This window comes from Acidobacteriota bacterium (assembly GCA_009838525.1).
In the GTDB taxonomy this organism is placed as follows: Bacteria; Acidobacteriota; Vicinamibacteria; order Vicinamibacterales; family UBA8438; genus VXRJ01.
On sequence record VXRJ01000031.1, the window covers coordinates 1 to 115,343 of the forward strand.

Annotated in this window: 97 protein-coding genes, 3 tRNA genes and 1 other RNA gene (1 of these 101 running past the window's edge); 46 read left to right on the forward strand and 55 right to left on the reverse strand. The window is 67.8% G+C overall.

The annotated features are described in order from the left end of the window. The 5 genes from dnaX to F4Y45_12855 all read right to left on the reverse strand — a co-directional run. Positions 1–1,247: DNA polymerase III subunit gamma/tau (gene dnaX / locus F4Y45_12835; protein MXY25388.1), on the reverse strand; the 1,247-nt coding region annotated here is incomplete at its 3' end. Between the two features lie 50 nt (positions 1,248–1,297). Next, positions 1,298–1,396: signal recognition particle sRNA small type (ffs, locus tag F4Y45_12840), an RNA gene on the reverse strand. A gap of 92 nt (positions 1,397–1,488) precedes the next feature. Next, complete coding sequence (locus tag F4Y45_12845; GenBank protein ID MXY25389.1) at positions 1,489–2,241, reverse strand: lipid-binding SYLF domain-containing protein; 753 nt, start codon at positions 2,239–2,241, stop codon at positions 1,489–1,491. A 45-nt stretch (positions 2,242–2,286) separates the two neighbouring features. Beyond that, positions 2,287–2,377: transfer RNA gene (locus tag F4Y45_12850), tRNA-Ser, on the reverse strand. A 2-nt stretch (positions 2,378–2,379) separates the two neighbouring features. Next, positions 2,380–2,673, reverse strand: coding sequence for a hypothetical protein (locus F4Y45_12855; protein MXY25390.1), 294 nt, complete (start codon positions 2,671–2,673; stop codon positions 2,380–2,382). A 61-nt stretch (positions 2,674–2,734) separates the two neighbouring features. On the opposite strand from F4Y45_12855, the gene F4Y45_12860 reads away from it, so the two are divergent. Both F4Y45_12860 and F4Y45_12865 read left to right on the forward strand, forming a co-directional pair. Beyond that, positions 2,735–3,481 carry a LexA family transcriptional regulator gene (locus tag F4Y45_12860; protein MXY25391.1) on the forward strand — a complete coding sequence of 249 codons (747 nt, stop codon included), beginning with the start codon at positions 2,735–2,737 and terminating at the stop codon, positions 3,479–3,481. A gap of 110 nt (positions 3,482–3,591) precedes the next feature. Further along, a tRNA-Ser gene (locus tag F4Y45_12865) sits at positions 3,592–3,684 on the forward strand. 546 nt (positions 3,685–4,230) lie between these two features. Here F4Y45_12865 and F4Y45_12870 read toward each other — a convergent pair. After that, positions 4,231–5,160 (reverse strand): hypothetical protein, encoded by a 930-nt coding sequence (locus F4Y45_12870; GenBank protein ID MXY25392.1) that lies wholly within the window; start codon positions 5,158–5,160, stop codon positions 4,231–4,233. Positions 5,161–5,201: 41 nt separating this feature from the next. Then, a complete protein-coding gene (tadA, locus tag F4Y45_12875; GenBank protein ID MXY25393.1) occupies positions 5,202–5,708 on the reverse strand; it encodes a tRNA adenosine(34) deaminase TadA in 507 nt (168 codons plus the stop codon). A 98-nt stretch (positions 5,709–5,806) separates the two neighbouring features. Here tadA and F4Y45_12880 point away from each other — a divergent pair, with 98 nt between their 5' ends. Genes F4Y45_12880 through rfbB form a run of 3 tightly spaced genes read left to right on the forward strand, consistent with a single transcriptional unit; the run spans position 5,807 to position 8,439 of the window. Next, on the forward strand, positions 5,807–6,871 hold the full coding sequence (locus F4Y45_12880) for a glucose-1-phosphate thymidylyltransferase (protein MXY25394.1): 1,065 nt from the start codon (positions 5,807–5,809) through the stop codon (positions 6,869–6,871). Between the two features lie 42 nt (positions 6,872–6,913). After that, the gene (locus F4Y45_12885; GenBank protein ID MXY25395.1) at positions 6,914–7,405 is read left to right on the forward strand and encodes a dTDP-4-dehydrorhamnose 3,5-epimerase; all 492 of its coding nucleotides are present in this window, start codon (positions 6,914–6,916) and stop codon (positions 7,403–7,405) included. A 20-nt stretch (positions 7,406–7,425) separates the two neighbouring features. Continuing rightward, on the forward strand, positions 7,426–8,439 hold the full coding sequence (gene rfbB / locus F4Y45_12890) for a dTDP-glucose 4,6-dehydratase (protein MXY25396.1): 1,014 nt from the start codon (positions 7,426–7,428) through the stop codon (positions 8,437–8,439). On the opposite strand, the gene F4Y45_12895 is transcribed toward rfbB, so the two are convergent. After that, positions 8,378–11,053, reverse strand: coding sequence for a glycosyltransferase (locus tag F4Y45_12895; protein ID MXY25397.1), 2,676 nt, complete (start codon positions 11,051–11,053; stop codon positions 8,378–8,380). The genes rfbB and F4Y45_12895 overlap by 62 nt on opposite strands. Before the next feature lie 40 nt (positions 11,054–11,093). On the opposite strand from F4Y45_12895, the gene F4Y45_12900 reads away from it, so the two are divergent. Together F4Y45_12900 and F4Y45_12905 are read left to right on the forward strand one after the other, a co-directional pair. Further along, on the forward strand, positions 11,094–12,197 hold the full coding sequence (locus F4Y45_12900; protein MXY25398.1) for a hypothetical protein: 1,104 nt from the start codon (positions 11,094–11,096) through the stop codon (positions 12,195–12,197). A gap of 104 nt (positions 12,198–12,301) precedes the next feature. Beyond that, positions 12,302–13,072, forward strand: a complete 771-nt coding sequence (locus F4Y45_12905; GenBank protein ID MXY25399.1) for an FRG domain-containing protein — start codon at positions 12,302–12,304, stop codon at positions 13,070–13,072. A gap of 305 nt (positions 13,073–13,377) precedes the next feature. Here F4Y45_12905 and F4Y45_12910 read toward each other — a convergent pair whose 3' ends face one another. The 3 genes from F4Y45_12910 to F4Y45_12920 form a co-directional block, all read right to left on the reverse strand. After that, complete coding sequence (locus F4Y45_12910; GenBank protein MXY25400.1) at positions 13,378–15,477, reverse strand: hypothetical protein; 2,100 nt, start codon at positions 15,475–15,477, stop codon at positions 13,378–13,380. Between the two features lie 396 nt (positions 15,478–15,873). Further along, positions 15,874–17,085 (reverse strand): molybdopterin molybdotransferase MoeA, encoded by a 1,212-nt coding sequence (locus tag F4Y45_12915; protein MXY25401.1) that lies wholly within the window; start codon positions 17,083–17,085, stop codon positions 15,874–15,876. 23 nt (positions 17,086–17,108) lie between these two features. After that, the gene (locus tag F4Y45_12920) at positions 17,109–17,612 is read right to left on the reverse strand and encodes a MogA/MoaB family molybdenum cofactor biosynthesis protein (protein MXY25402.1); all 504 of its coding nucleotides are present in this window, start codon (positions 17,610–17,612) and stop codon (positions 17,109–17,111) included. Between F4Y45_12920 and F4Y45_12925 the strand changes: the two genes are divergently transcribed. After that, positions 17,611–19,497 carry a glycoside hydrolase family 3 protein gene (locus tag F4Y45_12925; protein ID MXY25403.1) on the forward strand — a complete coding sequence of 629 codons (1,887 nt, stop codon included), beginning with the start codon at positions 17,611–17,613 and terminating at the stop codon, positions 19,495–19,497. The two genes, F4Y45_12920 and F4Y45_12925, sit on opposite strands and share 2 nt — an antisense overlap. Positions 19,498–19,542: 45 nt before the next feature. Next, positions 19,543–20,529, forward strand: a complete 987-nt coding sequence (locus tag F4Y45_12930; GenBank protein ID MXY25404.1) for a DNA-processing protein DprA — start codon at positions 19,543–19,545, stop codon at positions 20,527–20,529. A 67-nt stretch (positions 20,530–20,596) separates the two neighbouring features. Here the strand turns inward: F4Y45_12930 and F4Y45_12935 are convergent, their stop codons facing one another. The 6 genes from F4Y45_12935 to F4Y45_12960 form a co-directional block, all read right to left on the reverse strand. Continuing rightward, the gene (locus F4Y45_12935; protein MXY25405.1) at positions 20,597–23,137 is read right to left on the reverse strand and encodes a restriction endonuclease subunit R; all 2,541 of its coding nucleotides are present in this window, start codon (positions 23,135–23,137) and stop codon (positions 20,597–20,599) included. Beyond that, positions 23,134–24,789 (reverse strand): site-specific DNA-methyltransferase, encoded by a 1,656-nt coding sequence (locus tag F4Y45_12940; protein MXY25406.1) that lies wholly within the window; start codon positions 24,787–24,789, stop codon positions 23,134–23,136. The genes F4Y45_12935 and F4Y45_12940 overlap by 4 nt, the downstream gene beginning before the upstream one ends. Positions 24,790–24,981: 192 nt before the next feature. Next, positions 24,982–27,690 carry a hypothetical protein gene (locus tag F4Y45_12945; protein MXY25407.1) on the reverse strand — a complete coding sequence of 903 codons (2,709 nt, stop codon included), beginning with the start codon at positions 27,688–27,690 and terminating at the stop codon, positions 24,982–24,984. Positions 27,691–27,728: 38 nt separating this feature from the next. Further along, on the reverse strand, positions 27,729–28,487 hold the full coding sequence (locus tag F4Y45_12950; GenBank protein MXY25408.1) for a DUF1499 domain-containing protein: 759 nt from the start codon (positions 28,485–28,487) through the stop codon (positions 27,729–27,731). A 72-nt stretch (positions 28,488–28,559) separates the two neighbouring features. Then, a complete protein-coding gene (locus F4Y45_12955; GenBank protein ID MXY25409.1) occupies positions 28,560–29,441 on the reverse strand; it encodes a hypothetical protein in 882 nt (293 codons plus the stop codon). Positions 29,442–29,468: 27 nt separating this feature from the next. Next, a complete protein-coding gene (locus F4Y45_12960) occupies positions 29,469–30,776 on the reverse strand; it encodes a cytochrome c (protein MXY25410.1) in 1,308 nt (435 codons plus the stop codon). Between the two features lie 163 nt (positions 30,777–30,939). Here F4Y45_12960 and F4Y45_12965 point away from each other — a divergent pair. Continuing rightward, positions 30,940–31,016, forward strand: a tRNA-Arg gene (locus F4Y45_12965). Positions 31,017–31,040: 24 nt separating this feature from the next. On the opposite strand, the gene F4Y45_12970 is transcribed toward F4Y45_12965, so the two are convergent. The 5 genes from F4Y45_12970 to F4Y45_12990 all read right to left on the reverse strand — a co-directional run bounded on the left by F4Y45_12970 (position 31,041) and on the right by F4Y45_12990 (position 34,842). Then, positions 31,041–31,505, reverse strand: coding sequence for a hypothetical protein (locus tag F4Y45_12970; protein ID MXY25411.1), 465 nt, complete (start codon positions 31,503–31,505; stop codon positions 31,041–31,043). Continuing rightward, on the reverse strand, positions 31,502–32,302 hold the full coding sequence (locus F4Y45_12975; GenBank protein MXY25412.1) for a hypothetical protein: 801 nt from the start codon (positions 32,300–32,302) through the stop codon (positions 31,502–31,504). The genes F4Y45_12970 and F4Y45_12975 overlap by 4 nt, the downstream gene beginning before the upstream one ends. Positions 32,303–32,360: 58 nt before the next feature. Further along, positions 32,361–32,960 carry a superoxide dismutase gene (locus F4Y45_12980; protein ID MXY25413.1) on the reverse strand — a complete coding sequence of 200 codons (600 nt, stop codon included), beginning with the start codon at positions 32,958–32,960 and terminating at the stop codon, positions 32,361–32,363. Positions 32,961–33,041: 81 nt separating this feature from the next. Next, entirely contained in the window at positions 33,042–34,172 is a 1,131-nt protein-coding gene (gene nadA / locus F4Y45_12985; protein ID MXY25414.1) for a quinolinate synthase NadA, read from the reverse strand. 595 nt (positions 34,173–34,767) lie between these two features. Then, complete coding sequence (locus F4Y45_12990) at positions 34,768–34,842, reverse strand: hypothetical protein (GenBank protein MXY25415.1); 75 nt, start codon at positions 34,840–34,842, stop codon at positions 34,768–34,770. 537 nt (positions 34,843–35,379) lie between these two features. Here F4Y45_12990 and F4Y45_12995 point away from each other — a divergent pair. Then, entirely contained in the window at positions 35,380–36,183 is an 804-nt protein-coding gene (locus F4Y45_12995; protein MXY25416.1) for an IS1 family transposase, read from the forward strand. Positions 36,184–36,198: 15 nt separating this feature from the next. On the opposite strand, the gene mqnE is transcribed toward F4Y45_12995, so the two are convergent. From mqnE to F4Y45_13045, 10 genes are all read right to left on the reverse strand, one after another. Further along, a complete protein-coding gene (gene mqnE, locus F4Y45_13000) occupies positions 36,199–37,320 on the reverse strand; it encodes an aminofutalosine synthase MqnE (GenBank protein MXY25417.1) in 1,122 nt (373 codons plus the stop codon). A gap of 81 nt (positions 37,321–37,401) precedes the next feature. Continuing rightward, entirely contained in the window at positions 37,402–37,887 is a 486-nt protein-coding gene (locus F4Y45_13005) for a hypothetical protein (protein MXY25418.1), read from the reverse strand. Between the two features lie 97 nt (positions 37,888–37,984). Beyond that, positions 37,985–39,580: a trehalose-6-phosphate synthase gene (locus tag F4Y45_13010; protein MXY25419.1), complete on the reverse strand. Its 1,596-nt coding sequence runs from the start codon at positions 39,578–39,580 to the stop codon at positions 37,985–37,987. 74 nt (positions 39,581–39,654) lie between these two features. Continuing rightward, entirely contained in the window at positions 39,655–40,017 is a 363-nt protein-coding gene (locus tag F4Y45_13015) for an iron-sulfur cluster assembly accessory protein (GenBank protein ID MXY25420.1), read from the reverse strand. Continuing rightward, the gene (locus F4Y45_13020; protein MXY25421.1) at positions 40,017–41,198 is read right to left on the reverse strand and encodes an aminotransferase class V-fold PLP-dependent enzyme; all 1,182 of its coding nucleotides are present in this window, start codon (positions 41,196–41,198) and stop codon (positions 40,017–40,019) included. The genes F4Y45_13015 and F4Y45_13020 overlap by 1 nt, the downstream gene beginning before the upstream one ends. An 87-nt stretch (positions 41,199–41,285) precedes the next feature. Then, the gene (locus tag F4Y45_13025; protein MXY25422.1) at positions 41,286–41,774 is read right to left on the reverse strand and encodes an Rrf2 family transcriptional regulator; all 489 of its coding nucleotides are present in this window, start codon (positions 41,772–41,774) and stop codon (positions 41,286–41,288) included. Between the two features lie 137 nt (positions 41,775–41,911). After that, the gene (gene moeB / locus F4Y45_13030; protein ID MXY25423.1) at positions 41,912–43,069 is read right to left on the reverse strand and encodes a molybdopterin-synthase adenylyltransferase MoeB; all 1,158 of its coding nucleotides are present in this window, start codon (positions 43,067–43,069) and stop codon (positions 41,912–41,914) included. Then, positions 43,066–43,347, reverse strand: coding sequence for a MoaD/ThiS family protein (locus tag F4Y45_13035; GenBank protein ID MXY25424.1), 282 nt, complete (start codon positions 43,345–43,347; stop codon positions 43,066–43,068). The genes moeB and F4Y45_13035 overlap by 4 nt, the downstream gene beginning before the upstream one ends. Before the next feature lie 30 nt (positions 43,348–43,377). Next, a complete protein-coding gene (locus F4Y45_13040) occupies positions 43,378–43,785 on the reverse strand; it encodes a M67 family metallopeptidase (GenBank protein MXY25425.1) in 408 nt (135 codons plus the stop codon). 51 nt (positions 43,786–43,836) lie between these two features. Next, entirely contained in the window at positions 43,837–45,207 is a 1,371-nt protein-coding gene (locus F4Y45_13045) for a pyridoxal-phosphate dependent enzyme (protein ID MXY25426.1), read from the reverse strand. A 192-nt stretch (positions 45,208–45,399) separates the two neighbouring features. Between F4Y45_13045 and F4Y45_13050 the strand changes: the two genes are divergently transcribed. Genes F4Y45_13050 through F4Y45_13065 form a run of 4 tightly spaced genes read left to right on the forward strand, consistent with a single transcriptional unit; the run spans position 45,400 to position 48,076 of the window. Beyond that, on the forward strand, positions 45,400–45,867 hold the full coding sequence (locus tag F4Y45_13050; GenBank protein ID MXY25427.1) for a hypothetical protein: 468 nt from the start codon (positions 45,400–45,402) through the stop codon (positions 45,865–45,867). Positions 45,868–45,878: 11 nt separating this feature from the next. Beyond that, positions 45,879–46,655, forward strand: coding sequence for an enoyl-ACP reductase (locus F4Y45_13055; GenBank protein ID MXY25428.1), 777 nt, complete (start codon positions 45,879–45,881; stop codon positions 46,653–46,655). 36 nt (positions 46,656–46,691) lie between these two features. Further along, on the forward strand, positions 46,692–46,919 hold the full coding sequence (locus F4Y45_13060; GenBank protein ID MXY25429.1) for a hypothetical protein: 228 nt from the start codon (positions 46,692–46,694) through the stop codon (positions 46,917–46,919). Positions 46,920–46,963: 44 nt separating this feature from the next. Next, complete coding sequence (locus F4Y45_13065; GenBank protein MXY25430.1) at positions 46,964–48,076, forward strand: deoxyhypusine synthase; 1,113 nt, start codon at positions 46,964–46,966, stop codon at positions 48,074–48,076. Here F4Y45_13065 and F4Y45_13070 read toward each other — a convergent pair. Further along, positions 48,062–48,769, reverse strand: coding sequence for a 7-cyano-7-deazaguanine synthase (locus F4Y45_13070; GenBank protein MXY25431.1), 708 nt, complete (start codon positions 48,767–48,769; stop codon positions 48,062–48,064). The two genes, F4Y45_13065 and F4Y45_13070, sit on opposite strands and share 15 nt — an antisense overlap. A 16-nt stretch (positions 48,770–48,785) precedes the next feature. Between F4Y45_13070 and F4Y45_13075 the strand changes: the two genes are divergently transcribed. The 4 genes from F4Y45_13075 to F4Y45_13090 all read left to right on the forward strand — a co-directional run bounded on the left by F4Y45_13075 (position 48,786) and on the right by F4Y45_13090 (position 51,465). Further along, positions 48,786–49,193, forward strand: coding sequence for a 6-carboxytetrahydropterin synthase (locus F4Y45_13075; GenBank protein MXY25432.1), 408 nt, complete (start codon positions 48,786–48,788; stop codon positions 49,191–49,193). A 31-nt stretch (positions 49,194–49,224) separates the two neighbouring features. After that, positions 49,225–49,896, forward strand: a complete 672-nt coding sequence (locus tag F4Y45_13080) for a metal-dependent transcriptional regulator (GenBank protein MXY25433.1) — start codon at positions 49,225–49,227, stop codon at positions 49,894–49,896. Positions 49,897–49,912: 16 nt separating this feature from the next. Continuing rightward, positions 49,913–50,350, forward strand: a complete 438-nt coding sequence (locus F4Y45_13085) for a hypothetical protein (GenBank protein ID MXY25434.1) — start codon at positions 49,913–49,915, stop codon at positions 50,348–50,350. 629 nt (positions 50,351–50,979) lie between these two features. After that, positions 50,980–51,465, forward strand: coding sequence for a hypothetical protein (locus F4Y45_13090; GenBank protein MXY25435.1), 486 nt, complete (start codon positions 50,980–50,982; stop codon positions 51,463–51,465). 36 nt (positions 51,466–51,501) lie between these two features. Here F4Y45_13090 and F4Y45_13095 read toward each other — a convergent pair whose 3' ends face one another. The 8 genes from F4Y45_13095 to argC all read right to left on the reverse strand — a co-directional run bounded on the left by F4Y45_13095 (position 51,502) and on the right by argC (position 59,152). Continuing rightward, entirely contained in the window at positions 51,502–52,728 is a 1,227-nt protein-coding gene (locus tag F4Y45_13095) for a CoA transferase (protein MXY25436.1), read from the reverse strand. A 116-nt stretch (positions 52,729–52,844) separates the two neighbouring features. Beyond that, the gene (locus tag F4Y45_13100) at positions 52,845–53,246 is read right to left on the reverse strand and encodes a hypothetical protein (protein MXY25437.1); all 402 of its coding nucleotides are present in this window, start codon (positions 53,244–53,246) and stop codon (positions 52,845–52,847) included. 8 nt (positions 53,247–53,254) lie between these two features. Beyond that, positions 53,255–54,208 carry an ornithine carbamoyltransferase gene (argF, locus tag F4Y45_13105; GenBank protein MXY25438.1) on the reverse strand — a complete coding sequence of 318 codons (954 nt, stop codon included), beginning with the start codon at positions 54,206–54,208 and terminating at the stop codon, positions 53,255–53,257. A gap of 60 nt (positions 54,209–54,268) precedes the next feature. Beyond that, the gene (gene argJ, locus F4Y45_13110; protein ID MXY25439.1) at positions 54,269–55,501 is read right to left on the reverse strand and encodes a bifunctional glutamate N-acetyltransferase/amino-acid acetyltransferase ArgJ; all 1,233 of its coding nucleotides are present in this window, start codon (positions 55,499–55,501) and stop codon (positions 54,269–54,271) included. After that, the gene (locus tag F4Y45_13115) at positions 55,498–56,106 is read right to left on the reverse strand and encodes a GNAT family N-acetyltransferase (protein ID MXY25440.1); all 609 of its coding nucleotides are present in this window, start codon (positions 56,104–56,106) and stop codon (positions 55,498–55,500) included. Before F4Y45_13115 ends, argJ begins: the two co-directional genes overlap by 4 nt. Then, entirely contained in the window at positions 56,036–57,262 is a 1,227-nt protein-coding gene (locus tag F4Y45_13120) for an acetylornithine/succinylornithine family transaminase (GenBank protein ID MXY25441.1), read from the reverse strand. The genes F4Y45_13115 and F4Y45_13120 overlap by 71 nt, the downstream gene beginning before the upstream one ends. Then, on the reverse strand, positions 57,237–58,169 hold the full coding sequence (argB, locus tag F4Y45_13125; GenBank protein MXY25442.1) for an acetylglutamate kinase: 933 nt from the start codon (positions 58,167–58,169) through the stop codon (positions 57,237–57,239). The genes F4Y45_13120 and argB overlap by 26 nt, the downstream gene beginning before the upstream one ends. Further along, the gene (gene argC, locus F4Y45_13130) at positions 58,169–59,152 is read right to left on the reverse strand and encodes an N-acetyl-gamma-glutamyl-phosphate reductase (protein ID MXY25443.1); all 984 of its coding nucleotides are present in this window, start codon (positions 59,150–59,152) and stop codon (positions 58,169–58,171) included. The genes argB and argC overlap by 1 nt, the downstream gene beginning before the upstream one ends. 40 nt (positions 59,153–59,192) lie before the next feature. On the opposite strand from argC, the gene F4Y45_13135 reads away from it, so the two are divergent. Genes F4Y45_13135 through argH form a run of 3 tightly spaced genes read left to right on the forward strand, consistent with a single transcriptional unit; the run spans position 59,193 to position 62,329 of the window. Further along, entirely contained in the window at positions 59,193–59,642 is a 450-nt protein-coding gene (locus F4Y45_13135) for an arginine repressor (protein MXY25444.1), read from the forward strand. A 19-nt stretch (positions 59,643–59,661) separates the two neighbouring features. Next, positions 59,662–60,930, forward strand: a complete 1,269-nt coding sequence (locus F4Y45_13140) for an argininosuccinate synthase (GenBank protein MXY25445.1) — start codon at positions 59,662–59,664, stop codon at positions 60,928–60,930. A gap of 10 nt (positions 60,931–60,940) precedes the next feature. Next, positions 60,941–62,329, forward strand: a complete 1,389-nt coding sequence (argH, locus tag F4Y45_13145) for an argininosuccinate lyase (GenBank protein ID MXY25446.1) — start codon at positions 60,941–60,943, stop codon at positions 62,327–62,329. Positions 62,330–62,362: 33 nt separating this feature from the next. On the opposite strand, the gene F4Y45_13150 is transcribed toward argH, so the two are convergent. The 4 genes from F4Y45_13150 to F4Y45_13165 all read right to left on the reverse strand — a co-directional run bounded on the left by F4Y45_13150 (position 62,363) and on the right by F4Y45_13165 (position 66,375). Then, positions 62,363–63,793 carry a DUF3526 domain-containing protein gene (locus tag F4Y45_13150; protein MXY25447.1) on the reverse strand — a complete coding sequence of 477 codons (1,431 nt, stop codon included), beginning with the start codon at positions 63,791–63,793 and terminating at the stop codon, positions 62,363–62,365. A gap of 2 nt (positions 63,794–63,795) precedes the next feature. Continuing rightward, positions 63,796–65,208, reverse strand: coding sequence for an ABC transporter permease subunit (locus tag F4Y45_13155; GenBank protein MXY25448.1), 1,413 nt, complete (start codon positions 65,206–65,208; stop codon positions 63,796–63,798). Positions 65,209–65,218: 10 nt separating this feature from the next. Continuing rightward, positions 65,219–65,983, reverse strand: coding sequence for an ABC transporter ATP-binding protein (locus F4Y45_13160; protein MXY25449.1), 765 nt, complete (start codon positions 65,981–65,983; stop codon positions 65,219–65,221). 122 nt (positions 65,984–66,105) lie between these two features. Continuing rightward, entirely contained in the window at positions 66,106–66,375 is a 270-nt protein-coding gene (locus tag F4Y45_13165; GenBank protein MXY25450.1) for a hypothetical protein, read from the reverse strand. An 84-nt stretch (positions 66,376–66,459) separates the two neighbouring features. On the opposite strand from F4Y45_13165, the gene F4Y45_13170 reads away from it, so the two are divergent. The 7 genes from F4Y45_13170 to F4Y45_13200 all read left to right on the forward strand — a co-directional run bounded on the left by F4Y45_13170 (position 66,460) and on the right by F4Y45_13200 (position 81,262). After that, complete coding sequence (locus F4Y45_13170; GenBank protein MXY25451.1) at positions 66,460–66,744, forward strand: hypothetical protein; 285 nt, start codon at positions 66,460–66,462, stop codon at positions 66,742–66,744. A gap of 190 nt (positions 66,745–66,934) precedes the next feature. Then, a complete protein-coding gene (locus tag F4Y45_13175) occupies positions 66,935–67,768 on the forward strand; it encodes a class I SAM-dependent methyltransferase (protein ID MXY25452.1) in 834 nt (277 codons plus the stop codon). A gap of 4 nt (positions 67,769–67,772) precedes the next feature. Further along, positions 67,773–70,163 (forward strand): TonB-dependent receptor, encoded by a 2,391-nt coding sequence (locus tag F4Y45_13180; GenBank protein ID MXY25453.1) that lies wholly within the window; start codon positions 67,773–67,775, stop codon positions 70,161–70,163. 66 nt (positions 70,164–70,229) lie between these two features. Beyond that, entirely contained in the window at positions 70,230–71,129 is a 900-nt protein-coding gene (locus F4Y45_13185) for an ABC transporter ATP-binding protein (protein ID MXY25454.1), read from the forward strand. Then, positions 71,126–74,530, forward strand: coding sequence for an ABC transporter permease (locus F4Y45_13190; GenBank protein ID MXY25455.1), 3,405 nt, complete (start codon positions 71,126–71,128; stop codon positions 74,528–74,530). Before F4Y45_13185 ends, F4Y45_13190 begins: the two co-directional genes overlap by 4 nt. Before the next feature lie 34 nt (positions 74,531–74,564). After that, entirely contained in the window at positions 74,565–77,996 is a 3,432-nt protein-coding gene (locus tag F4Y45_13195) for an ABC transporter permease (protein ID MXY25456.1), read from the forward strand. Then, on the forward strand, positions 77,996–81,262 hold the full coding sequence (locus F4Y45_13200) for an efflux RND transporter permease subunit (protein MXY25457.1): 3,267 nt from the start codon (positions 77,996–77,998) through the stop codon (positions 81,260–81,262). Before F4Y45_13195 ends, F4Y45_13200 begins: the two co-directional genes overlap by 1 nt. Positions 81,263–81,275: 13 nt before the next feature. Here the strand turns inward: F4Y45_13200 and F4Y45_13205 are convergent, their stop codons facing one another. The 4 genes from F4Y45_13205 to F4Y45_13220 form a co-directional block, all read right to left on the reverse strand. Next, positions 81,276–82,124, reverse strand: coding sequence for a class I SAM-dependent methyltransferase (locus F4Y45_13205; protein ID MXY25458.1), 849 nt, complete (start codon positions 82,122–82,124; stop codon positions 81,276–81,278). Next, positions 82,121–82,723 carry a hypothetical protein gene (locus tag F4Y45_13210; GenBank protein ID MXY25459.1) on the reverse strand — a complete coding sequence of 201 codons (603 nt, stop codon included), beginning with the start codon at positions 82,721–82,723 and terminating at the stop codon, positions 82,121–82,123. The genes F4Y45_13205 and F4Y45_13210 overlap by 4 nt, the downstream gene beginning before the upstream one ends. Before the next feature lie 572 nt (positions 82,724–83,295). Next, on the reverse strand, positions 83,296–83,523 hold the full coding sequence (locus tag F4Y45_13215) for a hypothetical protein (protein MXY25460.1): 228 nt from the start codon (positions 83,521–83,523) through the stop codon (positions 83,296–83,298). Positions 83,524–83,686: 163 nt separating this feature from the next. Next, positions 83,687–84,586: a hypothetical protein gene (locus tag F4Y45_13220; GenBank protein ID MXY25461.1), complete on the reverse strand. Its 900-nt coding sequence runs from the start codon at positions 84,584–84,586 to the stop codon at positions 83,687–83,689. 123 nt (positions 84,587–84,709) lie between these two features. Between F4Y45_13220 and F4Y45_13225 the strand changes: the two genes are divergently transcribed. The 9 genes from F4Y45_13225 (at position 84,710) to F4Y45_13265 (ending at position 98,182) form a co-directional block, all read left to right on the forward strand. Further along, complete coding sequence (locus F4Y45_13225) at positions 84,710–84,964, forward strand: hypothetical protein (protein ID MXY25462.1); 255 nt, start codon at positions 84,710–84,712, stop codon at positions 84,962–84,964. Between the two features lie 4 nt (positions 84,965–84,968). After that, on the forward strand, positions 84,969–85,247 hold the full coding sequence (locus F4Y45_13230) for a hypothetical protein (protein MXY25463.1): 279 nt from the start codon (positions 84,969–84,971) through the stop codon (positions 85,245–85,247). Between the two features lie 139 nt (positions 85,248–85,386). Next, the gene (locus F4Y45_13235) at positions 85,387–86,337 is read left to right on the forward strand and encodes a gluconolaconase (protein MXY25464.1); all 951 of its coding nucleotides are present in this window, start codon (positions 85,387–85,389) and stop codon (positions 86,335–86,337) included. A gap of 362 nt (positions 86,338–86,699) precedes the next feature. Continuing rightward, on the forward strand, positions 86,700–89,270 hold the full coding sequence (locus tag F4Y45_13240; GenBank protein ID MXY25465.1) for a TonB-dependent receptor: 2,571 nt from the start codon (positions 86,700–86,702) through the stop codon (positions 89,268–89,270). A 44-nt stretch (positions 89,271–89,314) separates the two neighbouring features. After that, positions 89,315–94,120, forward strand: a complete 4,806-nt coding sequence (locus F4Y45_13245; GenBank protein ID MXY25466.1) for a cobaltochelatase subunit CobN — start codon at positions 89,315–89,317, stop codon at positions 94,118–94,120. Positions 94,121–94,184: 64 nt separating this feature from the next. Next, positions 94,185–96,476: a PQQ-binding-like beta-propeller repeat protein gene (locus F4Y45_13250; GenBank protein ID MXY25467.1), complete on the forward strand. Its 2,292-nt coding sequence runs from the start codon at positions 94,185–94,187 to the stop codon at positions 96,474–96,476. Positions 96,477–96,530: 54 nt separating this feature from the next. Further along, positions 96,531–97,214, forward strand: a complete 684-nt coding sequence (locus tag F4Y45_13255; protein MXY25468.1) for a hypothetical protein — start codon at positions 96,531–96,533, stop codon at positions 97,212–97,214. A gap of 4 nt (positions 97,215–97,218) precedes the next feature. Beyond that, positions 97,219–97,881: a MotA/TolQ/ExbB proton channel family protein gene (locus tag F4Y45_13260; protein MXY25469.1), complete on the forward strand. Its 663-nt coding sequence runs from the start codon at positions 97,219–97,221 to the stop codon at positions 97,879–97,881. Then, positions 97,835–98,182 carry a DUF2149 domain-containing protein gene (locus F4Y45_13265; GenBank protein ID MXY25470.1) on the forward strand — a complete coding sequence of 116 codons (348 nt, stop codon included), beginning with the start codon at positions 97,835–97,837 and terminating at the stop codon, positions 98,180–98,182. The genes F4Y45_13260 and F4Y45_13265 overlap by 47 nt, the downstream gene beginning before the upstream one ends. Positions 98,183–98,228: 46 nt before the next feature. Here the strand turns inward: F4Y45_13265 and purE are convergent, their stop codons facing one another. Together purE and purD are read right to left on the reverse strand one after the other, a co-directional pair. Continuing rightward, positions 98,229–98,735, reverse strand: coding sequence for a 5-(carboxyamino)imidazole ribonucleotide mutase (gene purE, locus F4Y45_13270; protein ID MXY25471.1), 507 nt, complete (start codon positions 98,733–98,735; stop codon positions 98,229–98,231). Beyond that, complete coding sequence (gene purD / locus F4Y45_13275; GenBank protein ID MXY25472.1) at positions 98,728–100,053, reverse strand: phosphoribosylamine--glycine ligase; 1,326 nt, start codon at positions 100,051–100,053, stop codon at positions 98,728–98,730. The genes purE and purD overlap by 8 nt, the downstream gene beginning before the upstream one ends. Before the next feature lie 142 nt (positions 100,054–100,195). Here purD and F4Y45_13280 point away from each other — a divergent pair, with 142 nt between their 5' ends. From F4Y45_13280 to F4Y45_13310, 7 genes are all read left to right on the forward strand, one after another. After that, positions 100,196–100,390, forward strand: coding sequence for a 30S ribosomal protein S21 (locus F4Y45_13280; protein MXY25473.1), 195 nt, complete (start codon positions 100,196–100,198; stop codon positions 100,388–100,390). Between the two features lie 54 nt (positions 100,391–100,444). Then, on the forward strand, positions 100,445–100,783 hold the full coding sequence (locus F4Y45_13285) for an STAS domain-containing protein (protein MXY25474.1): 339 nt from the start codon (positions 100,445–100,447) through the stop codon (positions 100,781–100,783). A gap of 207 nt (positions 100,784–100,990) precedes the next feature. Continuing rightward, a complete protein-coding gene (locus F4Y45_13290) occupies positions 100,991–101,836 on the forward strand; it encodes a hypothetical protein (GenBank protein MXY25475.1) in 846 nt (281 codons plus the stop codon). After that, the gene (locus F4Y45_13295) at positions 101,833–103,176 is read left to right on the forward strand and encodes a glycosyltransferase (protein ID MXY25476.1); all 1,344 of its coding nucleotides are present in this window, start codon (positions 101,833–101,835) and stop codon (positions 103,174–103,176) included. The genes F4Y45_13290 and F4Y45_13295 overlap by 4 nt, the downstream gene beginning before the upstream one ends. Beyond that, positions 103,173–104,384, forward strand: a complete 1,212-nt coding sequence (locus F4Y45_13300) for a glycosyltransferase family 4 protein (protein MXY25477.1) — start codon at positions 103,173–103,175, stop codon at positions 104,382–104,384. The genes F4Y45_13295 and F4Y45_13300 overlap by 4 nt, the downstream gene beginning before the upstream one ends. Beyond that, on the forward strand, positions 104,381–105,448 hold the full coding sequence (locus F4Y45_13305; protein MXY25478.1) for a glycosyltransferase: 1,068 nt from the start codon (positions 104,381–104,383) through the stop codon (positions 105,446–105,448). The genes F4Y45_13300 and F4Y45_13305 overlap by 4 nt, the downstream gene beginning before the upstream one ends. A 25-nt stretch (positions 105,449–105,473) precedes the next feature. Beyond that, the gene (locus F4Y45_13310; GenBank protein ID MXY25479.1) at positions 105,474–106,934 is read left to right on the forward strand and encodes a glycosyltransferase family 4 protein; all 1,461 of its coding nucleotides are present in this window, start codon (positions 105,474–105,476) and stop codon (positions 106,932–106,934) included. Here the strand turns inward: F4Y45_13310 and F4Y45_13315 are convergent. Genes F4Y45_13315 through F4Y45_13330 form a run of 4 tightly spaced genes read right to left on the reverse strand, consistent with a single transcriptional unit; the run spans position 106,809 to position 114,660 of the window. Then, a complete protein-coding gene (locus F4Y45_13315; protein ID MXY25480.1) occupies positions 106,809–108,419 on the reverse strand; it encodes a sigma-54-dependent Fis family transcriptional regulator in 1,611 nt (536 codons plus the stop codon). The genes F4Y45_13310 and F4Y45_13315 overlap by 126 nt on opposite strands. Continuing rightward, positions 108,416–111,406, reverse strand: a complete 2,991-nt coding sequence (locus F4Y45_13320) for a PAS domain-containing protein (GenBank protein MXY25481.1) — start codon at positions 111,404–111,406, stop codon at positions 108,416–108,418. Before F4Y45_13320 ends, F4Y45_13315 begins: the two co-directional genes overlap by 4 nt. 26 nt (positions 111,407–111,432) lie before the next feature. Continuing rightward, positions 111,433–113,553 carry a hypothetical protein gene (locus F4Y45_13325; protein MXY25482.1) on the reverse strand — a complete coding sequence of 707 codons (2,121 nt, stop codon included), beginning with the start codon at positions 113,551–113,553 and terminating at the stop codon, positions 111,433–111,435. Between the two features lie 54 nt (positions 113,554–113,607). Next, positions 113,608–114,660, reverse strand: coding sequence for a hypothetical protein (locus F4Y45_13330; GenBank protein MXY25483.1), 1,053 nt, complete (start codon positions 114,658–114,660; stop codon positions 113,608–113,610). A 276-nt stretch (positions 114,661–114,936) separates the two neighbouring features. On the opposite strand from F4Y45_13330, the gene F4Y45_13335 reads away from it, so the two are divergent. Further along, on the forward strand, positions 114,937–115,343 hold the 5' end (the start) of the coding sequence (locus F4Y45_13335; GenBank protein ID MXY25484.1) for a 2,3-bisphosphoglycerate-independent phosphoglycerate mutase. Its footprint extends 1,156 nt past the window's final position; the window shows 407 of its 1,563 coding nt (coding positions 1–407); the start codon lies at positions 114,937–114,939; its stop codon lies beyond the right edge, outside the window.

Genomic DNA, 115,343 nt, shown 5'->3' on the forward strand with positions numbered 1-115,343 from the left:
GCGCGCCCTGGCGATGCCGGGGGTGGGGTGGCCGGCCGGGGCGATCCGCCCCCAGCCACCCGGCCCCCGGCCAACCGGCGCTCCGCCCCTCCGCCGTCCGGCGCCGGAGCGCCCCGTCCCTGCAGGAGATCGGCCAGCGGGGTGAGTTTCCGGAGGTGCATCCACCGCAGCAGCGCCATCTCGAAGTGATGCCGCGGCTGTGACGCGCTCCTGATGTCCGCCTCCGCCCGCGTCAGGAGATCGAACGCCCGAAGCAGATCTTCGCGCGAGAAACGTCCTGCCAGCTCAAGCAGACGGTCCCGCTCGCCCTCGCCCGCGATCTCCGGATCGTCCGCCCGCGCGGGATCCACCGAGAGCACCAGCAGGTCGCGCACGGCCCGCGACAGCTCGCGGCACGCCTGCCGCAAGTCGTACCCCGCCTCGACGAACCGTCCCGCCAGGACGAACACCGCGCCCGGCTCCTCGTCGGCCACCACCGTGACCGCGTCGAGCACCGGATCGCGCCCGATCAGCCCCAGCACCGCCGAGACGTCGTCGACGTCTATGGACTCACCCGCGAACGCGATCACCTGATCGAAGGCGCTCTGCGCATCGCGCATGCTGCCTTCGGCGGCGCGCGCGATCAGCGCGATCGCCGCGTCGTCGATGCGGACGGACTCGGCGTCCGCGATGGACCGCAACTGCTCGGTGATCTGGCGCGCGCCGATCGTCCGGAGTTCGTGCACCTGTGACCGGGACAGGATCGTGTCCGGAATCTTCTCGAGTTGCGTTGTCGCCATCATGAAGATGACATGGGGCGGCGGCTCTTCGATGGACTTGAGCAGTGCGTTGAACGAGTGGCTCGAAAGCTGGTGCACCTCGTCGATGATGAACACCTTGTAGCGGTCCCGCACCGGCGCCATCGCCAGCCCCGCGATGACCACCTCGCGGATGTTCTCGACCTGCGTGTGAGTGGCGGCGTCGATCTCCAGGACGTCGATGTCGCGTCCTTCGGCGATCTCGACACAGGCGTCGCAGGCGCCGCACGGATCGGGAGTCGGAGTCTCGTTCGATGTGCAGTTCAGCGCGCGGGCGAGGATGCGGGCGGTCGTGGTCTTGCCGACGCCGCGGGGCCCGGCGAACACGAACGCCTGCGCGAGGCGGCCGGCGGACAGCGCGTTGCGCAGAGTCTGCGTCACGCCGCGCTGCCCCACGACGTCGCCGAACTTCTGCGGGCGGTACTTCCGGGCGAGGACCTGATAGGCCATGGCGGGACGTCAACCGGTATGCGTGCGCTGTCCGAGCGGCGAACCCCGCCGCGACCCGGAAGACCTGCGGCACATGTCAGTGGCTACTTAGCGCTGCTGCCTTCCGGCCCTGACGCGGTTCGTAGGCTGAAATTGCACAGGTTCCGAGCCGCGGCGCGACCCGCCGGACGGTTCCTCAGTGTACGTGCCGCGCGGGCGCCGATCAAGAAGTCCGAAGGCCGGCCATCGCGACGGGCGCCCGCTACTTCGACTCGTCTTCCCCGGCCGCCGCAAGGCCTTCGAGCGCTCGCCACAGCCTGGTCGTCTCCTCCGTGGCGTCGGCTACGGCGGTCTCGGCCAGCACGATCGCTTCCGACTGGAAACGTTCGCCGTAGACGCGCTCGTTCGCGTCGCGGTCCGCCCGGACCGTCGCGCCGCCGAGGGTCGCCCCGGCAAAAACGCCGCGCGTCCGCGAATAGCTGAGAATCTCGGCCGTCATCTGGATGTCGGTCGAGGCTTCCAGGCTGCGGCCCACCGGACCCACGACGGCTGATACGTCCCCGCCAAGCTTGAACTCGTTGGCGAGCAGCCGGGTCAGGCCGCGCCGGTTCTGTATCAGCAGGATGACATCGACGGACTGGGCGCCCACCTGCAGGCCGATGCTGCCACCGGTCAACGTCAGGAACGCCGGCATGGACCACGCGCCGGTCGCCTCGTCCCGCGCCACGATCACCCCGCGGCCGCGCTGGCCACCGAGGAAGAAACCCGCCCTGACGGTAGACGGGAAGATCGCGACGCCAACCGACCGGTCCAGAATCGCCTGCGGAATCATGCGGTCGGGAGCCTCCGTGATCTCTTCCAGCACGATGGCCGCCTCGTCGACACGCCCCAGGTCTTCTTCGCTCGCGGCTGCCTGAACCGACCCGCCGGCCAGCGTCAGGCCCGCCGCCGTGGCCACGACGGCGGCAGCGTGTAGGGCACGATGGATTCTTGAACGCATGGAGATCTCCTGCATATCTCGATGGAAACCGAAGCGGACCGCGGAATGGACCCGGTCAACTGGCGGAGAGGGTGGGATTCGAACCCACGTGCCGGTTACCCGACAAGACGCTTTCGAGGCGCCCCCGTTACAACCACTTCGGTACCTCTCCGTCTACTCTGTGAGCATACCAGCACCGACGCCCCGCTCGCGCGCCTTGCCGGGCGCCTTGAGCGCCGAGCGTGGCGGCGGCGCCTCGCTCAACCGACCCAGCCGTCGTTCCAGATGCAGCGCGGCCAGAGCGAGTGCTTCCCGAAAGGTAGCGGCCCGGAAGCGCGCACGGCAGGGACGACCGTCGTGGGTGGCGACAGTGGCGATCCAGGCGTCTTCATGACCCGCGACGTGAGCGACCGGACGGACAGTGACTTCGCACGGCGTACGACCGAAGACAAACGCCCTGCCGAACATAGTGGTTGAACTATACGTTTATAAGCGTATCTCGTGCATACAGTATACGCACTGGCCATAAGTGATTGATTCTATTGATGTAACGGTTTGCAGCGCCAGCGTGGCGACGTGTACCCTTCCCGCCGTGTCGTTCGGCAGCAACATCAGGCGGCTCCGGTCAGCTGTGGGCATCCGAACCCAGCGCGAGCTTGCGGACCGGCTCGGCGTTCCACAACCTCAGGTGTCGGACTGGGAGAACGACCGGTACGCCGTACTCGAAACCGGCACGCTGCTTCGCCTCGCCAAGGCGCTCCACTGCTCGGTGGATCAACTGCTGAGCGGCGTCGATCCGGACTACGACCGAGTTCGCGAGGCGACGGCGGCCGTTCCGGGCGACGTCCCCACGCGGATCGACTTGCTGCGCGGGACCCAAGCGGACATCCCCGTCGTGGCCGAGGGCGACGCGGCGCCAGTTCCCATCCGCTGGCGCGGGTCGAAGCCGGCGCCGCCACAGGTCCTGCTGCGCCTCCCCCGCCCCGGCGACCTCGACGATCCCGACGCGTACGGCGTCGAGGTCCGGAGCGACGCCATGCTACCCGCCCATCGTCCGCGAAGCATCGCCATCGTCGCCCCGCGTCGCCGGTTCGAAGATGGCGACGAGGTGTACGCCCAACTGGTTTCGGGCGAGCGTTCGATCCGCGTTGTGACCAAGACGACGGGCGCCTACCTGCTGCAGCCGTACAACCTCGCCTATCCAGCCCGCGTCGTGAAACGGCGCGACATGCACGCCCTTCACGTCATCGTCTACTCGCGTCGTCGCGAACCCTGAGCTGGAGCGGGAGCGCCTGGCGGCGGCGCCGTTCACGCGGCGTCCATCGCCGCCGGCAGGCGCGAGGCCTCTTGCCGGTCTGCTAGACTGAACCGACCCACCCGGCGCGCGGAGAGATGTCCGAGTGGCTGAAGGAGCACGCTTGGAAAGCGTGTGTAGGGGTAATCCCCCTACCGTGGGTTCGAATCCCACTCTCTCCGCCACTAGACCCGCTCAGGAGCCTCGAAAGATAGCCAGGGACCCGAGCGGCCCCCCGGAGGCCAGGTCCTGACCTCGACGGAAGAAGTGGTGACCGTCGAGGTCGTACCCCAGGAGGACCGCTCAGGAATCAAGGCCGCTCGACCATTTGGCCACGTTGAGGGACAGGCATAGCCAAGGCCATATAAAGCGACCATATTGTTAGCACTCATGGGTTACACACGATAACAGTACGACTATTGCCTACCGATAATGCTGTGAGCGATTGCAGCCAGCTATTTAAACGATATATTGAATATATTCTGGATCACTATAGCGATAATTCAAGCGCATTACCGGTCAAGGAGCGCACCGAGGAGAATCGCCCGTGTGCGACATTAGAACGACGAAACGAAGGCAGGAGAGAAAAACAGCGACTCCCTGGACGTGGAACAGGAGGTCGCACGTCGTGGCGGGCAGGCGTCCGAGGGGCAGGACGAAGACGACGAAGAAAGCCGGCCGGGAGCGCGGCGGCGCCATGGCCAAGCCGCCCTCCCGGCCGGAAAGAGACGCTACTGAATCCGGGTGACCGTGATCATCGCGACCGGATTTTTCCAGTCGCGATCTGGTCCGAAGTCCCCCACACCAGTGATGCCGTTGTGGATCGTGACGAAGCCCTCGCCGTGTGCATGCTCAGGGTGCGTGTGTGCATCCGCGCACTCCGGCCACATATCACGACCGGGGATGTGTTCGCAGCTCTCGTCGTTCGCCTCAGTGCCGGCGTCCCACGCATGCGCGTAGGTCATCATCGCGCCCGGCATCGTCGGCAACTCCATCGTCGCGGCGACAAAGGCGTCGTTCGTCGGGACGAGCATGGAGACCAGACTCAGGTAGCGGTGCATGCCGCTGCCTGAGATCTGCAAGGTGGCGCTGCGGCCCGGAGGGGTCATGGCCATGCCGGTCTCAACCGACATCACCGACGACATCCCCTCCAGCATCATCTGGAGCGGCATCGTGTCGCCGCCCTCGGCGATCGCTTCGAGTGCCTCCGACGCGGGCATGCCCGGCGTGAAGATCATCGAGTCGTGTGAATGCGTCGCCAGCAGGAACGGCGTCATGACCTGCTGGGTTGTCAGGTTCACGACCTTAACTTCCCACATGCCGGTCCAACTATCCTGCGCGGAGGCGCTGGATGCGCCCATGGCAAAAACCACAGCCAGCACCGCCAGGATTGAAATCGATCGCTTCATGTCAGCCTCCTCTACGGAACGAAGTACAACGCGGAGCCACGGAAGACCCATCGCCGTGACCCCTTCGACCCGGCGGCATCGACGATAGCGTCTGGAACCAGCCCAGACGGTTAGTCGATGCTTATATCCGCCAAGCCAACGCAGGACGCTACACGTCTGCATTGCCGGTGTCAAACGGAGTTGTCTTTCTTGTGGGGCTCCGGCGACCAGAAGGAAGAGAGTCATCTCGGGCGCTTCGGCCATGGACGGCATTCCACCGTCCGGCTATCACGTCGACGCTCTTGGAGTTGCGGTCAGGAAGGCCCGCGCGGCGGCACGGCGTCGGGTTCCACCGTGGCCCGACGGCGATCCGCGAAGAAATCACGCATCAGGGCGCTGCACTCGTCGGCAAGGACGCCGGACACGACGTCGACGCGGTGGTTGAGGGCGGGGTGATCCAGCGCCTGCATGGTCGAGCGGACCGCCCCGGCCCGCGGCTCGGCGGCGCCATAGACGAGGGTCGCGATCCGCGCGTGAACCAGCGCGCCGGCACACATCTGGCACGGCTCGATGGTGACGTAGAGGGTGGCGCCGGCAAGCCGGTAGTTGCCGGTCCGGGCCGCCGCGTCCCGCAACGCCGCGATCTCTGCGTGCGCGGTCGGGTCCGTGGCGCCGATCGGGCGGTTGTGACCACGCCCGATCACCTCGGCCTCCGCGCCGGGAGGGCCGGCGACGACGACCGCGCCGACCGGAACCTCGCCGGCCGCCAGGGCCCGCCGCGCCTCGGCCAGCGCCTCGCGCATCGGCGCCTCGTGATCCATCGTTGCAGACTCGGGCCGCACGCCGCACGGAAGCGCCAGCACATCCGTGCGGGTCGGGATTGGTTTATTCTCCCCGAAAACGTCTGCGATCAACTGCGATGAAGGGACTGATCCTGAGCGGCGGGCGGGGAACGCGACTGCGACCCCTGACCTTTACGAGCGCGAAGCAGCTCGTGCCGGTAGCCAACAAGCCGGTGCTCTTCTATGGAATAGAGACGCTGGCGGCGGCCGGCGTGCGCGAGCTGGGAATCGTCGTCGGCGAGACGCACGCGGAGATCGAGGCGGCGGTGGGCGACGGTTCCGCGTGGGGCGTGAACGTCACTTACCTCCCGCAGGATGCGCCGCGCGGCCTGGCCCACGCGGTGCTCATCGCGGAGGAGTTCATCGGCCGGGAGCCGTTCGTCATGTACCTCGGCGACAACCTGCTGGCCAAGGGGATCGTCCCGTTCGTCAAGGAGTTCGCGGCAACCGGGCCAGCCGCGCAGATCCTCCTGACGCGGGTCCGGAACCCGGAACAGTACGGCGTCGCGGAGACGGACGGCGACCGCGTGGTCCGCCTGGTCGAGAAGCCGAAAGAGCCGAAGAGCGACCTGGCGTTGGTGGGCGTGTACATGTTCGGCCCCGAGGTATTCGATTCGGTAAAGCGGATCCGGCCCAGCTTCCGGAACGAGCTGGAAATCACGGACGCGATTCAGGACCTGATAGACCGCGGCCTGGACGTCCGGAAGCACATCGTCGATGGCTGGTGGAAGGACACCGGTCATCTGGAAGACATGCTCGAGGCGAACCGGCTGATCCTCGATACGTTCGAGCGGCGCATCGAGGGCGACGTCGATGACGCCTCCAGCCTGGACGGCAAGGTGGTGGTCGAGGCAGGCGCCGCGATCGTGAATTCCATCGTCCGAGGCCCGGTGATCATCGGCAGCAACGCACAGGTCCGCGACGCCTACGTCGGACCGTTCACCGCGATCATGCGCGACGTCGTGATCCGCGCGGCGGAGATCGAGCACAGCATCGTGATGGAAGGCAGCCGCCTGACAGACCTCGGGACCCGGGTGACCGACAGCCTGATCGGCCGGAACGTTACGATCGCGCGGCAGGAGAGCAAACCGGCGGCGCTACGTTTCATGCTGGGTGATCGCTCGGAAGTCGGAATCTGCTGATCGTCGATAATCGCCAGGAATGGACACACCGTGACGACACCGCTGAAGTACGCGACCACGCGGGAAACGGCGCCGGACAACCTCATCGACGGAGTCCGCACGAAGCAGCTCCGGCAGATTCCGGACGAACGGGGCTGGCTGCTGGAGATCCTCCGCGCCGACGACCCGCTCTTCCGGAAGTTCGGACAGGTGTATGTCTCGGCCACCTACCCCGGCGTCGTCAAGGCGTGGCACTACCACGAGAAGCAGGTGGATCACTTCGCCTGCATCGCCGGCATGATCAAGCTGGTGCTGTTCGACACGCGCGAGGGCTCTCCGACGAAGGACCGCGTCAACGAGTTCTTCATCGGGGCGCAGCAGCCTCTGCTGGTGCAGATCCCGAACCTGGTCTACCACGGCTGGAAGTGCATCGGGACGGAGCCGTCGCTGGTCGTGAACATCCCGACCGAACCCTACAGCTACGATGATCCCGACGAGTACCGGATCGAGCCGCACGGCGCGCTGCCGTACGACTGGGCGCGCAAGGACGGGTAAACGGTCCGAGGACCTGATCGATGGTCGACGTGCTCGTCACCGGCGGCGCCGGGTTCATCGGCAGCCATTTCGTGGAGTACGCCCTCGAGGCGCACGCCGACTGGCGCGTCACGACACTCGACAAGCTGACCTACGCCGGCCGGCGCGAGAACCTCGCGGCCGTCGAGAACGACCCCCGCCACCGCTTTGTGCGGGGCGACATCGCTGACGCGGCGGTCGCCGCGCCATTGGTCCGCAACGCCGAAATCGTCGTCCACTTCGCGGCCGAGACGCACGTCGACCGCTCCGTGGAGGAGGCCGGGGCGTTCATCCGGACCGACGTTCACGGAACGTTCGTCCTCCTCGACGCCGCCCGCGCGTCCCCGAACCTCCGCTGTTTCGTGCAGATCTCGACGGACGAGGTGTACGGCAGCGTGACGGAAGGCCTGAGCCGCGAGACCGACGAGTTGCTCCCGCGGAATCCCTACGCCGCCAGCAAGGCCGGCGCCGACCGGCTCGCGTACAGCTACTGGGCAACGCACGGGGTGCCGGTGGTGGTGACGCGCGCGTCGAACAACTACGGATCGCGGCAGTACCCCGAGAAGGTGATTCCGCTGTTCATCACGAACGCCATTGACCACCGCGAGGTGCCGCTCTACGGCGACGGGCTGAACGTCCGCGACTGGCTTCACGTCGATGATCACTGCCGCGCCCTCGACCTGCTGATCGAGTGCGGCGAGCGTGGCGAGACCTACAACATCGGCGGCGGGAACGAAGTGGCGAACATCGACCTCACGCGCCGGCTGCTCGAGCTGCTCGACCGTCCGGAGTCGCTGATCAAGCCGGTGGCCGACCGCCCCGGCCACGACCGCCGCTACGCTCTAGACACCACCAAGCTGCGCGCCCTGGGCTGGGAGCCGCAGGTAGGGTTCGATGACGGGTTGCGCGCCACGGTCGACTGGTACGTCCGGAACGAAGCGTGGTGGCGTCCGATCAAGGAGCAGAGCGAGGCGTTTCGAGCCTTTCACGACCGGCAGTACGCCAACCGCGGCTGAAGGATGCGTCGGCAACGGTGGCCGCGGCCGCCGTCGCGGGAGCACCGGTCATCGACTGCATCGCCCGTTCCTGGGCCACCTCGGCGATGATCGCGCGAACGCCGGCATCCACCTGGGCGATCTGAAGCCCCATCCGCGCCGCCGCGACGAGACCCACGGCGCCGAAGACCGCCGCCGCCGCGATCGAGCCGGCGGCGAGGCTCGCGCCGACTCCCGCCGCAACCCCCACCCCGACGGTAGCGCCGAACGGCGTCAACCGATGCCGCGCGGTAACGCGAAACAGGCATCGACCCTGGCCATGCTCCTCGAGCAGCGTCCGGAGGTCGAGCCACCCCCAACGCCCGGTGGCGACGGCGAGATCGCGCTCCTGTTGCCAGGTGTCATGCGCGTCAATCGCCCGGCCGACCGAGGCGGTCTCGAGACGGCGGGCGATCCGGGTCAGCAGATCCGCCCGGTCGACCCAGTGCTCGCTCCAGAAGCGAAGGCCGACCCGGCCGCGACTCATCAGTCGGAGCGCGCGCATGGCGTCACGCGGCCAATCGGCCCGCGGCGACGGCTCCTCGCCTATCCGCCGCGCCGCCACTTCCGGAGGCCACAACCGTCCCCGCAACCGGCCCCAGCCGCGGGCCACCGGCTGCACGAGATGAAGCCAGGCGATCATCGCGCGGTAGATTCCGCGGCTCGCGCGGGGGCCCCACGGCCGGATCCGCGGCAAGCCGCGCAGCTCGGTGCGCCAGCCGTAGCCGACGCACTTCCAGACCGTCAGGGCGATACCGGAAACCGACGCCCCCGCCGCCACCCCGCCGAACTCCGGCTGACCAATCCAGAAACAGGCAAACGCCGTGACCCCGAGCAGGACCGATCCCACCTGCCACTCCATCAGGTGCGGCACGTAGGTCATCGACGGGATATGCGCGCTGTAGACCGACGGAAACGCGGCAGTCCCCCAGACGCCCGCGTTGACCCGGACGCGAGAGATGGCGCGAACGAACGGGAGCGGCGAATAGATCCGGCCCTTCCAGACGGCATGACCGTTCAGGAACCGCTCCGGGTGGTTTCCCATCAGTTGCGTTTCCGCCTCCCCGTATCCCACCTGCTGCCGCCAGTAGGCGCGGACGCTCCGGCGGTGGCGGTGCCAGACCAGCGCCGACGGCGCGAAGCCAATCCTCTGGCCCCGCGCCTGGAGCCGCCAGCAGACGTCGACATCGTCCCCCGCCGCGTGGTACGCCGGATCGAAGCCGCCGATCGCCAGCAGAGCCTCGCGCCGGTAGGCCATGTTGCAACCGGGGACATGTTCCGCGGTCCGTTCGTCGATAAGCACGTGGGTCGGTCCACCCGGGGCGCGCGCGACGCACTGAGCCCTCCACGGATCGTCCTCGGGCACGACGTTCGGACCCCCGGCGCCCGCCGCATCCGAGCGGAGGAACGGCTGCACGAGATAGGTGAGCCATGCGGGATCGACCTCGACATCGGCGTCGGTGTAGGCGATGAGGTCGCCGGCGCCGGCATGCAGCGCGGCGTTGCGGGCGGCGCTGAGTCCGCCGTGCGGCGTGTCGATGACGGTGACGCCCGGATGTTCGCGTGCGATCGCTCCGGTCGCGTCGGTCGAACCGTCGTTGACGACGATCACCTCGTAGTCGGGATAGTCGAGGGCGCGGATCGAACGGAGGCACGCGTCGAGCGTGTCGGCCGCGTTCCGTGCGCAGACCGAGACCGTGACGCGCGGCCAGGCATGCCGGGCGTCCGCCGGGAAGCCCGCGGCGCCGTAGGCACGGGCCACCGCGGCCAGCGACGGCTTCGGGGCGCGGGCCGCGTCGGTCAGGCCGAACTGCCAGTCGTCGACCATGGCGCCGCCGCGCCACCACTCGTCGGTCCACGAGAAGACGACGACGCCCGCCACGCCCTCCTCGAACGCGGTCCGCACCTGCATGCCCGCGAGCGACGCCTGGCCATCACGCCCCTCGCGCAGACTGTCCGCCCCCGCCTCGGCCAGCACGAGCGGGCGCCCGCCCGCCACCAGTTGAAGATGGGCGAGATAGGCGCGCAAATCCGCCTCTCGATGGAGATAGACATTGAACGCGCAGACATCGAAGCAGCCGAGGTCGAGATAGTCGGTCGGCGGATAATTGACGTAGGCCAGGAGCGCGTCGGGGGCGGCCGCCTTCGCCTCGTCGTAGGTCTCACGGAGGAACTCCTCGATCCGCGCCGAGCCGTGCCAGCGCACGACCCCGGCCGGGATCTCGTTGCCGATGGCGATCAGCAAGGTGGCGGGATGACGGGCGAGCCGGCGCACGGCTCGAACGATCTCCTGCCGCGCGGCGCGCGCCAGCTTCCGGTCATCGAGGAAGGCGACATGCTGCGCCCAGGGAACGCCGGCAAAGAGATGCAGCCCTGCCTCCGCCGCCTGATCGAGCAGTTGATTGGGCGGCGCCGTGTAGGTCCGAACCGTATTGATGCCGGCGCCCGCCATCGCCCCGAAGTCCGCCGCCAGGCGGTCGGGCGGAGGGAACTGATCACCGGAAGAACCGGGCGCGAAGGTGCCGTAAGCGACCCCCCGGATCAGGAAGCGCTCGCTTCCGACCTGCAGGAACTTCCCGACGACACGAACCGACATCCTCCTGCGATACTACCGCAACGCTATAATTCGCCCGCGAATGCGGCGGTTTCTCGCTCCCCTTCTGCTGATCGCCTGCGCCCTGTGGCCCGTCCCGGCCGGTGCGCAGGATCCGGGAGGCGATGAGCCAGAACACGCGGTGACGCTCGTCACCGACTTCCTCCTGTACGCCGACAACACCGAGTTCTTCAACCCTTTCCGCGATGGCGAGACCCTGTTCGGCGCGGCCGGCACGCTCGCCGTGAATCTGCCCCTGAGCGACTACGCCACGCTTCGTGGCGGCGTGTTCCTCAACCACCGCTTCGGCTCGGAGCAGTTCGCCGAGCAGGCGCGGCCCGTCATCAGCCTGAGCGTCCGGAGCGGCGCGTCGACGTTCACCATCGGCACGCTGGATACCGTCCCGGATGACGGCGCCCCGGGCCCCGATCTGACCGGGCCGCACGGCCTGCTGCCGCCGCTGCAGGTCGAGACGCTCGCCTTCACGCGCCCCAACGAAGGCGGCGTGCAGTGGCAGGTCGAGTCGGACCGGCTGGAACAGGACGCCTGGATCAGCTGGCAGCGACTCAATACCGCCGAGCATCGCGAGCGGTTCGACGCTGGCGTGCGGGGGCGCGTGCCGGTCGACGGCCTGCCCATCGCGCTCGGCTACCAGTTCCACCATACGCACGAGGGGGGGCAGCTCTTCGACACCGGCCCGGTGCGCGACAGCCTCGCCGGCGGGCCGGGCGTGATCCTCGAGCCACCGATCGACGGACTCGACTCGCTGACAATCGACACCTACCTGCTCCTGTCGAAACACGTTGCCGATCGCACGGTGCAGGACGACCCGAACGAGCATGGCCACGGCGTTTTCGTCCGCGCCGCCGCCGTGAAGAACGGCTGGCGCGGCCACTTCATCTTCTGGAGCGGCTGCCTCTGGCTGAAGGACGAGGGCGACCTGAACTACGGGTCGCGCCGGCAGGACGGTACGGTGTTTCGTCCCACGAGGCACTACGGGGAGGTCGGCCTCGCGCGAACTTTCTACGAAGCGGATGGCGTCACCCTCGACGGCGCCCTCCGGTTTCACCGCATCGAGCGGGACTACGACTATTCGTTTCGGATCCTGGCGCGGGTCGACACCGCCTTCCTGCTGTTCCGGCGGTGAGCGGGGACGGCTGGGGTAGATCGACAACTGGGGCATGGCCACGTGCTTTCGTCACTCGCGGCAGGCTAGGCTGGCATCAGTCTCCGACGGAAGGACTTGACTGCGTGGACCTAGACTCCGAGAAAAGCACCGCGGCGCAGTTCCACGACGAGCATCAGGACTCAGCGTCAGTTCGTCTGAAGACGGACAACAAAGGGGATTACTTGCACATGAAGGACCCCGTTGTGCTGGCAACGCTCATCGCCTTTTGCAGCGGCGACGGCCATCGCATCTTCCTTCGCGGTTGTCGCCGGGATTTCCCGAAGTGCTTGCCCTCCATCTTTCGAGACAAGGACGAATCTTGCAGCGATCCAGAGAAACGTTGGTCTGCCTACAAGTGCATCTTGAAGAAACTAAGGACACAGTTCGATGGAACACGGTGGGACGAGGAGGACTTGGGAGCAGTCCTTCAACACTACGGAATCAAAACTCCGTGGCTCGACGTCGTCCAGAATATCCATACCGCGGTCTGGTTCGCCACGCACAAGCTCGACGCCCGTAACTCTTCCCACCGCGTGGTTAAGCCAACTACGAACGAACACGGATGGATCTACCTGTACGTAGATCGTCGTGCCGGGCGAAAGCTGAACGTCGTTGACCTCCGGGCGGCGCACTCCTCGCAACATACTCGGCCGCACGTACAGCAGGGTCTATCGCTTGCGATGCAGGGCGACCCGAACGACGACGGTGAGTTTCGCCTTACGGCCGACCAAGACTTCATCACATACCAAGTCGCTCGGGTCCGATTCCCCGCGCAGTCAAGAGCTGGAAGCTGCGAGGTCACATGTTCTCATCGCAGTTTCTGTTTCCACCACCCGAGTACGACGACTCCCTGAAGCAACTGTGTGATCCGACCGTTGGGGAAATCCTCATGAAGGCATGTGCCGAGCAGAATCTCGCTGAAGATTCACTGGGAATCGTGTACACTGTTGAGTAGCACCAACCGAGGAATGACTATGGCCTGTCGACGAGCCGTTAAGTTGTCTTGGTCGGCCGCACGCTGGCAGGCGCGCCAAAGTTCAAGGACGAAAGCGTAACCGGAGACGTCTACCCAGAGGTTCCCGACGCGCCAATCCACCGTTTTGCTCGTTCTCGTAGTGCCGCGCCTCACATCTAGTACCGGCTCTCCTCCTCATCTTCATCAGGTATCGGAGAACTCTGGCCGGAGTGCCTCGACGGGAAGTCGCTCGGCGCTCACGGCGGTAGCGCCGGTCCTTTCTAGGTGCGCCGCCCACTCTTCCTGCGAGACAACATGGACGAATGAGTTGTACGCCAGTACCAACGCCCCCCCGAAGAGGCGATACACCACATCGTGCTCGCGCATGAACGGCCGGAACATCTCGAAGTACCGGCTACGTTCCGTGAGGTACTCATCGAAGTCCTCCCGTGTGGCTTTCTCGGTCGCACGTAACCGGAACCGTTGAATCACGACCTCTCCAGAGTCGTTCTCCCCGCCCATCCCCACGATCCCATCCTCGCAGACGAGCGCCAGCGACGCAAAGTCGCGCACCGGTATGCCGTCGACCGTCATTCCTGAAAAGACGCGGTGTGAACACAGCACGCATGGCCTAATACGCAATCCAGCTATATGTCTTTTCGTGGTACCGGGAAACAGTCCAGCCAGATAGCTCGCAAGGCGAGCGCTGAGTATTCTCATCGCTACCTTCAACTGATGTGCACCATGATTGATGTCGCGCCATAGATCGCGAAGTTCATGCGCACCGGCTGGAGTGATCGAATGCTTGCATTCGATCAGGTAGAGTGTACGGTCGGTGAGTATCATGATGTCTACGTCCGTGCGTTCATTACCAAGTTTCAACGCAACGTTGGTGCGTATCTTTTCAAATATAGACTCCAAGGTTGCGCGCACCACAGTGACGAATGCATCGGCGTTCGTTCTTATCCTTATCCCGTGAGCTCGCTGCACATTAATAGTCATGTTCGAACTGGCAACAATCGCCGAGCCAAGTATAACCTCCGATGGCGTCGTCTCCTCCCGACCGTTGATCTGTAGCGTCGACGGTTTTACGCGCAGGAACGGCCGATACTGCATGTCGTAATGGCCTAGCCTTCGAACATCGGCAGTAAAGAGGTTGAGTAATGGTGCCACGTTTTCCGATTCAACTCCCGCAACTTTGACCAAATCGACGAGAGCTTCCTCGGTGATGATGCGCATTAGCGAGTTGTTGACAATTGGCTCATCCGACTCAAACTGTCTGAGTGCACCGATGTCGAGGAAGGCCAAGAACTCGAGACTTCGCCAAGCCTTCTGGAAGGTCTCTAGTTCGACTCCAGCGGCCAGCAGCAGCGGGCCGGTGTCTGGAACGCGCATCGGGAGCTCTAGTTCTTGCCCCAAGCGCTCTTCGCGCAAGGCATCCTCGTAGAAGCGCACTTGGGCTAGTGTTTCGTAGAAGTGTGGCAGCAGTGGTACACGGAGCCTGAGGCGTCGCATCGGCGTGTCAGGGTCCTTCACTTCGAAGAGTTGAGGAAAACTACTCAAGAAACTCTTGATGCCGGCGAGAATGGAGAATTGGGGACGAGGCTGTCGTGACAAGTGTAACGGGCCCGCGGTCACGCCGATTTCGCCGCGGATGTAACCGAGCCTGAGTGCGTACTCCGTCTCTCTGTGGGACGGGCGAAGTCGGTACACCATCGGATCCGCCGTGCCCTCGCGGGAGAGCTCGTAGTTTAGGACGGAAATCAGTTTGCCGAACTCGCGGAGGGCACAAATCGCCGCGCCGTAACGGAGTACAGCGATCAGCTCATCCGAGATATCTATTCCTGTAAGTGGGAGGACAAAATCGGTAGATTCTAGCTGGCGCTGCTCATTTGCAAGTGCAATTACCGCCGATGCCGCCTCCGCGAGCCGCTCGGGCGTCTCGTACTCCACGAAGAGTTCATGGAACTCCTTTCCGGCCTCAAACGCGAATTGCTCACGTAGAAAGGACAGATTTGTAAGGCTGACGACCGTCTTACCGAACCGGAAGGGCCGTTCCCCAAGCAGTTGGCGGACGTCGTCACCGCGGTCGTGGACAAAGGAAGATAGATTATCGTACGCGCGATACGTTCTGACGCGGACCGCAAGTTGCCGGTGTGCGTCGTCGCCAAGGTTGGCCAGTTGCCGCTGAAGAGTGCGAAGACAGGTAGAGAAACCCCGATTTGGGACGCTGCCCGGAAGGAAGAGTCCGGCCTGCTCAAGGTCGCTGATGAATGACTCTCCAAGAACTGCAACGGCGAGCACAACGGTCCGCCGGAACTTACCCCAGTGGTGGCTGTCTCTGTACGCTCGGGCTTGAGCGATCCATGCTCTTGTTGCCAGCCGACGAGACGGATGCGAAGCGAACGGGTAACTATCGCTCCACTGCCTGCGAAGCGCTGGCAGCGATTCGCAAGCGGAAATGACGTGGTGGATGTGGTCGCGTAGCCTCTGCAAGTTCATCAATGACGTTGTCGATGCCGTAGCGTTTGGCCGGGAATGCTCCCGTTGGGTCCCGAAATGTTGAAACGCTGGGCGCTAGAGCAGCGTGCCCGCAGTGGAGTTTCGGATCGGACCGATCGCCTCGTTCGCACGCATGTTGAACTGCAACTCCTCGACTAGGGTTTGAAGGACACAAGTGGTTTCCCGGTCCGGCGCCCGTCAGAACAGCGTCACGTCGACCGTAGTGCCCGCGTCGATGGCGCCGACGCCGATCGGGATCTCGATGTAGCCGTCCGCCTGCGACATGCTGGTGATGTCCCCGGACGCCTTGAAGGCGCCGACCGCTGCGCCGTCAACGAGGCGCACGGTGTAGAACTGATGCCGGTTCGCCGGCGAAGCGAACCGATGCGCGGCGGGCGCCCGCACCGTCCGCGCTTCGTGGGGGCGCAGCCGCGCGGTGCGCCGCAGGAACGGCAGGAGGAGGAGGTAGGCGTTCGACAGGCACGAGGTGGGATAGCCCGGCATGCCGAATACCGGCGTTGCGCCGATCCGTCCGAACGCGGTTGGCTTCCCCGGCTTGACCGCGATGCCGTGGAACAGCACTTCTCCACGCTCGCGCATCACGTCGAGGGTCAGGTCGCGCTCTCCCACCGAGCTGCCGCCGGAAAAAACCAGGATGTCGGCGCCGGCGTCGATGATCGCCTCGACCGCCGCACCGAGTGCCGCAACGGAATCCCCCGTGATGGGGTGGATAGTCGCCCTGCCGCCGTGCGCGGCGATGACCGACGCCATCGTGTACCGGTTGACGTCGTAGATCTGCCCCGGCGCCAGAGGCTCGCCGGGCTCGACGATCTCGTCGCCGGTCGAGAGCAGCCCGACGCGCGGCCGGTCGTACACGTCCACTTCGGCCACGCCGAGGGCGGCAATCGATCCGACCCGGCTGGGCGTCAGGAAGTCACCCGGCTCGAGCAGCGCCTGCCCCGACCGGATGTCCGCGCCCCTGCGGCCGACGTGCTGTCGCTCCTCCACCGAGGTGTACACCCGGATCGTCTCGCCGTCCCGTTCGGTCTCCTCCACGATGACGACCGCGTCGGCTCCATCGGGCATCGGCGCGCCGGTCGCGATCTCCGTGCAGCCGCCCGCGATCACCTCGCGGGAAGGTAGGCGGCCGGTATGGACGGTCTCGATCAGGCGGAACGTTGTCGGGCTGTCGGGCCCGGCGCCGGCCGTGTCGGCCGCGCGGACCGCGTAGCCGTCCATCGCGGCCCGATCGAACGGCGGGACGTCGCGCCCGGAAACGATGGCCGACGCCAGCACCCGTCCGGACGCCTCCGCGAGGCCGACGCGCTCTGTCCGCTCGATCGGACGCGCCGCGCCTTCGACGATCGCGAGCGCCTCATCGATCGGGATGGTCGACCGTATGGGCCGCATCTTCGTCCCGCGGCCGCCCCCCTTCACCGCCGCGCCTCGCGCACCAGGTGCCCCAGCTCCGGCAGGATCAGCTTCGTCATCGCAAGCCGGACGGCGTTCGGCGACCCCGGGAGGCTCAGCACGATGGTCCGACCGGCCAGTCCGCCGGTCGCGCGGGACAACATCGCCGCCGGCCCGATCTCCTCGTAACTGAGCGCGCGGAACAGCTCGCCGAAACCATCCAGCCGCTTGTCGAGCAGACCCGTCACCACCTCGTAGGTCCCGTCGCGCTGGGTGATGCCGGTGCCCCCGGTCGTGATTGCCACGTCGACGTCGGGCGCGTCGATCGCGGCGCGCAGGGTCTCGCGGACGCGGTCCGGCTCGTCCGGCACGATCGTCCGTCCCGCCACCACGTGCCCGTCCGCCTTCAGCAGCTCGACGATCGTATCGCCGCCGCGGTCCGTCTCCGGCGTTCGGGTGTCGCTGACCGTCAGCACGAAGCAGTGCGTCGTGCTCGGTGATTCGGCGCGGTGTTCGGTGTGGCTCATGCCGGCGATTATAGCGACCGCCTCCGGTTTGCCCGCCCCGCCCGATCCTGCGTACGATGCCCGTGTGACCGCTCGAACGCCCATTCCGGCCGCGCTGGCGCTCGCCCTGGTGCTGGCCCTGTCCGCCTGGACGCTTGGCGCGCAGGGAAAGGACCTCGACGCGGAGGCGCGGCGCTGGGTCGACGAGACCCTCGCGGCGATGACGCTCGACGAGAAGGTGGGTCAGCTCGTCGTCCCCACGTTCCTGTCGAGCTACACCAGCAGCGACAGCGAGACCTACGACGATCTGGTTTCGTTGATCCACGAAGAACACGTCGGCGGCATTCACGTCTTCGGGGCACGGACCGCGGTGCCTGACGTCCTCCTCAATCCCACCTACGCCCGGACCGCGCTCGGCCGGCCGCTCGACGCCGCCTCGCTGCTGAACCGGCTGCAGGCGATTGCGCCGCTGCCGCTCCTGGTGAGCGCCGATTTCGAGACGGGCGCCGGCTTTCGCCTGGAGGGCGCCACTAACTTCCCGAGCGCGATGGCGTTCGGCGCCGCTGGAGACCCACAGCTCGCGCGCGAGGCGGGGCGGATCACCGCCGTGGAGTCGCGCGCCATCGGCGTGCACGTCAACTTCGCACCGGTGGTCGACGTCAACAACAACCCGCGCAACCCGGTCATCAACATCCGGTCGTTCGGAGAGGATCCGGACACGATTTCCGAACTCGCCGCGGCCTACATCGAGGGACTGGCCGACGGCGGCATGATCGCCACCATCAAGCACTTTCCCGGCCACGGCGACACCGACATCGACTCGCACCGCGCCCTGCCCGTTCTCCGCCATCCGCGCGCCCGGCTCGACGCGGTGGAACTGCCTCCCTTCCGGGCCGGCATCGCGGCGGGAGCCGGCGCGGTGATGACCGGACACATGGCCCTCCCCGCCATCCACCCGGACGAGACGACGCCGGCCACGCTCAGCCGGCCGATCGTCACCGGTCTGCTGCGCGACGAGATCGGTTTCGACGGGCTGGTGTTCACCGACTCGATGCGGATGCGGGGGATCACGCGGATGGCGGCGACGGAGGAGGCAGCCGGGGGCGCGGTCGCGGCGGGCCATGACCTCGTCCTGCATGCCCCGGACGACCGCGCGGCGGTGGCTGGCGTGCGTGCCGCGGTCGACAACGGCCGGGTCAGCCCCGCCGCCCTCGATCGTTCCGTCCGCCGCATCCTGGAAGCGAAGGCGCGCCTTGGCCTGCACCGCTGGCGGCGGGTCGAGCTCGATACGCTGCCCGTCGTCGTCGGCACCCGCGCGCACCGGGCGGTCGCCCGCGAGGTGAGCGAACGGTCGATCACGCTGATCCGCGACACCGGGAACGACGTCCCGCTCCGCACGTCGCGCGACGGTTCGCTTCTCTACCTGTCGGTTCTCGATCGCGCCTCCGGCTGGGGCATCGGCGCCCCGAGCCGCATCGTCGTTCCGGAGCTGCGCGACCGCTGGGACGAGGTGACCGCAGTCGAGTTGTCCGATCAATCGACGCCAGCCGACGCCGAGCTTGTCCGGCGCATGGCCGAGCGGTTCGACGCGGTGGTCGCCGGCATCTTCGTCCGATCGTCTTCGTTCAACGACGAGCTGGATCTGGCGACGCACGTCATCGCGCTGATGGAGGAAGTGGCCGAGGAAGCTGCCCGGCGCGGGCAACCGTTCGTCGCCCTCTTCTTCGGTAATCCCTACCCGGCCGCGGCACTGCCGGCTCTTCCCGCCGTCCTCCTGACCTACGACTACCGCGGCCTCTCCGAAGAAACCGCGGTCCGCGCCCTCGCCGGCGAGATCCCGATTCGCGGGCGTCTGCCGGTCACCCTCGCCGACGACCTCCCGCGCGGCCACGGCCTCACGCGGTAGCGGGGCGTCGCGAGTGAAGTGCCGGCCGGGCGCTGGAGGCCGGTCATGAGCGATTCGCCGTCTCTGAATACCAAGGCGATTCTGCTACTGACGGCGCCGCTGATTGTCGGCCGGAAACGGCAGGCCTCCGTCAAGCCTCTCGCCATCGGCGAGTACAGCCGCCTGGCGCGCCGGCTGCGCGAACTGAGACGCGAGCCGGCTGACCTGTTGCGCGACGGAGCACGGACAGTGCTGGAGGAGTGCCGACTCGACCTGGAGCTGGAACGGATCCACCGTTTGCTTGATCGGGGCTTCCTCCTCAGTCAGGCGCTGGAGCGCTGGCGTGCGCGTGCACTCTGGGTGACTAGCCGCGCGGACCCGGAGTACCCACGACTGCTGAAGAAGCGCTTGCGCGACCAGGCGCCGCCACTGCTGTATGGCTGCGGCAATCGGGAGAGCTTGGTAGCGGGCGGGCTGGCCGTCGTCGGCTCCCGCAAGGTGGACGACACCCTGGTTGACTATGCCGAGGGTGTCGGGCGTCTCGCTGCGCGGGCAGGACGCGTGTTGGTGTCGGGCGGGGCGCGCGGCATCGACCTGGCTTCAATGCGGGGCGCCCTGGATGCTGGCGGGACCGTGGCCGGCGTGCTGGCCGACAGTCTTGAGCGGACCGCCATGCGACGCGAGCACCGTAACGCGTTGATGGACGGCCGGCTGGTCCTGGTCAGCCCGTACGATCCCGCTGCCGGCTTTCTTGTCGGGCACGCGATGCAGCGCAACAAGCTCATCTACGCGCTGGCGGACGCCGCCCTGGTCGTTAGCGCGGGTTTCGAGAAGGGCGGGACCTGGGCCGGTGCGATTGAGCAACTGGACCGGTATCGCTTGGTTCCGGTCTATGTCCGTGCCACCGGTGAATTGGGAAGGGGCTTGGAGGCCTTGCTGGAGCGTGGTGCACATCCCTGGCCGAGTCCCGATGATCCCGCGACCCTCGCCTCACTTCTGAGCACTCCACCCACTGACGACGCGGGCGTGATGGCCGACGTGACGCTTTTCTGACGGGTGCCGGGCACCACCACGGACCGAAGCAGGCTGCATGAGCGCGGCCACGTGCCACCATTGAAAACTACTCCGCAAACATTGCGTTGAGTCGCTTTTCCCATTCCTCTTCGTCGACTATCTCGAAGCGCATCTTGACCCTGCTCATCGCCGGAACGAACTCGGCCCAGTCCGCCTTGCGGGCATGTTCGGAGCAGATGTCGAACACAGACCGCTTGTAGGCAGTGTCCGCCGCCTGCTTGAGGTGGATGCCCTTGGTCTCGATGACGAAGACCCGATGGAAGGCGTCGTCGACATCGGGCTCGTCCGGCCGCAGCGTAGCGAGGAAATCGGCGTAGATGCGTCCCCGCTTCCAGCCCTGCACGAAGTAGTCGTGGCGCGGGCGGTTTCTGTACCAGAAGAACAATCGTTCCTGTTGATCCAGGTACGTTGCAACCTTGTGCTCCAGCTCGTTCAGGTCACCCTCCACCATTCGCTCCAACAAATCGCGCTGATACGGACTGCCGTCGGTGCGGTTCACCTGCTTCGCATCGACAGGCTGCTGGACGGCGCGTGGAAGACGGTTGAAACCCAGGTCGCGGGTAACGACAACGAACCGCATCGTCCCGTCATCGAGTAGCCCCTTGAACACGCCCCGCGCCAATCGATCGCGTTCGCCCACCAGGTGCTTGTGCAGTTCGTCGAGCACAAACACGTAGCTTCCCACCACCTGCTCGCGGGGATACTTCTCGATCAGCGCATCGAACGTGCGCCGAATCAGCTCGTAACCTCGCCACGGATTGGGCATGACGTCCAACAGGTGACTGGCGGCGAAGGCATAGTCCGCGGTGGGCTCCCCGCCGGCGGGCGTCCACCCCGCCGCGGGAGCCGTATCGGCGGTCAGCGGCACGGTTCCGAGGCCGGCGCGCAACTCCGTATCGCGCCGGATCTCGTCGCCCAGCGGAAGATCCAACAGCCCCTGGAGGTTCACGTCGTCCCATCGCGTGCGCGACAAGATATCGGCCTCGTAGTGCACGAGGCGCCATTCCTTCCCGTCCTTGACCATGAACGCGGGCAGTACAAGGTCCTCTGTCGCCTTGCGGTACCGTTCGCGCTGGCGGACGGTGCGTTCGTTCGCCTCCAAGGGTCCGTCGGCCGCCTGCACGACCCGGCCCTGAAGGTCGCCCAACCCCTCCAGTCCGAAGCCCCGCCGGACTTCCTTCAACAACTCGTTCCCGCGGCGCTGGAAGCAGAAGACGTAGCTCTCGTCCAGCCACGCGACACGCGTCTTCTTCGCGCGCGGCTGCCGGAGAATCCGGCCGACAAGCTGCGTTAGCGCGCTCTTCGAGCCGGGATTCGTCAGGATGGTCAGCACGTAGGCGAAGGCGCAGTCCCAGCCCTCCTGCAGCGCCTGCTTCGTGATGATGAACCGGATGGGGCAATCGCGCGACATCAGGCCGCCGACCTCGTCCACTTCCTTCAGTTCGTCCTTCTGGCTCGTCTTGACGGCGACCTGATTCCGGGCGATGTCCGGATGGTGCAGCAGGTACTCCCTGACATCCTCGGCGTGCACGACGCCGGTCCGTCGCTGGTCGCGGCCCGTGCGTTCGACCTGCACCAGGCAGATGGGTCGGATGTACTCGCCCGTGTCGGCCTCGTACCGCCGGGCTTCCACCTCCAGACGCTGGCGGTGCTCGATGGACGCCAGCAACGTGTCCTTCCAGCTCGTGCTCGCCAGGTTCCGGATGCGGAGGTCGAGCTTGATCATTTCCTCCTTGTTCAGGTCTTGACCACTGATGTTGATCAGGACGTTCGCGCCCGTCGGCGGCGTGGCCGACAATTCAACGATCAGGCACGGATTGAACCCCTCCAGCGTCGCCTTTGCGTTGCGGCTGTAGGCCTTGTGTCCTTCGTCGAGCACGATCAGGGGGCGCAGCACGCGGAGCGTGTTGCCGAGCGAGGTCTTGACCTGCCGTCCCCAGAAATCACCCTCCTGTTCGAAGGTGTCGAGATTCGGCGTCCGCTTCAGGAACGCCTGCTGGCCCTGGACGTCATCCTCGGCAGGAAAGAAACGGTCGAAGCCGCCGCTATCACGGAACATGCGGAGCTGGGCCTTGGTTTCGCGATTGGCCGACGGCAGCATCAGGAGCAGGATGCAGAGGTTATCCGCCACGTCGCGGGGACTGAAGCCGCTGGTCTTCTCCAGCACCAGCGTGCGGCCGCCCGACGCCAGATCGACCTGCTGGCGGTACGGATGGCCGCGGTCCTTCAGTGCCCTGAGCGTCTGGTTGTAGATCTGCGTCGTCGGCACAACCCACAGCACCAACCCGTGCGGGTCCCGTCGATAGTGGACGTTGGCCAGATCGATGATCTTCGTCGCGAGCAGCGTCTTGCCCCCGCCGGTGGGAATCTTGAGGCAGAACGCCGGCAGCGGCTCGCCGAGGCCGTTCCGCCGAGGAAGATACGGGCGCGCCGGGACGGTCGCCTCCCAGGCGCGGCTCACCCAGTCGAACGTCGTATCGGGGTCCGCCTCCAGAACCTTCGCCTGTTTCGCGCGCCACTCGGCCAACCGTTGGAGAAACTCGCTGACCGAGTTCAGCGCGCGCTTCTGGTACTCCTTCAGGATCATGTGGCAGCGCCTTGAGAGCGTCTCTTCGCCGTCTGCGCCACCGTTTCGTACACTTCGAACGGAAGCTGCTGAAACGTGATGCGGTATTCGTTCAGGAAGTCCTCGTCGAGATACTTCGTCGGAGCGAAGACCAACCGCCGCCGCCCATCTTGGTACGGTGGAAGTCCGCGGGCGAAGTCGAGCGACAGCGCAAGGTTCTTGAGCTGCTCGACATCCGGTTCGTAGATCAGGAACACGTCGTACAGTCGGCTTCGGCCGATGAACCAGCGCTCCTTCTCGATCTGTCCCTCTTCGAATTCCTCACCGGTCGCCGTGAAAAACACATAGGCGGCAAGCGTCTCGTAGGCCGGCAGGGCGGTTGCGTCCAGCAGGGACTGCTGTCGCATGGGCGCACCGAGCTTGAAATAACTGAATGTGCCGCCCAGCCCGGCCTTGAGGGCGGGGTCCTTTGCACCCGGAACCCCCTTGACGACGCGCCGCACTCGTTCAGCAGTGATCGAATCCACGTAGCTCTCGCACTCAATCAGCACGAAACGACGATTGCCTCCGTCCTCCTTGTTCTGAGCCAATACCGCGTGTGCGGTGGTGCCAGAACCGGCGAAGGAGTCGAGTACGATGGAGTCCTTGTCGGTGGCAACCTGAAGAATGCGCCTGATCAAGCTGGTGGGCTTGACGGTGTTGAACACGTCTTCCGACTTCTCGAAATCCAGCACGGAGACGAGTTCCTTCTTCGCGTCCTGTGTATGGCCCACGTCAGAATGGAGCCACAGCGTCTGCGGTACAACTCCCTGCTTGACCTCCGACAGGTATCGCTTGAGCCGAGGCATGCTGTCTCCATCCGGCCCCCACCAAATCCGTCCGTCCGCATCCAGGTCGGTGAATCTATTCGGAGATACCCGGAAGTAGTTCCCGACCGAAGGCCTGAATTTCTTGCCGGAAGGACTCGTGACTTCGTACGTGCCTTGACTGTAGTAGTTGCGAGCAGTCAGGTCGCTCGACGACCACGGTCCACGCGGGTCGTCGTCGAGGTTCTTGTACCGATCCACCGCTGACTCGCCGCGCTTCAACAGATTCGGCGCCCAGCGTTCGATGTCTCGCGCGTAGACCAGGATGAAATCGTGATCTTCAGAAAAGTACTTTGCCGTGTTCTTGGGCGAGAAGATCTTCTGCCAGACCGCGGTCGCGACGAAGTTCTCTTCACCGAACACTTCGTCCATGAGGGAACGCAGCCGGTGCACCTCGTTGTCGTCGATGGAAATAAAGATCGCGCCATCGTCCGAGAGCAATTCGCGCAGCAGCTTCAGGCGGGGCAGCATCATGCAGCACCACTTGTCGTGGCGCGTGAGATCCTCCCGGTCCACGACCTTGCCCAGCCATTCGCGCATCATGGGAGAGTTGACGCGGTCGTTGTAGTGCCACTTCTCGTTGCCGGTGTTGTACGGCGGATCGATGTAGATGCACTTCACGTTGCCGTGATACGTCGGCAGCAGCGCCTTCAACGCGGCCAGGTTGTCCCCCTCGACGATCAGGTTGTCGTGCAGGCTCGCCTTCCGGCTCAGTCCCTTACCGCGAACCGGCTTCAGCTCGTGGAACGGGACGGCCAGGTGGTGGTTCTCGACGAACGCTCTACCCTTGAATCGCAGTGACGACATTGCTGCGGCCCTCAACAAGTACCGCGACGCCGACGACGCCAAGCGTCGGCGCGCGGACCGTCCTGCACAATCCGTAGCCTCAGCATGGATGTACGCGCCGTGTTCCACTGGACTCGCCTGCCTGTCGGCGGCGGGCTGCCAAGTGTCATCAGTGATCCCGCCGGCCTGTCTAGACCGAAGGGTCGGTGCCGGCTAACGGCGAGTTGATCGGGTGGGTAGCGAGCACGAGTTCATGCTAACACGGGCGTTGAGAGCGGCTAACCCGCCGCCGGTGGGCCGCGCGTGCTCGATCCGGGTGACCCGGCCGGCGTTGCCATCCACCCGGAGCCGGTCGCCGTTCGCGATCGCGCGCATGGCATCCCGCACGTTGACCACCGCCGGCAGCCCGAACTCGCGGGCCACGACGGCGCCGTGCGACAGGTAGCCGCCGGTCTCCATGACGATCGCGGAGGCGCGCAGGAACAACGGCGTCCAGCCAGGGTCCGTGGAGGGCGCCACCAACACGTCGTTCCGCCGCATCCGGCTGCCGTCATGGGGCGTGCGCAGCACGCATGCGACGCCCTCGGCCGCACCCGGCGCCGCCGCGATGCCCGGCCATGCGTCGCCGTCCAGTGTGGGCCTCGGGGCCTCGGGCGACCGGGCGGGCGCACTCAGCCCCGCTGAAGGCGGGTCCCTGATCACGCCGGGAAGCTCCAGTTCCTGTTGGGCGGCAAGGCTTGCCCGGCGGTCGCCGACCAGGGCGGCCGCGCCGAGCCCGTCCCAGGTTTTCTTCAACCACGCTTCGATCTCGAAGAGGCTGAGGTGAAAGACGTCGTCCGCGGAGGCGATGCGGCCGGCGGCCTGCATGCGCTGCCCCACCTCGAGCAGAATCTGCCGGTGGAGTGCAACGGCCGCCGCCACCCCCGACTTGGCGTTCTCGCGCAGCGCGGCGCCCCGTCGGGCGCGAGCCAGTATCCGCCGAGCGATCGGCCGGAGGCAGACATGGACCGTCGCCAGATCCGTTTCCGCCTGCCGCCGCACGTCGGTCGCGTGCGACCGGAGGTCACGCGATGGCGGATGGTCGAGGTGGAAACGCACCTGCTCGAGCACGTAACGCGGATCATCCGCCCAGCGGGGGCTGGCCATCTCCACCTCGAAGACCGCCCGGTGACCGTACCGATCCAGGTAGGCCTGCATCGCGACGCGGAACGGGGCATCCGCCGGCAGCTCACGCCAGGCGAACGGATCAGGGTCCTTCAGGGCGGCCAGCGCGGCCGAGTCTCCGGCGGCGCTCTCTGCGAGCTCGCTCACGCTATACCCATGCTCCGCACTGGCGACGTCACCCGACGCCGCCAGGAGACGGGTAACGAGCGGCCTTACTTCATGGCGGGAGGCCAGTCCGAGGACGTCCTCCATCAGCTTCACCCAACCCCCATAGTAGGAAGCGGCGAGCTGCACGACCGGTTGATACGTGACACCCAGCGACTGCAGATCCCGGAAGCGGGCCCCAAGCGCGTCGTCGCTCAGGGTCGAGAGATCCGCCGAGCGGCTCTCCCGGGCTCGTGCGATCATCGCGTCGATCTGCGGGGGGGCGTCCCGTTCGAACCGCAAGAGGCGGCGCGCCATCCGCAGCCGGCGCCACACGCGGGCGAGGCCGGCCCGGCCGAGGAGCGGGTGCCCCTTCGGCACCGGGATCTCCGGCTGGAAACCGCCCAGGGCGCGGTTCGTGTCGGCCGGCGCAATGCCAACCGAGTCGTAGAAGCTCCATTGCAGGCTGTCGAGATCAAAATAGGGGCGCCCGCCGAACCGGCGCAGCACCTGCATGCCACGTGGCAGCGGGTACTGGACGGCCTGGGCCGACGCGTACACGATCGCTTGCGCGGTCGGGTCCAGCAACGACCAGGTCGCCATCGTCAGGGGCCGGGGAAGCGAGTCGCGAATGTTGGCATCCGACCAGGTCGTCGTCCCGGTGGGAACGCCGGGGAAGGTCCAGCGGGGCAGCCGGGTGACTGGCCGGGACTGGAGCATCCAGAACGTCCGGCCGTCGTAGGCCCACTCCACGTCCTGCGGCGTGTCCCCGTCGCCGAGGGCCCAGTGGACCCGTACGATGTCGCCGGCGAGCGCTTCTATCTCCCGGCGGTCGAGGATGGGAGCGCCGCCCGTCTCGTCCAGCCGGGCGATCTCGGTGTCCGGACCGGACCGGCGAACCGCGTACCGTTGCGGCGCGACAGCTCCCTGGACGACGGCGTCGCCCAGGCCCGCCGCCAGCTCGACGGTCACGACCTGCCGCTCGCCGGTGACCGGCTCGCACGAAAAGGCAACGCCGGCCGCCCGCGGGCCGTCGTGGGGATCGCCCACCATCTTGCAGATCACCACCGCGCACGGGGTGGCGTCGTCGGCCACGCCCATGCGCCGCCGATAGGCGACGGCATGCGGGGTCCATAGCGAGGCGAAGCAGCGCGACACGGCCGCACACACCGCGTCGAGCCCGGTCACGCCGAGGTAGCTCTCGTGGACGCCGGCGAACGCCGTATCGGCGCCGTCCTCCGCGACGGCGGACGAACGGACAGCGACCGGCCGATCCTCCAGGCCGGCCTGACGCAGGAACCGGCCCACCGCCGCGCGCGTGACCGAGGGAAGGCCCTCGCGGATGACGCGGTCGCGGAGTGCGGCAAGACGCGCCTGAACCTCTTCGTCGCCGATTTCGTCCGGGGTCACCGTCGTCAGCGGCAGCACCAGCGCAGCCACGTCCGGCGCCCGGAACAGGTCAGCGTAGACCGAAGCGGCCACAACGCCGCCGGACGGCACAGCAAAGCCGTACCGCGCGAGTCGGGCAAGGTTCCAGCCCTTCCCACCGACCACCGGAGCGCCAGCCGCGAAGGCCTGGGCCCAGGTCAGCGCCGGGTCGTCCTGACGACCCACTCGATGGGTGCCCCGCTGTCCTCTATCGGCAGCGGCGCTTAGCCGACGGCGGCCTCGAGCCGGTCGAGGAACTCCCGGATACGAGCGGCGTTGGCGCCGAGGTCGCCGATGCCGACGCGCGAGATCGACCGGACGTCCACCGTCGTCGCGCCAGGTACGCCGTCGGCGCTGCGCAACCGCACCACCACGTCGTCCCTGAAGCCGAACCAGAAGGTCGTGGCGGTCGCCTCGATCACTACGTCGCGGTACTGCTCGGAAGCGCGCCGGCTACCCCGGCCGGTGTCGCGTATTTCCTCCGAACCGAAGGGCTCCGCCGCGACAACCTGCCACCCGAGCTCTCTCGCCACGGCAAGGGCAACGTCGGCCAGATCACCGGGATTCCCGGCGACGATCAGCGGTTGAATATCGGGGTACGCCGCGCGCTGGGTTGCCGCGAGCGCCGGTCCCCGGTATTCGATCGGATTCGACGCGCTGCCGCGCGCTGCGACGATGGCCTCGAAGCGAGGCGGATCTTCCGTGTCGGTGGTGATGTCGTGGATTGCCGGGGCGCCGATGGACAGGACCACCGTTGCGATGGGTATCGCGCTGGCCCCTGCCGCCAGGACCAGTCCAGCACCGTTTCGCAGATCGAGCTGTTCCAGCCCGCCACGCGCCAGCCTCAACAGGCCAGCGGCCAGCACCCAGAGCAACGGCAGAAGGGCGACCGCCACCAGCCCCAACGCCCCGCCGGCCGGCAGTAGTCCCGTCCGATGACCGAGCGGCGCCGCCGCAACGGCCAGCGTACCGGCAAGCAACACGACGTCCCGGGTCTGCCTGCGCCGCCGCGAGGGCAACGTGGGAATGGAGGGCAATCCTTGCGCGCGCCCCGGTCAACGAACGGTAACGGCGATGTCTTCGGTCACCGTCGCGAGGCCGTCGGACGCCTGGACGCGGAACACATAGTCGCCCGGCGACTCGAACGCTGCGGTCACCGTCGCCTGGTCGGCCCCGGGTTCGCCCTGGACGTCGAGTGCCACACCGGTCGGCCCCCGCCACTGGGTCCAGATCACCGTGAGCCGGCCCACTTCCGCGCGCGTTGGACGGAGCCGATTCTCCGGTTGAATCTGCGGGACATTCACCGGCAGCCGCGGGCCTTCCGGTTCGAACGTCGGCAACACGTTGCTGCCCCCGCGCCTCCGCTCGCGCGGTGGGGGCAGCCCGTCATCGGTCACCGTGGCAGTCATGGTGAGCGAGCCGCGGAGGCTGACCGATCGCGGGACATCGACAGCCAGCGTCGGCGCCTGGTTAGCGGCCAATTCCCCGCCGACGAATCGGGCAAGAGGATTCGGGTCGATCTCCCACTCGGGCTGGAGCCACCCGACCGCCCGATGGGTCTCGTCGCCGACCGTCACGGTCCAGACGAGCTCCTCCTCCTCACCAAAATCGGCCGGGACCGTGACGCTGAACACCCGACGATTGACGCGGGGATAGAAGAACGTCGGCTGGCCTCGGTCCGCTTCGCCCGACTCGAACCGGTTGTTCGGGCCAATCGGGACGTGCTGTTCGTCGACGTAGTTCCGGTTCAGATAGCCGAAGTGCATCTCGTAGCCGCTGTCGGGGTTGTGAGCCCAGCCTGCGAAGAAGGGCTGGATCGTCTGTCCCGAATTGAAGAGGTAGTTCTGCGGATCCGCTTGGGCGAGGCCTCGGGGGGAAGACCCCAGAACCAGCGCGACCGTGAACAAGGCCCCGACCCACCTGAACTGTTTCGACATGCGTATCCTCGTGAGGCGGCGCCGGCGCTAGTCGTTCGTCTTGCTTCGCGCCGCCTCTCTCTCCGCCAGCTCCGCCTCGTATTCCTCGTCGGTCAGATCGTACCAGCCGATCCAGGCAAATCCCATTTCGTCGATGGTGCGCTGACCGCTGCCAACCCAGTTGCTGGGATCGAGGTTGGCGCGGTTGGCCGCCGAGTTGTCGTGCCAACTGGTCACATGCAGGATCGTCCCGGCCGGAATGAGCGGCGCCGTATCGTCCGCGTAGTTGTAGTTCAGGTGCCAGTTGTAGTCGAAACTCGCGCAGTTCACCGTCTCCGCCTTGACCGGTTGGGTCGGGTAGATGAACTCAATGCACTGGTAGATGCCCAACATATGCATGTGCGGCTGGAACATAGTGATTCGCGCCGCCTTGTTGAACCGCGTATAACCGTCGGACCGTGCTATTTCACCGGCCGGGATGTCGAGGACGCCGATGACCTGTCCCTGCGAGCCTCCGAGTTGCTTCGAGTACCGGATGTGTTTCGGTTCCGTCCCCTTCGGAAGGAAATTGATCCCGAGCTCCATCTGCGCGTCGACCTCTTCACCTATGGAATGGAGGTGGTAGCTCAGTCTCGCTTCAGTGCCGCCCGGCAGGAGGAGACCGGAGTCGGGCGGGTAAATCTCCGCCTGCTTCCCGGACGCATACTCGACGAGGAAGATGCCGCCTCCCATTGATTCGCCCTCTTCGTTCTGCTCGACGGCATACGACAGCGCATGGTGCACGACCTGGCGCGAGAGATCGCCAACCGGCCGAGTCTGGATCGACGTGATGTAGCGATCCTCTTCGAGATCGAAGTCCTCGAACAGGTTTCCGAAGAGGTCTGGACCCGCCGCCGGGACCGTGTAGTCCGGGAACCGGACGACCAGGTCGGGCTCACCGATCTGCCAGGCGTCCGCTGGCGCGAATTCCGGGGGCGTCGGCGTGTCGGCCGGGTTGCCCTGCGGCGCCCCGTTGTCGACCCACCTCACGATCGTGGCGATTTGCGCATCAGTGAGCGATGGGTCGTTCTTGAATTTCTGAATCCCGATATGGCGATCGAGATGCCACGGCGGCATGGCGCGTGTCTCGACCTTGTTCTTGATGGACCGCGCCCACGGTCGCACTTCCTGGTAGCTGATCAACGACATCGGCGCGATCTCGCCCGGCCGGTGACAATTGACGCACGATTCATACAGAATCGGTGCGACATCGTTCGCAAATGTCGGCTCTTCCGGGTCGGCGGACTGCGCGACGGCGGCGCCGGGCAACAGCAAGGCCCCCAACAGCAGGACAACAAGCGGCTGAATGAATCTCACAGCGATCCTCCTACGCCTCATTGACGGCACGTGGCACCCACGATTCCAGATCCTTCGCGTTCAGACGCACACGTCTCGATGACAGTGGACTAGCATACTCTGGAACCCGCCTGATCTCGCAGCGGACTCGGAGTCTCGGTGAGATATCATTGATTCTAGAAGTGCGCCCTTAGCTCAGCTGGATAGAGCGTCTGGCTACGAACCAGGAGGCCGCAGGTTCGAATCCTGCAGGGCGCGCCAAACACCCGTTTCTCACCTTCACAACTACCGCTTGCCGAGCCGGCGAGCCCATTCGAGTTCCAGCACGTCGGCGGTGTGCAGGTCGAAAATGTCGGCGGTGGGAGCCCGCTCTCCGCGGAACTCGGTGTGGCACCGGTAGCAGACAGTGATGTCCTTGAGGCGGCCGTAGACGATGAGATCGAGCAGCGCGGCGGCGCCCAGCACGCTGTAGGCGATCAGGTCGAGGCCGAACCAGTAGAAACCGGCGCTGATGAGGGCGCCGGTGATGATGACGGCGAGACCCAGCTTCGGGTCGAAGTCCTTGCGGCGGTAGAAGTCGGAGCCTTCGCAGACGGGGCACCGATCCACCCCAGCCCCCTCGCGGACGGTTTCCGTCACGTTGAGAGCGATGGCCCGCTCGCATTTGCCGCACTGAATCGCGGTGGGCGCCTCGGCGGCCGCAACCGGAAGGTGGCTCTCGCAGTCGGGACAGACGACCGTGACCGTCATAGCGGGACCCGCTGCGACACGAGCAGGTACTTGGCCAGCACCTCACCGACGATGACGGTGAAGAAGTCGACGTAGAGGATGCCGGTGGCCGACTGCGTCGACTGGATCTTGGCCGTCTCCCAGGTGAGGTACGCCAGCACGAGGGGACCGGCCAGCCCGAACAGCACGCGCTGCCAGAAGAAGACCCCCTCCAGCGACAGCACGTAGCGATCGAAGCCGGCGCCGGACGGCGCCTGCCACGTGGCGAAGGCGACGGCGACCACGGCTGCTACGACCGCGATTCGCGCAAGCGTGGATCCGATGTGGAACTTCACGATTCCCTTCAGCAGCTCCACGTCCATGGACGGCAGCACCAGGTACCAGTGGCCGAGGATCATCGCCGTGCAGCTCCCGCCCAGCAGCGCTGCGGACGACGCGAAGCTGACCGCCGTGAGCAGGGCCGGCGGTCCCGCCTCCACCGCCGCCCACTCCGCCGCCTGGATGACCATCGCGACGAGGCCGCCGATCAGTGTGGTCCAGAGCAGCGGCGCCCGAAGGGCCGCCAGGGCGCGCCCGATGCTGGCCCAGTAGACGAGCAGCGCGCCCGTCGCAATCACGAGCGCCCACCATCCGGCCGATGCCAGAAACGTCTCCGCCGGCGCCTCCGGCCGGAAGGCGAACGCGATCAGCAGCAGGATCGACGCCAGCCCGGCGTTGAACCGGAAGAACTGCACCCCGGCCGCCCGCGAGATGAGAAGCAGCGAGGCCGCGATGCCGATGCCGAGGTGGGCGAGAAACAGAAACAGGACCGAAGCCATCCCGCCCCCCGGAAGCTGGCAGCCCGTGGCGAGACCCGCGTAGCACCGAGAACGGCGCCTAGCCGAGTCTCCGGTTCACCTCGTTCCAGTTGATCGTGTTGAACCAGGCGTTGATGTAGTCAGGGCGGCGGTTCTGGTACTTCAGGTAGTAGGCGTGCTCCCAGACGTCGAGGCCGAGGATGGCCGATTTCCCTTCCATGATCGGGCTGTCCTGATTCGGCGAACTCTCGATGCTGAGCGAGCCGCCACGGTTGATCAGCCAGACCCAGCCGCTGCCGAACCGGCCGGCCCCCGCCGCCGCGAACTGCTCCTTGAAGGTGTCGAACGATCCGAACGCGGCGTCGATAGCGTTCGCGGCGTTGCCCGTCGGCGCCCCGCCGCCGTTCGGCCCCATCACCTGCCAGAACATCGTGTGGTTGGAATGGCCGCCGCCGTTGTTGCGAACCGCGGTCCGGATCGCCTCCGGCAGGGCGGCGAGGTCGGCGATCAGCTCGTCCACACCCTTGTCGGCCAGATCGGGATGCGAGGCGATGGCGCCGTTCAGCTTCGTGACGTAGGTGTTGTGGTGCTTGGTGTGATGGATCTCCATCGTGCGTGCGTCGATGTGCGGCTCGAGCGCGCGGTAGTCGTACGGCAAAGCCGGCAGTTCGTGGGCCATGACGTTCGTGCTCCTTGACTGTCGTATAGGGTCCGGTGGTCTCCCGAGCGGGTTCGGTGAGTGGTGACTGAACCGTAGATCCTAGTGGATCTCCAGCATCCGGTCGAGCGCCGCCCGGGCCCAGCGGGCCTCCGTGTCGGGCACCGTGATGCGGTTGTGGACGGCGCCCTCGCGCAGCCCCTCCAACACCCAGAGCAGGTGATTGGGAGAGACCCGGAACATTGTCGAACAGAGGCAGCCGATCGGGTCGAGGGTGAGTACCGTGCGTTCCGGTGCGAGCTCCGCCGCGAGGCGGTTGACCAGGTGGACCTCGGTCCCGACCGCCCAGATCGACCCGGGCGGACTCGCCGTGATCGTCCGGATGATCCGTTCCGTCGAACCGCTCTCGTCCGCCGCCTGCACGACGTCCCATGAGCATTCCGGATGAACGATCACGCGCACGTCGGGATACCGGCGCCGCACCTGCTCCACCTGGGCGACCGTGAATCGCTCGTGGACCGAGCAGTGTCCCTTCCACAGAATCAGCCGCGCGGCGCGAAGCGCGTCAGGCTGGACGCCGCCGTTGGGCAGCTCCGGATCCCAGACGACCATCTGATCGAGCGGGACGCCCATAGCGTAGGCCGTGTTGCGTCCGAGGTGCTGATCCGGCAGGAAGAGGACCTGCCGGCCGTGCGCCCAGGCCCATTCGAGGGTCGGCCGCGCGTTGCCGGAGGTGCAGACGACGCCGCCCCGCTCGCCGCAGAACGCCTTGATGGCCGCCGCGGAGTTGATGTACGTCACCGGCACGACATCGGTCGCGCCCATCGCGTTGAGCTCTTCCCAGCAGACTTCCACTTCATCCGCCGCCGCCATGTCGGCCAGCGAGCAGCCAGCCGCCAGGTCGGGAAGCACCACCTGCTGGTTCGGCGCGCTCAGGACATCGGCGCTCTCCGCCATGAAGTGGACGCCGCAAAAAACGATGTAGTCCGCGTCGTCGCACTTTGCCGCCTGCCCCGCCAAACGGAACGAATCGCCCGTGTAGTCGGCGAACCGGATCACCTCGTCGCGCTGATAGTGGTGACCCAGGATGAGCAGCCGCGAACCGAGGTCCGCCTTCGCCTGCGCGATGCGCTCCGCCATCTCGTCGTCCGACAGCCCAAGGTAGCGATCCGGCAGCGGCTGGCGCTCGGCGACCTGCGTCTTCTCGAATTCCGTCAGTAGCGCGACATCCATCCCCGACTACCCTTTCACGGCCCCGCTTGTGAAATTTTTCTCAAGCAGCGGACAACAAAAAAGCGCGGACGGCCCGCGCTCACAGATTTAGCGTATCACGTCAGCGACAAAAGGGGCTCGGCCGGCAGTGGTCAGTTTTGCCCCCCGCCGCGGCCCCGGATATGCTCGATCCGACGTGAAGCGCCCGCCACGCGACCCGAACCGCCTCGCCCACGCCCTCCTGCAGGGTGCGATCCGGCTGTCCGGAGAGCCGCCCCAGGAACCCCCGGCGCCGCCCAAGAAGAAACGCCCCGCCGACCCGCCAGACGACCCCGCCGGTAACGACTAGCTCCACCGCCCGGTTTTTCCTGTTACGATGCGAACGCCACTCGCTGCTGTAATCAGACGTGTCGGCCCGACATCGGGTCGCCGCTGAATAGAACACCCGCACCGCGGGGAATCAGGCGGATCCGCACGCACCGACACGTGCAGCATTGAGTGGCATCCGGCCCGGTGACCAATTCCGGTCGCGAGCCGGAGGAGGTCACCATGACGCGCATCGTCCGCATCGTTGCCTACACCGCCGCCGGAGTCGTCGCCATTCCCCTCGCTGGCATCATCGCCATCGTCGCCCTGGCTGCCATCTTCGGCGGCGAGCCAGCCACACCAGAAGCAACACAGGTAGCGGCAGTGCAGCCGGAACCGCAGCCGGAAGCCGCTCCCACGCTGGCGGATCAGTGGGCGGAAACCGTGATCGCCGCGCGACTGGACCAGACCACGATCAACCAGTTCTACGCGCAGATGCCGGCGGAGAGCCAAGTCGCCCCGACCAGCGAGCGCCGTGGCGAAGATGTTCTTGTGCGATGGACGTTCGCGGACGACAGCTACATCGAAGCCCGGTTCTACCCGGCGGACGGACGCGCGGACATGCTGCTCGACTACGTGGCTGTCGAGCCTTAGAATCGCCCTCGTACAGGCAAACGCCCCGGCATGATGCCGAGGCGTTCTAACGGGCGGCTTTACGTCGGAGGCAACCCGACGAGCTGCCCCAGGAGGACAGCTGTGTCTAAGCATACGCCCACCACCCCGCGCGACGTCAACCCCGACGGCCGCGTCCGGTTCACATTGACGACGGACCACCACCTCGAGCGCAGCCACCCGCTCCTGCGACAGCCCGCGCAACCGCCAGATCCGCCGCAACCTCCGAAGATGATCCCGAGGCCCCACCATGAACCGCCTGTCCACCGACCGCCGCGGCAGCGTGATCGCCGCTCTCGTTGAAGGCAACAGCATCCGCTCCACCGCCCGGTTGACCGGAGTCTCGAAGCCGGCCGTCCTCAAGCTGCTGGAGGACCTCGGACCGATCTGCTCGAGCTACCAGGACGAAACGCTCCGGAACCTGCGTTGCCGCCGGATCCAGTGCGATGAGCTGTGGCAGTACTGCTACGCCAAGGCGAAGAACGTCCCCGCGAGCAAGCGCGACACCTTCGGATACGGAGACGTCTGGACGTTCGTAGCGATCGACGCCGACACCAAGCTCGTCCCCGCCTGGCTGATCGGACCGCGCGACGCCGACACCACCCGTGAATTCATGCTCGACCTCGCCGGCAGACTCCTCGAACCCCCGCAGATCAGCACCGACGCTTTCCCGCCCTACGCCGAGGCCGTCCGGTTCGCCTTCGGCCGACGCGTCGACTATGCGCAGACCGCCAAGAACGACGGGAAAAGCCACCCCCAGGTGCACAGCGGCGACCCCGACCACGCCCACATCTCGACCAGCTACATCGAGCGCCAGAACCTCACCATGCGCATGCAGATCCGACGCTACACCCGACGCACCAACGCTTTCTCGAAGAAGGTCGAGAACCTCGCCCACGCCGTCGCCCTGCACTTCATGCACTACAACTTCGTCCGGATCCACGGCTCCCTGCGCTGCACCCCGGCCATGCGCGCCGGAGTGAGCCGCCGCCTCTGGACCATCCGCGACGTCGTCACCCTGCTCGAAGAACGCGAAGCCAGGCAGGCCGCCTGACTTCAAACTTGACCACTACCGCTCGGCCGGTGGACGCTGGACGACGTTGTAGAACGTGTCGCGCTCCACCGGCTCACGCCCGGCGGTGCGAATCAGATGGCTGATCTGATCGGGCGTCATCGCCTCCGGCGTGCGGGCCCCCGCCATGTGGTAGATCCGCTCCTCCTGAACCGTGCCGTCGAGATCGTCGACACCGAACCAAAGCGACGTCTGGGCAACGTCGACGCCCGTCGCGATCCAGAACGCCTTGACGTGCGGAACGTTGTCGAGCATGAGCCGGGCGACCGCATGCACGCGTAGCGTGTCGGCCGCGGTCGGCGCCGGCAGCTTCCGCATCTGGTTGTTGTCCGGATGGAACGCCAGCGGGATGAACGCCTGCACGCCGGCCGTCTCGTCCTGCAACGCCCGAGTCCGCAGCATGTGATCGACCCGCTCTTCGTCCGTCTCGATGTGGCCGTAGAGCATGGTGACGTTCGAGCGCATTCCGAGGCCGTGCGCGAGGCGGTGGATTGCCAGGTAGCGATCGGCATCCGCCTTGTCGTGACAGATCTTGCGGCGAACCCGCTCGGCGAAGACCTCCGCCCCGCCCCCCGGCAGTGAGTCGAGCCCGGCCTCCATCAACTCGCGCAGCACTTCCTCGTCGGTCTTGCCGTAGAGCTCCGAGAAAAAGGCGATCTCGATGGCCGTGAAGCACTTCAGGTGGATGTCGGGGCGGATCCGCTTGAAGCCGCGCAGCAGCTCCAGGTAGTAGTCCCAGGGCAGATCCGGGTGCAGGCCGTTGACGACGTGCACCTCGGTCAGCGCCTGGTCCGACCGCTCGCGCAGCTTGTCCCACGCCTGCTCCAGGCTCATCGTGTACGCGCCGGCGTCGCCGGGCTGCAGCCGCGCGAAGGCGCAGAACAGACAGCTCGCGACGCAGACGTTGGTCGCCTCGAGGCGGATGTTGTGGTTGAAGTAGGTCCGCGCGCCGTGGCGCAGCTCGCGCTCGCGGTTGGCAAGCCAGCCGACCGCGAAAAGGTCGGGGGCCGCGAACAGCCGGATGCCGTCGTCGAGCGTCAGCCGTTTACCGGCATCGACCCGGTCGGCGACGTCGTCCAGCCCGGCGGCACGCAGTCTGGCCCACACTGTGCAGGTTATAGCACCGTTCCCGAAACGCGAGCAAAGGGCCGTAAGAGAATCCAGAGGCCCCCTTCCACGGGGGCCGGCTGGCCCGAAGGCTCAGACGTCGTCGTCCTCCCCAACCGCGTACGGAGTCGACACCCGCCGGACAACAATCGTCATGCCGAAAAGCACGATGACGGTCGCGGCGCCGAGGGCCAGATAGGCGCCAGGCGCCATCGTCGGATCGGGCAGCGTTACGGTGGCGCCGGTGCCCGAGACGATTGCCTGCGCCTGCGACTGCGCCCAGATCTGATCTGCGGTGGTGCGTTCCATCCACTGCTCGCTAAGCAGGACGATGGCGAACGCGGTGAGGCCGACGACGAGCAACGGATGCCGCGAGTTCTTGCGGGTGATGACGCTAAGGGTCGCCAGGAGCGCCGACAGCAGGCCCAGGCCGAGCACCCAGAAGCCGGCGACGCTGGGGAGGCCGCCGATGCCCCGGTCGCCGATCAGCATCCATGGCATGAACGCGCTCATCGCCAGCACGATCCCCGCCGCGAGCGGCAGGTAATAGGCGCGCATGCTGTGCGACAGGAGGGACATTCGGCGAGTCTAGCACGCCACCTAGGCCAGCCTTGACGGTGCTGCCATGGTATCCGCAGGCGATTGTTGCGGGGCGTGCTCCCGAGGTAGCGGGCGCCTACTTCGGATCGTCCCGGTTGCGGACCTTCCGCGCGATCAGCCTTTCGACGTTACCCTCGGCCCGGCCGGGGTGCGGTGGGAGCGCACGGGGGTCGAGCCTCTCGAGGTCCTGGAGGATGTCCGACGCCCAGCCGAAGATGTTCCGGCCAGCAACGACGCGCCGCATCGCGTGCATCCGGCGCCGACGCTCGGCATGGGGCATGTCGATGGCCTGACCGATCGCGGCCGCGAAGCCGTCGACGTCGTACGGGTTGATGATCAGCGCGTCGTGCAACTGTTGGGCGGCGCCCGCCATCTCGCTCAGGACCAGGGCGCCGTCGTCGTCCTGCCGCGCCGCGACGAACTCCTTCGCCACGAGGTTCATGCCGTCGTGGAGCGAGCTGACGACGCAAAAGTTGGCCAGTCGGTAGAGCGCGACGAGCCGCCGGATGCGGAACGCCGACTTTCGGTAGCGGATCGCGCCGCGGCCCGATCCGTAACGCGCGTTGATATCCGCCACCTTCCGGTCGATCGCCTCCACCACGTCCACGTAGCTCCGGAGGCTGGACCGCGACGGGACGCCGATCTGCACGAAGGTCAGCGAGTCCCGCAAGTCGGCCCGTTGTTCGAACAGCCGCTCGATCGCCTCGAGACGCTCCAGCACGCCCTTCGTGTAGTCGAGCCGGTCGACGCCGATGCCGATGTACGGCGTGTCGAGCCCCAGCTCCTGCCGCAGCCGCGCCATTTCCTCGTCGAGCGTCGGATCCTGCGTGATCTGCTGGATGCGGTCGTAGTCGACGCCGATCGGCACCGCTTTCACGGCGATGATCCGGTTGCCCCGCCGCACCGTGTTGCGCGTAACGTCGAGGCCGAAATCCTCGCGCGCCGCGGTCAGGAAGTTGCGACGGTCGCGATCCAGTTGAAACGCGATCAGGTCGTTGCCCAGCAGTCCATCGAGGAGCTCGCGCCGCCAGGGGCAAATCCTGAGCCGGTCGGGGCTGGGCCACGGAATGTGCCAGAAGATCGCCGTCTTCACGCCGGGCTGGCGCCGGCGCAGCTTGGCGCCCACCAGGGCGAGGTGGTAGTCCTGAATGAAGACGGGAACCGTGGGATCGGGCAGTTCCGATTCGATGACGTCGGCGAACCGCCCGTTCACCCGCTGGTAGGCCTCCCAGTCCGGCGTGCGGAAGACCGGACGGACGTGGGCCTCATGGCAGAGCGGCCAGAGTCCCTCGTTCGAGAACCCCTCGTAGTACTGCAGCGCCTCGCCCTCAGTAAGCCATAGCCGGCGCAGCAGGTAGCCGGGCTGATCGGTCGGCACCCCGACGCGGTCGTTCTCGTCCACCACCTCGCGGTCGGCGTCGCCGGAGCCGTGCGCGATCCAGACACCGCCGCGCTCCCGCATCAGGGCATCGAGCGCGACGGCAACGCCGCCCGTGGTCGGGGACGCAACGATCGAGCCGTCCGGGTGGTGGCTGTGCTGGTATGGCTCGCGGTTCGAAACGACCACGAGCGGCCGGTCGCGTGACGCCGAACCCGATTCCGCGCGCCGGGCTGAGCGCGCGTCCGCCTGCGTGGAGGACCCTGGGCGGACGGTTACGGTTCGTGGGGCCATTCGGGCGCTCCGACGGCGCCGGAGTTACGTTGATCCGCGCTGGCGTGCCCTTGACAGGGCAGCCAGGAAAACGGCTACACGTCGAACGACAGTCCGCAGCCGCACTCGCTCGTCGCGTTCGGGTTGCGGAAGATCAGTGACTGGCCCAGCATGTTCGGGTCGCAGTCGAGGACGGTCCCACGCAGGTACTTGTAGCTTTTCCGGTCCACAAAAATGCGCGTCCCGCCCGCTGCTTCGAACACCTCGTCGTTTGGACGGGGCGCCTTCTCCCATTCGAACAGGTAGCTGAAACCGGAGCAACCGCCCGCGCGAACGCCGACGCGCAGCCCGCCGCCGGCCGCTCCCTCGGTCGCCATGGCGTCGCGAATCCGCTTCTCCGCCGCCGGGGTTATTTCGATCATCCCTCTCCCGGACGCCTCACCCACCGTCCGCCCCATCAGTCTAGTCGATTGACGCCGACCGGGGCGAGTTGCCGCAGCCGCGTCACGAGGCTCGCCACCTTCTCGACCGCGTAGTCAATCTCGTCCACCGTAGTGGTCCGGCCCAGCCCGAAGCGGACCGAGGCCCGCGCGAGGCGGACCGGGACGCCGATCGCGGCCAGCACGTGCGACGGCTCCGGGTTGGCGGTGGTGCAGGCGGCGCCCGACGAAACCGCGATGTCGTCCAGCCCGACGAGGAGCGATTCTCCTTCGATGCCGTCGAAGCTGACGTTCAGGTTGTGGGGAACGCGGGCTACGAGCGAGCCGTTGACGGTCACGCCGTCGAGCCGTTCCCGCAGACCGGCCAGCAGCCGGTCCCGCATCGCCCCGACCCGTTGCGCTTCATCCGCCAGCTCCGCGCGCACGATTGCGGCCGCAGTCCCGAAGCCGACGATCCCCGGGACGTTCAGGGTGCCGGACCGCAGGCCCCCTTCCTGTCCGCCGCCGTCGGCGAGCGGCGCGAGCGCGATCCGCGGCCGGCGGCGCCGGACATACAGTGCGCCAATCCCCTTCGGACCACAGAACTTGTGCGCGGTGAACGACAGCAGGTCGACGCCGAGCGCGTCGACATCGATCGGGATCTTGCCCACCGCCTGCGCCGCGTCGGTGTGCAGCGGGATGCCGCGCGCTTTCGTCAGCTCCGCGATCTCCGCGATCGGCTGCACGACGCCGATCTCGTTGTTCGCCGCCATCACCGACACCAGGCGCGTGTCCGGGCGGAGCGCCGCCGCGACCGCCGCGGGGTCGCACAGTCCGTCCGGAAGGGGCGGCACGTACGTCACTTCCGCTCCCTCCCGTTCGAGGCGCCGGCACGGATCCAGGATGGCGTGGTGCTCCGTCGTCATCGTCACGACGTGGACCGGACGCCGCTCGTCCGCCGTGACGACACCGCGCACCGCCAGGTTGTCCGATTCCGTAGCGCCGCTGGTGAAGACGATCTCGCGCGGATCGGCACCGACTGCCCTCGCCACTTCCTTCCGCGCCACCGCCACCGCGTCACGCGCCTCCCAACCGAACGGATGATGCCGGCTCGACGCGTTGCCGAACTTCTCCGAGAAGAACGGCAGCATCGCCTCCACGACGCGCGGATCGACCGGCGTCGTCGCGTGGTGGTCGAGGTAGACGGGTTGGCCCTGCATGATGAAAGACGTGCGAAGACCGAGGCTATCAGCTATGTCGGATGGCGTGGTTCCTGCGCGCGATCAACACCCGCCGCTACGCGCCGGTCAGGGAGCACGATCCGCGGCGGCGCTGCCGACCGTCTCGTCCGGGCGGCGCGTTACGAGTGTCACCGGCAGCGGCTCCGGCCCGTCGTCCTCCACCAGTTCGTTCACGGTGAAGGCGGCGAGCGACTGGACGATCCGGTCCTTCAGGCGCCAGAGCGGATCCCGCACGTTGCACTTGTCGTACTGATCGCAGCTCTCGTCCTCGTCGGAGCAGGCCGTGACCAGCACCGGTCCGTCGATCCCCTGAATAACGTCGGCGACCGAGATCCGGGTGGCGTCGCGCGCGAGGTGATAACCGCCGCGCGTCCCCTGATGCGAGGCGACCATCCCCATGCGGACGAGCCGTTGCAGCACCTTCGCCATCAACTCGACGGGGATGTTGTAGCGTTCGGCGATCTCCCGCGCGCTCGACGACGCACCTTCCGGACGCGACGCGAGATCCGCCAGTGCGATCAGCGCGTAATCCGCCTTCTTGGAGAAACGCAGCATCGGCTACCCCCAGGCCTGCCGCAACAGGGCCATTCTAGTCCGCCCGCCGCCGGCCTTCAACCGCGCCGCCACGGCGCGCTGGCAGGCCGTGGTGAAACCCTGCGTAGCACCGAGAGCGGGGGTTTCACCACGGGATGCTAGTACTTCTGCAGAGACTGATCGACGACGTCGATCCAGCGGAGGATGCCGCCCTTCAGGTTGTACGCATTCACAATACCGTGCTCGCGGAGCAGCTTGACCGCCTTGGCGCTGCGGGCGCCCGACTTGCAGTGGACGATCATCTCTCGCGGCTGGCGCAACTCGTCCAGATGGTGCTCGATTTCGTCGAGCGGGATCAGCGTCGAGCCGGGAATGGAACAGATCTCGTACTCGTGCGGCTTGCGCACGTCGAGGATGAAGACGCCGTCGTTGGCGTCGATGCGCGCCTTGAGCTGCTCGACGGTCACTTCATCGTCCGCCGGCTGAGCCGGCGTGGGACGGATTCCGCAGAACTGCTCGTAGTCGATCAGTTCGGTCACCGTCGGGTTGTCGCCGCACACCGGACACTCCGGATCGCGCTGCAGCTTCATCTCGCGGAATCGCATCTTCAGCGCGTCGTAGATCATGAAACGGCCGATCAAGGGCTCCCCGGTGCCGACAATCAGCTTGACCGCCTCGGTGGCCTGAATGGTTCCGACAACGCCCGGCAGGATCCCGAGCACGCCTCCCTCCGCGCAACTCGGCACGAGCCCCGGCGGCGGCGGCTCCGGATAGAGGCAGCGGTAGCAGGGTCCGTCCTTCGCCGCGAAGACCGACGCCTGCCCCTCGAAGCGAAAAATGCTGCCATAGCAGTTGGGCTTGCTCAGCAGGACGCACGCGTCGTTCACGAGATAGCGGGTCGGAAAGTTGTCGGTCCCGTCGATGACGACATCGTAGTCGCGCAGCACGTCAAGCGCGTTCTTCGACGAGAGGGCGATGTCGTGCAGGTCGAGGTTCACCTCCGGGTTGATGGACGACAGCGTGTCCCGGGCCGATTCCAGCTTCGAGCGACCGACGTCCGGCGTGCCGTGAATCACCTGCCGCTGCAGATTGCTGTAGTCGACGACATCGAAATCGACAATTCCGATCCGGCCGATGCCGGCCGCGGCGAGATACATCGCGACAGGCGAGCCGAGCCCGCCCGCGCCGATGCAGAGCACGCTTGCCGCCTTGAGGCGCAACTGCCCTTCCATGCCGACCTCGGGCATGATCAGGTGACGGTCGTAGCGGGCCAGCTCCTGCGCCGAGAGAGACAGCGGCGGAGCCGTCGCGGTCATGCGGCACCTCCCGCCACGGAGGGAATGATGCTCACCGTGTCGCCCGCCTTGACCGGCGTCGCCTCCTTCTCGAGAAAGCGGATGTCGTCGTCGTTCACGTAGATCGCGACGAACTTGCGCAGGCGGCCGTCCTCGCCGTACAGATGCTTGCGCAACCCGGCGTGTTCCGCCGCCATGTTGGCAAGCACTTCACCCACCGTCGCCCCGTCCGCTTCCACCACGTCGTTGCCACCCGCATAGCCGCGCAGCGGCGTCGGGATAAAGATCTTCGTTGGCATGTCTCGCTCGCGTTCCGTCCTTCTGTCTCTCTATCCCACCGAGAGGGGTTCCTCGTCGAACGCCGACCGGTCCTCTCGCAGACGCCACGATGTCATCGCCGCCGGTTCGCCCTCCTCCACCGAGACGATCACGTAGGCGAAGATCGGCCAGGCGTGGTCGAGGTCATACCGGGACGGCCGCGCCGCATGATCGGGGTGCGAATGGTAGAAACCGACCAGGTCGCCGCCGCGCGCGGCGGCGCGCCGCTCCGCCATCCGATAGTCGGTGGGACGGATCCGGAACCGCCTTCGAGTTCCCTCCTCGGAAGTATTGGGCAGCGCCAGCGCCTCCTCGACGACTCCGCCGCGGCCAATCAACGCGCCGCAGCATTCGTGCGGGTAACTCTCCCGCCCATGCCGGCGAATGTCGGTGTCCGCGTCGGCGCGCAACGTCAGCATCGAATGTCTCACCTCGCCTGAACGCTGGTGACCGCGATGGCCTGCCGCCCGCTAGTCGGCGGTCGCCACCGCGGCCGGTGCCGGCTCGGACTCGACCGCGTATCCCCTCTGACGCCAGGCCAGCGTCCCGCCGGTCATGCTGCGCACGTTGCGATACCCGAGCGACTTGAGGAACAGCAGCCCGGAAAGCGACGCGTTCCCCCGCTGGCAAACGCTCAGAATCGGCGTGGCGCGATCCGCCGGAAGTTCGTGGCGACGTTCGTCCATCTCGGCCAGCGGCATGCTGACCGCCCCCGGCAGGTGCGCCTCGCGGTACTGCGCCGCGGGCCGGACATCGACGACGAACGGCCGGCCCGTTTCCAGTTCCTGCCGCGCCGCCTCGACGCTGATGGTCAGGTCGGCGTTGTTGCGGACATGCTCGCGCATCGTCTCGAGCAGCGGGTCCTTTTGCGCCGCCGCCGGTTTCGCCCCTGCCGGGAGCAGTCCCGGTAAATGCTTCACCACCGACGAGGCGTACTTGAACGCGTTGTCGGGGAAAATCACGACGACGACATTCCCCGGCGCGTCCGGCACGAGCTCGAACGCCCCTTGCAGGGCCATCGCGGAACTGGGCCCGGCAACAATGCTCTCCTCGCGGTTCAGCCGAAGGCAGAGATCGAAGGCCGCCTGGTTCGACACCTCCACCATCCCGTCGTACTCGTCGGGAAAGAAGAGCTTGGTCTGCTGCAGCTGCCGGAGGCTCCGCACGCCCGGGATGTCGTGCCCTTCCTGCGGATAGACGCCCAGCACCTGCACGCCGGCCCGCTGCTCCTTCAGGAAGCGTCCGGTGCCGGTGATGGTGCCGCAGGTGCCCAGCCCGGCGACGAAGTGCGTCACCCGCCCCTCGCTCTGCCGCCAGATCTCCGGTCCGGTCGTCTTGTAGTGCGCCTCCGGGTTCGCCTCGTTGGCGTACTGGTTCAGCATGTGGAAGTCGGGGCGGTCGCCGATCTCCGCCGCACGCGCAATCGCCCCCTCCGGCGCGCCCGGCGCCGGGCAGAGCGTGTCCTGCAACTCCATGACGTCAGCGCCGAAGAGGCGGAGCATCGTCCGCTTCTCGAGCGGCACCTCGCTGGACATCGGCGTAGTGAGCGCGTAGCCCCGCGCGTTCGCGAGCATCGCGAGAGCCATCCCGGTGTTGCCCGATGTCGGCTCGACGAGTTTCTGGTGTTCTCCGACGGCATGACGCCGCTCGCCATCGTCGAGGAGGTTGGCGGCGACGCGATCCTTGACCGCGCCGAAGGGGTTGTACCACTCCAGCTTGGCGTAGACGGTCGTCTCCCGATAGGGCGTCACCCGGTTCAGGCGGACGATCGGCGTCGGGTTCTCGGCCCCGGAAAGGAGGCCCAGAATCGAGTCGTAGACGCGCAACGCGTGATCGTCCATGAACCCTTGATCCTACCCGATCCGGCCGCCATCAGTTCCCGGCCTTGCCACTGCGTTCACCCTCTGTTATGCTCGGGCTTCTGCACGCAGGCGCGTACCTTTCCCTGGCAGCCCGTGGTGAACCCTGCGTAGCTGCCAGATCCTTAGATCAGCCTGCACACGCGTAGTTCTGACGAGTTCGGGAGACACTGGATGGCGGAACGCCAAGCCCGTGAGGCGAACACTGCGGACGCGTACGTAAACGAAAACGAGAGCGAAGCCGCCAAGCAAGCTGCGGCGGAACCCAACGGCAGCAAGAGTGGCGACGGACCGGTCCGGCGCCCGCTGATCCGGGCCAGCCTCCCGGCGCCTGACGGCACGCCCCTTCAGCCCAGTCGGCAGCCGCCCGTCTTCACGATGCATCAGCGGACCGGTCGGAACCCGGCCGACCGGACCGATCTGCCCGACAACTTCGGCAACACCTGGGATCCACCTCCCACACCCCAGCCTGCCCGGAAGGCAGGGCAGAAGCAAGGTGGCAAATCGCGCCGCCGCAACCGATTCCGCGGCGGCCAGGCGGGTGACAGCAATGGCCAGCCCAACGGGAACGTGGCCAGCAACCGTGAAGGCCGGAGCCAGGGTCGGTTTCGCTCGCGCCGTAATCGCGGCCGCTCCCGCTAGCCGCCCGTGGCATGGGTCTTCTTTCCGGCCGACATGGTCTGATCGTCGGCGTAGCCAACCAGCGATCCCTCGCCTGGGCGATTGCCAAGGCAGCCGATGCGGCGGGCGCGACACTGACCCTCAGTTACGCGACAGAGCGGTTCGAGGCGAAAACGCGCAAGCTGGCGGAGACGCTTGAGCGGCCGGCCCAACTGGTGCCGTGCGACGTGACCGACGACGAGGCGATTTCCCATCTCCTCCGCGCGGTCGACAGGGCGCAGGGCGGGCTGGACTTTCTCGTGCACGCCGTTGCGTTCGCCTCACGCGAGGCGATCTCGGAGCCGTTCCTGGAGACGACGCGCGCCGACTTCACACAGGCGCTGGACATTTCCGCCTACTCGCTTGTTCCGCTCGCACGCGCCGCGGCGCCCCTGATGGAACGGCGCGGCGGGGGCAGCATCCTGACTCTCACCTACCTCGGAAGCGAGCGCGTCTTCCCCCACTACAACGTTATGGGAGTGGCGAAAGCGGCGCTCGAAGCGACGGTCCGCTACCTGGCGACAGACCTCGGTCCGCGCAACATCCGGGTGAACGCCCTGTCGGCCGGGCCGATAAAGACCCTCGCCGCGTCCGGCATCTCCGGATTCAGCCAGATCCTCGATCATTACCGGGCGCAGTCGCCGCTCGGCCGGACGGTGGACGCCGACGAGGTGGCCGACGCCGCGGTGGCGCTCCTCGGCCCCGGAGGCCGTGGGATCACGGGCGACGTGGTGATGGTGGATGGCGGTTACCACGCCACCGGGATGTAGCCGCGCCGCCGCGCGGTTAGATCCGGAGAGGCGGCGGTGGGGCTGATTCCGCGCCTGCGCGGCCGGCTGCTGCGGGCGACGCTGCGGCGCCGCACCGCTTTCCTCATGGGTGTCGTTATTGCCACGCCCGCCGTGTGGCTGATGTCAATCGACGCGTCGTGGGAATCGTGGATCACCGATGGCTTGGCGCTCGTCGCCGTCGCGACCGGCATCGCGCTCATCCACACCGCCATAACGGGTCGCCGCGCCGACTGGACGGAATAGGCGGCATGCCGCTCGGGCGGCGGGTGCTACGATCCCGCCGCGCAATGCCGCACCGATCCCCCGGCTCTCCCGAAGCCCGCGCATCGCGGCATCTGGGCGGCAAACCGATCCGCTACTACCGACCGCGCGGCGACGCCGGCGTCCGTGCGCTGATCGACGACGGTTTCCAGGCATTCAACGCCGGCCGGCTCTCGGAAGCGTGCCAGATCTTCACCGGGAAGATGCTGAACCCCGCCCACGATACGACGATCGGCCTGACGATGGCGGGAGCGCTGACGCCGGCCGGGCTCGGCGGCTGCGTGATCGACATGATGGAACGCGGCGCCGTCGACTTCGTCATCAGCACCGGCGCAAACCTGTACCACGACCTGCACTACGCCCTGAATTTCACGCTGCATCGCGGTTCCCCTTTCGCGGACGACGTCGAGTTGCATGAAGACGGGGTCATCCGTATCTACGATGTGCTGTTTCCGGCGACCGTGCTGCTCGAGACCGACGCCTACCTGCGCGACTTCCTTTCCCGCTCCGGTCTCTACGGGCCGGTGTCGACGGCGGACCTGCACTATCGTCTGGGCTGCGATCTGCGCGAGCGGCAGCCCGGCTGCGAGGAGTACTCGGTGGTAGCGGCCGCGTCCGTGCATGGGGTCCCGATCTACACGTCGTCGCCGGGCGACAGTTCGATCGGGATGAACGTTGCGTGGCACCGGCTGATCGCGCGAAGCGATCTCGTGCCGGATCCGAGCCTCGACGTGAACGAGGTGTGCGCGATCATCCTGGCGGGAGAAAGGAACGGCTGCGTCATCCTGGGTGGCGGGTCGCCGAAGAACTTCTACCTGCAGGGGCAGCCGACACTCTGGGAGGTCTACGGGATCCAGAAGGGAGGCAACGACTACTTCATCCAGATCACGACGGATCAGATGGTCTGGGGAGGGCTGTCGGGCGCCACGCCGGCCGAGGCGGTGAGTTGGGGCAAGGTGAACCCCGGCGTGCTGCCGGACACGGTCGTCGTCTACGCTGACTCTACGATCGCGTTCCCGTTGTTCGCCGAGTACGCCGCCGCGGCGGAGCCCGGCCGGCGGCGGCGGAAGGCCCTGCTCCATCGCCGCGAGGAACTGGTGGCGGAACTCGAGCGTCAGGCGCGCCTAGCCGCCCGTTAGCAGATTCGCGGGACGCCAGGCGTAGGGCGCCGGGTCGTCGACTCCCGCTTCGTCGAATGCCTGCAGGCGCTCCCGGCACTTGCTGCAGCGGCCGCAGTGGGTTCCCTCCGACGGGTTCATGCAGGACAGTGTGAGCTCGAACGGGACACCGAGCGCGGCGCCCCGCGCGATCACTTCCTCCTTGTGGAACGTGGCGAATGGCGCGGCGATCCGAATCGGGTGATCGAGGCCGCGCGTCAGTGCGTCTCCCATCGCGGCGAAAAAAGCCGGCGTGGCATCGGGAAACGGGTTGCCGGCGAGGGGACCGACGGCAACCCGCTCGACACCGTGCAGCGCGCACCAGGTGGCCGCCTTGGCGAGGAGGAGGACGTTGCGCCCCACGAGGTAGACCTCCTCGTCTGCCGTGGCGTACGCCGGAGGCGTTCCCCGGAGCGCCCAATGCGTCTCGGGGTAGGTGTCGTCGACCGGGCAGTCGAGTGACGCGAGCGGCGCCGCTCTGCCGGCGAACGGCGGGGCATCGAGGAGCCGCTCGACGAGCCGGCGTTCGGCTTCCTCCCAGGCGAGCCCGCCGCTCACATAGACAGGGTGCACGGGACGGCCGTCCTCCGCCCCGTCCAGCTCATGCGCGAGCAACACGGCGCTGTCGAGACCGCCGGAGCAGAGAACCGCAACGCCACCGTTCCGGTCGGCCATGCGATATTAATAGCGCATGTATTCGGTCACGAAACGGATCGACTTCTGCTACGGCCACCGGCTGCTCAACTACGATGGCAACTGTCGGCACCCGCACGGCCACAACGCGGTAGCGGAAATCGAGGTGCAGGCGGCATCGCTCGACGAGCGGAACATGGTGTGCGATTTCGGGGACATCAAGCGGATCGTCAAGGGGTGGATCGATGCCGAGCTGGATCACAAGATGATCCTGCGGCATGACGATCCCTTGATCGCGCCGCTACGCGAACAGGGAGAACCGGTCTTCGTCAGCGAAGAAAACCCGACGGTCGAGCATATCGCCCGGCTCATTTTCGAGAAGACGCGCGACGCCGGGTTTCCCGTCGTCCGCGTGACGGTCTGGGAGACGCCGACGTCCTTCGCAACGTTCCGGCCGGCGGAGTAGGGCGCGTCGGCGTGGTACGCTTGCCGCCACGATGCCCACGTCGAGCACTGTCGAGAACTACCTGAAGGCGATCTACCAGGCGGAGATAGCCCTCGGCAGCCCCTCGGCGCTGGTGCCGATGGGCCAGCTCGCCGCGGCGCTCGGGGTCGTGCCGGGGACGGCCACGACTATGGTCAAGGCGCTCGCCGAATCGAATCTGGTGCGGTACGAACCATACGCTGGGGTCCGCCTCACTCCTGCCGGGCAGAAGCTGGCCGCGCTCGTCTTGCGCAGGCACCGTCTGATCGAGCTTTTCCTGGTCAGGGTGCTCGACATGAGCTGGGCGGAAGTTCATGAGGAGGCGGAGCGGATCGAGCATGCGGTGTCGGACCGGGTGATCGATCGGATCGACGACTATCTGGGGCGTCCCCCGGTCGACCCGCATGGCGACCCCATCCCGGATCCGACCGGGGCGATCGCCACCCCCGACTACGAAACGCTGCTTACCTGCCCTCTTGGCACGTCGGTGGTGCTGCAGCGGGTGACGGATCAGGACTCGGGGTTTCTCCGTTTCCTCGAGGAGCATGATCTGAAGCCGGGGAAGTCGATTAGCGTCGAGGCGCGCGACGCGGAGGCGGACCAGGTAGTGCTCCGGCGCGCCGCGGACCGCCAGGTGACGATCGGGATGCGCGCTGCGGCGAAACTGCTGGTCGCACCGGCCTGAGTCTCTGGAGTCCACGGTGGAGGGTGCGGCGATCGATCGACAGCACTGGTCGGGCGAGGGTGACTTTACGGGTCACCTGCTCGAGTGGCTTGCCGCGCGGACCGACATCTCCTTCCTCCGGGTGGAAGACTCGGCCTCGACACGCGCGGAGGTGGACTACAACTTCGTCAGCAACGAGATCTATGTCGGTTTCCGGATGCGCGATCGCCGGGAGCGCCGGCGGTTGCTTGGCGTGATTCCGGTCAGCCGCACGGTGACCGAGCCAGTCATGACGCTGTCGCAACTCGACGATGCGCTGGTGGCGGATCCGGCACTTCCCGATCCCGACTACGCCGACGAAGGGATGATCCAGTACCTGCAGACCGAGCGTGTCATCCCGCCGTACCAGACGAAGGGCTACAAGCTGATCGAGCTTGTGCGCATTTACGAGGCGGGAAGCGCACCGGCCGGCTGACGCGAGACCGAACGATGCCGAACAGCAGGCCGCCAGGACGAAAGCCGCCGGGACGGAAACCGCCCGGGCGAAAGCCAGGGGCCGGGAAACCAGCCGCCCGGAAACCGGCGGCCCGCAAACCAGGCGGACGAAAGCCCGGGAGCGGCGGCCCGCGCGGCGCGAAGGCCGCGACGGGATGGAAGCCGGGGACGCCAAAGGCAGGTGCGCACAAGCCGGGCGGCCCGAACCGTGCCGCCGGCGCAAAGCGCACGGGCGGCTGGAAGACGGGGGTACGGAAGCCGGGCGCTAAGCCGCCGTCGTGGAAGTCGCCCTCGTCGAAGCCGCCGGAACGGAAGCGTGGCGGTTCGCCGCGCGCAGCACGGCCGAGTCCGGACGTGCGGGAGCAGAGGCCGGATGGACCGGCCCCTCCCTTCGAAGAACGCCGCCCTCATACCCGGCCGTCCCCGCGAGACAGATTCCCCCGAGACAGGGCCCCGCGAGACCCGCGAGACAAGTTCCCGCGAGAAAGGGCTCCCCGAGACAGCCCCCCCCGAGACAGGGCCCCGCGACCTTCGGCGCGGAGCGAGAAGCCCGAACGCCCCCGGGAGGAGCTCCCGCGCGACCTCGTCCGCCGGAAGCCGTGGTTGCAAATGCCGCCGCGGCGCGACACCCCTGGCCGCAAGGCGCCGGCCCCGACCGCGGGGCTCGAGACGGCGGACATCCGGCGCCGGATCCGGGAGGCGATTGCCGACGCACACCTGACTGGACCGGAAGCGCGTCGGGCGCGTACGGCCCGGGCGGAAGAGGTTGGAAGCGAGTTGCTGGAGCGTATCGCGGCGCCTCTCTTCCGGACCGTCGCCGCCGCCCTCACCGCCGAGGGATACCGCTTTACGGTCTCGATGCCGCCGGGCGCGGTCCGCCTCACTTCGGACGCATCCGGAGACGACTACGTGGAGTTCGCCCTCGACACGAAGCGCGATCCCGCCGCCATGCTCATCCGAAGTGCACGCGTTCGCCGCGACGAGGGAATGATCGACGAACGCGTGGTCGCCGAACACCCCGCCATCGGCGCGCTGACCGACGCACACCTCTTCACGGCGCTGCTGACCGCGCTCCGGTTCGTCGTCGACCGGTAGGACACGCCCGCGGAGGGTGCGCGGAGGCTGGCCGGGTCAGATCGCGCCGCCGGCGCGGAGGCCGGCAATCTCGGTTTCGCCAATCCCCAGTTCACCCAGGATTTCGTCGGTGTGCTGACCGAGGGTGGGCGGCGGAATCCGCACCGCCCCCGGCGTGTCTCCCAGTTTCACCGGGACGCCAAGCTGCCGGATCGCGCCGGCCACCGGGTGCTGCATCGCCACCACCATGGCGCGCTCGATGACCTGCGGGTCCGTGAAGACCTGGTGCAGGTCGCGCACCCCGCCGCACGGAATGCCGGCCGCTTTCAGATCCGCCAGCCACTCCGCCGCGTTGCGTGTCCTGAGGCGTTCGACGAGCAGCGGACGAAGTTCCTCCCGGTGAGCGACACGGTCCTTGTTCGTCCGGAACCGGTCGTCGTCGGCCAGACCGTCCAGGCCGAGCACGCGGCAGAACGACGTCCACAGTTGATCGTTGCCGCACGCCACGACCAGATCGCCGTCGGCCGCCTCGAGCGTCTCGTAGGGCGTGATCGTCGGATGGCGATTCCCGAGGCGGACCGGCGCCTGGCCGGTGGCGAAGTAGATCCCCGCCTGGTAGGTGAGAACCGCCGCGACCGAGTCGAGCATGCCGACGTCGACGAGCTGGCCGCGCCCGGTCCGGTGCCGCGCGAGCAGCGCCACGGCGACTCCCCACGCCGAGAACATCCCGGAGATGATGTCGGCGATCGCCACACCCAGCCGGTACGCCGGCGTGTTCTCATCGCCGGTGATGCTCATCAGTCCTCCCTCGCCCTGCAGCACCGCGTCGTAGCCGGGCTCACGACGGCGCGGGCCGGTCTGGCCGAAGCCGGAGATAGAGCAGTAGACGAGGTCGGGGCGCCGCTCGGCCAGATCGCGGTAGCCGAGGCCCATGCGGTCGAGCGTTCCGGGCCGGAAGTTCTCGACAAGCACGTCCGCACGTTCGATGAGAGCGTCAAGCGTCCGGCGGCCCTCCGGGTGCTTCAGGTTGATCGTCACGCTCTCCTTGTTGCGGTTGATGCTCATGAAGTAGGCGGACTCGCCTTCGAGGAACGGCGGGCCCCAGCCGCGGGTGTCATCGCCCTTCCCCGGCTGTTCCACCTTGATGACGCGCGCACCCATGTCGCCGAGCATCATGGTGCAGTACGGCCCGGAGAGGACACGGGTGAGATCGAGCACGGTGATGCCGTCGAGGGCGCCCGCGGCGGGATTGGCGTTCCGGTGGGATGGCGGCGTCTCTGTCATGGCGGGCGATCGTACACTGCCGCCGTCGACCGACGGCAATGCGGGGGCGGCGCTCGTGGATCTCCCGTTCACGCTTGCCGGGCGATCCAGGCGCGCGTTTCCTCGCCGCGAGCCAGTCAGTCTTCCGGAGCCGGAATCCGCGCTACGGGAAAGTCCGGCAAGAACTGATTCCAGGTCCGGAGGTTGACAACCACGCAGTCCTTCACGAACTGTCGGTTCCATGCACCTGACCTCGGCGCATCGAGTGGAAGCTTGCGTTTGAGTTCGTCGGTTCGCGCCAGAATTTCCTTGACCGGAATGTAGACGCTCTCAACAGGCTCCGCGTGCCAACGCGCCGCGCCAACAAGCCCGGCCGAACTGGCTGAGGTCGTGTGGTTGGAGAAGGAAAGCCTGAGCGCTTTTTTGCCGCGGAAGACTTCGACAGTGCATGCGGCACTTTCCTTGCGCCGCTTGACGAGCCGTCCGATGGAACGTCCGGATGGCATGAAGACACGGGTGAGTTTTTCGGCGAAGCTCATCCGGCCGGTCAGTCCTCGAAGAGCATGACGAGTAGCGCCTTCTGGGTGTGGAGGCGGTTCTCGGCCTGATCGAAGACGACCGACGCCGGACTGTCCATTACCCGGTCGGTAACCTCTTCGCCCCGGTGGGCGGGCAAACAGTGGAGGAAGCAGACGTCCGGCGCGGCGTGCGCCATCAGCGTGTCGTTGACCTGATAGGGCGCGAACAGCCTGCGGCGGAGGGCGACTTCCGCCTCGCGTCCCATCGATGTCCAGACGTCGGTGTAGACGGCGTCGGCGCCGCGCACTGCGTCGACCGGATCGTGGTAGCGGGTGAGTTCGGCCCCGTAACGGGCGACGCGCACGGCATCGGCATCGACGGATGCCGGGAGTTCGAAGCCGTCCGGCGTTGCGACGCGCACGTGCACGCCCAGCATCAGCGCGGCTTGGGTGAACGACGTGGCGACGTTGTTGCCGTCCCCGACAAACGCGACGATCCTCCCGCGCGGGTCCTCCCACCGCTCCTTCAGGGTCAGGCAGTCGGCGAGCGCCTGGCAGGGATGCTCCTCGTTGCTCAGCGCGTTTATTACGCGGAAGCTGGATGTCGCGAGGGCCAGGTCGAGCAGCCGCGACTGTTCATAGGTCCGCACCACGGCGCCGGCGACCCAGCGCTCGAGACTGCGCCCCACATCGGCGAGCGACTCGCGTTTCCCGAGCGCGACGTCGGCGTCAGGATCGATGAAGTTGCCTCCCAGCTCGCGGATCGCAATCTCGAACGTCGAGCGGGTCCGGAGCGAGGGTTTCTCGAAGAGCAGCGCGATGTAGGTTCCCTGCAGCGCCGCGGACGTGGGCGCCTCCTTGCCGAGGGGGCGGTCGCGCTTCACCTCCGCGGAGAGCGCGAGGCAGTGTTCCAGGTCATCCGGCTCGAAGTCGAGGACCGACAGGAAGCAGCGGTCCTTCAGGCTGCCGGCGGCGCGGGGAATGGTCGGCCGTAGCCGGGATGCGGCTCTGCTCGAAGGCAGCGAGGGTTTCACCACGGGCTCCTACGTCCGGTAGTCGGCGTTGATGTGGACATAGTCGGCGCTGAAGTCGCAAGTCCACATCGTTGCCGCGCAGGTTCCGCCGACACCCAGGTCGACGCACAACTCCACTTCGTCGTTCGCCAGGTGGTCCGCCGCCTCCGCCTCGCGATTCACATGGATCGTGACGCCGTCGTACAGCACGACGCCGCCGATCCGGACTACGGTCCGCTCCGGATCGAACGCGACGCCGGCCCGTCCCGCGACCGCCACGAGGCGGCCCCAGTTCGGATCGCCCCCGTTCAGAGCCGTCTTCACCAGCGGGGAATTCGCAATCGCCCGCGCCGCGCGGCGCGCATCGTCGTCGGTCGCCGCCCCCTCGACCCGGATTGTCGCGAGCTTCGTCGCGCCCTCGCCGCCGCGGACTATCTCGCGCGCCAGTTGGATGCAGACCTGCTCCAGGCCCGCCATGAAGGCGGGCGTGGTCGTTTCGTCGATCGCGACGCCGCTCGCGCCGTTCGCCAGCATGAGTACCGTGTCGTTGGTGGACGGTTCGCCGTCCACCGAGATCGCGTTGAACGAGACGTTGGCCGCCGCGCGCAGGAGACGTTCGAGCTCCGCCGGCGCGACGGCGGCGTCCGTCGTCAGGAAGCCGAGCATCGTAGCCAGGTTCGGCTCGATCATGCCGGCGCCCTTGGCCATGCCTCCGATCGTGATCGGGCCGCCGGGAGTGTCGACCCGCACCGCCGCCTCCTTCGGTGAGACGTCGGTCGTCATGATCGCTTCCGCCGCCGCGCGGTGCCCGTCGCGGCTCAGCATGCGGGCGGCTTCCGCGAGGCCAGCCGACACCTTCGCCGTGTCGAGCTTCATGCCGATGACGCCGGTCGAGGCGATCAGGACATGCGCCCGATCGCAACGGACTGCTTCGGCAGCCGCCGTCACCATCGTTTCCGCGTCGGTCGCCCCCCCGGGCCCGGTGCACGCGTTGGCGCACTTGCTGTTGACGGCGATCACGCGCGCGCGCCCCTCCGAGTCGGCGAGCTGCGCCTTCGTCACCACGACCGGTGCGGCGACCGCGAGGTTCGTGGTGAAGATCCCCGCCGCGCTCGCCAGACGATCCGACACCACCAGAGCGATATCGAGACCAGCCGGTTTCAGGCCGCAGGCGGCGCCCGCCGCCCGGTACCCGGCCGGGGCGGCAATGCCGCCGCCGGCGGGCGTGATCGTTGGGGCGCGTGCCGGCGTCCGCAGGTTCATCTACCGACTCCCGTGCCGCGCGCCAGATCGAGAACGACGGCGTACTGCCGGCAGCGGCGGAAGAGGTCGCACGTCCTGCAATCGGCGGCTATCTTCTCGGGTACCCACGTGTGCGGCACGATCGAGAAGCCGGCGCGGACGAACGGACGCGCCTCATGCGTGAAGGCGCACAGGCGCGGAACGCGCTGCGCCAGCGCCGCCGCGACCAACGCGTCCAGCAGCCGCCGGCCGATCCCGATGCCGCGGTGGCCATCGGCGACGACGAGCGAACGCACCTCCGCGACCTTCGGGCTCAGCTCGGCCAGTTCGCCGCAGCCGACCACGCTCTCGCCGACCGTCGCCACGAGGAAGCGCGGGACGTGCAGCTCCACTTCCCCGAGCGGCCGGGCGAGCAAGTGTCCCGTCTCGAGGTTCTCGGTGATCAGTCGGTACACGCGGGGCGCGTCGCCGGCAACCGCCGGCCGGATCCCGATTCGCTCCGGCGTCACTGCCTGGGAGACGGCCGCCGGCGTGTCGGTCGTGCTTACCATCGGCTCATCCGAAAGTGGCTCCGGCTTCCGCCAAAGCCTGGCGGAGGCGGCTGAGCCCGTCGTCGATCTCGTCATCGGTGACCGTGTAGGGAGGCAGCAACCGGATCGCCGTGCCCGCGGTCCGGTTGACGATGAGTCGCTGCTCGAGCGCGCAGTCAACGGTCCTGTCGGCTACCGCCTGATCCACTTCGAGGGCGCGCATCAGCCCCGCGCCCCGCACCTCGTGAACCTGTGGACTCGCGGAAACGAGCGCCTCCAGCCCGGCGCCGAGACGCCCCCCCGCCTCGGCAACGCGATCGATGAGCCCGCCTTCGAGCGCGTCGAGGAAGACGAGCGCGGCGCGGCAGGCAAGCAGGTTGCCGCCGTACGTGCTCCCGTGGTCGCCGAACGATGCCGCCTGCGCCACGGCTTCGCTCATCAGGGCGGCGCCGATCGGCACGCCGCCTCCGAGCGACTTGCCCAGCGCCACCAGATCCGGGTCTATTCCCAGCCCGGCGCTCGCGAAAGGCCTTCCCGTCCGTCCCAGCCCGGACTGCACTTCGTCCGCTATCACCAGCGTCCCGCTGGCGCCGCACGCGTCGGCAATCGCTCCGGCCGCCGGGCTCGGGATGGGACGTATGCCTCCCTCGCCCTGTATCGGTTCGACGATAACCGCCGCGGTCCGGCCCGTGATGGCGGAGCGGATCGTCTCCGGCTCGGACGGCGGAACGAAACGGACGGCCGGCAGCAGAGGCTCGAACGGGGTTCGGTACGGTTCGCCGGAAGTGACCGACAGCGCGCCATACGACCGCCCGTGAAACGATCCCTCGAACGCGACGATCTCGCAGCGGTCTGCGTCGCCGCGGGTCCGGTGATAGCGGCGGGCGAACTTCAGGCACGCTTCGACCGCCTCGGCGCCGCTGTTGCAGAAAAACGCGCGCGGCAGCCCCGACAGCCGCGCGAGCCGCTGAGCCACCTGGCCCTGGAGTGGATGAAAGAAGAGGTTCGACGTGTGGAGCAGCTCGCGCGCCTGCGCGGCGATTGCTTCCGACAGTCCGGCATGAGCATGGCCAAGCGACGCGACGCCGATCCCGGAGAGGAAGTCGAGATACTGCCGTCCGTCCGCGTCGACGAGCCATGCGCCGCGGCCGCCGATGAAGACAACCGGATGACGGCGGTACACCTGCAGCACATGCGTCGCTTCGACCGCCTTCACCCGTTCCGCGTCAATTCGATCCGTCGATGTCGTCATTGCCTGCTCCGCCTGTCATCGGGCGACCCGCCAGCTTCGTGCCGACCGCCTGTTCGAACATGCCCTGGCGCGGCCGGCGCGCGTCGAGAATCGCCACCTCGCCGGCACCGCCGGCGAGCGCGGCCCGGCACGCCAGCAGCTTCGCCACCATCCCCGCGCTCGCCTGACCGCCGCGGATCAACGTGTCGATACCGGCGTCGTCCAACGCCGGAATCGTCTTGCCCGCCTCGTCCAGCACTCCCGCCGTGCTGCCCGCGATCAGCAGCCGTCGCGCCTTGATGCGCGCCGCCAGGTCGCCTGCCAATGTATCGGCGTTGACGTTCAGTACCTGTCCCGCCGCCGCCGCGCTCAAGCTCGCAACCACCGGCGTGTAGCCCGCCGCCAGCAGATCGGTCAACAGGGTCGGCGGGCCTTCGCCGACCGGACGGCCGACGTAGCCCAGATCGACCGACTGGCCGTCCGCCGAGCGGTACCGCCGCTCGCGCCGGACCGGCGCAAGCCGCGCATCGGCCCCGGTCAGACCGACCGCGCGTGCGCCGGCAACCCCGAGCGCCGCCACCAGCCGGGTGTTGACGCGGCCCGCCAGTACCCCCGCCACCACCTCCAGCGTCGCCGCGTCGGTGATCCGCAGGCCGTCGACCGCCCGCTTCGCGATCCCGAGACGCGCCATCTCGGCGTCGACCTCCCGGCCGCCGCCATGGACTACGACGAGCGGCTCGCGCGCGGCGATAGCGGCCAGAGCACGGGCGAGGCCCCGAAGCCGCGCCGGTGTTTCCAGCAACTCGCCGCCCAGCTTGATGATGGTCGGCGCGACCGCGGCCGGTTCGACCTCGGAGGTCGCGCGCCGGGGATAGTTCGACCCGCCCGCCACCGGCCTGGCGGGACGCTGCGTCGCGCCGGCCACCATCAGGCGAGGCCCTCGCGCTCGTCGATTCCGAAGGCGACGTTAAAGCTCTGAAGCGCCTGGCCCGCCGCGCCCTTCACCAGGTTGTCGAGGCAGCAGACGAGGACAAGGCGTCCGCCATCGACCCGCCAGCCGATATCGCAGAAGTTGGTGTGCGCGACATGCTTGATCTCGGGCGGCCGGGCGCCGGTGAGACGGACGAAGGGTGCGTCGGCGTACGCCGACGCGAGCGTGTTGTCGATGTCCCGCGCCGTCGTGCCGCCGGGCAGCCGAGTGTAGATCGTCTCGAGGATTCCGCGGTCGAGCGGCACCAGGTGCGGGACGAAAGTGACCGGCCGCTTGAGCTCCTGCTCGATCTCGGCGCCGTGCCGGTGAGCGAATATGCCGTAGGCGGCAACGCTGCCATGCACCTCCGAGAAGTGCGTCCGCTCGGTCGGCTTCTTGCCCGCACCGGAAACTCCCGACTTCGCATCGATGTAGATGTCCGCGTCGTCGGCGATCAATCCGGCCTCCGCAAGCGGCTTCAGCGCGAGGAGTGCGCCCGTCGGATAACAGCCGGGGCAGGCGACCAGATCGGCGGACGGCAGCGTATGCCGATTCCACTCGGTCAGGCCGTAGGTTGCGGCCTGCGCCAGCGCCGGTGAGCGCGGGTACCACCGTTGCCGGTCGGCTTCGTTCCGAAGGCGAAACGCGCCGGAGAGGTCGAAGACACGCCGGCCGCGTTCGAGGAGTGCCGGGGCAAGCTCGGCGCTCGCGGTGTCGGGCAGGCCAAGAAAGACGACCTCCGTCCGGTCGGCCAGCGCATCGAGCGAGAAGGGTTCGATTTCTCCGTCCCAGATTCCGGCGAGACCGGGGAGCTCCGCGGTCCCCTCGCCCGACCGCATCGCCGCCGTAACCGTGACGTGGCTGTGGCGCGCGGCCAGACGCAGCAGTTCCTGCCCGCCATAGCCGGTCGCTCCCGCGATGCCGATCCGGATGGTCGCCATAGGGGAACTATTGTATACTAATTCGAGCGAGTGAATAATTATGAAGCGCTATCGACAGGCCGCGATCCTGGATCTTCTGTCGCGGGAAGCGATTTGCAGCCAGGAGCGGCTGGGCCAGCGGCTCCGCACGCGCGGCTTCAACGCGACGCAGGCGACGATCTCGCGTGACATCAAGGAGCTGCAGCTCGTCAAGCGGGCGCGGGACGGCGCGTACGAGCAGCCGGGGGCGGAAGCGGGCGCGCGGGGCGCGGACGGCGAGCTGCGCCGGGCGATTTCGCAGTACCTGCGTCGCGTCGATCTGGTGCAGCAATTGCTCGTCGTCCGAACCGACGCGGGCCAGGCGGCTCCGCTGGCGCTCGCGATTGACCGGGCCGCCCTGCCGGAAGTGGTCGGGACCGTGGCGGGTGACGACACGATTCTCGTGATCACCCGGCATGGGCGGGCGGGCCGCGAGGTGACCCGATTGTTTGAAGGCTGGGCAATGGACTGACGGAGGAGAAGTGGGAACCATGGAACGGATCGTGTTGGCGTACTCGGGTGGGCTGGATACCTCGGTGGCGGTCAAGTGGCTGGCCGACCGGTACGATGCGGAGGTCGTGGCGGTCACCATCGACCTGGGGCAGGGCAAAGAGCTGGACGACGTGCGCGAGCGGGCGCTCTCGGTAGGCGCGGTCCGCTCGCACGTGGTCGACGCGCGGGAGGAGTTCGCGCAGGACTACATCCTGCCGGCCCTGCAGGCGGGTGCGATCTACGAGGCGAAGTACCCCCTCGCGACCGCGCTCGGACGGCCGCTGATCTCGAAGAAGCTGGTGGAGATCGCGGAGATGGAAGGCGCCGGGATGATTGCGCACGGTTGTACCGGCAAGGGCAACGACCAGGTCCGGATGGATGTTTCCGCGCGCGCCCTCAACCCCGCCCTCGCGGTGGTTGCTCCGGCCCGGGTCTGGGGAATGACGCGACCCGAGGAGATCGCCTACGCCCGGGAGCACGGTATCCCGGTTCCGGCGACCGTCGACTCGCCCTACAGCACCGACAGCAATCTCTGGGGCCGCTCGATCGAGTGCGGCGTGCTCGAGGATCCGTGGACGGAGCCGCCGGAGGAGATCTACGCGCTCACCAGATCGCCGGCCGACGCACCCGACGCGCCCGCGTATGTCGAGGTGGACTTCGAACAGGGGACGCCGATTCGCGTGAATGGCGTTGCCATGCCGCTGACGGAACTGATCCACTCGCTCGAGACCATCGCCGGCGCCCACGGCATCGGACGGATCGACATGGTCGAGAATCGCCTGGTGGGGATCAAGTCGCGCGAGATCTACGAGGCGCCGGCGGCGACGGTGCTGCATGCCGCGCATCGCGAGCTCGAGGCGCTCGTCGTGCCGCGCGACCTCGAGCGCCTGAAGGCCGGGCTGTCACGCGTCTATGCCGACCTGGTGTACGACGGCCTCTGGTTCTCCGCGACGCGGGAGGCGATCGATGCGTTCGTCGGCAGCGTGCAGCGGTATGTGACGGGGACGGTACGGCTCAAGCTGTCGAAGGGGAGCTGCTGCGTCGTCGGCCGGAGATCGCCGGCATCGCTCTACGACACCGCGCTCGCCACCTACGACGAGGGCGATGCGTTCGACCACGAGGCGGCGGAGGGTTTCATTCGAATCTGGGGCCTGCCGATCGCCAACGCCGCGGCCAAGCGGCGGGCGGCGGGCGGATCGGCGACGCAGGACTTCGCCGTGAGCGGGCAGCCTGCATCGACGCCGGCGGGCAATTCCTCCACGTCCTGACTGCCGTGGCATGAGCGAAGAGGCGCACCTCTGGTCCGGCCGGTTCGACGCCGCGCCCGACGCCGAGGTCTTCGACTATCAGGCGTCGTTCCGTTTTGATCGGCGCCTGTTCGACGACGACATCGAGGGAAGTCTCGCCTGGGCGGAAGCGCTCGCCGGCGCCGGCGTCCTGTCGCCGGCCGAGGCGGCCACGATCCGCGACGGTCTCGCCGAGATCCGCCGGCGCGGGCGCGACGACCCGTCGTTCGTGGACGGAGACGACGAGGACGTCCACGCGTTCGTCGAGCGCCAACTGATCGAACGCGTGGGCGATCTCGGCCGGCGCCTCCATACCGGCCGGTCGCGCAACGAGCAGGTATCGCTCGATCTGCGTCTGTATCTCCGACGGCGCGTTCCGCTGCTGCAGCACGAGGTGGTAGCCCTGATCGCGGCCCTCGCCGATCGGGCGGAGGCGGCGGGAACAGCGATCATGCCGGCGTACACGCACCTCCGCCGCGCGCAGCCGATTCTCGTGGCGCACTTTCTCCTCGCCCACGCCGCGGCGTTCCGGCGAGACCATGCCCGGCTGGCGTCTGCGGCGGACGAGGCGGACGCGATGCCCCTCGGCTCGGGGGCGGTCGCAGGGGCGAGCTATGCCGTCGACACCGAGGCGCTTGCCGCGCGGCTCGGCTTCTCGGGGGTCGTCGCCAACAGCATCGACGCTTCGGCGGATCGGGATTTCGTCTCGGCAATGCTGCATGCCTCGGCCCTCGTCATGGTGCACGTCAGCCGGTTGGCGGAGGATCTGATCCTCCTCACCGGGGAGGAGTTCGGCTATTTCGATCTGGACGATCGGGTGGCGACCGGCAGCAGCCTGATGCCCCAGAAGAAGAATCCCGATCCCCTTGAGCTCGCGCGCGGCAAGGCAGGCCGCGCGATCGGGCGGCTCGCGGGATGGCTTGCCACGATGAAGGGCCTGCCGAGCGGGTACAACAAGGATCTCCAGGAAGACAAGGAAGCTGTCTTCGACGCCGAGGATGCCGTCCACGGATCGCTGCGCGCCGCGGCTGCGGTGGTGTCCGGCCTGATGGTTCGTCCGGAGCGGGCCGAGGCAGCGGCCGGCGGGATGCTGCTGGCGACGGATGTGGCGGATCTGCTGGTGGCGGCCGGCGTCCCGTTCAGGACGGCCCACGAGACGGTAGGCAAGATGGTCCGGGACCTCCTTGCCGCGGGACGTGATTTTGGGTCACTCACGCCGGAGGAGTGGCGGCGCCATGACCCACGGTTCCCGGCCGATGCCGGGGAACGCATTACGGCGCGCGCGTCGGTCGATGCGCGCCGCACGCCGCAGTCCACCGGGCCGGCTGCGGTCCGTGCGGCGCTCGAGGAAACCCGCGCCTGGATCGCCCGGCAGGCCTGATCGGGAGCCGCGGCGGGCGGGCCGGCCCGGAAGTCAGTCGGCTCCCCTCACCCTCCCGAGGCCGGCCCCGGCGGCGGCGCTCACCAGGACGACCAGTCCACCCAGGACCGTCAGCGGAATCGTCGCACGGCGGGCGACGTCGGCGGATTCCTCGTCCACGAACTGAAACGTCGGCACTTCGGGCAGGACGTCTACCGTCATCCGCTCGTCGGCGAGAATTGCCGGCACGAAGAACTGCCGCCACTCCTCGGCGAAGGCACGTACCTGCAACTCGAAGCGGGCGAAACGCGCGTCTCCCGTCCCCGCGGCGTCGACCAGAACCTCCTGGGCCAACAGCGCCGGCGACAGGAAACGATAGCGGCCCACCAGGGCGAGCTGGTCGGCGCGGCGCGCATCGTAGCCCGTAGTCACCTCCTCGAGCCGGCCGTTGACAGCGTCCGTCGCGGCCCAGGCCAGGGCAGCGTTGCCGGGTTCTTCGGCCACCACGCCGCCCGCCATTTCCGGATGGTCTTCCAGGTACCGGGCAAGCAGCTCGCTACGGCGGTTCACGGCGTCGTTCGAGGCCTCGCGCTGGGCGGTGATCATCTCCACCCGGGAAGGCAGCGGGTGCAGCAGGCCCGCCGCGATGTTGACGGCGGCCGGAAGCACCACCACCAGAACGAGCCAGGCGCCCACCAGCGCCGTGGCGTTCCAGGCGGAGGACCGCCGCAGTCCGTTCACCCACGCGGCGAGCGCGAACCAGAACAGCGAGTACAGGGTCACCGACGCGCACCAGAGGATTACCCGGCCGGACGATGCGAAGCCCCCCGTGGCCAGGATGCCGAGCAGCGAGACGCCAGCAGCCAGCCCCACGACGAGTAATGCCCGAAACGCCAGCTTCGCCCCCACCACCGCGCGGGTCGACACCGGCTGCGACAGCGTCAGGGCCAACGTGCCCTGCTCGCGCTCCTCCGAGAGGACGTTGAAGCTGAGGGCCAGAACGAGCAGCGGCAGCAGGTACACCGTCACGAAGGCCAGGTCGAAACGGCCCACCGTGAGGTTGAGGGGATTCTCGACCTCTCCGTTTTGCTGGAAGGTCGATTCGTTGGTGTAGATGCTGATGTCGTAGTAGTAGGGCAGGAGGTCGCCCTGGCCGACCGCGAGGGCGGCCAGGGGGCCGGGCTCCAGAACCGCCGCGTGGGCGCCACGGGCGCCGCCGAGGACGTTGGGGGCGCGGGGGTCGCGAAAGGGCGAGGACGGCTGCCCTCCGTTTGCGATGTCGGTCAGTTCCTGCTCCAGGGCGCGGGCGCGCTCGGTGTTGCCGGCCCGCACTGCCTCCACCGTCCGCTCCTGGAAACGCTCCCAGGCCATGCCGTTGGCCAGGGCGTAGACGAAGAGGACGGCGAAGACCGCGAGCACGATCCGCAGCCCCCGATCGGCCGCGAGCAGTCGCCACTCGTTCCGCAGGACGGTCCTCAGGGTCACGGCTACGCCACCTCCGCGCGTCGCACGGTGGCCGTGGCGATCAGCACCGTACCGGCCAGCCACAACCCCAGCACCAGGAGCGAGAGAATCCGATTGTTGAGGACCCAACCCAGCGTCGGGGCGTCGTACTGCAGGGGTGGCACCTCTGCCCAGAGGTCGGGTCCAGCGACGTACGAGAAATCTCCGCTACGGGAGTTCTCGGCCAGGTCGCCGTTCATCTGTCGCATCACGTCTCTGCGGTATGCCTCCGCGGCGGTCGCGAAGTGCCGGTGCTGCTCGACGTCGGTACCGGCCAGCCCCATCGACAGCGCGCGGACCGCGAGCAGGGGCGCCGCCAGGGCGAGCGTCTCGTGCACGAGCCCCTGGCGCTCGAACGTGTCCCACAACGCCCCGTAGTTGCGGTCGAAGATCCGGTTCCCGAATTCCTCACTCTCCTGGAGGTAGACCCCGACGTCGTTCAAGGGCAGATCCTCGACCCGTTCCACGCCGTGCTCCGCGAGGAGGCGCTCGGTCAACGCGGCCCGATCCGGAGGCTCGATGCCCTCGACCCCGGCGGCGGTCTCGCGCTCCAGGGTTCGGGCGAACTCGACGGCGGACGGCGTGGGATGGATCCACCTGGACAGGTCCACCGCCACGCGCGGCGCCACCAGCCCGTTCACCACCCACACCGCCAGCAGGACGACCAGTGCGGTGCGCGCCGAGCGGGCCCACGCCGACACGGCGAGGGACAGCCCTACGAAAACGGCGAAGTAGGCGAGGTAGATGCCGGTCAGGACCGCGCCTCGGGCCATCGCGGACGCGGCCGGACCAGGGCTGCCAACGACAACCGCCGCCGCGCCCAGGGCGGCCGCCGGGACCAGCAGCAGCGCCAGCGCGCCGGCGATGCCCAGGGACTTGCCGAGGGCCAGGTCGGACCGGGCGACGCCAGCGGCGAGGATCTGTCGCAGCGTGCCCTGTTCCCGCTCGCCGGCCAACGCTCCGAAGGTGAGGAGGATGATGAGCAGCGGCACCAGGTGCTGCAGCACCTGCGCCGCCGTCAGCGCGCCGATGCGTTGGGCGGCGGTTGCGTCCTGGGCCGGGCGCAGGAGGAAGTCGTTCTGCCGGTGCGCCTCCAGCCACACCGACGTGCCCGTGTAGGGATCGACTCCCGCGTCGACAAAGGAAAGCGCCAGCCGAGGCTTGAAGGCATAGATGCCGTAGTGGGCCGCCGAGTGGGGGTTCTTTTCCCCCTGCGACTCCCAGTGGTCGCGGGCGGTGGCCTGGGCGGCCGCGAGCTCCTGCTGCGCCTGGCGCGCCTGGACCCAGCCGTGCCCCAGCGAAACCAGGAGAAGTGCTCCCACCAATGCCGCGCACCAGCGGAAGCGGCCGTCCCGAATCACGTCCGTGAACTCCTTGCGAACGATGTGCCTGATCATTGGTAGCTCCCTACTCGTGCATGTGTTCCAGATAGATGCGCTCGAGATCGGCGTGGCCGATCTCGTCCGTGTTCATCTCCGTGACCAGACGCCCGTGCCGCATGATGCCCACACGCGTGCCGGTCTCCTTGGCGCGAAACAGGTCGTGGGTCGCCATCAGCACCGCGACGCCGCGATCCCTGAGCTGCCCGAGCAACTCCGAGAACTCGTTGGAGGCCTGCGGGTCGAGACCGGACGTCGGCTCGTCGAGCAGCAGCGCGTCGGCCTCCTTGGCGGCGGCAATGGCGATGCCGACCTTCTGGCGCATGCCCTTGGAGTACTCGGACACGCGGCGATGGACCGCGGCGCGCGGCAGGCCGGATGCGGCCAGGATGTCCGTAAGTCGCTCCGGGGCCAGCGATCCCCGCCCACCCAGCGCGGCGAAATACTCCAGGTTCTCCAGGCCGCTGAGGTTGCGGTACAGCATCACCTGCTCGGGGATGTAGGCCAGGCGCCGCTTCGACTCCAGCGGCTCGGCGGCGACGTCAAGACCCGTCACGTGCACGCTCCCCGCGGTCGGCTCGATGAAACCCAGGAACAGGTGGATCGTGGTCGTCTTGCCGGCCCCGTTCGGGCCCAGCAAACAGTAGATTTCCGATGGCTCGACGCGGAGATCGAGGCCCGCGACGGCCTCCACGTCGCCATACCGCTTCGATAGCGCCCGGGCTTCGAGAACGGGTGTCGGCGCGACTGCCGCGGACTCGGATCGAACATCGCTCGGCACGACTTCACTCATCGTCTCGACCGGAACCCCGGTGAATCACGAGAGGCTCCTTCCTCCAGAAGTAAACGAAAAGGCCGGCGCACCAGCGGCGCGTCGACAGCACGGAACCCAAGACTACGGATGTCGACGACTTGTCAGGCGGGCGGAGCGCGGGAGGCGTGCCCCTCGATCTCCGCACCGTGGGCACGTCCCTGCGTCTGCGCATGGGGGCTGCCGCGGTCGGCCGGATCGGGGTGCTCGTGGACGCCGGGAGCGATGGGCGGCGAACCGTGGACGTGGCACAGAACGCACGTGTCGTCACGTCCTTCCGCCGCGTCGTGGAAATGAGGCGCGGTCGCAAGCGCCAGCAGCGCGAGCGCGGCAACCGCGCTCCACCGCAGTAGTGTCGACCGGCTTCGCCGCATAGGTCTGTTGTAGCGCGTTCGTGCGAGCCCGTCAAGGGCGCGGCCGCTTGACTCTGGGTCGCCCTTGCACCTTCAATAGGGAGGATGGTCAGGTCCAAGCGAAACGCGGCAGTGGCTATGGGGCTTCTCGTCGTGCTCGTGCTCGCGTCGCTGGGCGTCCCGCTCCACGAGCACGACGCCGACCTGCAGGCCGCCGGTCACGCGGACTGCGACGCCTGCCACTTCCGGCACCTGTCGGGCATCACGCCGGACGTCACGCCCGCGCCGTCCGCGCCGGACCTCGTCACCCGCGCCGTGGCAGCCGCCCGCCCGGACGGCGAACGCCCCGCGGCTCTCGGCATCCTTCCGACTCGCGGCCCGCCCGCGTAGCCTCCCCGTCGCACTCCGCTGCGACATTTCGTACTCGCGCCAGTCGTCGGTCGTCGGGCTCGGCGCCGACAACGGGCACGGATGCCAGCCCCGATATCGGGACTCCCGTAGTCAACGCTCGAAATGGAGGAAGGCTGCATGTCACGACTTTGTGGAGCACAGCTCGTTTCCGGTTGACGTAAGGACAGGTATGGCGAAGCGGGTACCCGTGGATCTCGGTCCGGTGCAGGAGACCCTGCTGATTCCTCTTCTGGGCCGGGCTCGCGAAACGGAACAGCCACGCGGCTTGCTGCACGATCGGCGAGCGTGCGAGATCGTACGGGAGCTCGACTACGACTTCACGAAGTGGGAGGGCAAGCGCAGCATCAAGGGGGCCGTGCTTCGCGCGCGCATGTTCGACCGCTATGTCGAGGACTTCCTGGCCCAACATCCCGCGGGCACGGTAGTCGAGATCGGCTGCGGGCTCGACACGCGGTTCGATCGGGTCGACAACGGCCAGGTACGGTGGTTCGACCTCGACCTCCCGGACACCATCGCCCTGCGGCGGCGCTTCTTCGACGACGAACCGCGACGGACGATTCTCGCCGCCTCCGTTCTCGACGACGCGTGGATGGACTCGGTAGCAGCAACCGGCGGCCCGTGGATGTTCGTCGCCGAGGCGGTGCTGATCTATCTCGACGCGCCGGATGCGAGGCGCGCCCTCCTCGGGCTGGCGCGGCGCTTCCCCGGGGCCTGGATTGCCTTCGACACGATGGCGTCCCGGATCGTCGACACGCAGCACCGGCACGACGCCATGCGGCACCTCTCGCGAGAAAGCTGGTGCCGCTGGAAATGCGACGATCCCCGCGAGATCGAGTCGTGGGGCGCAAACCTGCGGCTCGTGGCATCGAAGACCTTCCTGGACGCCGACCATGACCTTCTGGATCGGCTCCCCCTGGGGCTGCGCCTGATGGCCCGGTTCGCCCCGTTTCTGCTGCGGCAGGCAAGGCTCTATCGGCTGAACCTGGCCACGGTCATTGCGTAAACGAATGCGTGCACATTGGAGGATTCACGTCATGACGAGACTAGGAATGTTGACCACGGCCTGCCTGCTGGCGCTGCCCCTGCCGGCGCTGGGGCAGGATGCAGCCATCTCCGGCACGGTGGCCGATCAGACCGGAGGCGTCCTGCCGGGCGTGACGGTAGAAGCCGCGAGTCCAGCCCTCGCGGGCGCGCCGCGGGTGGCGGTCACCGACGGTGAAGGACGGTATTCCCTGGACGGGTTGCCGCCCGGCGAATACACGGTCTCCTTCACGTTGTCCGGCTTCCAGACTGAGCAACGGAGCGGTGTTACCGTCGCCGGTTCCGACGGTGCGACCCTGGATGCCATGATGCAGTTCGCCAGCTTCTCCGAGGACGTGACCGTCGTCGGCAGCAAGCTCGATACGGGGCGCCAGGAGTTCGGTACGAGCGTCGCGTACCTCAGCGCCGAACAGATCGACGTCCAGGCCATCTTCACGGTCGAGGACGCCTTCGACCGGACCGCCAACGCGTTCACGGGCACGGCGTCGTTGGGCGCCTACAGCATCCGCGGGGTTAACAACAACGGCATCACTCCAGCCTTCTCCAGCGCCAACGCGCTCGCGTCCGTACTGGTGAACCAGACCGCCCTCAGCCCGACCTCGGGGGACTTTCTGAAGCCGTCGCTCTTCGACGCCAGCTCCGTGGAGATCCTGCGTGGCCCGCAGTCGACGCTGCAGGGACCCAATTCGCTGATCGGCTCGGTCCTGATCAACTACAACCAGCCCGCGTTCGACGGCTACGCGGGACGGGTCCGGTTCGAGGGGGGCGGGTTCGGCACGATGCGGACCTCCGTCATGCAGAACATCGAGCTGGTCGACGACATTCTCGCGGCCCGCGTCACCTACGAGAACCGCCAGGCCGACGGCGCCGTCACCAACGTGGTCCACGACGTCAGTGACGTGCAGCGGACGGACGAGCAGACCGTCCGCCTGCAGCTCGGGCTGCGGCCCGGCGCCGACGATCGGACGTCGATCAACCTGACGTGGCTGCACAACGACTCCGATTCCAATCCGTTCGCCCTGGTCGCGCCCAACCCCATGACCGGCGCCGGCCTGTTCGATCGGCAGCAGAACTACAGCCGCCTCGACGAGTACCCGTTCACCTTCGACCTCGTGAACGTGGAGGCGACTGCCGCGCTCACCGACCGCGTGTCGCTCACTTCGGTGACCGGCTACAGCGCTTTCGATCTCGACCAGGGGTTCGACGGCGACCTGACGCAGTTCGATTTCCTGAACGTCGATGCGTTCGTCAACGACACTCTTGTGAGCCAGGAAGTACGCGCCACGTACGCGGGTGATGCGATGGACGCGATAGTCGGCCTGTTCATCTCGCAGGGCGACTACGGGAACGGCTTCAGCGGGGCCGGCATCTTCCCGGACGGCATGGGCGGCGTCGCACCGTTCAGCTCCAGGACGGACCTGCTCGAGGAGGTCAATCAGCTTGCGGTCTTCGGGCGCGGAGAGTGGACCATGGGCGACCGCCTGCTCGCCACGGCCGGTCTCCGCCTCAACCGCGAGACCCGCAAGACCGACAGCTTCGCAGACAACAACGGCTTCGTCAGCGAACTTGCGGGCGAGGAGACCTTCCAGCAGTTGATTCCGTCGGCGTCGCTCTCGTACAGCATCACGCCCGACACCTCGGTCGGCGCCTCGTACGCCCGGGGCTTCCAGGCCGGCGGCATCGCATTCGCCGTGTTTCTCGGCCAGGCGCAGTCGTACGGCGAGGAGTTCACCAACAACTACGAGGTCTTCCTGCGCCACCGAAGCGCGGACGGACGGATCACGTTGAACGCCAACGTCTTCAGCATCGACTGGTTCGATCAGCAGGTTCCCTTCACTCCACCCGGGGGCTTCCCGCAATTCGATCAGTTCATCGCCAACGTCGGCGAGTCGAATCTCCAGGGTTTCGAGGTGGAGACCGAGGTCTACATCAGCCGCGACCTGCAAGTGTTCGGATCGCTGGGCGTGACCGACTCCACGTTCAAGGACTTCATCCTGGACGGAGTGGATCTTTCCGGCCGGGAGTTCCCGGCCTCGCCCGGGTGGAACGCCTCGCTGGGCGTCGCCTGGCAACCCGCCGCCGGCTGGTTTGCGGGCAGCACCGTCAACTTCACCGATGGCGCCTACACGGAGATCTTCGCGCCCGACATCACGCGGCTGTCGCCCCGAGAACTGCTCTCGGGGCGGTTCGGTTACCGGTTCAGCGATGGCTGGTCGATCTACGCGTGGGGCACCAACCTGCTGGATGACGAGTACGAGTTGGGTCTCTTCGATGGCAGACAGTTCGGCCTGCCCGGCGCCTACGGCCGCCTCGGCGACCCGCGCACGGTCGGCGTCGGCATCGACCTGGACTGGTAGCGACTCGGCGGATTCAGCCCTGAGGCCGGCCATTCTCGCGGCTGGCCGGGGCGCCTGGAGCACGCGATGAACCAAGTCACCGAAGGTCTTCGGGTAACGAAACTGACCAAGACGTATCCGGGCGGCATCCGCGCCCTCGACGCCGTCGATCTCACGGTGGAACCGGGCCTCTACGGACTGCTCGGTCCAAACGGCGCCGGCAAGAGCACCTTGATGCGGACGCTTGCCACACTGCAGCAGCCCGACAGCGGGTCGATCACGCTGGACGGGGTCGACGTGCTGGCCGATCCGGACTACGTGCGGCGCCGTTTGGGGTACCTGCCACAACACATCGGCACCTACCCGACCGTCACGGGCCGCCAGCTCCTCGATCGGTTCGCCTGGCTGAAGGGCCGGACCGACAAGGCCGAACGCCGGCGCGAGGTCGCGCAACTCCTCGAGCGCGTGAACCTCCGCGAGGACGCCGACCGCGCCGTCGCCACCTACTCCGGGGGAATGCTGCGCCGCTTCGGCATCGCGCTCGCCCTCGCCGGAAACCCGCGCCTGCTCATCGTCGACGAGCCGACAGCCGGCCTCGATCCTGCGGAACGGAGCCGTTTCCACCGGGTGCTGGCCGACATCGCGGCCGACAACATCGTCCTCCTGTCGACGCACATCGTCGACGACGTGGAAAGCCTCTGCGAGCGGCTGTCCATCCTCGCCGGTGGGCGAATCGTCGCCGAGGGCACCCCCGGCGCCCTGACTGCGCCGCTCGAAGGCCGCCTTTGGTCGCGCGTCGTGCCCCGTGGTGAAGCCCTGCCGGAACCGGCACTGCACATCTCGGCGACCCCGGCGGGCTCGCTGGTCATCGTCGAAGCCGCGAGCGCCCCGGGTGAAGCCTGGGCCCCGCAAACGCCGCGTCTGGAGGATGTCTACCACGCGGCGATCGCGCACGCCGGCGTGCAGGATGAGGAAGCGGTGGCGTGACGGTGTTCCGCTTCATCGCGGCGGAAGCATGGTACGAGTTCCGCTCCGCCTGCCGCGGTCCGCTCATCCCGATGCTCTTCGCGGGCCTGATCGCCTACGTGTTGATCGTGATCCTGAACGCGGACTACCTGCGCGAATGGGGCGCCACCGACGTGGCGCGAAACAGCCCGCAAATCGTCTACCTGATGCTCTCGGGGCAACCCCTCTGGCTCGTGTTCGTATGGGCGTGGATCTTCGGGCAGGCCGTGGTCCGCGACCGGACGGCAAGTCTTCAGGAAATCGTCCTGTCGGCTCCCGTCTCGCTGCCGGCGCTACTCGTCGGCCGCTACCTCGGCGCGCTGACCCTTGCCTGCCTGTTGTCCTTCGGGGGAGTGATCGGGTTCCTGCTGGTCCCATTCCTCGGCGCCATAGGCATCATCCCCCCCGACGCCGCAGGACCCCAGCCGTGGTTCACGATTGGCCACACGTTCGTGATCTTCACCCTGCCGGCCGCCGTCGGTCTCGGCGCGCTCCTCCTGTACGCGGCGATCCGGACGCGCAGTGTCGCCGGCCCGTTCGCCGTCGCGTCGGGGTTGATGCTGGTGTGGATGGTGGGGATGGTGATCGTTCGCGGCGGCGAGGCGAACGCCGGGCTGGCGACGCTCCTGGATGCGTCCGGGTTCGCCGAGGTGGAAGAGCAGACCGAGCTGTGGACGCCGAGCGAGAAGCGGACCGGCGTCCTCGAGCTGACGCCGCCGTTGCTCGCCAACCGCGTGATCTGGACGGTGCCGCCGTTGCTGCTGCTGGGGTTCACGCTCCGGCGGGTCGGCCGTGAACAACTGACGCTGGAGCGGGCGCCGGCGGCGCCGGCGAACGGTTCGTCCGACGAACACGAAACGGAGCCCGCCCATACCACCCCTGTACCCGGCGCCCCCGAGCGCCCCTCCTGGCCGCGGGTGACGTGGAACGAGATGGTCTGGCATCTCTCGCTGTCGTTCCGCGGATGGGGCACCCTCCTCGCGCTGGGCATGGCGACGATCATGGGCGTTGGTGGCTCGTTCGTCCACGTCGTCCTGCACGCCGACGGCCCGCTCGTACCACGCCCGGACCTCCTTCAGCCCCTGCTGGCGGAGTTGTACTACCTGATGATCGTCTTCATGGTGGCCGCCTTCGTCGGCATCATGGCGCGCCGGGACGATCGCGCCGGCTACGGCGAGATCGTCGATGCCGCGCCCGCGCCGCTCGGCTGCCGGGTGGCGGGCAGAGCGTTCTCGGCTGCCCTGGTCACGATGGCCTTCGCCCTGACCCCGACCATCTCCGTGTGGATCGTCCCGGCGCTCTCGGCCCCCGAGGCCTTCAGCTTGCTCGACCCGCTCATCTACTTCGGCCTCGTGTTCGCGCCTTCCCTGCTGGAGCTCTGCGCAGCCGTGCTCGTGGCGCACGCGCTGATTCGCCATGCCGGAACGGCGCACGCCGCCGGCGTCTTCTGCGCGTTCATGGTGGTCGTCAGCGACGAGTTGAGGGTGGTCTCCTACCCGCCGGCACAGATTGGCATCCCGGCGCACGTCGCCCTGGCGGAGTTCACGGCGTGGGCGCCGTGGCTCGGCTACGTGCTGGCCTCCGGCGCCTTCAAGGCGGCGCTGGTCGTCGCGGCGGCGGGCCTCGCGTGGCTCGCCTGGCCTCGCGGCGCCGCGCTCACCGTGCCGCTCCGCTGGCGGGCCGGCCTGGGTCGGGCGATCGGCGGAGCGGGCGCGCTCACCGCGGCCGGCATCGTGGCGGCAGTCGGTACGCACGGCGTGCTGTACGAGCAGCTCGTCACCGCCGGCGGCTACCAGTCGGCCGCGGCCGAAACGGCGGACGACGCGGCATGGGAGTCGCGCTGGTGGGCGCAGGCCGCGCCCTTCGCGACGACCGGGGGCGAAGTGGGCATCGCGGTCGACCCGGCCGCCCGGCTGGCCACCACCCACTGGCGGCTCGATGGCGTGCGCTCCGCCTCGGGCGCGCTGCACGGGTCGCTGCCGCACGGCGCCGGCGACCCGCGCGCCACCGTCGATGGCCGGGAGGCGCCCGTCACCGTCGCCTTCGACCACTTCTCGCTGCCGCTCGGCGACTGCGGCGGAGAGGGCTGCACGATCGAGCTGGAAGTGACGGTCGACGGTGACGGGTGGTCGGCAGAAGGAGAGATTCCCTGGCTGCACCCGGCGGGCGTCTGGTTGCGCGCGATCGACGTGCTCCCGACGCTTGGCCACGACCCTGATCGACTGCTCCGCGCGCCCCGGGAACGCCGCGATCACGGTCTGGCGGAAGTGGTTCCGGACGCCCCGGCGGCGGCGCTGGCGCCGGCGGCGGGCGTGGCGCCGGACGGCGACTGGCGCTGGACGGTGGACTTCGCGGGCGGTGGCGAAGCAGGCACGCGGACCGCCGCCGACGGACGCATCCGCGGACCGCTCGACTTCGCCGTCGCCTGGTGGCCGGACGCACCGGAAGAGACGCGCCGCGACGGGATCGCCGCCCTCCACGGACCCTCGCGTGCGCGCGATGCGGACGGCGTCCTCGCCGACGTGGTGGAGATGCAGGTCTGCGTGGCAGAGGTGTTGAGCGCCGCGCCCCGCGTCGCCACGGTGCTGCAGGCGCCCCGCGAGCGCGGTGCGACCGCGCTCCACGGCGACCTGCTGTGGCTGCCGGAAGACGCCGGCTGGGACATCGCCGGTGAGGGTTTCGGCCGGTGGAACCGGCGCGCGACCATCGCCAGCGCCATCGCCGAGGCTTACGTCACGACCGCGTCAGGCCTGCGCAAGGAGCAGGGAGCGGAGTGGCTGCGGCTGGGCGTCTCCGGCTGGGTGGGAATGGAGTGCGTCCGGCGGCGGGACGGCGCCGACGCCTGGCTGGCGCTGCAGACGCGCGTCAGTGACCAGACCGTCGCAGCCTTCGGCGCCCTGGATGCCCCCGCCGTCAGCGTCGCCCTGGCGGGCGCCGCGGACTGGCTGCAACGCTACGCGCCGCTGGCCACCGCGGGTTGGGCCGAGACGCTCGGGCCACCACAAGCCGGCGAGGCGGTCAACGCGGTGGTCGTCGCCGTGAGTGGTGGCCAGCCGCTCGCCGGCGCACTAGCGGATGCGGCGGGTGCGGACGTCGCCGCGCAGTTGCTGGGACCGCCGGCCTCGTCCGACATCCTGGTCGATCGGACGGCGCGTGCCCTGGACATCGGCGGAAGCCGGTGGCGATGGCGCCAGGGCGGGTGGGAGCCGCTGGAGGTCCCGATCCACGTGACGCAGCGCTTCGAAGACGAGAGCGGCAGCCGGCGCGTAGGTCCGGTTCCGGCTACCGTCGACCCCGGCGAACCGTTCACGCTGCTCGACGCCTGGCCATCGTTCGAGCGCACCCCGGCCGACAACGTCTGGCGCGGCGATGAGGACGACTGATGTACGCTGGCGTGCGGGAGGAGGAGGCGCTGGCATGACGCTGCTTCGCTTCGTTACGGCGGAAGCGTGGTACGAGTTGCGCGCCGGCTGCCGGGGCCCGCTCATCCCGATCGTGTTTGTCGGGTTGATTGGCTATGTGATCCTGATCCTGCTGAACGCGGACTATCTGCGTGACCTGGGGGCGACCGACGTGCCCCGCAACAGCCCTCACCTGATCTACCTGATGGTGAGCGGACAAGCGGTCTGGATTCTGTTCGTCTGGGCCTGGGTTTTCGGGCAGGTGATCGTCCGCGACCAGACCGCCGGTCTGCACGAAGTGGTGCTGTCGGCGCCGGTTTCTCTTGCGGCGCTGCTCACGGGCCGTTACCTCGGCGCGCTGGTCCTCGCCAGCCTGCTGCCCCTTGCCACAGCAATGGGCTTCCTGCTCGTCCCACTCCTCGGCGCCGTCGGACTGATCCCCGCGGACACGGTGGGGCCGCCACCGTATTTCGCCATCGGTCACTCGCTTCTCATCTTTACCGTGCCTTCCGCCATCGGGCTGGGCGCCCTCTTCCTCTGCGCGGCGATCTGGGCCCGTGGAGTCGCGGGGCCGTTCGCACTCGCGGCAGTGCTGATGCTGATCTGGATGGTGGCAATGGTCGCGGTGCGCGGCGGCGACGGGAGCCCGGTGGTGGCGACGCTCCTCGATCCGTCCGCGTACGCCGAGGCGGAAGAGCAGACCAACCTCTGGACGCCGCGCGAGAAGGCAGTCGGCGTCATGCAGATGACGACCCCGCTGTTGGCTAACCGTTTGATCTGGACGTTGCCGCCTCTGCTCGTGCTGGGTCTCGTGCTGCGCCGCGTGGACCGCGAGCGGCTGGCGCTCGAACGGGCGCCCGCGGTGCGGGGACCGGGCGGAGACGCGTACCAGAAGGGAGCGGCGGGCCCGGATTCCGACACCCCACGGCTCGGCGTCCCGGGCCGGCCGTCGTGGCTCGGCGCCACGTGGAGCGAAGCGGCCTGGCACTTCGGCCTCTCGTTCCGCGGCTGGGGGACGCCCCTCGCCCTGGTCATGCTGGCGACGTTGGGAGTGGGCGGTGCGTTCGTCCATGTCGTCCTCCACGCCGACGGACCCATGCTCCCCCGCCCCGATCTCATCGATCCGTTGATGGTCGAGTTCTTCTACCTGATTATCGCGTTCATGGTGGCCGCGTTCGTCGGCGTCATGGCGCGCCGGGACGACCGTCCCGGCTACGGCGAGATCGCCGACGCCACTCCGGCCCCGCTTGGCAGCCGTGTGGCGGGCCGTGCGCTCGCCGCCGCTGCGGTCACCTCCCTGTTCGCCCTGACGCCTGCGGTCTCCGTGTGGATCGTGAGCGCCCTCGTGGTCCCTGACTCCTTCAGCCTGGTCGACCCGCCGCTCCACTTCGGCCTCGTGCTCGCGCCGGCGGCGCTGGAACTGTGCGCGCTGGTGCTGCTTGCGCACGCGCTGATTCGCCACGCCGGCGCCGCGCACGCGGCCGCCATCATCTGCGCGTTCTTCATCGTGATCAATCATGAACTGAGCGTGACGAGTTATCCGCCGGTGGAAATCGGCGTACCGGCGGACATCACGCTGTCGGAGTTCTCCGGCTGGGCGCCCTGGCTGGGCTACGTACTAACCGCCGACCTTTTCAAGCTGGCCGTCGCCGCCGCGATCATTGCGCTGGCCTGGCTCGCGTGGCCGCGCGGCACCGCGCTTACGGTACCCGTCCGCTGGCGCGCCGGCGTGGGTAGGGTGGCGGGCGGCGCCGGCGCGCTGGGAACAGCCGCCGTCCTGCTGGCGATAGGACTCCACACCGTGTTGTACGAACAGCTCGTGACGCTGGGCGGGTACCAATCCGCGGCGGCGGCGACGGCGGACGACGCAGCCTGGGAGACGCGCTGGTGGACCGCCGCATCACCGTTCTCGGTGGCGGGTGGAGAAGTGGACATAGCGGTCGATCCAGCCGGGCGCGTTGCGACGGCGCACTGGCGGCTCGACGATGTCCGGTCGCTTTCGGGCACCCTGCACGGTTCGCTGCCGGACGGCGCCGAAATCCGCGCCGCAACGGTGAACGGTCGCGAGGCGTCGGTGACGGTCGCATTCGACCACTTCGCGCTGCCGCTCGACGCTTGCGATCCTGCGGCCAATAACTGCACGGTGGAACTGGCAGTCGCCGCCCGCGGCGAAGGCTGGTCGGCCGAGGGAGAAACCCCCTGGCTGCACCCCTCTGGTGTGTGGCTCCGCGCCGCCGACCTGCTGCCGACGCTTGGCCACGATGCCGATCGGTTGGTGCGCGCGCCCCAGGAACGCCGGACGAACGGCCTGGACCCTGTCCCCGGCGACTCTCCGTCCGACGCGCTGGCGTCGGCAGCCGGAGTGGCGCCGGCGGGCGACTGGCGCTGGACGGTGACCTTTGCCGCGGAGAGCAACGACCCGCCTCGTTCGGCGGGCACGCAGACCACGACGTCGGGCAGCACGCGCGGCCCCCTGGACTTCGCCGCCGCGTGGTGGCCGGGTTCGCCGTTGGAAACCACCCGCGATGACGTGATCGCACTGCACGGGCCGACCCGTACAAGCGACGTGGACGGCGTTCTCGACGACGTGACGGCGATGCGCGCCTGCGTCGCCTCCACCCTCGGGCGTACGCCGGTCGTGCGCACGGTGCTGCAGGCCCCGCGCGAGCGCGGGGCGACCGCCCTCTACGGCGACCTGCTGTGGCTGCCCGAGCACGAGGGGTGGGACATCGCGGGAGAGGCCTTCGGCCGTTGGCAGCGCCGCGCGACGATCGCTGCCGCGCTGGCGGCGCGCCAGATAGCCGACGGAGCCAATCTCCGAAAGGAGCCCGGCGAGGACTGGCTGCGAGTCGGCGTCCCCGGCTGGGTCGGCCTGGAATGCGTCCGGCAAGAGGACGGGGTCGACTCCTGGCTCGCCCTGCAGGAGCGCGCCAGCGACCAGATCGTCGAGGCGTTCGGCGCGCTGGACGCTCCCGCCATTGGCGTCGCGGCGGCCGGTGACGCGCCGTGGGTACGGGAGTACACGCCGCTGGCGACGGTTGGCTGGGTCGAATCTGTCGGGGACTCCGAGGCGGTTGAGGCGGTCGACGCGGTGGTCGCAGGGGTTCGGGCCGGGGCGCCGCTGGCCGACGCCCTGACGGACGTCGTCGGCGCCGCTACCGCCGAGGCGCTCCTCGGACCGCCCGCATCCTCGGACGTCCTGGTCGCGCAGGCGGACCGCACGCTCAACATAGGGGGCCAGCGCTGGCTCTGGCGGGACGGCGGCTGGGAGCCGCTTTCGACATCCATCCACGTGACGCAGCGCTTCGACGACGGCAGCGACAGCCGGCGGATCGGTCCGGTGCCGACGACGGTGGACCCGGACGCTCCGTTCACGCTGATCGACGCCTGGCCCTCATTCGAGCGGACACCGACCGACAACGTCTGGCGGGGCGGGGGAAACGACTGATGGACAAGGGTGCTATCGCCTGGTTCGCGCGGAATCCGGTGGCGGCGAACCTGATGATGGTCCTCATCATCGTGAGCGGCATCATCGCTGCCACCTCGGTCAAGGAAGAGGTCATGCCGGAGCTCGAGCTCGACTGGATCAGCATCCAGGTGCCCTACCTGGGCGCGGCGCCGGAAGAGGTCGAGGAAGGTGTCGTCATCCGCGTCGAAGAGGCTATCCAGGGTATCGACGGCATCAAGGCGATCCAGTCCACCGCATCAGAGGGCAGCGCGTCGGTCATGGCCGAGCTCGAGCTCGGCGCGGACGCCCGCCGCGTGGCGGACGAAATCAAGAACAACGTCGACGCGATAACGACGTTCCCGATCGAGACGGAGGAGCCCATCATCCGGGAGCTGCTCGTCCGCAGCCGGGTCACCGGCATCGCCATCTCCGGCGCCGCCGACGTGTTCGCCCTGAAGGCGCTGGCCGAGCGGGTGCGCGACGAGTTGGTCGCACTGCCGGAAATCACGCAGATCGAGGTGGTGAGCGCGCCCCCGTACGAGATCTCAATCGAAGTCTCCGAGGCCGACCTGCGGAGGCACGGCATGACCTTCGATCAGGTCGCCAACGCCGTGCGCCGATCGTCACTGGACCTGCCCGGCGGATCGGTCCGCACCGACGGCGGCGAAATCCTGCTGCGCACGATCGGCCAGGCCTATCGCGGCGCCGAGTACGAGGACCTCGTGCTCTGGACCCGGCCCGACGGCAGCCGACTGCGGCTCGGTGACGTGGCGACGGTGGTCGATGGCTTCGCCGAGACCGATCAGCACGCTCGCTTCGACTACGAGCCGATGGTGCTCGTGACGGTGTTCCGGACCGGTGAGCAGAGCGCTCTCGAAATCTCGGAGGCGGTCGAACACTATGTCGATAGTGCGCAGACCCGGCTGCCGGAAGGTGTTTCCCTGACGATCTGGCTGAACGAGGCGGAAGTGCTGACCGACCGCCTGGGCTTCATGCTGCGCACCGGGGCCAGCGGCTTCGTGCTGGTCTTCCTCGTGCTGGCCCTCTTCCTGGAACTGCGGCTCGCATTCTGGGTCAGCCTCGGCATCCCGATCTCGTTCCTCGGGGCGATCGCCCTGATGCCCGGGCTCGACGTCTCGGCCAACGTCATCTCGCTGTTCGCCTTCACCCTGGTGCTGGGCATCGTGGTCGACGACGCGATCATCGTCGGCGAGAACATCTACCGGCACCAGGAGGAGCACGGCAAGGGACTGCGAGGCAGCATCGAGGGCGCCAGGGAAATCGCCAAGCCGGTCATCTTCGCGGTCCTCACCACGGTGGCCGCGTTCATGCCGATGATGTTCGTCCCCGGCATGATGGGCAAGGTCTTCCGCGTCATTCCGTTCGTCGTGATCCCGTGCCTGCTCTTCTCGCTGCTCGAGTCGCTCGGCATTCTGCCCGCCCACCTGTCGCACATCCCCCGGCGCGGCCGGGCCGGTCCGTGGCGCCGCTTCCAGAGCCTCTTCTCCAACGGCCTGAAGCTGTTCGTCAGCAAGGTCTACACGCCGGTTCTCGAGACCGCCCTGCAGTGGCGGTACGTGACCGTAGCGGTTGGTCTCTCCACTCTCATCCTGACCGGCGGCCTGGTGCTCGGGGGCCTCCTCAACTTCCAGTTCTTCCCGTCCATCGAAACCGATTTCATGACGGCAAGGGTGACGTTGCCGCAGGGCACTCCCGTCGAGGTAACAAACCGCGCCGTCGCCAGGCTCGAGGAGAGCGCCGCTCGAGTGCGTACCCAACTGCAGCAGGAGACGGGTATCGACTACGTCCGCCACGTGTCGGCCACGATTGGCGATCAGCCGCTGGTCGGGGCCGGCGATGTTCCGACCGGCCCGACCGAGAGCCTCGCCGGCTCCAACGTGGGCGAGGTGACGGTCGAGCTGTTGCCGGCGGAGACGCGTACCTTCACGAGCGAGCAACTCGGCAACCTCTGGCGGGACGCCACCGGCCCGATTCCGGAGGCGGTCGAGGTCAACTATTCCATGTCGATCATGGACCCCGGCGACGACGTGGACGTACAGCTTGCCGGGTCGGACATCGACCAGTTGCGGGCCGCCGCCGACGCGGTCAAGGCGCGCCTGGCCGAGTACGCCGGCCTCTACGAGATCTCGGATTCCTTCCGCGCCGGCAAGGAGGAGATGCAGCTCGGGATCAAGCCGGCGGCCGAGACGCTCGGCCTCACCCTGCAGGATCTCGGCCGCCAGGTCCGTCAGGCCTTCTACGGCGAGGAAGCCCAGCGCATCCAGCGCGGGCGCGACGACATCCGCGTGATGGTGCGGTACCCCCAGGACGATCGCCGGTCCCTCGGCAACCTGGAAGACATGCGCATCCGCACCCCGAACGGCGGCGAGGTGCCCTTCAGCCAGGTCGCGGAGGTGCAACCGGGACGGGGCTTCGCGTCGATCAAGCGCATCGACCGGAATCGGGCCGTCAACGTGACCGCCACGATCGACCCGGCCACGACGTCGGCCGCCGCCGTCATCGCAGACTTGGAGAGCCGCGTCCTGCCGGAGGTCCTGGCCGGTTACCCGGGAGTGTTCTACACGTTCGAGGGCGCCCAGGCGGAGCAGACGGAGACGGTCGGGGGCCTGCAACGCGGGTTCATCCTCGCCGTGCTGATGATCTTCGCCCTCCTCGCGATCCCCCTGCGCTCGTACGTGCAGCCGCTCATCATCATGGCCGCCATCCCGTTTGGTCTCGTGGGCGCCATCTGGGGACACATCGTCATGGGACTCGACGTGACGATGATGTCGATGTTCGGACTCGTGGCCCTGACCGGCGTGGTCGTCAACGACAGCCTCGTCATGGTCGACTTCATCAACCGCGCACGGAGCGTGCACACCGACGTCGGCCGCCGTGTTCGCGCCGCAGGCGGCAACCAGCCGGACCGCCACGAGTTCGAGTCCAGCGGGCTGCAGCTCGCGATCCGCGAGGCGGGCAGCAACCGGTTCCGGCCCATTCTGCTCACGTCCCTGACGACGTTCTTCGGGCTGGCCCCGCTGATGATGGAGCGTAGCGTGCAGGCGGCGTTCCTGGTGCCGATGGCGGTGTCGCTCGCCTTCGGAGTGCTGTTCGCCACGTTCATCACGCTGATTCTGGTGCCGGTCGCGTACCTGATCCTGGATGATCTGCAGCGGTTACTACGTCGGGTATTTAGATCGCGGGAACCGGTCGAGCCGCTGCCGTCGTCGACGGCGGTTCCCCAGGGCGCGGGCGGCTCGACCTAGTCCTGGTCGCGGATCAGGACGTCAGGACCCGTGCGTGGGCCAGACTGCCAGCGAAGGTCCGGCGCACCGGCGGAATGAACGACAGGAGCCAATAGAAGCGTAGCCGGTGGGGGAAGGGATCCGCGTAAGTCTGCACGGTGACCGGGTCAAGGTTCGGAATCGACCTGAGGAAGCCCGGAAGGTCGTCGACGCTAATGCCCCAGGGCATCGGCGGCGCGGTGTAGAGCTTGGTGACTTTCGCTCCGTTGAGGGTGCGCCGGGAAGCGAACGGCGGGATTGCGTCGAAGAAGATCTCCGCTCCGGGAAAGCGCTCGGCGATGCGGCTGAGTAGCGCACGCACGTCGTTCTCGGTGAAGTACATCAACACCCCCCCTGCCGTGATGAACGGTGGCGCGCCGGCCGGGACGGTGCCCATCCAGGCCGGATCGAGCGCGGATCCGGCAACCAGCGAAGCGCGCGGATGTGACGGCAGGAGTCGCTGGCGCACGTGGATCAGCTCGGGCAGATCCACGGTGATCCAGCGTACACGCTGGTCGTCGATTCTCCAGAGCTGGTGGTCCAGTCCTTCACCAAGCCCAACGACAACCGGTTCGTCTTGGGTCCGGGAAAGGTAGTCGCGAATCAGATCGTCGCCCACGCGCGCGCGAATCGAATGAAACGCGCTCGGCCGCCCGAAATGCCCCCTGAAGTCGTAGTCAATGCGGTCCACGAGCTCCGCCGCCATCGGGTCTTCGACCAGGCGGTCGGCGCGCGACATATCCATCGCGCGATTCCAGAGCGGCCAGAGCGCCGTCTCCGGCACGCCGGACAGGTCGATCGCGGTTGGGGGTGACGCTCCGCCGGTCGGGGCCGAGCTACTCACTCGCGCGCCTCGCCGGAGGCGCCGCAGGCAGGCGACAGCAGCGGCGTGAGCGGTGCTCCGAACCTGGCCCGACCGTCAGCCGTCGCTCCGGCTGCCATGAGCACGACCGGCAGTTCCGCCAAGACCAGACGTGATGCGGACGCTTTCCCCATCTCACCCGCAATCTCGAACCAGAGATCCAGGGGGCCGGGAGCGGGTTTGCCGCCGGCCGCTTCAACAGCGCGGGTCAATTCTGCCCGATCCACCACGCCGTCGTCATCGGCATCCGCCCGACCGAGATGGAACAGCACGATCCGGGTCCAGTGCCTGGCGATGTTGTTCCGTATGAACTCGTCGAGGATCTCCCGGCGGGTCACGCGGCGATCCCCGTTGTGGTCGAACGAGGCGAATCTTGCCTCCTGAAGATCGCTCACGTTCTCCTCGTTCGTGTCGGCGCCGGGATCGGGTACGAACAGCGCGTATTCGCGGGGATCGAGCGCGCCGTCGCCGTCGACGTCGCCGTGCATGCGCCGCTCGACCTGGTGCTGCAGGCTCTGCCACAGACCCGCGCCCACCTCGCCCGGCTCGACGAAGCCGTCGGCGTCGAAATCCAGCTCCATGACCCTCGCAGGCGAAGCCGTCCGGCTGCAGGCCCGTCCGACTGCTCGACGACAAGCCCCAGCGGGACGTCGAGGTGGATGCCGATGTCCCGGATGTCCGGCGACCGGAACATGTCGCGCGGCTTGTCCAGCGTTCCGGCCAGTTCCTTGTCGACCGCAGCATAGTCGCCAATCATGTGGCACTCGACGCAACGGCCCCGATCCAGCTCTACCTCGCGCATTCGCTGCATGTCGCGAGGGAAGAGAGGCGCCGGGCGCGGAGAGGCCGGCCGCTCGCCGGCAGCCCAACGCTCGTGTTCCGCCAGACCCGCCTCGAGAGCGAGCGCGAAGCTGTCGAGATCGAGATACGAATCGGCGGACACCGCATCGCGGCCGCCGTAACGCAGGTAGATCTGCTCGTCCGGGCTGACGATGAAGAAGTAGATGGCGTTGTGCCGGTCGAAGTCGTAAAGTCCGACGTCGATACCGACCAGGTTGACGATGCGCGCGCGTACGAAGCGCTGCAGCAGGCGACCCCGCTCGGAGTCTATCGGTGACAGCACAACCTGTGCGTCAAATCTTCTGCCGCTGATTCAAGGCGCGCACCGGAACTCGACCAACAGGGGCTGCCCGGTCTCCTGCGCCAGGGCGAGCGCTGCCTCGTAGTCGTCGAGCCACTCCAGCGTGTCGCTGTCGGCCGATTGTCCGCCAGCCGCGGCGCTTCCTGCCGCGATCAGCCATACGAACAGACAGGCCGCGGCGACGCTGCCTGGCGTCGTTGCTCTCGGGCCGGACCGTCCCGGCAGTCTTGGTTCTTGCATGTGACCCTCAAACGTATGCCAACGAATCTTGCTCCCGCCCCTTAGCGAGGCTGCTACACTGCGAGCGGGAGGGTATCGCCACGCGTGCTCTGTGTGGCCGGTCCCAAAGGACCAGACGCTCGACCATGCCCGCCGCGTGCTGCCATAAACGGCGGGCGCCTTGCTATTGCTCCTGGACTTGCATCAGCACCCACTCGGAGAGGCGTTCGTCCGGCAGCAGGGCTTGATGGGCCATCCGGTACTCCAATCCCTCCAGTCGTTCTCGGATGCCGACCTCGATACCGCCGTAGGACAGGAGGAGCGGCACGATCAACACCGACTTCCCCTCCTGCACGCCGCCCTCGACAACGGCACGCAGTTCCGTGGTGGCTTGGTCTCGTACTTCCTCCGATGCATCGTCACGGACCGTGAGGTATTCGATGCGGCTGAATTGCGTCTGCGGACGCATCCGCTCCACCAAAGCGCCCATGTTCTCCAGCCAGAGGTAATTGTCCTCATCCGAACCCGGACCGTGCGCAACCACCACAACGACTTCCTCGTCCGGCCGCTCGCTGATCTCCGAAGCGCGTGAGAGCAGCATCTCGGCGACCAGCGCGTGATCGTCCAGCGCCGTCGCCAGCGAGATCGGCGTCGTTGTCTCGATCGGCGTTGTCCAGTCGCCGCCGGGCTCCTCGCTGGATCCAGCGGCGGACATGCGGGCCGCCATTCCTGCGAAGGCCTCCAGTTCGGGCGGCGCATCGTCGCGATGCCCCAACAGGTACTCGGTGGCCCGCATGACGCTGCTGTGGGACGAGACAAACAGCGGAACCGCGACGATCTCCGTGACTTCCCGTTCCGCCAGGCGGGCCACGGCGTCCTCGATCGTGCGCTTGTTCGCCATCCCGAAAGCCACCTCGACCGGATGATTCGAGTCGACGTTCGAGGCCACCCGGAGAACTTCCGCGTTCCACTCGTCGCGTCCCCCGTGAGCCAGCAACAGAATGCCCTGGGCCTCAACGATGCCGGGGAACAGCAGCGCAACCGACAATGCCAGCAGTAACGAGGTTCGAAGCCGATGCGTCATGCCGTTCTCTTGTTGCTGGGCACTCCCCACGCGTTGTCGGCCGGTCCGCAAGAGTGAACGTCTTGGGAGTGGGACTCAGTCTCAACACAAGAATCCTACACGTCGGCGGGGCCCTTCGTCAACATGTGGCCGACGGCGTCCGTCGATGACGATGCCATGCCCGTCGACACGCTGATGGCCCACGCCGCTCCGGACGTCTGCTTCCTCCACTGTTTGCCCGCCCACCGGGGCGAAGAGGTTGCCGACCGGGTAATGGACAGCCCGGCGTCGGTTGCCTTCGATCAGGCCGAGAAGCGCCTTCACACCCAGGAGGTGCTCCGAGTCATGCTCTTTGAGGGCCAGGTGCTTGACGCCGGCTCGCCCTTGCCTCTTCAATAGGGGGATGGCTTCGCCGAAGCGAACCGCGGCAGTGGCTGTGGGGCTTCTCGTCGTGCTCGCGTCGTTGGGCGCCGCGCTCCATGAACACGACGCCGACCTGCGGGCCGCCGGTCACGTGGACTGCGACGCCTGCCACTTCCGGCACCTGTCGGGCATCACGCCGGACGTCACGCCCGCGCCGTCCGCGCCGGACCTCGTCACCCGCGCCGTGGCAGCCGCCCGCCCGGACGGCGAACGCCCCGCGGCTCTCGGCATCCTTCCGACTCGCGGCCCGCCCGCGTAGCCTCCCCGTCGCACTCCGCTGCGACATTTCGTACTCGCGCCAGTCGGCGGTCGTCGGACTCGGCGCCGACGACGGGCGCGGATGCCAGTCCCGACATCGGGGCTCCCGTAGTCAACGCTCGAAATGGAGGAACGCTGAAATGTCAGGTCTTTGCAGAGTACAGCTCGCTTCCCGATGGATTGTGGTCACCGGCGTGCTGGCGGTTTGCACCGCCGGCCCGGCAACCGGCGCGGCACAGGCTCAGGATGCCGCCGGCCAGCCCTTCAGGGCGGGCGAGCCGCTGGACCTGTCGCCGAACGCCAGGACCTACGGCGGCTTTCGCTTCGCCGAGAGCATGGCCTACGACGAGGCCCGCGACCTGTACGTTGCCGTCAACGCCGGGATTGCCCAGGACATCATGCCGAACGACGGCTACATCTCGCTGATCAACCCCGACGGCAGCGCTCACACGCTGAAGTGGATCGGGGTCGACCGGAACGGCCTGACGCTGAACCACCCGCTCGGCAGTGACATCGTCAACGGCCTGCTCTACGTGGCAGACATCAACGTAGTGCGCTGGTTCGACATGGAGAGCGGCGAGCCGCGGGGCAGCGTCACCGTTGAGGACGCGCAGCGCTTCAACGACATCGAGGTCGCCGAGGACGGCACCATCTGGGCCACGCAGACGGGGACCGAAGAGAGTGGCACCTGGCGCGTATACCGGATCGGACCCGGCGGAGACGCGTCGGTCGTCGTCGAGGGAGCGCCGTTGGCCCGGCCCAACGGCATCGCCTTCGACCCGGACGGGAACATCGTGGTGGTGAACATCAACGACAACGCGGTGCTCACGTTCTCACCGGACGGCGAGCTCGTGAGAACCGAGCGCGCGGTGGACGGCGGCAACGACGGGCTGGTCATCCTGGACGACGGCACGAAGTACGTCTCCAGCGTCAGGATCGGCACGGTCTCGCGCATCCGGCCGGGACAGACGGCCGAGGTCATAGCTTCCGGCATACCGAGTGCCGCTTCGATGGCTTACGACTCGAAGCGGAACCGGCTGCTCATCCCGATGAACAACTGGAACGCCATCACCATCGTCGAGCTCGACTGAAGAGGCCGACAAGCTCACCCCAGCGAGCACGACAGATAATCCGGAGCCCCTGAACCTGATGAAGACGAGTCGGCCGCCAGCTTTCGCAGCGCTACTGGTGACGTGCGCCCTGCTGTCGGCCGGCTTCGTCTCGGTCGCTCACGAACATGAAGACGAGGACTCCAGCGGCCACAATCATCACTGCACAATCTGCTGCCTCCAGGACCACTCTCCCGTAACGACAACGACGGCAGCCTCGTGCTGGGGGCCGCCGCCGACGGCCCGCCCGGCTGCGTTGGGCCTCCGGCGGGGCGGCTGGGTCGCTGCGCTTTCCACCCAGGCGACGCGCGGACCTCCCGCATAACACCTCCCCCATTACGTCAATGGCTCGGCCGCTCCCCCCGGATCGTCCGAGTCGTCGAGATCGGCTGGATTCTTGGTCGCCGCGCGCGTGCGGCGGCCCCGGGAGGAGATGTTTCATGCGTATTGGTCGCCAGGCCGCAACCGCGGCCCTTGCCTTGAGTGCCTTGCTAGCCGCCGGACCGTTGAGCCCGGTTCCGGCGTTCGGGTCCGTTGAGCCCGGCTCGATCCAGGAAGAGACCGGGTCGATTCGGGGAACGGTCGTGGCCGAGGACGGCGGTGCGCCGCTTCCGGCCGCGCTCGTTGTTCTGGACGGCACCGCAATGTCGGCTACTTCGGGAGCGGACGGCACGTTCGCCATCGATGGAGTTCCCGCCGGCACCTACGGGCTGACCGTAACGCGGGAAGCCTTCGCGCCGCTCACGTCGCCGGTGACGGTGGTGGCCGGACAACCGGTGCTTCTTGATCTGCGGCTTCCGGTGCTCCAGTTCGAGGAGAGCGTCGTGGTGACCGCGACGCAGACCGAACGGGCGGTCAGCGAGGTCGCGGCCAGCGTCACGATTCTCGACGCGGAGACGATCGAGGCGTCGTCGGCCCGCAACCTGCAGGACCTCCTCCGCAGGACGCCCGCCATCGATCTGGCGGAGACGTCCGGCATGGCCGCCCGCGCCAACTCGTCGCTCGTCATGCGCGGCGTCCCCGGGACCAAGCGGGCCCTGCTCCTGGTGGACGGGCTGCCGGCCAACGATCTGGGCATCGGCACCCTGGCTGCGCTGAGCCTCGTGCCACTGGAATCCGTGGAGCAGGCCGAGGTGGTCCGCGGGCCGTTCTCCAGCCTCTACGGCGCCAACGCCTTCGCCGGCGCTATCAACGCCATCACGCGACCGGGCGAGGGCCCGCCGGCCGCCGACTTCTTCGCGAGCGGCGGCGCCGCCGGCTACTACCACTTCGGAACGTCCGTGCGCGGCGAATCAGGCCCCGTCGCCTACGCGTTCACCACGGATCGACGCAAGATCGACAACGTCTACAACCGCGACAGCCGCAGCGTTCCCCGCTTCGCCGAAGACGGCAGCCTGCAACCGGAGGAAGTTCCGCTTAGCAACGTCGGGTACGAGGACGTGCGGATGACCGGCCGGTTGGACTTCTCCGTCACCGACGGCTGGGACGTGACGCTGCTGCCGCGGATCTCCCGCTACGAAACGGGCCTCGACCTGTCGGCCCGGTTGCCGGTCGCGGTCGAGGAGCACAAGCGCGACACCGCCGTCAACCTGGGTGGCATCATCCGTTACACCGGAGCCGGCGCGCTGACGGCGCAGATCCGGACGAGCTACCGCTACTCGAACCAGCGTCTCTCTCAGGAGAACTTCACCCTCGCCCCGACGCGGCAGACGACCATCGTCGATCCGCCCGGACCAGCCATCAGGGAGTCAGTGACGCACGGCGTGTTTCCGTTCGCGGCGCTCACCGGACAGGACACCGACTTCCGCAGCGTGCTCGTCGAGCCGCAACTGACCTGGGCTCCGAATCTCGCTCACACCGTCGTCCTCGGGGCAAGCTACACGGGCGAGCGCGGGTCCTTCGGCGACAGTATCATCGCCGACCGCGCCAACCTGCTCGGATCCGACCAGACCCTCGCGCGAGTGGCCGCGGGCATTCAGGCCGGCATGGCGGCGGGCGGCGTGCCCAACCCGACCGTGACGCTGGTCCGCGATCCGGTGATCGGCGACGTCTTTCCCCTGTCGCACGGACAACGCGAACGGTTCGACATCTTCTCGGCGTACGTGCAGGACGAGTGGGTGTTGGCCGACAAGCTGCGGCTGGTCCCCGGCCTGCGCTACGACCGGCACTCGGAGTTCGGGGCGGTCGGCTCTCCGAAGGTTTCGCTGCTGTACGCCCTGACGCCGACGACTCGAGTGCGCACGTCCGCCGGCCGCGCCTTTCGTGCCCCGAGCCTGTTCGAGTTGTTCGGTAACGTCGTTTTCCACGGCCCCATTCCCGGATTGCCCAACCCGGACCTGGAACCCGAGCACATCACCTCGTTCGACGGCGGGATTCAGCATGAAGTCGGTCGCGCTCTCCGAACGGAGATGAACATCTTTCACAACGACATGACCGATCTCATCCAACTCGTGATCTCGCCGCAACGCGACCACTTCGACTGGGTGAACGTCGCGGACGCGCGCTCGACCGGCCTGGAGCTGGTGGCGAACGGGCAGGCATCCTCATGGCTGGGCTACTACGCCAACTACGCGTACACGGACAGCGAGGACCTGGCGACCGGCAACCCGCTGGCGCTGGTGCCGCAGCACAAGGTCAATGCAGGAATCCAGTTGGGCGCGGCGCTCGGCTCATGGCGCCTGACCGGTTCCGTCGATCAGCGCTGGGTCGGCGAGCGGACCCAGAGCTCGCAGGGCGTCCCCGTCCTGCTTGACGAGTACGCGCGCACCGACCTGGCGGTCTACCTGCACCCGAACGACGACCTGCGCGTGGGCGTACACGTGCTGAACGTGATGGACGCCGACTACCAGGAAACGGCAGCGAGCCCGACGCTCGGCCGTCTGGTTTCGGTGAGCCTGACGGTAACGCCCTTCTAGCGATCTGCGCTCCGGAAGTGCTGACGCAGAAGACGCACTAGCAGATGGAGGGAAACCCGATGACGCCCCACGACGAGCCAACAAGAGTACGGACGGTGCGGTCGCGGCTAGCGCACCTGTGGTCCCATCGCAAGCGAATCGCGGCGGCGGTGCTCGCGGTGACGGTGCTTTGGAGCGGCTTCGCCGCCTACCAGCGCTATCTCGCGGTCACCGAGGTCGCTTTCGTCAACTTCCCTGGTTTCCAGCTCGCCCGCATCGAGCGCGCGCGACGGAGCGGGGCGGTACGGGTCGAGTCGCTGGATCTGGCGTCCCTGGACCGAGCCGTGAACTATCCGGTCGTCTACGTGTTTGGACGCGGCCTGCAGCTCGACGAGACGCAACTCGAGGAATTGCGTGAAGCCGACCGTCAGGGCGTGCGCCTGTTCGTGCAGGGAGCCACGAACCCGGCTCTCGACGTCACGAACCTCCGCGGCGGGCAGCTCGACGCGGCCAACGGCTACCTCGAGTTCGGAGGCGCCGAGAACTACGCGCGCCTCCTCAACTTCTCGCGGGTGGAGCTCGACGGCAAGTCCTTTCGCTCGGAGGACGTGGAGCCGCCGGTCGAGCGTTCCATGGACGTGCTGTTCCACCTGGACGACGACCTGACGTTCGAGTCCGTCGACGCGTTCGATGCCTACTACGACGCGCAGGGGCTGGCGAAGGCGGGCGCCCCGAATATCGCCCTGATCACGAGCGTGCCCGGCCCCTTCAACGCCAACCGGGACCACGTCGACGCGTTCATCCGCGCGCTCGAAGCCCGGGAGTGGAACGTCTACCCGATGGCCAGCGCCGAGAAACGCCTCGACTTTCTCCGCCGCATCGACCCCGACCTCGTGGTGCTGATGCCGCATGGCCGGCTCACCCTGGGCCGCGCCGACGAGGCGATCGCGTGGCTGCGCGAGCGCAATATCCCGATGCTGACGCCCGTGTCGGTGTTCGAGAACCACGACGACTGGGTTACCGACCAGCAGGGCATGGCCGGCGCCATGCTGACCATGAGCGTCGTGCTGCCGGAGCTCGACGGCGGCATGGTGCCCTACGCGGTGGCGGCGCAGTTCACCGACGCGGACGGCTACGAGATTTTCGACGCGCTGCCGGAGCGGCTCGACACCTTCTGCGATCTCGTCGAGCGCTGGCTGGCCCTGAAGGCCAAGCCCAACCGTGACAAGCGGGTGGCCATCTACTACTACAAGGGGCCCGGCAAGAACGCCATGAACGCCGGCAGCATGGAGGTCGCGCCGAGCCTGCTGAACCTGCTCCGCTCGCTGCGCGACGCGGGCTACACGGTCGACGGACTCCCCGAGACGGACGACGAGTTCTGGGAGCTCGTTCAGACGAAGGGGCCAGTGCTCGGACCGTACGCGCGCGGCGCGTTCGAGGAGTTCCTGACCAACGGGGATCCCGCCCTGGTGCCGGCCAGCGCGTACGCCGCGTGGCTGGACGCGGACCTCGAGCCCGGCATGCGCGACGCCGTCGTCGAGCAGTACGGCCCCGCTCCCGGCGAGTACATGACCGTCGGCGAGGGCGGGGAGGCCGCACTGGCGGTGGCCCGTGTGCAGTTCGGCAACGTCGCAATCCTGCCGCAACCTCTGCCGGGCGTCGGCGACGACACGTTCCGGCTGGTGCATGGCGCGCGGAAGGCGCCGCCCCATCCCTACGTGGCCTCCTACCTGTGGACCCGGAACGCGTTCGAGGCCGACGCCGTCATGCATTTCGGCACCCACGGCAGCCTGGAGTTCACACCGTGGAAGCAGATCGCCTTGTCGGCCTTCGACTGGTCGGACGCGCTCGTCGGCGGGCTCCCCCACGTCTACGTCTACGTCATGAGCAACGTCGGCGAGGGGATCATCGCCAAGCGGCGTTCCTACGCGGCCACGGTGACGCACCTGACGCCGCCATTCATGGAGGGCGGGCTATACGAGGGGTTGCGCCCGCTGCGGGACCGGCTCAACAGCTACCGCAACGCCGCCGACGGCCCGGTCCGGGCGGAGCACGCGCGCACGATCCAGCGGCTGGCGACCGAGTTGAGCCTGCACGTGGATCTCGGCCTCGACCCTGACGCGACGTGGTCGGCGGACGACATGTTCCGTCTCAGCAACCACGTCGAGACCATCGACGGCGAGAAGGTCGCACAGGGGCTCTACACCCTCGGGAACGCCTTCGCGGCGGAAGAGATCGACGCGACGGCGGAGCTGATGGCGATCGATCCGATCGCCTACGCCCTCGCCCGCATCGATAGGGTCAAGGGAGCGGTCGAGGCGGACGAGCTGGAGGACGAGGCGCTCTTCGACCGCCGCTATCGCCAGCGCGCGCGCAACGCCTATGCGCGGCGCGTAGCGGGCGAGGCGGGTGGAGCGGTGCTCTCCGACTTGGTGGCGGACGCCGACGTGCGGCACGCCCACGCCTGGCGGGAAGCGGCGCGGCGGCCGTCGGACGACGACATCATCCGTGGCTTCATCTCGATGGGGACAGGTTCCCGCGCCCGACCGGACGCGACGGTATCGCAAGCCCGCGCCGGCGAGCTCGAGGACCTCGTGGCGCGAATCCTGCCGCATCCACAAAAGGCGGAGTTCGTCGAGCGGCTGCAATCGGAGCAGGAGTTCGCGCGTACGTCCCAACTGCTGGATCCCGTGCAGCGCGAGCGCGCGAAGACCATCGCCGCGGTCATCCCCCCGATGGCCGAGGCCATCGAGATCGCCGAAGACCCGGACGTGTTCGCCCTGCTCGAGGTGATGCAGGACGACGCGCTCCGCGAGCGGACCTTCGCCCTGCTCGAGGATCCGGGACTCGTCGACCGCGTCGAGGAGGAGAAGCGCCGGCTCGCTGCCGAGCGGCTCGCGTTCGCTCTCGATACGCCGCAGGTTGGGGCTCTTGAGCGAGCATGGGACCACGAATCGTCCGGCGAGCTGGTGACGGCCCCCCGCGAGGACATCGAACAGGCGGTCTCGGCGGCGGCCTTCTACCGGGAGCACCGCGCGGCGCTCGGCGGCCAGCTTCGGGGCCTCGACACGCCAGCGGCGGATCGCGTGCGGAAGGTTCTGGAAGACCCGGCGTTCGATCGGCGTCTCGACGTCGCGGTTGACGCCGCCGGTATCGAACTGGCGGAACGCGACGCCCGCGACGCGGAACTCGCCCGGGCGGTCCTGACGCTGGAAGCCAGCGTCAACGGCATCGACCGGCACCGGGAGGGCCTGCGCGACAGCTCGGACCTCGAGCTGGAGAGCGTCGCGCGCGCCCTCGCCGGCGGCTACGTCGAGCCGTCGCCGGGAGGTGACCCGATCGTCAATCCGGACGCTGTCCCCACCGGGCGCAACCTCTTCTCGATTGACGCCGAGAAGACGCCTTCGGAGGAGGCGTGGGCGGTGGGACGCGGGCTGGCGGAAGCGCTCCTCGACGAGCACCGGCGCCGCCACGACGCCTATCCGAGGAAGGTCGCGTTTACCCTCTGGCCGAGCGACTTCATCGGCACCGAGGGCGCCACCATCGGACAGATCTTCTACCTGCTCGGCGTCGAGCCGGTCTGGGACGCGTTCGGGCGAGTCGCGGACCTGCGGCTGATTCCCTCGGCCGACCTCGGCCGGCCCCGTATCGACGTGGTCGTCCAGACCGCCGGCCAGCTCCGGGACCTCGCCGCCTCTCGCCTCGCGCTGATCAACCGTGCGGTGGCGATGGCGGCCGAGGCGCGCGACGCGGACGCGCACACCAACTTCGTCCAGGCGGGCCGTCTGCGCGCCGAGGAAGTGATGAAGGAGAAGGGCCTGTCGCCCGCCGACGCACGTCGGTACTCCACCCTGCGGGTCTTCGGCGGCGTGAACGGCAACTACGGGACCGCCATCATGGAGATGGTCGAGCAAGGCGACCGGTGGGAAGACGACGCCGAGGTGGCCGGCCAGTACCTGCGCAACATGGGCGCGGTCTACGACGAGGGCGAACTCTGGAGCTTCTACGCCGACGGCATCTTCGAGGCGGCGCTCGCCGACACCGAGATCGTCGTGCAGCCGCGGGAGAGCCATACCTGGGGCGCGCTCAGCCTCGACCACGTCTACGAGTTCATGGGCGGGCTGAGCATGGCCGTCCGCCACGTAACGGGCAGGGACGCGGACGCCTACTTCAACGACTTCCGCAACGCGCAACGGCCGCGCGTAACGGACCTCAACGAAACGGTCTGGACCGAGGCGCGGTCGACGCTGCTGAACCCGGCCTACATCGGCGAGTTGCAGGAGGGCGGCGCCTCGTCGGCCGAGCAGTTCGCCGAGACGTTCCGCAACACCTATGGCTGGAACGTGATGAAGCCGGCCGCCATCGACGATTCGCTCTGGAACGAACTGTACGACGTGTACGTCGACGACCGCTACGACATAGGAATTGAGGCGTTCTTCCGACGCGAGAACCCGTATGCCCTGCAGGAAATGACGGCGGTGATGCTCGAGACCGTGCGCAAGGGCTATTGGGACGCCTCGCCGCAACAGATCGCGGCGCTGGCCGAGCTACACACCCGCCTGGTGGAGGAGTTCGAGGCCGGCTGCAGCGGGTTCGTCTGCGATAACGCGGCCCTGGCCTCGTTCATCGCCGAGCAGGCCCCGCCGGACCTCGCGGCGAGCTACCGGAGCGAGCTGCAGCGGGCGCTGACGTCGAGCGTCGAGTTGACCGAGGCGAGCGTCGTCCTGTCGGAGCAGGAGACGGAAACGCGTCCGGCCGACGCGTCGGCGAGCCCGCCGCCCGCGCGACGCCTGGCCTACCTGGGCGCGGCCATCGTCGTCGGTCTGCTCGCGATCGCGCTGCTCGTCCTGCGGCGCCGGAGCACGACCTGACACGGGCGTAAGGGGGCCTTCGACGCAACCCGGGAACACGAGCAGTTCGAGACTGGAGACGACCATGCGATGCACCCCTGCAGCCTCCGCCCTGTTGGCGGCGGTCATCCTGGCGAGCGGAGCAGGCGCGGGCGACGGCGTGAGGGCGCACGCGCAGTCCCCCTTGATGCCGGCCGCGCCACCCGAGACCGCGCCGCCTCTCCCGCACGCATCAGCGGACGTGTCCGGGGCCTACGCCGGCGACGTGCTCTACATGCATGCAGGAGAGCAACCGCCCGCCTCCCGCACTGCCGCGGGCGCCGGGAGGGCCGCTCTCTACGCGCTCTCCCCGGCCGACGCGTTCTGGAGGACGGTCTGGACCGGCAGCCCGGTACTCGGCTCGGTGCTCGTCAGCGACGGCGAGGACCTCTACCGCGTGGGAGGCGCCGAGATCACGGGCGCCCGTCGGGCCCGCCCCGACCTGCAGCGGTGGGACCAGGCGGATGGGGAGTGGGTCGACCTGACGCCGATGCCGTCGGGCAGGACGGACCACGCGGCGGTGATTGTCGGGCAGCGGCTCTGGGTGCTCGGCGGCTGGGCGCCCTCGGCGGTGGCCGAGAGCCCCCGAGCGCGCCTCCGCCCGCCCGCCGTGCCGGCCGAGGACTGGCGCGACGACGTGCTCGTCGCCGACCTCGATGCGGACCCGGTGACCTGGACGGTGGTCGAGACCGCATCCCTGCCCCTGCATTCCCTCGCCGCGGCCGTTCACGAGGACGCCATCTGGTTGGCCGGGGGCATGACGCCCGGTGGGCCCGCGCTCGAAGTGCATCGGCTGGACCTGCGGACCCGGACTTTGGCGACCGCACCCGTTCCGCCGGTTCGCGGCCGCAGCCGGGGCGTCGGCCTCGGCATGGCCTCCACCGGCAGGAGCCTGTACCTAAGCAGCGTGAATCAACTGTTCCGTCTCGACGCCGGCGGGCGCGCCTGGCAGGCGCTCGCCTACGACATCGCGCCGGAACGTGCATCCCACGCCCTGGTCGGCGGACCGGGCGTCCTGCACATCGCGGGGGGCGCCGCGCACGGTCAGACCCACGCGAGGGTCGACCGGGTCGAGGCGGACTCGCTGCGGCCAAGCGACGTGCTCGAGTCGCCCCGGCGGGCGGTCGGCGCAACCGACGACCGGCCCCCGCTGACCGGCGACCGGCGCTGGCCCGGCTTTCGGGGAGCGGCGTTCGGCCACAGTCAGGCCCGCGATCTTCCGCTGGTCTGGTCGGACGACGAGAACGTCGCGTGGCGGCACACGGTCGGTGGCTACGGCCAATCGAGCCCCGTGGTCTGGGACGGCCTCGTGTTCGTCACCGCCATCGACGGCCCGGAGCGCGAGACGCAGATCGTCGAGGCGGTCGACGCGGAGACCGGCGCGCTACGATGGCGCCACACCCTCGCCTCCAGCCAACCCGTCGAGGTCACGAACTTCGTGGCCAAGGGTGCGCCGACGCCGCGCGTCGACGCCGAGCGTGTCTACTACCTCTTCGAGAGCGGCGACTTCGGCGCGCTGCGCCATGACGGCGAGCCCATCTGGTCCCGGTCGCTGAAGGCGGACTACGGGGAGATCCAAGGCTACGGCCTCGGCGGCTCGCTCGTTGGCAACAATGAAGCGTTGTTCGTCCTCGCCGCCCACGACGGACCGTCGTACCTGCTGGCCGTCGATGCGGCCACCGGCGAGACGCGGTGGAAGGCGGACCGTCCCGCGGCGTCCGCATGGACGACGCCGATCGTCGTGCCTTGGGAGGACGGCGAGCTCGTCGTGGTCAGCATCGACGGAACGGTCGAGGCGTACGACGCCGGAACCGGCGAACGGATCTGGTGGATCGACGGCCTTTCCGGCAACCGACTCCCCTCGCCGATCCTCGCCCGGGAGCGCATCGTCGTCGCGTCGTCGGACTCCCGCTCCAACCTCGCCCTGCCCGTCGGACACAGGGGACGGCTGCCGGAGGAGCAGGTGCTCTGGCGCGGTCGCAGCGCGACGGCTTCGATGTCCTCACCCGTCGTGACCGGCGAGGTGATCTACTTCATCAACTCCCGGGGCGTCATCCGCTGCCTGGAACTGGACTCGGGCCGATCGCGATGGGCGACCCGCCTGGCGTCGGCCGCGTGGGCGACGCCGATCGTCAACGGAGACCGCGTCTACATATTCGGGACCGATGGCGTGGCATCGGTCTTCGCCGCGGACGCCGCCGAACCGATCGAGCTGGCCAGGAACTCGCTGACCGTCTCCGAACGCGTGTACGGCACTGCCGCCGTCGACGGTGGATTGCTCGTCAGGACGGGCAGGGAACTGATCCGCATCGGTCGCGGAGGTAGAACCGGGCGCTGAGACGGGAGCCTCGTCCCGTCGTCGCGCAGACAGTTATCCTGACACCCGCGAACCATGGAAGCGGTACTCGACATCGTCGCGGGAACCGGCGTCATCCTGTTCCTGCTGGGGCTGGCGTTCATTGAGCGCGCACGGTGGCGGCTGCTCGCCGTCGTGACGGTCGCGGCAATAGCGTACGCCGCACACCCGGTCGCCGTGCGCCAGAGCCTGTCCGCCTTCATCGGCGGCCTGGACGGCGTCGACGTTCAGACGCTGGCGGCGCTGCTGGCGCTGGACGGCGTCCTCGGCTGCGCCGGGGCCACGCTGCTGCTGCGCGCGCGGCACGGCCCGCACGTGCACCGGTTGCGGCGACTGGCCGCACACCATGTCGGTGTCATCCCCGTGCTGGCGCTCTTCTACCTGGAGATGAAGGCGTTTCATGCGGCGTCGCAATGGTCCTTCTCGACGACCGCCCTGGCGCTGTGCCTTGCCGTCGTGGTGGCTGGCCTGACGGGAAGCGAGGCGATTCGGCGGCTCCTGCCGGATCGGAATCTCCGGGCCGAGTTGCGCCTGCTCGTCCACGTCGGCCAAGTGGTGCTTGCGGCCGGGCTGACCGCATTTGCGTTGCGGGGGGGTGTGGAGAGCAACACGCAGGCGCTCGAAGCCGGACCTCACGCCGCCGTCGCTGGCGCGGTGGCTGTCGGGATCCTCCTCGGTTACTGGAGCCATCGCCGGCGCCTGGGTCGTATCGCCGCATGAGCCAATGGAACTGTTAACACAAGCGTTATATCTGCTCTCCACCGGACTACTGGTCCCGGTCATCGTCCTGCTGCTCGTCCTGTTCGCCCGGTCGCTGCTGCTCGTCGGACGCACCTATGGCGCCTGGCTGTCTCGCCTCCGCTTTAGATCCGCGCTGCAGCCGCTGCTCGACCGGATCGACCGCGACAACGTCGAGGCGCTGCTCCGCGACGCCGACCTGCCCCCTGAGCCGCGTTGGGGATCAGCTATCGGGCGGCTGCTAGACCACGGCCGGTCGGTGGCGCAACGTGAGAAGGTGCTCACCGATTTCGAGGCGTTTTGCGAAACAGACCTCGCGCCGGCGCGGACCATGGCGCGGCTCGGCCCGATGCTAGGCCTCATGGGGACCCTCATCCCAATGGGACCGGCGCTGGTAGGGCTGGCCGCCGGGGACATCGCGACGATGGCGGAGAACCTGCAGGTAGCCTTCTCCACCACTGTCGTGGGCCTCTTCGTCGGCGGGATCGGCTTCGCCGTCCAGCAGGCGAAACAACGCTGGCACAGCGAGGCGCTCAACGATCTCGAGTTCGTGAGCGGGCTCATCGGCGAAACGACATCCACGCACGACGAAGGAGGGCCGGATGACAGACCGAAGACGGCGAAGGAGAATCGGCGCTTCAATCCATGACGACGCCGACCCGCTCGGCGCCATCGCGAACCTGTTCGACGTCGCCATGGTCTTCGCGGTGGCGCTCATGGTCGCCATGGTCAGCCGCTGGCAATTGACGGAGTTCCTCACGCAGGAGGACTTCACGATGGTCAAGAACCCCGGCACCGCGCAGATGGAGATCATCACGCAGGAAGCCGGTGAGATCACCCGCTATCGAGCCGAAGACGTGGACGACGCCGCGGGCCGCCGCGGCCGGCGGGTCGGTATCGCCTACCAGCTGGACAGCGGGGAGATCATCTATGTTCCGGAAGCGCCGTGACCAGCGCCTTTGCCTTCGGCCTTCGCCGCCGGATGCTCTCTGAGGATTAGGACGTGCTGTTACCTTCGACCTTCGCCGCCGCACGCTCCACCTTCGCCGCCAGCGACGTCTTGTAGTCCACCAGCCGCTGTGCGAGGGCCTGATCCGACAAGGCCAGGATCTGGGCGGCGAGCACGCCCGCGTTGGTCGCTCCGGCGGCGCCTACCGACACCGTCGCCACCGGCACGCCGGGTGGCATCTGCACGGTGGCCAGCAGCGCATCCCATCCGGAGAGCGGCGACGAATCGATGGGCACTCCGATCACCGGCAGTGACGAATGCGCCGCCACGACGCCGGCCAGATGCGCCGCCGCGCCCGCGCCAACGATGAAGACCCTCACGCCCTGCCCCGGTGCCTCCTCGATGATCCGTTGCACCCGCGCCGGGGACCGGTGCGCCGAAGCGACCGTCATCTCGACCCTCACGTCAAGAGTTCTCAGCAGATCGACCGCACGCTGCATCACCGGCGCGTCAGAGTCGCTTCCCATCAAGATCTGTACCTGTCGTTCAGCCATGCTGTTCCTTCCGCTCCTGCTCCTGGGCAACCACCCGCCGCCCGATGTCGGTACGCGCGTGGCTTCCCTCGAACCGAATCAACGCGGCCGCATCGTACGCACGATCCACCGCTTCCTTCCAGTGCGAACCACGCCCCACGACGGTCAGCACGCGGCCGCCGTTCGTCACGATGTTGCCCGCCTCGTCCATGCGGGTCCCCGCATGGAAGATGCGAACGTCGGGCCGGGCCGCCGCTTCAGCCAGCCCCGTGATCGGCAAGCCCTTCCGGTACGAACCCGGATAGCCGCCCGAAGCCATCACCACGCCTACATGCGGACTGTCCGCCAGCCGCCAGTCCGCGTCACCCAAGTCGCCCGCCGCCGCGGCCCGGAGGACGCGCGCCAGGCCGGACTTCACCATCGGCAGGACCACCTGGGCCTCCGGATCGCCGAACCGGACGTTGAACTCGATCACTTTCGGTCCGTCATCCGTCAGCATCAACCCGGCGTAGAGGACACCTCGATACTCGCACCCTTCTTCGCGCAGGCCGTCGATCGTCGGCGTGATGATTCCCTGCTCGATTCGCGACGCCAATTCAGGCCCGACCAGCGGACTGGGAGCTAGCGCGCCCATGCCACCGGTGTTCGGCCCCGCGTCGCCGTCGTAGGCACGCTTGTGATCCTGCGCGGGGGGGAGCGTCAGGCCGCGCCGGCCATCGCAGATGACGAAGCAGGAGACCTCGGGACCCGTCAGGCATTCCTCTATCACCAACGTCGTACCGGCCGCGCCGAAGCGCCGATCAATCATCGCCGCCCGCACCGCGGCCTCCGCCGTCGCGCGGTCCGGCGCGACGGTTACACCCTTGCCCGCCGCGAGTCCATCCGCCTTCACCACGACCGGGAAGCCGAACCGATCGCCGCGCACCGCATCGAGCGCGGACGTCTCGTCGGCGCACACGTCGAAGCGGGCCGTGGGTATCCCGCGCCGCTCCATGAAGGCCTTGGCAAACCCCTTGGACGATTCGAGGCGCGCCGCCGCCCGGGACGGCCCGAACAGGAGCCGGCCCGCCTCGGCGAACACGTCGGCCGCGCCGTCCGCCAGAGGCTGTTCGGGCCCGACCACCGTCAAATGGACCCCTTCCGACTCGGCCAGGGCCAGGATCCGCTCCGGGTCCGACGTGTCGACCGGCGCCGTCCGCACCCCCGGCTCCCGGGCGATGCCGGCGTTCCCGGGGACGCAGACCACTCGCCCCACGTCCGGATCGTCCCGCAACGCGCTCACCAGCGCGTGCTCACGCGCGCCGCCACCCACGACGAGCAGATTGAGGGCCTCGTTCATGCGCCGGTTTTGACGGGATGTCAGTATTGTCCTAAGATGATTCGCCTTGGCCGGCGCGACCGGGCCGACCGCCGCCACAGCCTAGCACACACCATGGCGCGGTTCCGGATCCCCGGCCCGTTGGAGGGGGTGACCAGCAAGAGTGGCGGAAGTCAGAGTCCAGGAAGGCGAGTCGATCGAGAGTGCGTTGCGCCGGTTCAAGCGCCGTGTCCAACAGGAAGACATCATCAAGGACATCAAGAAGCACTCCTTCTACCTGAAGCCGGGCGACAAGCGCCGGGCCAAGCAGGCGCTCGCACGGAAGCGTTCGCGGAAGAAGTTGCGGCGCGACGACTGACGCGGCGTCCGGCGCACAGACGCCGGAGCAAACCATTTTGGAGGAATCACGGCGATGCAGATCGAAGAACGTGCCAGCGGCAACGTGATGATCCTGGATCTTCAGGGGAAGCTGACGATCGGCGACGGCGACGAGCTCCTGCGGGACAAGATCAACAGTGTGCTGCACAGGGATCACCGGAACCTGCTGCTCAACCTCGGGGGCGTGCCCTACATTGACAGCGCCGGCCTGGGAGAGATCGTTCGGACCTACACCACCGTGAAGAACGCTGGCGGTAGCCTGAAGCTGCTCAACCTCGGCTCCGGCGTCAAGGATCTGCTGGTGACGACGAAGCTCCTGACCGTGTTCGAGTCCTTCGAGACGGAAAAGGAGGCTGTCGCCAGTTTTTCCTGATTAGCGGCGGCGGACGAGGCCGCTGCGGTCCGCCCGCCGTGACGCGCCGCGCGGCCGACACGCCGTGAGGCGGCCTCGCATGCCACTGTGCCGGCGTGTCCACGCGACGACGCCTGGGAATACCCGGTGCATCCGCGGCACTGTAGCGTCCGTGATGCCTTTGGGACATCCGCCGGCGTGTACCACTGACTGCAGACAACCCAAACCATGGCCGAATTCAATATCCGTTCCGATGCGATCGACGTGGAGCAGATCATGGCGCAGATCCGGAGCCGAATCCGGGAAAAGCGCGGCGTCGACTACACAGAGGAAGAGATCCGCGAACTGGCGGGCGTCAAGCTCGAGAGGTTTCTTGATCCGAAGAACGTCCGCTCCGACCTGCTCGAGCACTACCGCCAGAAGAGCGGTGCGCCCGCCGATGCCGAACCCTGGCCGTTTCCCGACGAGTTCGATCCGGCAAGCGTGTACCGCTCCGCCCGGCCGGGCCTGGTGGGCCGCGCGCTGTTTGGGATCCGGCGGCTGCTCAACCCGATCCTGAAGCTGTTCTTCAACCCGGCGCCGCTGCTCGACTCGGTTTCCGTCCAGAGCCGCGACCTGCGCAGGACGTCCAACATTCTCCAGAGGCACGCCGAGGACCTGACCAGGCGTACCGAGATGGACGTGCTCACCTACGAGGTGATGAACAACCTGGTGGTCGAGATGACGCGCCTCGCCATCGAGATGAAGAACCACAAGATGCGCGTCGAATCGGTTGCCGCGCGCCTTGATTTCGACGAGCGGCGCGCGCGTGCGCTTGAGGAAACGCTGCAGCAGCAGGCCCGATCCGAAACGTCCGGAGGCAGCAGCGAAGGAAGCGGGGAGCGCCGCCGGCGGCGGCGGCGACGTGGCCGCCGGGCATCGGGTAACGGCAACGGAAATGACGGCGGCGCCGAGGCCGCGGCGCCAACCGCGTCGCAGCCGGAGCCCGAGCCGGCCCCGACGGCGGCGCGCGAGGCATCTGACGCGGAGAGCGGACCGGTCCCTGAGTCGTCAGACCCTGACCCGGAATCGTGACACTCGCGGTCGTCGTGCAGCGTTACGGCGCCGAGTTGAGTGGCGGCGCGGAGCTGCACGCCCGTTACATTGCCGAACGGCTCGCCGGCCACGCCGAGGTGGAAGTCCTCACTACCTGCGCGCGCGACTACATTACCTGGGCAAACGAACTTCCATCAGGTGAATGCGAAGTCAACGGACTGCGCGTCCATCGCTTCCCGGTCGCTCACGAACGGGATCCCAGAACGTTCGCCAGCCATTCCGAGCAGGTTTTCAACACCTGGCATTCCATCGCCGACGAGTTGCGCTGGCTGGACGTGGAAGGACCGTCCAGCCCGTCCCTCGTAGACCATCTGCGACAACACGGAAACCGCTATGACTACCTGATCGTCTTCAGCTACCGCTACTACCACGCCTACCAAACCGTCCTCGCGGCGCCGTCGCGTGCGCTGCTCGTACCGACTGCGGAACGCGATCCGGCACTGGGTCTACGGATCTTCCGCGCGCCCTTCCGGCAGGCGCGCGCCCTGATGTACAACTCCCACGAGGAACGTGCGCTGATCCAGGCCGTCTCGGGCAACCACGACGTGCCCGGCATCGTCGTCGGCGTCGGCTCAGAAGTGCCAACCGGCGCGGACGCCGCACGTTTCCGCGGGCGGACCGGCATTACCGACCCGTTTGCGCTGTACGTCGGCCGGATCGACCGCAACAAGGGCTGCCCCCAGCTCTTCGACTACTTCCAGCGTTACGCCGCGCAGGCGTCCCGCCGACTCCATCTCGTTCTGGTAGGCGAGCCGGTGGAGCCGGTCCCTTCCCACCCGCGGATTCACCACCTCGGGTTCGTCAGCGACGAAGAGAAGTACGACGCGATGGCCGCGGCCGACCTCCTGCTGATGCCCTCCTTCTACGAGAGCCTGTCGATGGTGACGCTCGAGGCGTGGGCAATGGGACTTCCCGTCCTCGTCAACGGCCAGTGCGATGTCCTGCGCGGCCAGGCGTTGCGGGCGAACGGCGGCCTCTACTACGAGTCGTTCAGCGAGTTCGCCGAAGCGCTGCGCCTGCTCGAGACGGGTGACCGGATCCGGCGCGCGCTGGGCACGAACGGCCGCAGGTACTTCGAGCGGCACTACACCTGGGACGTCGTCATCGGCAAGTACCTCACGATGCTGGATCAGCTCGCCAGGGCCGACCGCGACGGCTACCAGGCGCCGTCTCCCGAAGGACCACCGGGGTGGCTCGCGCGACGGCGGCGCGACCTGCCGCCGGCGCAGTCGGTCGTCGACCGGCTGCCGAGCGGACCAGCGGAGACGGCGGCCGACGGCGGCCGACGCAAGCGCCGCCGCCGGAGGCCGGAAGGATGAGTATCCGCGGCGCCGGCGCCATCGATCAGGTGCTCGCCACACTCGGTTACGGCGACGCCATCGGCAACGAAGTGCTGGGGATTCAGCGCGCGCTCGTGGGGGCCGGATACGACTCGCGGATCTACGTCCAGACCGCCGACCCGCGCGTCGAGAACCTGACCGAGGACTACCGCGACCTGATCGAGGACAGCCACCCGGAGCGGATCCTGATCCATCACTTCTCGCTGGGCTCGCGCGCCTCGCGAGTTGCCTTCGCGCTGCCGGATCGGATGATGCTCGTTTACCACAACATCACGCCGCCGCACTACTTCGCGGACGTCAATGTCGCCCTGCTGCAGCAATGCTGGGACGGACGGCGCGAACTGCAGGCGTGGGCGCCGCGCTGCGACCTCGCGGTAGGCGACTCGGCCTTCAACCAGGCCGAGCTGGACGCTCTGGGCTTCCCGAGTACCGGCGTCCTTCCGGTCGTGCCCGATTTCAGCCACCTCGACGTTCCGCCCGACCGGTCCCTCGCGGGACAGTTCGACGACGACGGGACGAACATCCTTTTCGTCGGCCGGCTGATCCCCAACAAGAAGATCGAGGACCTGATCCGTACGTTCGCCGTCTTTCGCCGGCGCTACGACCCGCGCGCACGGCTTCTGGTCGTAGGGTCGCACAGCGGTTTCGCGGAGTACCACGCCTCGCTGGCAACACTGGTCCGGGACATGCGCCTCTCGGGCGTCCAACTGCTCGACCATGTCACCAACGAGCAGCTGACGGCGCTCTACGACGTCGCGGATCTCTTTCTTTCCGCGAGCGAACACGAGGGGTTCTGCGTCCCCCTCATGGAAGCGTTCTGGAAGCGCATACCCGTAGTGGCCTTCACGGCCACCGCGGTGCCGGCAACGATGGATGGCGGCGGCGTGCTGTACGACCGGAAGGACCCGCGCCATGTCGCCTCGATCATCAACGCGATCCTGTCCGACCCGGCGCTGGAAGACGACATTCTCCGCGCACAGGACGCCGCCCTGACGCGCCTCCGCGCGCAGGACTTTCCGGCAACCCTGTTCCGCCTGATCGCTCGGGTGCGCGCGGCGCCGCCACGCACCTCTTGGAAGGTGGATCCCGATTTCTGGCGCCAGTTCGAACGTGCGGAGGCGCTCGAGGACCTGAAGCAATATCGCCCGGGAGCGTACGAGGCGCTGCCGCGAGCGGACCGCTCATGATCATCAACCAGTGGGTACCGGCCGCGCACCAGGGCGATGCGGTGGGCGACAGTGCCCGGCGCGTCCGCCGTCTGTTGCGCGAACGCGGCCACACGTCGGAGATCTACGCCCTGACGATCGACGACGACCTCGCGGGCGACATCCGGCCGTTCACCGAGGCCGCCGCGCGGCAGGGAGACGCGACCGTCCTCCATTTCGCCGTCCCCTCGCCGATGACCGAGGAGCTGACCACTCTTCCGGGGCGCACCGCGATCCAGTACCACAACCTGACTCCCGCCCACTTCTTCGCGCCATGGGATGCCGGGCTGTTCCGGCTGATGACCATCGGGCGGCAGGAACTCGCCTCGCTGGCGGGCCGAGTCGACCTCGCGCTGGGCGACTCCGACTACAACCGGCAGGAGCTCGAGGCGCTGGGCTTCGGGCGGACCGGCGTGATGCCGATTGCCGTCGACACCCGGCGAATCACTGGCGCGCCCCGCATGCCGGTCCTGGAACGAACCCTTGACGACGGCTTCGCCAACATACTCTTCGTCGGTCGGATGGTGCCGCAGAAGAAGATCGAGGACCTGCTCAAGCTCGGCGAGCACTACAAGCGTTACGTCGACACCGAATACCGCTTCCTGTTCGTCGGTCGGACGGACGGCGTTCCCGGCTACTACGCCGCGCTTCGGGAGATGGCGAGCCGCTACCGGTTGCCGCCGCAGCGTTTCGTCTTCACCGGCAGGGTCTCCGACGACGAGCTGGCCGCCTACTACCGCATGGCCGACGCATACGTCTCCCTCAGCGAGCACGAAGGTTTCTGCGTCCCCCTGGTGGAGGCGATGGCCGCCGACGTCCCGATTCTGGCCTACGGGGCGGCGGCGGTGCCGGAGACCCTCGGCGGCGCAGGGGTCACCTTCACACCGAAGGACCTCGAGTACGCAGCCGAGCTGCTCGGCCTGCTGGTATATGATGACGCCTTGAGGGCCTCGGTCCTCGCGGGGCAGCGCCGTCGCCTGGCGGACTTCGGCGCCGAGCGAATCGATCGCGCCCTCGACCGCATGCTCGATGCGCTGACCGCATGAGCGCTTCCACCCTTCCCGGTCCCCGATGAAGCTTGCCATCATCGTCCAACGCTACGGCGCCGAGATTCTGGGCGGCTCCGAGTATCACTGCCGGCTCGTGGCGGAACGGCTGGCCCGCCAGCACGACGTCACCGTGCTCACCACCTGCGCGCGCGACTACATCACGTGGAAGAACGAGTATCCCGAGAGCGCCGACCGGATCCGGGGGGTCAACGTGCAGCGTTTCGCCAACGCGAAGACACGTGACATACAGAGCTTCAACGAGTTCTCCGACTGGATCTTCCACAACCCGCACAGCGCCGCGGACGAGCAGTCGTGGCTCGAGCAGCAGGGCCCGTGGTGTCCGGCACTGCTGGAGCACCTCGAACAGCGCCACGGCAACTATGACGCGCTGATCTTCTTCACTTACCTCTATGCGCCGACCGTGCTGGGTCTCAAGGCGGATCCGAAACGGAGCATTCTCGTGCCCACGGCGCACGACGAGCCGGCGATCCGGCTTGACCTGTACCGCGACGTCTTCCGCGCGCCGGCCGGTTTCGCCTTCAACACCGGCGTCGAGCGGGCCTTCCTTCGCACGCGCTTCGCCATGCGTCCGAGGTCCGAGGCGATCGTCGGCTGCGGTGTGGACCTGCCCGCGCGGTTTCTCGATGACGTTCACGAGGACGGCGGCGAAAGCCTCCCTCCACCCACTCCCTCCATCGCGGAGGCGGCGCTCGCCGGCGATGACGCACCCGGCATGGCTGGCACGACCCTCTCCGAGATTGAGGGCGGTCACGAGAACGGGCGCACACCCGCCGCGCTCTTCCGCCGCCGGCACCGGCTGTACGAACCATTCGCCCTGTACGGCGGCCGGATCGATCCGGGCAAGGGGTGCGAGGAGCTGATCTCGCACTTCGGGGCCTACACCGAGGCCCGGGGTGACGCGACGCTCGTCCTCATGGGAGTGAAGCTGATGCCCATCCCGGAAGAGCCCTACATCCGCTTCGCCGGGACGCTGCCGGACGCCGAGCGGTTCGAAGCACTCCGCGCCGCGACTGTCGTCGTCGTCCCGTCACCCTTCGAGAGCCTCTCGCTGCTCGCGCTCGAAGCATTCGCCGTCGGCACGCCGGTGCTGGCCAACGCCCGTAGTGACGTCGTAACCGATCATTGTCAGAGGAGCAACGCCGGCCTCTATTACGGCGACCGGGACGAGTTCATCGAGGGTCTCTCTCTGTTGATCGACAACGGCGGGCTGCGTGAGGCAATGGGCCGAAACGGCCAGGCGTACGTCGAGGCAAACTACGCCTGGGACGTGATCCTCAACAAGTACGAGCGGCTCATCCACGACGTGGCGGCCGGGAGCCAGAGGCGGCGACGATCTTCAGCCAGTGCCGGATCGTCCGGGGCGGACGTCGACCAACCGGCCAAGGCCCGACGTGGTGGGCGTGGACGGAGCAGCGGATCGCGGCGCGGGGGGAGCCGAGCCCGGAGCGGTCGGCGATCCTGACCCGGCGTTTCCGCCGGATCGCGTCCGGCCGGCCGGAATACCGTGGCGCTTGATCATCTCGTTGAGCGTCGTCGGTTTCATGTGGAGCAGTTCGGCGGCCTTCTTTTGCACGCCCCCCGCCAACTCGAGCGCGCGGACAATCAGGCGCGCCTCCATGTCGTCGATGACCTCACGAAACGGGACGCCCTCCGGGGGGATGTCGAATTCGGGCCGCCCACGTGAGTAGGGCATACGAACGGTATCCGGAACCAGATCGGCGTCGATCACACTGCTCGTGGCCAGCACCACCGCCCGCTCGATAACATTCTCCAGTTCGCGCACGTTCCCGGGCCAGTGGTACTGCACCAGCAGATCCAGCGCCTCTGGAGTCAGCTCCAGCTCGCCCTTGTCATTCTCCTCGCCGAAGCGTTCCAGGAAGTGCTGAACGAGCAACGGAATATCACCGCGCCGCTCGCGCAGCGGCGGTAGATCGACCGTGATGACGTGCAACCGGTAGTAGAGATCTTCCCGGAACTGGCCCGCCGCCACCATCGCCCACAAGTCCTGGTTCGTAGCGGCGATGATCCGGACATCCACTCTCACCGTGTCGATGCCGCCGAGACGCATGAACTCCCGCTCCTGAATGACGCGCAGCAGTTTCGCCTGGGTCTCGAGCGGCACGGCTCCGATCTCGTCGAAGAAGATGCTCCCACGGTCGGCCAACTCGAACAGCCCCTTCTTGGGGGCGACCGCCCCGGTGAACGCTCCCTTGACGTGGCCGAAGAGATTCGACTCGAGGAGGTCGGGGGGCAGGCTGCCGGAGTTGACCGTGACGAACGGCCGGTCGGATCGGGGAGAGTGTTCGTGTACCGCCTGCGCCACCAGTTCCTTACCGGTGCCGCTCTCGCCAGTGACCAGAATCGTAGCGCGACTGGGCGCGGCCCGGGCGACCAGTTCGAAGACTCCGCGCATCCGGTCGCCGGTTCCCAGCAGCTTGCCGAAACGGGTGGCGTTCGCATCGATGGCGGGGCGCGACGCATCGTCGCCCCCCGTCACCTGCCGGTGATGCTCGACGGCGTTCAGGACGACCTGCACGACGTCTTCGTTCGTGAACGGCTTCTCGATAAAATCGAAGGCACCGCCCTTCATCGCGTCGCGCACGGTCTGCGTCGTGCCGTAGGCCGTGACCATGATCACCGGCAGGTTGGGATCGCGCTGTCGCAGCGTCTTCAACACGTCCATTCCGTTGACGCCGGGCATCATCACGTCGAGCAGCACCGCATCGAACCTGCCGTCCCGGGCCGCCTCGATACCCGCGACGCCGTCGGCCGCGAGCTGCACGCGGCACCCCTCGCTCACGAGGAGGGACTCCAGAACGTCCCGCATGATCTCTTCGTCATCCACCACGAGGACGGCAGTCCCGGCGAGCCTCGAGTCGCGCGGTGGATCGGCGCCCGGATCGGCTACGGCGACATCCGGTCCGGGATTGGAGGCGACTGCACTCACGGCAGTACCGCCTCCGCCACGCGCGACCGCGACGTGACCGTCGTCGCAAGCGGAAGGCTCAGAGTGAACCTGGTGCCCTGGCCGGCCTGGCTGTCGCACTCGATGGTTCCCTCGTGCTCACGGACTACGCCGTAAGTGATCGAGAGCCCGAGCCCGGTGCCCTGCCCCGCCGGCTTGGTCGTGTAGAACGGGTCGTAGATGCGCGACAGATGCTCGGGCGCGATGCCCGCCCCGGTGTCGGCCACCTCGATCACTGCGTTTCCTCCCGCAACACGGGTCGAGACCGTCAGCCAGCCACCGCTCGACATCGCGTCGCGCGCATTGAGGCAGAGGTTCAGGAAGACCTGCTGCAGCTTGAACTCGACTCCCTGGATAACCGGCGAGGGATCGGCCAACTCGCGACGCACCTTCACGTTGCCCGACTCGAGCTGGTGCTCGACCAAGCCAAGGACATCGTTGATCACCGTGTTGATTGGCACCGGCCCCGCGCTCTCCGATCGGCCGGGCCGCGCAAGGTGCAGCAAGCCGTTGACGATCTTCGCCGCACGAAACGTCTGCCGTTCGATCTTGTGGAGCATGCGCGTCCTGGGATCGTCCGGGTCGGCCCCGCTGAGAAGCGTCTGCGTGAAACTGGAAATCCCCGTGAGCGGAGTCTTTACCTCATGCGCCACTCCGGCCGCCAACTGGCCGATGGAGGCGAACTTCTCGGAGAGTTGCACCTGCTCCTCGAGCTGCGCCCGCTCGGTGATATCCACGACGATCAGCATCGTTCCGCCTGTCTCGCCATCCGGTGTCAGGAGAGGGGCGAGCTCCGCATGAACGAGCAGGCGGCGCGGCTCGGCGTGACGCGAGACGAGCGGCGCGCGGTAGACGTCTCCCTGTGACTGCGGATTCTCGCGCCGGGCACTCCGAAGCCGGTCGACAAACGCCGGATCGAACAGTTCATCGAGCCTCCGGCCGATCGCCTCCAAACGCGGAACGCCGTACATCCGCTCGAGTCCGGCGTTCCAGCGGACCACGCGATCCTCAAGATCGACAACGGCCAGCCCGTCGCTGAGCGACTCGATGATGTTCTCGCTGAACTGCCGCATCCGATCCAGCTCGTCCGCCTTCTCGTGGAGCTGGCCATAGAGTCGACCATTCTCGAGCGCGGTCGCCGCCTGACCCGCCACCGCGGTCAGCAGGCTTACATCTTCGCTGCTGAGCGGCTCTCCGCTCCCCTTTCGGCCAAGCGCGAGTACGGCGATGACACCTTCCTCCGCGATGCACGGCACGAAGTAGTAGAGTCCCTGATCCCGCCAGAACGCGACATCCCGCGGAGCGCACTGCCGCCGGTGGGCCGGATCGTCCAGAAGGACGGTATGCCGGCCAGCCATCCGCTCTCCGACACTCGACGCGCGGGAAAGCGACGGGGGCGGGACATCGAAGCCCACCCAGCGGATGGGCAGGAAATCGCTACGCATCAGGGATGGAGCGTCGAACGATTCCCGGACCCTTCCATTGCCGTTCGCTTCGGCGCCTTCACCCGCCGCGAGACCCGGTCCGAGCAGCAGCGCCATGCGGTCAACCGCCAGCGTGCTGGCGACGCGCTGCACAAGGCGCTCGCTCAGCCGCTCCAGGTCCAGATCGGCGTTCAGATCCTGGGCGAAACGGACCAGTGCGCGCCGATAGTCGAACCTGTCCCGGTAGTAGAGCCGGTCGAGCATCGTCTGGATCGTGCGTGTCACGGGGCCGGCCAGCAAGACCACGACCGCGGTAGCCAGGAGCGCGATGATCGTGTTGTTGCGATCCGAACCGTCCAGGAAAACGGCGGTAGCGAGCCATTCGAACGCCAAGTAGATGCCGACCATTGCCGCCACGACGACCGCGTAGACGACGCTCCGCTTGACAATCACCTCCACGTCGCGGAGCCGGTATCGGATGATCGCCGATGCGAACGCCAGCGGGATCAGACCGAGCGGCACCGCCGTCAGCTCCAGGCCGAGCGCCGGATCGAAACCGAGCGCATACGGAAGCGCATAGCCCAGCGCGAACGGCAGCCCGCCGAGCACGGCACCCGAGACAGTCCATCGGAGCTGGCGCCGCGACGTGACAGAGCGGACACGGCGGAGCGCACTCACCATCAGAGCCAGTCCGCCCAGCGTGCAGAGGGCAAGATAGAGATGCTCCAGATTCCAGATCCGCTCCACCGCTTGCTGGAACGGCGCGCCGGACGGTGTGTTCGCGACCGTAGCCGCCTGCATGAGGCCCAGAATGACCGCGGGCGCGTAGACGATCGGCAGCACGCGGGAGCCGAGGCGATGGCGCAGCCAGCCGGGCGCACGTTCCGGGAACACCAGCGCAAAATGCATGAAGAGGGGCGCCACTAGCAGCGTCGCGACCTCGTCGGCCCAGAAAAAGAACCAGTCGAGGAGATCGAACCGGCCGACGTAGGAGAACGCGAAGACACCGAAGAACGCGACCGTCAGCCAGAAGAAATGCAGCGTGGCCTGGTGTCCCGGCCGTCGCACGCGGACCGCCGCGCCGACCAGCAGACCGACCAGGCCGACGCTCGCCAGCGCCATGTAGATAGGGAACGAACCGGCCGAAATCGGAACTACGGCAACCGTCAGGAGCCGGGCCTCATCAGCGCGCAGCAGTGTGTAGTCGAGGGTCGCGCCGACCCGGGCCGCGTAGAGCCGGAGGAGCAGTTCACGGCGTTGCTCGATCGGAACGCCGTCGACGGCGAGCAGCACATCACCTGGCACGACGCCCGCCGCAGCCGCGGGCGCGGAGGGATCGATCGCCGCCACGACCAACCCGTCCGGACGTTCCTCCCAGAGAATGCCATCCTCAACGCCACTCCAGGTGGACTGCACCACCGCGTTGGCAACCGACAGGCAAAGCAGGACGGCTACGACCGCCACCGCCAGCAGCGCACGGCTCCAGTCACCCCGGTAGTCGCCTCCCCGGTGCCGCCGCTTCATCGTTGGGCTCTTGGCCGACATGATGGAAGTGCCGTGCGGAACGGCGGCTAGAAGTGCACGACCAGGCCGCCGACGAGCTGACGTGGTGGATCGACGACGAGCAACTCGTCGTAGATTGAGGCACCGTCCGCCTGCTGGTGGAAGAGACTGCGCAGAGCCAGGAGCAGCTCCCAACTGCTCCCATCAAACGGCGAAACGGGCAGCGGTTGGGTGACCCGGATATCGAACCGGGCATCGAGACCGGCGGTCACGACGTCAGCGTCGGCGCGCGCGAACCCGGTACTCACGCGGCAGCGCGCGGCAACGCGCGTCGCCGTTCGGGGAATCTCGGTCTCGACGGTGGTCGTGACATCGTGCACCCATTCGGCCCCGGTGCGCAGCAGCCCCGCACTCATGGTCCCGAACGCGGTAGGCACCTCCGCCGGCAGCCACGCTGCGCGGACGACCCGGTAGTCCACCTCGCTCGTGACCACTTCCGGCCAGTCCTGGCGCAAACGAACGCCCCAGCCGTCCGCGTCGACGCCGTTGGCGCTCGCCAGGTAGTAGTGGCCGCCGGGAGCCGGGAGCGTGCCATCCGGGACATAGCGTCCTGGTGTGAAGAGCGCCACCAACTGGTTGTCGACACGCTGTTGGAAGCGCCGGACGCCGACGGCGACATGCTCGCCCAGATCCTGCTCCAGGCCCACCTCCAGGTGGTAAGTCCGCTCCGCCTGCAGGTTGTCGAAACCGGAGAGCGACGTGAAGGTCCGTTCCGGAGGCAACCAGAGGCCGTCGAGGGGAGGAAGGAACTGCTCCGCGCCCGGCGCCGTCATCTGCTGCGACACGGCCACCCGCACGCGAGAACCCCTGATCGCCGACAGCGTGACAGCCGCCCGCGGCGAGAAGAGCTTGCCGTCCTGCAGGTAGCCGTAGCGCGCGAACTCCGCCCCGTAGTCGACGAGCAGCAGTGGCGAGACTTCCCAGGTGTTGATCGCCTCGATGCTTCCTACCTGCCGGCTCACGCCCTCCGCCGCGCCCTGGGCGGCCGCCGCTACAGCCTGCGCGCCGAGGCGCGGGTGAGCCTCCGCTCCGGGAAGCGCCTGCTGGCTGTACGACATCGCGACATGCATGTTGTGATTGTCGTGCGGCTCGACGGCGTACCAGCCGGCAATCGCCCACGACGACGTGCTGTTGCCGGTCGTCATGTCGACCGTGCCCCGCACCGCCCAGTCACCGCTGCCGGAAAGCGGACCGGTCGGCGTGACCGCCACGTAGGCGAACTGTCCCGGCGCCGTCCCCGTCATCGGGAGCATGGAAGCTCCGGTGAGCGTCGCGCGGGTCAGAAACTGCACCTGTCCCGAAACCGGCAAGCCGAAAGCGCCATCGCCCAGATCGGCGAGCGTCGACCCGTCCGCCCCGTTGCGGCCGGCCATGGCCCAGCCCGTGGCGCCATCCGAGCCGTCCGGGGACGCGGTCACGCGCGGCAGGACCAGATCCGGACCGGCGCCGCGATCCTTCAGCACGCTCCGGCGCGCGCGGCGCAACCACCAGGCGCGGGCATCCGGATTGTGCAGCGCCGGCCCCGGACCGCCGTCGTTCCCGTCACCGGCCTCGATCCCGGGCGCGGTACTGGATACGGGTGCGCCGTCGTCGTCAGGCGAAGGTGATCCCGGCTGTGCTTCCGCCGCGGCGACACGCATGCCGAACGCCAGCCCGCTACCGGCAAGCTGGACGTCGGGCGGCGTGGCAGTCACCTCCTCGAGCGGAGGCGCCGGGATCTCTTCCGGTGACCCTTCGAGCCCATCGACGCTGAGTGACGCAAATACAGGTGCACCCTCATGCACTTGAACCAACTGCCGTCCGCCGCCGGCGTGAGAACGGTGGGCGCGGAGGAGGTACTGGCCAGCCGGCAGCCGCTCGAACGTGAAGCGTCCGTCTTCATCCGTCACCACGAGGGCCGTTCCGCCGGCACCGGTGACGGAAACCAGCACCCTTCCCGCCGGCAGCAGGTCGGGTGTCGTAACGACGCCGGAAAGCTCACCGGCGACGGCCGCCGCGCCGGGAGCGGGTGCTGCAGCGCTCGAGGCGGATGGCGGGTTGGGCTCCCGCGCCGCCGCGATTGCAGGCGCGGCCACGGCGGCGGCTCCCAGGGCGACAACGCCGATTCTGACAAGCAGCATTCGGGCCATCCAGCTTCACGGCGGGCGGTCCCGCGCAAGGCGGGAATACGGCCGCCGCGCCTCCTATGATTCCAGCACGGTGAACAGCACGTTCTGGATCACTTCACTCGAGTTGGTGTTGTCAACGACCTTGATCTCCAGCCGGTATTCTCCCGCCGGAAAGACCGCCAGCGGCACCGCGAACCCTCCCGTAATCTGGTGCCCGAGCGTGGCGTTCCACTCGGCCGGGAGCGTCTGGCCATTGAACTCCTGCGGCGCCGTCCGGTTGAAGTACTCCTCGCCGGCTTCGGTCTGCTGGTGGAAGTTGTACTCGACGGTGACGTCCGGCTTCTGCCCGTCGACGAGTCCAGGGTTGTACACCAGGAAGATCGGGAAGAGCTCCTCGTCCGTCGTGTACTCCCGGCTGACCTTCGGCCTGATCTGGATGTTGCCGAGCGTGTACGGGCTGGCGATCTGCTCCTCGTCACCCAGCGGCGCGGCGAGCATCTCGACGTCCGAGGCCAGGATGATGCTGCTGGTCTGCAGGACGTTGTTCCAGAGATCCGGCACGTCAACCCGCTGGTGAAGCAGCATTATCGGCGCCTGCTCTTCCTCTTCGTCGTCGGGATCCTCGCCCAGGCTCTGGCGAAGCGCGATGAAGACATCGTGTGCCCCCCCCGGCACCGCGAACGCGCGGCTGAACCGGAGCGGCCCGTCATCGCCCGACGTCACGTCGACGAACCAACCGTCGTTGAAGGCGGAAGGAGGCACGCCGCTGTCGTCGTCGTTTTCGGCCTCAGCCTCAGCCGCGGGATCCGGCGGACCAATGACGTATGCGACCATCACCAGCCGCGAGCCGTCTACCTTCTCCTGGTCCAGAGCTATCGTGAACGGCGCGTAGGAATTTCCGTCCGTTCCCTTGAAGAAATCGAAGGACATCTCGAACGGATCGGCCTCAGGGACGATTTCTCCCCCAATTGCCGCGACGATGGCCTGAGTCAGGGTCCGGAACTCGTCGCACTCCCAGTCTTCGAAGCGATCCTGGCATGCCTCCTGCGCTGTGGCGGGCGGAGCAGCGATCAGGGCAACCGCTAGGGTCGCCGCCAGAATGATGAGGCGCCGGGCGTTGATGATCATGACTGTTGCGTTGCTCCTGCCCTATAGGGCCACTGCGTCCAACATTGAACCATGTGATCATAGGCGAGCGCCGGTTCTCAAGTCAAACCCCGCTGTTGCCGACAAGCCGTTGAGAAACAATCAGTTACGGCTCGCTCTACCCGTTCTCGCGCATGGTATTATCCGGTCGCGCTCGACGGTGCGCGGCAGCGCGCCCGTGTGGGCGCGTTGGAAGTTCCGCTGGCGCGGAACTTCTGCGGCGCAAGCTTCTAGCAGCCCGACAAACGTGGCCCGCCGATGTCCCCGTCCCGTCCACCGGTAGCCCTGATCGTCCTCGACGGCTGGGGGCTCAGCTCGGAGCGAGAGCAGAACGCAATCGCCCTCGGACGGACCCCCGCCTGGACCGAGCTGCTGGAGCGGTATCCGCACGGATCACTCGTCGCGTCCGGCGAAGCGGTCGGATTGCCGCCCGGCCAGATGGGAAACTCGGAAGTGGGGCATATGAACCTGGGGGCGGGGAGGATTGTCTACCAGGATCTGACTCGAATCGACAAGAGCATCACGGACGGCGACTTCTTCGAGAATCGCGCGCTCGTCGACGCGATGTTCCAGGGCGGCAAGGGCGGACAGGCGCTGCACCTGGTCGGGCTGGTCTCGACGGGCGGCGTCCACAGCCACCTGCGGCACGTCGTGGCGCTGGTCGA

What these genes read in the sequence shown, in the direction of transcription:
- F4Y45_13170 (MXY25451.1), top strand. Translation starts at nt 66,460, where the DNA reads ATGGTCAGGTCCAAGCGAAACGCGGCAGTGGCTATGGGGCTTCTCGTC.
- F4Y45_12930 (MXY25404.1), top strand. Translation starts at nt 19,543, where the DNA reads ATGAGCGATTCGCCGTCTCTGAATACCAAGGCGATTCTGCTACTGACG.
- F4Y45_13065 (MXY25430.1), top strand. Translation starts at nt 46,964, where the DNA reads ATGCCGCACCGATCCCCCGGCTCTCCCGAAGCCCGCGCATCGCGGCAT.
- F4Y45_13095 (MXY25436.1), bottom strand. Translation starts at nt 52,728, where the DNA reads ATGACAGAGACGCCGCCATCCCACCGGAACGCCAATCCCGCCGCGGGC.
- F4Y45_13005 (MXY25418.1), bottom strand. Translation starts at nt 37,887, where the DNA reads ATGTCCCTCCTGTCGCACAGCATGCGCGCCTATTACCTGCCGCTCGCG.
- F4Y45_13260 (MXY25469.1), top strand. Translation starts at nt 97,219, where the DNA reads ATGGAACTGTTAACACAAGCGTTATATCTGCTCTCCACCGGACTACTG.
- F4Y45_13290 (MXY25475.1), top strand. Translation starts at nt 100,991, where the DNA reads ATGGCCGAATTCAATATCCGTTCCGATGCGATCGACGTGGAGCAGATC.
- F4Y45_12995 (MXY25416.1), top strand. Translation starts at nt 35,380, where the DNA reads ATGAACCGCCTGTCCACCGACCGCCGCGGCAGCGTGATCGCCGCTCTC.
- purD (MXY25472.1), bottom strand. Translation starts at nt 100,053, where the DNA reads ATGAACGAGGCCCTCAATCTGCTCGTCGTGGGTGGCGGCGCGCGTGAG.
- F4Y45_13020 (MXY25421.1), bottom strand. Translation starts at nt 41,198, where the DNA reads ATGCAGGGCCAACCCGTCTACCTCGACCACCACGCGACGACGCCGGTC.
- F4Y45_12870 (MXY25392.1), bottom strand. Translation starts at nt 5,160, where the DNA reads ATGCCGTCCATGGCCGAAGCGCCCGAGATGACTCTCTTCCTTCTGGTC.
- F4Y45_13225 (MXY25462.1), top strand. Translation starts at nt 84,710, where the DNA reads ATGTGGCCGACGGCGTCCGTCGATGACGATGCCATGCCCGTCGACACG.
- F4Y45_12855 (MXY25390.1), bottom strand. Translation starts at nt 2,673, where the DNA reads ATGTTCGGCAGGGCGTTTGTCTTCGGTCGTACGCCGTGCGAAGTCACT.
- F4Y45_13160 (MXY25449.1), bottom strand. Translation starts at nt 65,983, where the DNA reads ATGAGTGAAGTCGTGCCGAGCGATGTTCGATCCGAGTCCGCGGCAGTC.
- argJ (MXY25439.1), bottom strand. Translation starts at nt 55,501, where the DNA reads ATGAACCTGCGGACGCCGGCACGCGCCCCAACGATCACGCCCGCCGGC.
- F4Y45_13015 (MXY25420.1), bottom strand. Translation starts at nt 40,017, where the DNA reads ATGGGGCGGACGGTGGGTGAGGCGTCCGGGAGAGGGATGATCGAAATA.
- argB (MXY25442.1), bottom strand. Translation starts at nt 58,169, where the DNA reads ATGGTGGCCGGCGCGACGCAGCGTCCCGCCAGGCCGGTGGCGGGCGGG.
- F4Y45_13180 (MXY25453.1), top strand. Translation starts at nt 67,773, where the DNA reads ATGCGTGCACATTGGAGGATTCACGTCATGACGAGACTAGGAATGTTG.
- F4Y45_13140 (MXY25445.1), top strand. Translation starts at nt 59,662, where the DNA reads ATGGAACGGATCGTGTTGGCGTACTCGGGTGGGCTGGATACCTCGGTG.
- F4Y45_13175 (MXY25452.1), top strand. Translation starts at nt 66,935, where the DNA reads ATGGCGAAGCGGGTACCCGTGGATCTCGGTCCGGTGCAGGAGACCCTG.
- F4Y45_13250 (MXY25467.1), top strand. Translation starts at nt 94,185, where the DNA reads ATGCGATGCACCCCTGCAGCCTCCGCCCTGTTGGCGGCGGTCATCCTG.
- F4Y45_13215 (MXY25460.1), bottom strand. Translation starts at nt 83,523, where the DNA reads ATGCAAGAACCAAGACTGCCGGGACGGTCCGGCCCGAGAGCAACGACG.
- F4Y45_13240 (MXY25465.1), top strand. Translation starts at nt 86,700, where the DNA reads ATGGCTCGGCCGCTCCCCCCGGATCGTCCGAGTCGTCGAGATCGGCTG.
- F4Y45_13330 (MXY25483.1), bottom strand. Translation starts at nt 114,660, where the DNA reads ATGATCATCAACGCCCGGCGCCTCATCATTCTGGCGGCGACCCTAGCG.
- F4Y45_13120 (MXY25441.1), bottom strand. Translation starts at nt 57,262, where the DNA reads ATGACGACATCGACGGATCGAATTGACGCGGAACGGGTGAAGGCGGTC.
- F4Y45_12975 (MXY25412.1), bottom strand. Translation starts at nt 32,302, where the DNA reads ATGGCTTCGGTCCTGTTTCTGTTTCTCGCCCACCTCGGCATCGGCATC.
- F4Y45_13230 (MXY25463.1), top strand. Translation starts at nt 84,969, where the DNA reads ATGGCTTCGCCGAAGCGAACCGCGGCAGTGGCTGTGGGGCTTCTCGTC.
- F4Y45_13080 (MXY25433.1), top strand. Translation starts at nt 49,225, where the DNA reads ATGCCCACGTCGAGCACTGTCGAGAACTACCTGAAGGCGATCTACCAG.
- F4Y45_13155 (MXY25448.1), bottom strand. Translation starts at nt 65,208, where the DNA reads ATGATCAGGCACATCGTTCGCAAGGAGTTCACGGACGTGATTCGGGAC.
- F4Y45_13265 (MXY25470.1), top strand. Translation starts at nt 97,835, where the DNA reads ATGACAGACCGAAGACGGCGAAGGAGAATCGGCGCTTCAATCCATGAC.
- F4Y45_13310 (MXY25479.1), top strand. Translation starts at nt 105,474, where the DNA reads ATGAAGCTTGCCATCATCGTCCAACGCTACGGCGCCGAGATTCTGGGC.
- F4Y45_13165 (MXY25450.1), bottom strand. Translation starts at nt 66,375, where the DNA reads ATGCGGCGAAGCCGGTCGACACTACTGCGGTGGAGCGCGGTTGCCGCG.
- F4Y45_13135 (MXY25444.1), top strand. Translation starts at nt 59,193, where the DNA reads ATGAAGCGCTATCGACAGGCCGCGATCCTGGATCTTCTGTCGCGGGAA.
- F4Y45_13115 (MXY25440.1), bottom strand. Translation starts at nt 56,106, where the DNA reads ATGACGAGATCGACGACGGGCTCAGCCGCCTCCGCCAGGCTTTGGCGG.
- F4Y45_12925 (MXY25403.1), top strand. Translation starts at nt 17,611, where the DNA reads ATGCCGGCGATTATAGCGACCGCCTCCGGTTTGCCCGCCCCGCCCGAT.
- F4Y45_13070 (MXY25431.1), bottom strand. Translation starts at nt 48,769, where the DNA reads ATGGCCGACCGGAACGGTGGCGTTGCGGTTCTCTGCTCCGGCGGTCTC.
- F4Y45_13055 (MXY25428.1), top strand. Translation starts at nt 45,879, where the DNA reads ATGGGTCTTCTTTCCGGCCGACATGGTCTGATCGTCGGCGTAGCCAAC.
- F4Y45_13100 (MXY25437.1), bottom strand. Translation starts at nt 53,246, where the DNA reads ATGAGCTTCGCCGAAAAACTCACCCGTGTCTTCATGCCATCCGGACGT.
- F4Y45_13090 (MXY25435.1), top strand. Translation starts at nt 50,980, where the DNA reads ATGCCGCCGCGGCGCGACACCCCTGGCCGCAAGGCGCCGGCCCCGACC.
- argC (MXY25443.1), bottom strand. Translation starts at nt 59,152, where the DNA reads ATGGCGACCATCCGGATCGGCATCGCGGGAGCGACCGGCTATGGCGGG.
- argH (MXY25446.1), top strand. Translation starts at nt 60,941, where the DNA reads ATGAGCGAAGAGGCGCACCTCTGGTCCGGCCGGTTCGACGCCGCGCCC.
- F4Y45_13075 (MXY25432.1), top strand. Translation starts at nt 48,786, where the DNA reads ATGTATTCGGTCACGAAACGGATCGACTTCTGCTACGGCCACCGGCTG.
- F4Y45_13300 (MXY25477.1), top strand. Translation starts at nt 103,173, where the DNA reads ATGAGTATCCGCGGCGCCGGCGCCATCGATCAGGTGCTCGCCACACTC.
- F4Y45_13185 (MXY25454.1), top strand. Translation starts at nt 70,230, where the DNA reads ATGAACCAAGTCACCGAAGGTCTTCGGGTAACGAAACTGACCAAGACG.
- F4Y45_13050 (MXY25427.1), top strand. Translation starts at nt 45,400, where the DNA reads ATGGCGGAACGCCAAGCCCGTGAGGCGAACACTGCGGACGCGTACGTA.
- F4Y45_12915 (MXY25401.1), bottom strand. Translation starts at nt 17,085, where the DNA reads ATGCGGCCCATACGGTCGACCATCCCGATCGATGAGGCGCTCGCGATC.
- F4Y45_12980 (MXY25413.1), bottom strand. Translation starts at nt 32,960, where the DNA reads ATGGCCCACGAACTGCCGGCTTTGCCGTACGACTACCGCGCGCTCGAG.
- F4Y45_12935 (MXY25405.1), bottom strand. Translation starts at nt 23,137, where the DNA reads ATGATCCTGAAGGAGTACCAGAAGCGCGCGCTGAACTCGGTCAGCGAG.
- F4Y45_13235 (MXY25464.1), top strand. Translation starts at nt 85,387, where the DNA reads ATGTCAGGTCTTTGCAGAGTACAGCTCGCTTCCCGATGGATTGTGGTC.
- F4Y45_13200 (MXY25457.1), top strand. Translation starts at nt 77,996, where the DNA reads ATGGACAAGGGTGCTATCGCCTGGTTCGCGCGGAATCCGGTGGCGGCG.
- F4Y45_12920 (MXY25402.1), bottom strand. Translation starts at nt 17,612, where the DNA reads ATGAGCCACACCGAACACCGCGCCGAATCACCGAGCACGACGCACTGC.
- tadA (MXY25393.1), bottom strand. Translation starts at nt 5,708, where the DNA reads ATGGATCACGAGGCGCCGATGCGCGAGGCGCTGGCCGAGGCGCGGCGG.
- F4Y45_13245 (MXY25466.1), top strand. Translation starts at nt 89,315, where the DNA reads ATGGAGGGAAACCCGATGACGCCCCACGACGAGCCAACAAGAGTACGG.
- F4Y45_12895 (MXY25397.1), bottom strand. Translation starts at nt 11,053, where the DNA reads ATGTCGGTTCGTGTCGTCGGGAAGTTCCTGCAGGTCGGAAGCGAGCGC.
- F4Y45_13285 (MXY25474.1), top strand. Translation starts at nt 100,445, where the DNA reads ATGCAGATCGAAGAACGTGCCAGCGGCAACGTGATGATCCTGGATCTT.
- F4Y45_12970 (MXY25411.1), bottom strand. Translation starts at nt 31,505, where the DNA reads ATGACGGTCACGGTCGTCTGTCCCGACTGCGAGAGCCACCTTCCGGTT.
- F4Y45_13325 (MXY25482.1), bottom strand. Translation starts at nt 113,553, where the DNA reads ATGGCCCGAATGCTGCTTGTCAGAATCGGCGTTGTCGCCCTGGGAGCC.
- F4Y45_12845 (MXY25389.1), bottom strand. Translation starts at nt 2,241, where the DNA reads ATGCAGGAGATCTCCATGCGTTCAAGAATCCATCGTGCCCTACACGCT.
- F4Y45_13025 (MXY25422.1), bottom strand. Translation starts at nt 41,774, where the DNA reads ATGCTGCGTTTCTCCAAGAAGGCGGATTACGCGCTGATCGCACTGGCG.
- F4Y45_13255 (MXY25468.1), top strand. Translation starts at nt 96,531, where the DNA reads ATGGAAGCGGTACTCGACATCGTCGCGGGAACCGGCGTCATCCTGTTC.
- nadA (MXY25414.1), bottom strand. Translation starts at nt 34,172, where the DNA reads ATGGATGTCGCGCTACTGACGGAATTCGAGAAGACGCAGGTCGCCGAG.
- F4Y45_13220 (MXY25461.1), bottom strand. Translation starts at nt 84,586, where the DNA reads ATGACGCATCGGCTTCGAACCTCGTTACTGCTGGCATTGTCGGTTGCG.
- F4Y45_13305 (MXY25478.1), top strand. Translation starts at nt 104,381, where the DNA reads ATGATCATCAACCAGTGGGTACCGGCCGCGCACCAGGGCGATGCGGTG.
- F4Y45_13035 (MXY25424.1), bottom strand. Translation starts at nt 43,347, where the DNA reads ATGCCAACGAAGATCTTTATCCCGACGCCGCTGCGCGGCTATGCGGGT.
- F4Y45_13320 (MXY25481.1), bottom strand. Translation starts at nt 111,406, where the DNA reads ATGTCGGCCAAGAGCCCAACGATGAAGCGGCGGCACCGGGGAGGCGAC.
- rfbB (MXY25396.1), top strand. Translation starts at nt 7,426, where the DNA reads ATGGTCGACGTGCTCGTCACCGGCGGCGCCGGGTTCATCGGCAGCCAT.
- F4Y45_12955 (MXY25409.1), bottom strand. Translation starts at nt 29,441, where the DNA reads ATGTCGAAACAGTTCAGGTGGGTCGGGGCCTTGTTCACGGTCGCGCTG.
- moeB (MXY25423.1), bottom strand. Translation starts at nt 43,069, where the DNA reads ATGACCGCGACGGCTCCGCCGCTGTCTCTCTCGGCGCAGGAGCTGGCC.
- purE (MXY25471.1), bottom strand. Translation starts at nt 98,735, where the DNA reads ATGGCTGAACGACAGGTACAGATCTTGATGGGAAGCGACTCTGACGCG.
- F4Y45_13045 (MXY25426.1), bottom strand. Translation starts at nt 45,207, where the DNA reads ATGGACGATCACGCGTTGCGCGTCTACGACTCGATTCTGGGCCTCCTT.
- F4Y45_12900 (MXY25398.1), top strand. Translation starts at nt 11,094, where the DNA reads ATGCGGCGGTTTCTCGCTCCCCTTCTGCTGATCGCCTGCGCCCTGTGG.
- F4Y45_13210 (MXY25459.1), bottom strand. Translation starts at nt 82,723, where the DNA reads ATGGAGCTGGATTTCGACGCCGACGGCTTCGTCGAGCCGGGCGAGGTG.
- F4Y45_12880 (MXY25394.1), top strand. Translation starts at nt 5,807, where the DNA reads ATGAAGGGACTGATCCTGAGCGGCGGGCGGGGAACGCGACTGCGACCC.
- F4Y45_13010 (MXY25419.1), bottom strand. Translation starts at nt 39,580, where the DNA reads ATGGCCCCACGAACCGTAACCGTCCGCCCAGGGTCCTCCACGCAGGCG.
- F4Y45_12940 (MXY25406.1), bottom strand. Translation starts at nt 24,789, where the DNA reads ATGTCGTCACTGCGATTCAAGGGTAGAGCGTTCGTCGAGAACCACCAC.
- F4Y45_13040 (MXY25425.1), bottom strand. Translation starts at nt 43,785, where the DNA reads ATGCTGACGTTGCGCGCCGACGCGGACACCGACATTCGCCGGCATGGG.
- F4Y45_13195 (MXY25456.1), top strand. Translation starts at nt 74,565, where the DNA reads ATGACGCTGCTTCGCTTCGTTACGGCGGAAGCGTGGTACGAGTTGCGC.